Source organism: Vibrio sp. Vb1127 (assembly GCF_033338735.1).
Lineage (GTDB): Bacteria > Pseudomonadota > Gammaproteobacteria > Enterobacterales > Vibrionaceae > Vibrio > Vibrio alginolyticus.
Genome location: NZ_JAWOTF010000006.1, coordinates 175,136 through 264,420, shown reverse-complemented (window position 1 = coordinate 264,420; position 89,285 = coordinate 175,136). Strand labels below are relative to the sequence as shown.

The 89,285-nt window shown below is 46.7% G+C and carries 63 protein-coding genes (1 of these 63 cut by a window edge); 34 read left to right on the top strand and 29 right to left on the bottom strand.

Features of this window, described 5'->3' with window-relative positions; all coding sequences use genetic code 11:
- The 3 genes from glgB to R7H07_RS11410 all read right to left on the bottom strand — a co-directional run.
- Positions 1–2,020, bottom strand: a 2,020-nt coding sequence (glgB, locus tag R7H07_RS11420) for a 1,4-alpha-glucan branching protein GlgB (protein ID WP_411979062.1), incomplete at its 3' end; no start/stop codon positions are given.
- A 283-nt stretch (positions 2,021–2,303) separates the two neighbouring features.
- Entirely contained in the window at positions 2,304–4,484 is a 2,181-nt protein-coding gene (gene malQ / locus R7H07_RS11415; protein ID WP_005374838.1) for a 4-alpha-glucanotransferase, read from the bottom strand.
- Positions 4,485–4,601: 117 nt separating this feature from the next.
- Positions 4,602–7,055, bottom strand: coding sequence for a glycogen/starch/alpha-glucan phosphorylase (locus R7H07_RS11410; RefSeq protein WP_005374836.1), 2,454 nt, complete (start codon positions 7,053–7,055; stop codon positions 4,602–4,604).
- A gap of 734 nt (positions 7,056–7,789) precedes the next feature.
- Here R7H07_RS11410 and malT point away from each other — a divergent pair.
- From malT to sstT, 7 genes are all read left to right on the top strand, one after another.
- The gene (gene malT, locus R7H07_RS11405) at positions 7,790–10,498 is read left to right on the top strand and encodes an HTH-type transcriptional regulator MalT (protein ID WP_005374834.1); all 2,709 of its coding nucleotides are present in this window, start codon (positions 7,790–7,792) and stop codon (positions 10,496–10,498) included.
- Positions 10,499–11,076: 578 nt separating this feature from the next.
- Positions 11,077–11,994 (top strand): DUF368 domain-containing protein, encoded by a 918-nt coding sequence (locus tag R7H07_RS11400; protein ID WP_025768640.1) that lies wholly within the window; start codon positions 11,077–11,079, stop codon positions 11,992–11,994.
- Between the two features lie 243 nt (positions 11,995–12,237).
- The gene (locus R7H07_RS11395) at positions 12,238–12,663 is read left to right on the top strand and encodes a hypothetical protein (protein WP_025768641.1); all 426 of its coding nucleotides are present in this window, start codon (positions 12,238–12,240) and stop codon (positions 12,661–12,663) included.
- A gap of 9 nt (positions 12,664–12,672) precedes the next feature.
- On the top strand, positions 12,673–13,287 hold the full coding sequence (locus R7H07_RS11390) for an SCO family protein (protein WP_005374827.1): 615 nt from the start codon (positions 12,673–12,675) through the stop codon (positions 13,285–13,287).
- Positions 13,277–13,585 carry a PTS transporter subunit EIIB gene (locus R7H07_RS11385; protein WP_005384641.1) on the top strand — a complete coding sequence of 103 codons (309 nt, stop codon included), beginning with the start codon at positions 13,277–13,279 and terminating at the stop codon, positions 13,583–13,585. Before R7H07_RS11390 ends, R7H07_RS11385 begins: the two co-directional genes overlap by 11 nt.
- A gap of 275 nt (positions 13,586–13,860) precedes the next feature.
- A complete protein-coding gene (gene rsgA, locus R7H07_RS11380; protein WP_206959494.1) occupies positions 13,861–14,937 on the top strand; it encodes a ribosome small subunit-dependent GTPase A in 1,077 nt (358 codons plus the stop codon).
- Positions 14,938–15,293: 356 nt separating this feature from the next.
- Entirely contained in the window at positions 15,294–16,511 is a 1,218-nt protein-coding gene (sstT, locus tag R7H07_RS11375) for a serine/threonine transporter SstT (protein ID WP_005374821.1), read from the top strand.
- A gap of 65 nt (positions 16,512–16,576) precedes the next feature.
- Here the strand turns inward: sstT and pdxY are convergent, their stop codons facing one another.
- The 3 genes from pdxY to R7H07_RS11360 form a co-directional block, all read right to left on the bottom strand.
- Positions 16,577–17,446 (bottom strand): pyridoxal kinase PdxY, encoded by an 870-nt coding sequence (gene pdxY, locus R7H07_RS11370; RefSeq protein WP_206959495.1) that lies wholly within the window; start codon positions 17,444–17,446, stop codon positions 16,577–16,579.
- 101 nt (positions 17,447–17,547) lie between these two features.
- The gene (locus R7H07_RS11365) at positions 17,548–17,736 is read right to left on the bottom strand and encodes an AbrB/MazE/SpoVT family DNA-binding domain-containing protein (RefSeq protein WP_042522194.1); all 189 of its coding nucleotides are present in this window, start codon (positions 17,734–17,736) and stop codon (positions 17,548–17,550) included.
- Between the two features lie 140 nt (positions 17,737–17,876).
- Positions 17,877–19,073 carry a tetratricopeptide repeat protein gene (locus tag R7H07_RS11360; protein ID WP_065275516.1) on the bottom strand — a complete coding sequence of 399 codons (1,197 nt, stop codon included), beginning with the start codon at positions 19,071–19,073 and terminating at the stop codon, positions 17,877–17,879.
- A gap of 546 nt (positions 19,074–19,619) precedes the next feature.
- Between R7H07_RS11360 and pulA the strand changes: the two genes are divergently transcribed.
- Entirely contained in the window at positions 19,620–23,609 is a 3,990-nt protein-coding gene (pulA, locus tag R7H07_RS11355) for a pullulanase-type alpha-1,6-glucosidase (protein WP_065275517.1), read from the top strand.
- Between the two features lie 99 nt (positions 23,610–23,708).
- On the opposite strand, the gene R7H07_RS11350 is transcribed toward pulA, so the two are convergent.
- The 5 genes from R7H07_RS11350 to lamB form a co-directional block, all read right to left on the bottom strand.
- The gene (locus R7H07_RS11350) at positions 23,709–25,325 is read right to left on the bottom strand and encodes an endonuclease (protein ID WP_065275518.1); all 1,617 of its coding nucleotides are present in this window, start codon (positions 25,323–25,325) and stop codon (positions 23,709–23,711) included.
- A gap of 331 nt (positions 25,326–25,656) precedes the next feature.
- Positions 25,657–27,270, bottom strand: a complete 1,614-nt coding sequence (locus R7H07_RS11345; RefSeq protein ID WP_206959496.1) for an alpha-amylase family glycosyl hydrolase — start codon at positions 27,268–27,270, stop codon at positions 25,657–25,659.
- A 120-nt stretch (positions 27,271–27,390) separates the two neighbouring features.
- Positions 27,391–27,909, bottom strand: a complete 519-nt coding sequence (locus tag R7H07_RS11340) for a glycosidase (RefSeq protein WP_225466189.1) — start codon at positions 27,907–27,909, stop codon at positions 27,391–27,393.
- A 163-nt stretch (positions 27,910–28,072) separates the two neighbouring features.
- Positions 28,073–28,903 (bottom strand): MalM family protein, encoded by an 831-nt coding sequence (locus R7H07_RS11335; RefSeq protein ID WP_206959498.1) that lies wholly within the window; start codon positions 28,901–28,903, stop codon positions 28,073–28,075.
- 156 nt (positions 28,904–29,059) lie between these two features.
- Entirely contained in the window at positions 29,060–30,280 is a 1,221-nt protein-coding gene (gene lamB, locus R7H07_RS11330) for a maltoporin LamB (RefSeq protein WP_053307973.1), read from the bottom strand.
- Between the two features lie 446 nt (positions 30,281–30,726).
- Here lamB and glgX point away from each other — a divergent pair, with 446 nt between their 5' ends.
- Complete coding sequence (glgX, locus tag R7H07_RS11325) at positions 30,727–32,718, top strand: glycogen debranching protein GlgX (RefSeq protein WP_206959501.1); 1,992 nt, start codon at positions 30,727–30,729, stop codon at positions 32,716–32,718.
- A gap of 78 nt (positions 32,719–32,796) precedes the next feature.
- On the opposite strand, the gene R7H07_RS11320 is transcribed toward glgX, so the two are convergent.
- Together R7H07_RS11320 and R7H07_RS11315 are read right to left on the bottom strand one after the other, a co-directional pair.
- Positions 32,797–34,167, bottom strand: a complete 1,371-nt coding sequence (locus R7H07_RS11320) for an L-serine ammonia-lyase (protein WP_137282985.1) — start codon at positions 34,165–34,167, stop codon at positions 32,797–32,799.
- An 11-nt stretch (positions 34,168–34,178) separates the two neighbouring features.
- A complete protein-coding gene (locus tag R7H07_RS11315) occupies positions 34,179–35,720 on the bottom strand; it encodes a sodium:solute symporter (protein WP_206959502.1) in 1,542 nt (513 codons plus the stop codon).
- 339 nt (positions 35,721–36,059) lie between these two features.
- Between R7H07_RS11315 and R7H07_RS11310 the strand changes: the two genes are divergently transcribed.
- The 3 genes from R7H07_RS11310 to R7H07_RS11300 all read left to right on the top strand — a co-directional run bounded on the left by R7H07_RS11310 (position 36,060) and on the right by R7H07_RS11300 (position 39,736).
- Positions 36,060–37,355, top strand: coding sequence for an MFS transporter (locus tag R7H07_RS11310; protein WP_005374774.1), 1,296 nt, complete (start codon positions 36,060–36,062; stop codon positions 37,353–37,355).
- 101 nt (positions 37,356–37,456) lie between these two features.
- Positions 37,457–38,473 (top strand): nuclear transport factor 2 family protein, encoded by a 1,017-nt coding sequence (locus R7H07_RS11305; protein WP_005374772.1) that lies wholly within the window; start codon positions 37,457–37,459, stop codon positions 38,471–38,473.
- A gap of 177 nt (positions 38,474–38,650) precedes the next feature.
- Positions 38,651–39,736, top strand: coding sequence for a porin (locus R7H07_RS11300; protein ID WP_005374770.1), 1,086 nt, complete (start codon positions 38,651–38,653; stop codon positions 39,734–39,736).
- 69 nt (positions 39,737–39,805) lie between these two features.
- Here the strand turns inward: R7H07_RS11300 and R7H07_RS11295 are convergent, their stop codons facing one another.
- The 4 genes from R7H07_RS11295 to hisD form a co-directional block, all read right to left on the bottom strand.
- Positions 39,806–40,519, bottom strand: a complete 714-nt coding sequence (locus R7H07_RS11295; protein WP_042522209.1) for an alpha/beta fold hydrolase — start codon at positions 40,517–40,519, stop codon at positions 39,806–39,808.
- A gap of 1 nt (position 40,520) precedes the next feature.
- Entirely contained in the window at positions 40,521–41,525 is a 1,005-nt protein-coding gene (locus tag R7H07_RS11290) for a cupin (RefSeq protein WP_005374765.1), read from the bottom strand.
- An 83-nt stretch (positions 41,526–41,608) separates the two neighbouring features.
- Complete coding sequence (locus tag R7H07_RS11285) at positions 41,609–42,343, bottom strand: SDR family NAD(P)-dependent oxidoreductase (RefSeq protein ID WP_005374763.1); 735 nt, start codon at positions 42,341–42,343, stop codon at positions 41,609–41,611.
- Between the two features lies 1 nt (position 42,344).
- On the bottom strand, positions 42,345–43,637 hold the full coding sequence (hisD, locus tag R7H07_RS11280) for a histidinol dehydrogenase (RefSeq protein WP_005374756.1): 1,293 nt from the start codon (positions 43,635–43,637) through the stop codon (positions 42,345–42,347).
- Positions 43,638–43,926: 289 nt separating this feature from the next.
- On the opposite strand from hisD, the gene R7H07_RS11275 reads away from it, so the two are divergent.
- The 12 genes from R7H07_RS11275 (at position 43,927) to R7H07_RS11220 (ending at position 57,132) form a co-directional block, all read left to right on the top strand.
- Positions 43,927–44,676 carry an HpcH/HpaI aldolase family protein gene (locus tag R7H07_RS11275; RefSeq protein ID WP_005374748.1) on the top strand — a complete coding sequence of 250 codons (750 nt, stop codon included), beginning with the start codon at positions 43,927–43,929 and terminating at the stop codon, positions 44,674–44,676.
- A 150-nt stretch (positions 44,677–44,826) separates the two neighbouring features.
- Positions 44,827–45,783, top strand: a complete 957-nt coding sequence (locus R7H07_RS11270) for a LacI family DNA-binding transcriptional regulator (RefSeq protein ID WP_025768661.1) — start codon at positions 44,827–44,829, stop codon at positions 45,781–45,783.
- A 267-nt stretch (positions 45,784–46,050) separates the two neighbouring features.
- Positions 46,051–47,046: a TRAP transporter substrate-binding protein gene (locus R7H07_RS11265; RefSeq protein ID WP_053307978.1), complete on the top strand. Its 996-nt coding sequence runs from the start codon at positions 46,051–46,053 to the stop codon at positions 47,044–47,046.
- A 58-nt stretch (positions 47,047–47,104) separates the two neighbouring features.
- Entirely contained in the window at positions 47,105–47,668 is a 564-nt protein-coding gene (locus tag R7H07_RS11260) for a TRAP transporter small permease (RefSeq protein WP_025768663.1), read from the top strand.
- Positions 47,665–48,945, top strand: a complete 1,281-nt coding sequence (locus tag R7H07_RS11255) for a TRAP transporter large permease (protein ID WP_206959504.1) — start codon at positions 47,665–47,667, stop codon at positions 48,943–48,945. The genes R7H07_RS11260 and R7H07_RS11255 overlap by 4 nt, the downstream gene beginning before the upstream one ends.
- Positions 48,946–49,469: 524 nt before the next feature.
- Positions 49,470–50,444: an ester cyclase gene (locus R7H07_RS11250; protein ID WP_206959506.1), complete on the top strand. Its 975-nt coding sequence runs from the start codon at positions 49,470–49,472 to the stop codon at positions 50,442–50,444.
- Between the two features lie 49 nt (positions 50,445–50,493).
- Positions 50,494–51,489, top strand: coding sequence for an ester cyclase (locus tag R7H07_RS11245; protein ID WP_206959509.1), 996 nt, complete (start codon positions 50,494–50,496; stop codon positions 51,487–51,489).
- On the top strand, positions 51,482–53,215 hold the full coding sequence (locus R7H07_RS11240; protein ID WP_005383442.1) for a sodium:solute symporter family transporter: 1,734 nt from the start codon (positions 51,482–51,484) through the stop codon (positions 53,213–53,215). Before R7H07_RS11245 ends, R7H07_RS11240 begins: the two co-directional genes overlap by 8 nt.
- Positions 53,216–53,432: 217 nt before the next feature.
- The gene (locus tag R7H07_RS11235) at positions 53,433–54,440 is read left to right on the top strand and encodes a LacI family DNA-binding transcriptional regulator (protein ID WP_005374731.1); all 1,008 of its coding nucleotides are present in this window, start codon (positions 53,433–53,435) and stop codon (positions 54,438–54,440) included.
- 144 nt (positions 54,441–54,584) lie between these two features.
- Positions 54,585–55,229, top strand: a complete 645-nt coding sequence (locus R7H07_RS11230; protein WP_138939488.1) for a recombinase family protein — start codon at positions 54,585–54,587, stop codon at positions 55,227–55,229.
- The gene (locus R7H07_RS11225; RefSeq protein WP_054576560.1) at positions 55,226–56,410 is read left to right on the top strand and encodes a multidrug effflux MFS transporter; all 1,185 of its coding nucleotides are present in this window, start codon (positions 55,226–55,228) and stop codon (positions 56,408–56,410) included. Before R7H07_RS11230 ends, R7H07_RS11225 begins: the two co-directional genes overlap by 4 nt.
- A 77-nt stretch (positions 56,411–56,487) precedes the next feature.
- Positions 56,488–57,132, top strand: coding sequence for an START domain-containing protein (locus R7H07_RS11220; RefSeq protein ID WP_104976385.1), 645 nt, complete (start codon positions 56,488–56,490; stop codon positions 57,130–57,132).
- 80 nt (positions 57,133–57,212) lie between these two features.
- Here R7H07_RS11220 and R7H07_RS11215 read toward each other — a convergent pair whose 3' ends face one another.
- Positions 57,213–58,967, bottom strand: coding sequence for a hypothetical protein (locus tag R7H07_RS11215; RefSeq protein WP_206959510.1), 1,755 nt, complete (start codon positions 58,965–58,967; stop codon positions 57,213–57,215).
- A 427-nt stretch (positions 58,968–59,394) separates the two neighbouring features.
- Here R7H07_RS11215 and R7H07_RS11210 point away from each other — a divergent pair, with 427 nt between their 5' ends.
- Positions 59,395–60,348, top strand: coding sequence for a M23 family metallopeptidase (locus R7H07_RS11210; protein WP_005374721.1), 954 nt, complete (start codon positions 59,395–59,397; stop codon positions 60,346–60,348).
- Positions 60,252–60,704, top strand: coding sequence for a bactofilin family protein (locus R7H07_RS11205; protein ID WP_080276973.1), 453 nt, complete (start codon positions 60,252–60,254; stop codon positions 60,702–60,704). Before R7H07_RS11210 ends, R7H07_RS11205 begins: the two co-directional genes overlap by 97 nt.
- An 87-nt stretch (positions 60,705–60,791) precedes the next feature.
- On the opposite strand, the gene R7H07_RS11200 is transcribed toward R7H07_RS11205, so the two are convergent.
- Positions 60,792–63,542: a M16 family metallopeptidase gene (locus R7H07_RS11200; protein ID WP_206959512.1), complete on the bottom strand. Its 2,751-nt coding sequence runs from the start codon at positions 63,540–63,542 to the stop codon at positions 60,792–60,794.
- 364 nt (positions 63,543–63,906) lie between these two features.
- Here R7H07_RS11200 and R7H07_RS11195 point away from each other — a divergent pair, with 364 nt between their 5' ends.
- Entirely contained in the window at positions 63,907–65,793 is a 1,887-nt protein-coding gene (locus R7H07_RS11195) for a methyl-accepting chemotaxis protein (protein ID WP_206959513.1), read from the top strand.
- A 117-nt stretch (positions 65,794–65,910) separates the two neighbouring features.
- On the opposite strand, the gene fecE is transcribed toward R7H07_RS11195, so the two are convergent.
- The 6 genes from fecE to R7H07_RS11165 all read right to left on the bottom strand — a co-directional run bounded on the left by fecE (position 65,911) and on the right by R7H07_RS11165 (position 73,999).
- Positions 65,911–66,675, bottom strand: a complete 765-nt coding sequence (gene fecE, locus R7H07_RS11190) for a Fe(3+) dicitrate ABC transporter ATP-binding protein FecE (protein WP_054575393.1) — start codon at positions 66,673–66,675, stop codon at positions 65,911–65,913.
- A 2-nt stretch (positions 66,676–66,677) separates the two neighbouring features.
- Positions 66,678–67,649 (bottom strand): FecCD family ABC transporter permease, encoded by a 972-nt coding sequence (locus tag R7H07_RS11185; protein ID WP_206959514.1) that lies wholly within the window; start codon positions 67,647–67,649, stop codon positions 66,678–66,680.
- The gene (locus R7H07_RS11180) at positions 67,646–68,605 is read right to left on the bottom strand and encodes a FecCD family ABC transporter permease (RefSeq protein ID WP_373920866.1); all 960 of its coding nucleotides are present in this window, start codon (positions 68,603–68,605) and stop codon (positions 67,646–67,648) included. The genes R7H07_RS11185 and R7H07_RS11180 overlap by 4 nt, the downstream gene beginning before the upstream one ends.
- Before the next feature lie 74 nt (positions 68,606–68,679).
- On the bottom strand, positions 68,680–69,603 hold the full coding sequence (locus R7H07_RS11175; protein ID WP_042522223.1) for a Fe(3+) dicitrate ABC transporter substrate-binding protein FecB: 924 nt from the start codon (positions 69,601–69,603) through the stop codon (positions 68,680–68,682).
- Positions 69,604–69,703: 100 nt separating this feature from the next.
- Positions 69,704–71,842: a TonB-dependent siderophore vibrioferrin receptor PvuA gene (gene pvuA, locus R7H07_RS11170; RefSeq protein WP_065275532.1), complete on the bottom strand. Its 2,139-nt coding sequence runs from the start codon at positions 71,840–71,842 to the stop codon at positions 69,704–69,706.
- A 120-nt stretch (positions 71,843–71,962) separates the two neighbouring features.
- On the bottom strand, positions 71,963–73,999 hold the full coding sequence (locus R7H07_RS11165) for a TonB-dependent receptor (RefSeq protein ID WP_206959515.1): 2,037 nt from the start codon (positions 73,997–73,999) through the stop codon (positions 71,963–71,965).
- 250 nt (positions 74,000–74,249) lie between these two features.
- On the opposite strand from R7H07_RS11165, the gene R7H07_RS11160 reads away from it, so the two are divergent.
- The 5 genes from R7H07_RS11160 to R7H07_RS11140 are packed head-to-tail and all read left to right on the top strand — an operon-like array spanning position 74,250 to position 81,498.
- The gene (locus R7H07_RS11160; protein WP_005383468.1) at positions 74,250–75,461 is read left to right on the top strand and encodes an ATP-grasp domain-containing protein; all 1,212 of its coding nucleotides are present in this window, start codon (positions 74,250–74,252) and stop codon (positions 75,459–75,461) included.
- Positions 75,458–77,290: an IucA/IucC family protein gene (locus tag R7H07_RS11155; RefSeq protein WP_206959516.1), complete on the top strand. Its 1,833-nt coding sequence runs from the start codon at positions 75,458–75,460 to the stop codon at positions 77,288–77,290. The genes R7H07_RS11160 and R7H07_RS11155 overlap by 4 nt, the downstream gene beginning before the upstream one ends.
- A gap of 6 nt (positions 77,291–77,296) precedes the next feature.
- Entirely contained in the window at positions 77,297–78,502 is a 1,206-nt protein-coding gene (locus R7H07_RS11150) for an MFS transporter (RefSeq protein ID WP_206959517.1), read from the top strand.
- Positions 78,474–80,303 carry an IucA/IucC family protein gene (locus tag R7H07_RS11145; RefSeq protein WP_065275537.1) on the top strand — a complete coding sequence of 610 codons (1,830 nt, stop codon included), beginning with the start codon at positions 78,474–78,476 and terminating at the stop codon, positions 80,301–80,303. Before R7H07_RS11150 ends, R7H07_RS11145 begins: the two co-directional genes overlap by 29 nt.
- Positions 80,296–81,498 carry a type III PLP-dependent enzyme gene (locus R7H07_RS11140; RefSeq protein ID WP_065275538.1) on the top strand — a complete coding sequence of 401 codons (1,203 nt, stop codon included), beginning with the start codon at positions 80,296–80,298 and terminating at the stop codon, positions 81,496–81,498. The genes R7H07_RS11145 and R7H07_RS11140 overlap by 8 nt, the downstream gene beginning before the upstream one ends.
- A gap of 74 nt (positions 81,499–81,572) precedes the next feature.
- Here the strand turns inward: R7H07_RS11140 and R7H07_RS11135 are convergent, their stop codons facing one another.
- From R7H07_RS11135 to R7H07_RS11125, 3 genes are read right to left on the bottom strand one after another with little or no spacing between them, the layout of a single operon-like run.
- Positions 81,573–82,817, bottom strand: coding sequence for an ABC transporter substrate-binding protein (locus R7H07_RS11135; RefSeq protein ID WP_065275539.1), 1,245 nt, complete (start codon positions 82,815–82,817; stop codon positions 81,573–81,575).
- Positions 82,818–82,819: 2 nt separating this feature from the next.
- The gene (locus tag R7H07_RS11130) at positions 82,820–84,250 is read right to left on the bottom strand and encodes an ATP-binding protein (RefSeq protein ID WP_005500050.1); all 1,431 of its coding nucleotides are present in this window, start codon (positions 84,248–84,250) and stop codon (positions 82,820–82,822) included.
- Positions 84,240–84,947, bottom strand: a complete 708-nt coding sequence (locus R7H07_RS11125; protein ID WP_031820810.1) for a response regulator — start codon at positions 84,945–84,947, stop codon at positions 84,240–84,242. The genes R7H07_RS11130 and R7H07_RS11125 overlap by 11 nt, the downstream gene beginning before the upstream one ends.
- Before the next feature lie 265 nt (positions 84,948–85,212).
- Here R7H07_RS11125 and ptsG point away from each other — a divergent pair, with 265 nt between their 5' ends.
- Positions 85,213–86,655 (top strand): glucose-specific PTS transporter subunit IIBC, encoded by a 1,443-nt coding sequence (ptsG, locus tag R7H07_RS11120; protein WP_081886422.1) that lies wholly within the window; start codon positions 85,213–85,215, stop codon positions 86,653–86,655.
- A gap of 95 nt (positions 86,656–86,750) precedes the next feature.
- Here the strand turns inward: ptsG and R7H07_RS11115 are convergent, their stop codons facing one another.
- Positions 86,751–87,197, bottom strand: coding sequence for a DUF302 domain-containing protein (locus tag R7H07_RS11115; RefSeq protein ID WP_033906624.1), 447 nt, complete (start codon positions 87,195–87,197; stop codon positions 86,751–86,753).
- A 227-nt stretch (positions 87,198–87,424) separates the two neighbouring features.
- Here R7H07_RS11115 and R7H07_RS11110 point away from each other — a divergent pair, with 227 nt between their 5' ends.
- A protein-coding gene (locus tag R7H07_RS11110; protein WP_033906623.1) for a U32 family peptidase crosses the window boundary here: on the top strand, positions 87,425–89,285 show its 5' portion. It continues 131 nt past the right edge of the window; 1,861 of the gene's 1,992 nt are visible here — the first part of the coding sequence; the start codon lies at positions 87,425–87,427; its stop codon lies beyond the right edge, outside the window.

The window sequence follows — 89,285 nt, the reverse complement described above, 5'->3', positions numbered from 1 at the left end:
TTGGAACGCCTAAACGAAAGCGCTCGTGTGGTACGGGCGTAAAGTTGGTGATGATCAGAATACGCTCACCTTCTTTACTAATACGCTCGTGCGCTAGGATGCTCGCATCCGCTTCGTCTTGTAGACGCCACTCAAAACCAGCAGGAACACAATCTTGATCGTGCATCGCCGCTTCATTTCGGTACAAGTGGTTCAAATCTCGCATCAGCTTTTGAACGCCTTGATGACGCTCGTATTCTAGCAAGAACCATTGCAACTGATCATCGTGGTTCCACTCCGCCGTTTGACCGATTTCCGCGCCCATGAAGTTCAGCTTTTTGCCCGGTTGACCATACATATAACCGTAGTATGCTCTTAGGTTTGCGGTTTGCTGCCATTCATCGCCCGGCATCTTGTTGTGAATAGAGCCTTTGCCGTACACCACCTCGTCGTGAGAGAGAGACAAGACGTAGTTCTCGCTGTGCGCATAAACCAGCGGAAATGTGATGGTATTGTGGTGGTATTTGCGGTGAACAGGATCTTCTTTGATGTATGAAAGACTGTCGTGCATCCACCCCATATTCCACTTGAAGCCAAAGCCTAAACCACCCATAAAGGTTGGCGCAGACACACCCGGAAACGCCGTTGACTCTTCCGCAATCGTCATCGCATTCGGGAAGTGCTTGTACACTTCTTCGTTCATCCATTTTAAGGTTGCGATTGCGTCGTAGTTTTCGTTGCCACCATCAACGTTCGGGACCCACTGATCGTGGCTACGTGAATAATCGAGATAGAGCATCGACGCAACAGCATCGACACGAATGCCATCAATATGGAATTGTTCAAACCAGTACAGCGCATTCGAGACAAGGAAGCGACGTACATGTTCACGGCCTAAATCGTAAATGTAGGAGTTCCAATCTTGGTGCCAACCGCGACGAGGATCTGGATCATGGAACAGAGGCGTACCATCAAAGTTAGCTAAACCATGATCATCCGATGGGAAATGCGCAGGAACCCAATCCAGCACTACACCGATACCAGCTTGGTGACACGCATCCACGAAGAATTTGAAATCATCAGGTGAGCCAAAACGGCTAGTTGGTGCAAACAAGCCAACAGGTTGATAGCCCCATGAACCATAGAATGGATGCTCAGACACAGGCATCAGCTCAACGTGGGTGTAGCCCATATCCACAAGGTATGGCACCAACTGCTCCGCGAGTTCGCGGTAGTTCAGGAAATCACCGTTCTCGTCGCGCTTCCATGATCCAGCATGTAGCTCGTAAAACGATAACGCTTCATCACACTTTTGTGTCACTGCACGGTTTTGCCATTTCGCATCTTGCCATTGGTAACGCTTGTGATCGTAGGTAATGGATGCGAACGATGGGTATTGCTCAGAGTAGAAACCCCAAGGGTCTTGTTTGTGTGGCAACCCTTCCCCATTTGGCCCTTTGAGCTCAAATTTGTATTGTACCCCCTCTTCCAAACCAGGAATGAATAGGCCCCAGATACCGTAGTCTAAGCGTTGCATTGGATGACGACGGCCATCCCATTGGTTGAAGCAACCCACAAGGCTAACAGCAGATGCATGTGGTGCATAAACAAGGAAACGCACACCAGAGATGTTTTCACCGCCACGCTCTAGCGTGACAAAGTGCGCGCCCATGTAGTGATACATGTCTTTTGGCGTATGCAGATGCTCGTACTCTTGGTAGATATTGTGGTACTGGTACGGGTCATCAATAATTTGTTCAACACCATTCCAATCGACCGCTAAACGGTAGTGGGTCAGGTGTAAATCGCGTTGCTCTTTTAAGATGAAACCGCTGTCGCCATCACGCTCAAGCGCCACGCGAGGTTCACCATTAACAAGCAGTTCAACCTTGTTTGCGCCCGGCATCCAAACTCTCAGCGAAGCTTCGTCGTCAATGAATGGACCCAGCGCCGCAAATGGATCTGAGTAAGCCGCCTCAGCAAGCAGTTCGTATGCGCGTTCGTGTTGTTTCTTTATTTTCTTGGTTTTGGTGGTTTTCAAATCTTTCTCCCTAGAGCCAACATCCTTTTCAAGACCAGAGATCTGAATCAAACATCGGTTTCTCCACAGCCAACGTTGTGAACTCACAAAAAGACTCCGCTTCTCACGTTCGTTGCGTAAACGGCGTCAAAATACAAAAATGCCCGCTATTGTCGCGGGCATAATAACGGTACTTCATCCTAACGGATTGTGTTTTAGGAATGAGTGACCTAGACGGAACTTTCGTACCTCTGAGCTAACAAAATTGGTAATCAGCTCGTCCATCTACGTCACTCTAGGCATCTTACTTACTCGCCTGTGCGCGAACTTCAGTAAGGCGTTTAGAAATACGATTCACATCTTCACGGCTGAAGATTTCATCTAGGTTCATCGACAATTTACGACGCCAGTTTGGATACTCATCCACCGTACCAGGAATGTTGACCGGTTGATCCATTTCTAGCCAGTCTTCAAGCTGAACGCTAAGCAGTGCAGAGTCACCCGCGGCTACGTGCAGTTGCAGCGCTTCGCTTAGGTATGAATCCATTGGCACGTACTGAGCATCATGACCAATGCCTTCTGGCAGATAGCCATGCCAGCGAACACTGTCTAGAATGCCTTGTTTGCACTTCAAGCGGTCAGCGAATAGGCCTTCCAACTGCTGCTCATCAGGGTACAGACCAATCTCACGCCCCATCTTCAAGTCATCACAGTGCCAGAAACCGCGTAGTGTTGGCATATCGTGCGTACACAGCGCAGCCATAGACTGCTCAGCGTAGTGCTTCGGAGAAATAAAACCGCCGTCGTCTTTTGATGTTTCGAAGAAGAAGACTTTGTACGAATGCACACCCGCATCACGAAGGATATCAACGATTTCATCAGGTACAGTACCCAAGTCTTCACCGATTACAGAACACTGATGACGGTGAGATTCCAACGCTAGGATTGCTAGCATGTCTTCAACTGGGTAGTACAGGTATGCGCCTTCTGTCGCTTTCTCGCCTTTTGGAATCCACCAAAGGCGAAGCAGGCCAAGTACGTGGTCGATACGCAATGCTCCACAATGCTTCATGTTAGCACGTAGCAATTTGATGTAAGCGTCGTAGCCAGTCGCTTCTAAAACCTGAGGGTTAAGCGGAGGCAGACCCCAGTTTTGGCCTAGTGGACCAAGTACATCTGGTGGCGCACCGATGCTTGCATCCAATACTAGCGCGCCTTCGTCAGCCCATGTTTCGCTGCCTGAATCTGCAACACCAACCGCAAGGTCGCGGTACAAACCCACAGCCATGCCTTTTTCTTCGGCTAGCGCTTGCGCTTCTTTGATTTGATCGTCTGCGATCCATTGCAGGTACATGTACAAGTGAACACGATCTTGGTTGTCCTTAATGTACTTCTGAGTACCGGCTGCGTCGAATGTGCGGTATTTCTCAGGGAATACTGGCCAGCCCCACATGTTTGCATCTTCTGCATGTAAATCAGCATGAAGTGCATCGAATGCAGCTTGGTGTAGCAAGCTGTCGCCGCCTTTTTCAACAAAGTCCAAGAAGGCACGAGCGCGATCAGTGTTCTTGTCTAAATGGCGAGCTTTAAACTCACTGAATAGCAACGGAAGAACGCTCATTTTTAGTTGCGAAACTTCGGTGTAATTCACCCAATGAGAGTCTCGCGCTTTTTGTAAACGTTGTTGGAACTCTGCACTACCGACACGTTGTTGTGCTTCTGCACTTAGCGCGAACTCAGGTACAGAGCTTACGTCGATGTACATGATGTTCAACCAACGACGAGAAGACGGGCTGTATGGGCTTGCCCCTTCTGGATTCGCAGGGAACAGCGAGTGAATAGGGTTCAAGCCAATGAAGTCACCGCCACGAGAGGCAATATCACTCACCAGTTGTTTTAGGTCGCCAAAATCACCGATGCCCCAGTTATGCTGAGTACGCAGTGTGTAAAGCTGGATACTAGGACCCCATAGCTTTTTGTGTTGGTTTAGATCGTCTTGTTTGAAACACGCTTTCGGCGTAATGATCAATGACATCTCGTAAGGTGTTTTACGACGCTTACGACTGATGATCAGTTTGTGATAACCCCAAGCCAAGTTCTTTGGCAATGCAAACACTAGAGGGCCACCCTCAGCACGCTCATCACGAACAATTTGGGACTGAAGATAGCCTTCAAGTACCTCTCCTTGTTCTGTTTCTAAACGCCAGCTGAATTCACTCTCACGAGCACTCGTACCTAGGTTTAGTTCCACTTCGACTGGTTCGCCGTCGCGTAAAACAAGAACAGGGGCTAGTACGTCTTTTTTATGTTTCTTTTCAGCAGAAGCCAGTAGTTTTTCATCACTGCTAGTATCGTAGCCAAGCGAAGCGAGCAAGCGGCGTAGCGTCTCCTCAGACACTTTCGCCTCATCTCCCCAAGCACTGACATAGCTATCAGCCAATCTCGCCATTTCCGCGACTTTCTTTAATGCTGTTTGTTCTTTCATCGCTTTCTCCGAAGGTAATACCAACACCTTCCATGTAGGGTTTTATTGTTATCAATAACTTCTTTTGGAAAATGACCAAAGGTAGCGCTTGGCTACCTTGGTCTTAACTAGGTTCTATTAGCGTTTCACCGCTTCAAGTTTCCAGATATTGTTCACGTAGTCGCGGATTGAGCGGTCTGACGTGAACTTGCCAACAAGGGCGGTATTAAGAATGGCCTTCTTCGCCCAGCCAGCTTGATCTTTATATTGTTCGCTCATGTCTTCGTGCGCTTTCACGTAAGATGCAAAGTCCGCAAGACATAAGTACGGGTCACCGCCGTCTAGTAGGCTGTCATACGTTGCTCGCAGTAAGCCTGGTTGACCTGGTGTGAACTCTTCACCCAATAGCAAGTCCATTGACGCTTTGAGTAGGTGATCCGCATTGTAGTAATCAAATGGGTTGTAACCTTGAGCTTTCAGCGCTTTCACACCTTCAACATCTAGACCGAAGATGTAGATGTTCTCATCGCCTACTTCCTCACGAATCTCAACGTTTGCACCATCCATTGTACCGATAGTTAGCGCACCGTTTAGCGCCATCTTCATGTTACCTGTACCTGATGCTTCTTTACCCGCTAGCGAGATTTGTTGAGAAACGTCAGCCGCAGGGATAATGATTTCAGCCATGCTCACGCGGTAGTCAGGGATGAATACCACTTTCAGCTTGTTACCGATGCGAGGATCGTTGTTCACCTTGTCTGCAATCTTGTTGATTGCGAAGATGATTTCTTTCGCTAGGTGGTAACCCGGTGCTGCTTTTGCTGCGAAGAACACAACGCGTGGCGTACACTCAAAACCTGGTTCATTAAGAATACGGTGGTACAGAGACAGTACGTGTAGCAAGTCTAGATGCTGACGTTTGTACTCGTGCAGACGCTTGATTTGGACATCGAAGATTGCATTAGTATCGAGCTCGATACCCATGTTCTCTTTCACCCAAGTTGCTAGGCGTTCTTTGTTCTCTTTCTTCACTGCCATGAATTCTTTTTGGAATGTCGCGTCAGTAGCGTACTTCGCAATACCTTCAAGTTGCTCTAGTTTCGCTGGCCATTCTGGGCCGACTTTCTCAGTGATAAGCTGAGACAGACCTGGGTTACAGAACTTCAACCAGCGACGTGGCGTAATACCGTTCGTTACGTTGTGTAGACGTGTCGGGTACATTTCGTGGAACTCTGGGAATAGGTCTTTCTTAACCAATTCAGAGTGAAGTGCTGCTACACCGTTTACTGCGTAAGAGCCGATTACACATAGGTTTGCCATGCGAACCATGCGGTGGAAACCTTCTTCGATGATAGAAAGCTTCTGTTGCTTCGCGACATCACCCGGCCACATTGCACGTACGTCTTGTAGGAAGCGGTGGTTGATCTCGTAAATGATCTCCATGTGACGTGGTAGCAGGTGCTGGATTAGCGACTCTGGCCATGTCTCTAGTGCTTCTGGAAGTAGCGTGTGGTTGGTGTACGCAAATGTCTTAGAGCTGATTTCCCAAGCCGCTTCCCAAGCTAAACCTTTTTCATCCATCAGGATGCGCATTAGTTCAGGAATCGCAATCGTTGGGTGTGTATCGTTAAGCTGGATAGTCTCTTGCTTAGGTAGATCCGCTAGCGAGTAGCCCGCAGCTTCGTGGCGACGTAGGATGTCACGTACAGACGCTGCTGAGTGGAAGTACTGCTGCATTAGACGCAGTGTTTTACCTTTCTCGTGGTTGTCATTCGGGTAAAGCACTTTAGTGATGTTACCTGCGTCGATCAGTGCGTGCTGAGCTTCGAAGTAATCACCATTGTTAAAGCTTGCTAGTGAGAATGGTGCAATCGCCTGACATTCCCAAAGACGTAGCGGGTAAACCGTGTCTGATTCGTAACCCACAATTGGAAGATCCCAAGGCATTGCTCTTACTGTCATGCCTGGTACCCATTTGCGAACCTCTTTACCGTTCTCGTTAATCACTTCAACGTGACCGTAGAAACCGATCTCTTGCGCAAGTTCTGGACGCGCAATTTCCCAAGGGTAGCCTTCTACACCGCGCCATGCGTCAGGTGCTTCTTGCTGGCGACCATCTTTGAATGACTGTTTAAATAGACCGTATTCGTAATGTAAACCATAGCCGACAGTTGGGAATTCTTGTGCCGCACATGAATCCATGAAACACGCAGCCAGACGACCAAGGCCACCGTTACCCAATGATGGGTCGCGCTCTTCTTCTAGCAGATCAGTTAGGTTGTAACCTAGTTCAGCCATTGCTTCTGTTACTTGTTCGTACAGACCCATGCTGATTAGGTTGTTACCAGTCAAACGACCGATAAGGAATTCTAGCGAAAGGTAGTTAACGCTCTTCGCACTTTTAATGCGTGGATCTTCTTCTGTCGCAAGCAAATCTAGAGTAGTAAATTCAGCCAGAGCATGCCCCATTGCTAGGTACCATGCGCGGCTGTCTGCGTTTTCAATCGTATGAGCGTAAGTTACAGATAGGTGTTTCTTTACGCTTTCTTGGAACGACTTCTTGTCAAATTGTTTTTGTTGAGTAGGTTTCATTACGAAATTCTCACGTCTTTTGGTAATTCATCTGCCATACATCGTGCATTTACCTCTGTGAATAAACATCCTCCTAATTCTCATCCTTTGAAGGAGGAGGGCTGAGGGCGTAGAGGGGGTACCATTGCTAGGTTAGTGATCCAAATCTCAACAAAGTGAACTTTGCACCAGTTCTTAGTGATTTTGATCACAATGGAATGTGAGAAAGGTTAAAACCCGTTCATGACGCTTTTTATAGTCCACTCATCTGATGATGTGAAAATTGTAATATCGGTCACATTAACTCGGTCAGCGTAGAAGAACTTTTCGTAATCTATGTGCAACGCGATCTTAACGCTAACGAAACAAACGATATTTAAGTGACGACAATCACAAATAAAGGGCGTAGTTGATGGTAAATCCATCAACCCTTGAGAATTAGGAAGTGGATCAAAGTAACGAACATTTCTGATGTCGTAACATCCCACTCAGCTCACAGGATTGTACGCTTTTTATACAAACTAGAATTAGGCGATGTGAGTTATTTCTAGTTTTCGCTAGCTTTTATATCTAAGTGACCGTATGGAATGGTTTTTCAGACGGACGCAAGCCCCAACAGTAGCGACATTATCCGGCATTCAAACAGTGTTTTTGATGCTGATGACATCATTCAGTAAGACAGCTTTCAAGGGGGCTTTACTAGAATGATCACGTTGCTGTCATTTGGGTATACATAAATAAGGACATAACTACTAATGTGGATTCCATCTAAGCTTACTCGACCAGGACGCCTGCACAATGCCATCGTGCGCCCACGAGTGTTGGACTTACTACAGCAAGCGCCTTACTACAAATTGGTTTTATTCCGCTCCCCAGCAGGTTACGGAAAAACAACAATGGCAGCGCAGTGGCTATCCGATAAGCCAAACGTCGGTTGGTACAGCATTGATGACAGCGATAACGACGGCTTTCGCTTTGTAAACTATCTGCTTCAAGCATTAAACAAAGCCACCAACTTCAGTTGCGCTAACGCACAAAAACTGGCGGAAAAACGTCAGATCTCGTCTTTACGCTCCCTATTTAGCGAAGTATTCGCTGAAATGGCTGACTTTCATCAAGAGTGCTACGTGGTGCTTGATGACTACCATTTAATCACGAATGATGAAATCCATGAATCCATGCGTTTCTTTTTAAAGCACATGCCAGACAACCTCACCGTTGTGGTAACCAGTCGTGCAGCGCCGCCTCTGGGCACTGCAAACTTACGTGTTCGTGATTTAATGATCGAAATAGGCAACGAGATGTTGGCGTTTGATACCGAAGAAACAACTCGCTTCTTTAACCAGCGTATCGCCGATGGTATTGATGAAGACATGGCGAACAGCCTAAGAACCTATGTTGAAGGTTGGCCATCGGCGATGCAGTTGATCGCATTGCAAGCCCAACATCAAAACCGCACATTGGCACAAACTGTAGAGTCGGTATCGCAGTTCAATCACGCGCACTTGTGGGATTACTTGGTCGAAGAAGTGTTTGACTTACTCGATCACGAAACTCGTCACTTTTTAATGCAAGTATCCGTGCTTGACCACTTCAATGATGAGTTAGTGTTTGCCCTTACCCAACGCGAAGACGCACTGGGAATGATTGAATCGCTTAACCGTTACGGCTTATTTATTTACCCGCTCGAAGGGGAACAGAACTGGTTCCGGTTCCATAACTTATTTGGCGAGTTTTTATCTCATGAGCGCCAAGCTCGTATTCCTCAGCAAGAAAAAGATCTCCACCGCAATGCTGCTATCGCTTGGTTACAACAAAAAGCACCACACCAAGCGATTCATCATGCACAAAAATCGAATGATAAGGACTTAGTGGTAGAGATCCTAAACGAATTCGGCTGGAAGATGTTTAACCAAGGCGAACTCAGCACACTGGAAAGCTCAATTAACAAGTTGGACGATGATCTGTTGTTCAGCCACCCAAAACTTACGATGCTCCGAGCATGGTTGGCTCAAAGTCAGCATCGTTATAACCAAGTGGGCCACCTGCTTGAAGAAGCGGAAGAGGAACACAAAAAGCGTAACATTGCGTTAGATATTCATTATCAAGGTCAAGCAAACGCGTTGCTTGCTCAAGTGGCTATCAACAGTAACCAACCAGAAAAAGCTCTCGAATTAGCGGAGTTAGCGCTTAGCCAACTTGATAACACAATTTACCGTAGCCGAATTGTGGCGACTTCGGTTGTTGGTGAAGTTAACCACGTGCTAGGTAAACTAGACCGTGCTTTGCCGATGATGCAACAAACTGAAAAGCTAGCTCGTCAGTATCAGGTATATCACCAAGCGTTATGGGCAATATTGCAGCAAAGCGAGATTTTAATTGCACAAGGTTACGTGCAAGCTGCCTTTGAACTACAAGATTCCGCATTCCGTCTGATTGAAGATCAGCAGCTTCAGCATGTTCCTCTTCATGAATTTTTGCTGCGTATTCGCGCGCAAGTACTTTGGTGCTGGAACCGACTTGATGAAGCGGAAGAATGCGCGTACAAAGGTCTGCAAATTCTCGAAAACCATTCACCAAGCAAGCACTTACATAGCTATTCGATGTTGGCGCGTATTGCGATTGGACGCGGTGAATTAGACAAAGCAGGTAAATTCATTGAGCATATACAGCACTTGATGAAACAGTCGACTTATCACGTAGATTGGACTGCAAACGCTTCACTATCGTTGATTCTATTTTGGCAAGCGCGCGGGAATACCGATGCAATGCAAGAATGGCTCAATACTGCGGTTCGTCCTGAATCGGCATGCAACCACTTTTCTCAATTGCAATGGCGTAACATTGCTCGCGCCCACATTAACTTAGGCCAATATACCGACGCTCGTGCTGCGTTAGATTTTCTCCAAGGTGAAGCTCGTCGCACTAACCTAATCACAGATACTAATCGCAACTTAGTGGTTGAAGCGGTCCTTTCTGCTCGCCAAAAAGATGAGGAGCAAGCCAAGGCTCTGTTAAAAGAAGCATTAGTAATGACGAACCAAACTGGCATGGTCGGAAACTTCCTGATTGATGGTGCAACCATTGGCGGTCTGCTGGAGAAGTTGAGCCTCCGCCATGAACTGGGCGATCTTGAGCGTCACCGTGCTCAACAGTTAATGAAGGACATTTCATCGAATCAACGTAGCCGGTCGATTCACTTTGATGAAGACTTTATTGAAAAGTTGGTGAATCACCCTAATGTGCCAGAGCTAGTACGTACTAGCCCATTAACACAACGCGAATGGCAGGTTCTGGGGCTGATTTATTCAGGCTTTAGTAACGAGCAAATCGCACAAGAGCTGGATGTGGCAGGTACGACAATTAAAACCCACATTCGCAACCTGTACCAAAAGCTTAATATTGCTAATCGTAAAGAAGCCATTGTGACAGCTGAAAATTTGCTACAGTTAATGGGATACTGAACTGCTAGATAAACGGGTTAAAACGTAAAGTAAAACACAAGGGTTGGCGTAACACGTCAGCCCTTTTTTATGACTGACAGTAAGAGAAGTGCAATTTGCAAAGCACGTAAGTAACGTTGTTCATATAAAAAAATAGCCAACCGCAATAATCGCGATTGGCTTATATTTAGTGTGAACAAATTGTATTCACTAACAACGTCAGTTGGCTAGGTGACCCTCGGCTTAAGAAGGGTCGAGCAGTATTATGCATTAATCATGCCAAAATGCAAAGACTTATTTTTGGGCACAAGATCTCATATAAGCTGGATTTATTCACGCGCAAATTATCAAAATGCAATTTGATAATGCAAATTGCAATTGCACAATGCAACCAAGATTGATAATTGATAGTAGAGTTAATCATCTCAAAAATGTAAACCAAGCATTAAAAGCTCGTTACGGCGGCATTGTCTCTTGGCGGGTAATAAAGATAGGCAATAGATTGGATATAAAACCAAGTAGTTACAGCACTATTTCATACTTTTTTCATCGCAATGTTTGTATACTCTCTGCCATCGAAACGACTTAGCATTAGAGCAATGAACTACTTAATTACTTTCTTCAAGGGAATCGCCATGGGTGCAGCAGATGTTGTACCTGGTGTATCTGGCGGCACCATCGCGTTTATCACTGGTATTTACGATACGCTGCTTGAAAGCATTCGACGCATTAACCCCTCACTTTTCTCTATCTGGCGAAAAGAAGGGGTTAAAGCCGCGTTTAATCACATCAACGGATTCTTCCTAATCGCTCTGTTTGCCGGCATTTTCACCAGTATTGCAACGCTAGCAAAGTTGATTACTTGGCTTCTTGACACACACCCGATCCCACTTTGGTCATTTTTCTTTGGTCTAATTTTGGTCTCTGTGTATCACATTATTCGTCAGGTTGAGCAACGCGATCTTGTCCGCTTTGTCATTCTGCTCGTTGGTGTCGGGTTTGCTTATAGTATTACTGTGCTCAAACCTTTACACATGGAACCAACGGCCACTAACACCTTATTCGCTGGAGCTATCGCGATTTGTGCGATGATCTTGCCGGGTATCTCTGGCAGTTTTATTTTGCTGCTGATTGGCATGTATGCTCCTGTATTAGCCGCAGTGAAAGGTTTTCAAGTCGATACATTAGCGCTATTTTTGTCTGGCTGCGTGATCGGTTTACTGTCCTTCTCTCACTTATTGTCGTGGTTACTACGCAAGTTCCGTGATTTCACCCTGATGTTTTTGACTGGATTAATGATTGGTACGTTGCCAAAGATTTGGCCATGGAAAGAAACCATCACTTGGCGCACCAATTCGAAGGGCGAACAAGTGCCATTGCTACAGCACAACCTATCACCATTTGAATTTGAACACGTGACATCACAACCTTCTCAGTTAGTACTTGCTGTCGTAATGATGCTTGCAGCCATTGCTCTGGTTTTGGGTCTAGAGAAATTCGCAGATTCAGATAAATAACTTTGGTATCAAGCACATACTGAACCAAATAAAAACGGAGCCAATTGGATCCGTTTTTATCTATTGGCTAAGGGCAAAACATCTCAATTGAAAACTCTGCTGTATTTGATGCAATAAAGTCCGTCGCGTTACTAGGAAGCTGGTCACCGAGGTATAACGCACAATTTACCGAGGTCACGAGTTGGCGAGCGGCGCATCTGTGCTACGATGCTCGTAATGTTAAGTGATAAATGCTGAACCTTAATGAAACTGTTACAAATAGCCGCTGTTTCAGCCGCATTAGTTGCGGGATTTTATGCCCCGACTCTAATAAAAAGCTTTTCTTCTTCCACTCAAAGCAAGTCAATAGATGAATACTGCTTTCTCTCTACAACCTCTTGCGTCCAAGAAAATGTTACGATGACGCTAAACTCAGAAACTGCTCAACCCTTGGTTCCAACCACTCTAAATGTTGAGTGGCATACAAGCGATGCTAAGCAACTCATCCTAAGTCTTTCAGGAAGAGAAATGGAGATGGGTGAGCCAAAGTTTTTGCTGAAGCAAATCGCTCCTGGCCAATATCAAGGTGACATCATTCTTCCGGTTTGCACGGAGGATGCAATGACTTGGGTTGGTGAACTCAGTGATGGAGAGAATACCGTTTACCCTGCTATAAAAATGCAAAGATAAGGAATCGTTATGAGCCGCAATTGGTCCCTATTTCTCGTAGCTGCTTTCGCACTCGGGTTTGGCGTAAAGAGCTATTTAGATAATCAGAAAACGAAGCCAGAGCAAGTGGACAGTTCCACCTCTCAACAAACGGTATTGTTTGGGGAAAATAACCAAGCCGTCAATATCTTCGATGTGAATGACCCTCGCATCCGAGTCGTCTATTTTGGCTTTACTCGCTGCCCAGACGTTTGCCCAACTTCTCTTGCAATGCTGGCAGGAGCACTGAATCAAATTGACGACGCGCAAAAAGCGCAACTACGCCCGATGTTCATTTCTTTAGATCCAGAGCGTGATGAGGCCGATGCATCAGCAAAATATGCCCATTACTTCCATCCAATGATTGAAGGCCTATCGGCGCCACTTGATGTAACGACACCTTTGGCACACAACTATGGTGTCATTTTCCGCAAGACAGAATTGGAAGGCTCGGAACTAAAATACACGCTGGATCATAGCTCTTACTTTTACTTCTTGAAGCCGGATGGCACGTTAATCACTAAAGTACCACATACGCTCTCACCGGCACCGATTGTTGAAGCCATTTCAAAACTAACGACCGAAGACTCTTCAAATGACGGTTAAGTCAGTGCTGAAGCAATTTTTCAATTTCCTAACTCATACCAACCCCAATGTCGAACAAGACGTCGATACGATCATTGACGCCATTGGGGGCATAGAGAACCTGCTAGAAACTGGTGCATGTGCGACTCGGCTGCGTCTTACCCTCAGAGCGACGTCCGTCATCGATAAGAACGCACTCAAAAATCATGGCGCGCATGGCGTCGTGATATTGGATGATCGTCATGTCCAAATCATATACGGCTTAAAAGCCAACACGTATTCGCAGATTATGGAAGAGCGCATCACAAAACAAAGTTAATATTTTTGCAGTATAGCTACCCTCTTTAAAAAAGGGCAGCTATACTCTTTTGGCTTAATTAACTCACTTATTTATTAACCAACGAAGAGGACACAAGATGATTGTATTGAATAACACTAACTGGGCATCGCAAGGGTAACCCTAACAGCACCAACTCTGTGGCATAACCACAACTCCCCTTCTCTGCCCGGTCTTCACCGGGGTCAACTCTATCCGAATTAGACCCTAATGCGATTTGTATTAAGGCGCTTTGTTGCGTCTGGGATAATTCAATAATGAATCAAACACATACTTTTTGTGACACATTAGTTTCAACTTCAAACCCTCTAAAACAATTGGGTTGGAAACCATTTTTTCAGCAACAACTGACATTAGACGATTACGACAACACTATCTTTGCTCGTGTAATTGCGCATCACCGAAGTGGTTATTTATTGGCAACAGAAACTGGGCAAGTTCATCTTAATGCCCACCATTCTTTACCCAATATGACCGTCGGAGACTGGGTAATCTTAAATGAAGATCAGCAATTTGTTCGCTTACTGGATCGCTTGAGCCTCTTTAGCCGCAAAGCCGCTGGCAGCAAAGTGGCAGAGCAACTCATCGCAGCCAATGTGGATACAGTGTTTATCGTCTGTTCCCTTAACGACGACTTCAATTTAAGTCGTATTGAACGCTATCTTGCCTTGGCTCATGAAGCCGAAGTCGAACCCGTCATCGTGCTTTCCAAAGCCGATTTGTGTGACAATACTGATGAACTAAAAAGCCAAGTACAGAAGCTCGACCCTCTATTAGCTATAGAGACAGTCAACGGCTTAGAAATAGAGAGTGCTTCTAAACTCATGACCTGGTGCAAAGAAGGACAAACCCTCGCTTTTATCGGTTCTTCAGGCGTTGGCAAATCAACTCTTGTTAATGCATTACTCGGGCAACAAGAACAGGCAACTGGGCATATTCGCGAAGACGATAGCAAAGGTCGACATACAACTACATCGCGCTCTATCCATCTATTACCTGATGGCGGCATCTTGATTGATACTCCGGGAATGCGCGAGCTTCAACTAGCAGATTGTGAATCGGGGGTCAGCGAGGCGTTTTCTGACATTGAGGCTCTCGCTCAGCGTTGTCGCTTTGGTGATTGCCAGCATCAAACTGAGCCGGGTTGCGCAGTTCAAACTGCGATTGAAAATGGCAAACTGGAAGTTCGTCGTTTCAATAACTATCAAAAACTAACGCGAGAACAAGCCTTTAACGGCGCGACTTTGGCAGAGCAACGAGCACAAAGTCGACAATTCGGTAAACTTGCTCGCAATGCCATGAATGATAAGCGCAGGCGCCAACAAAGTTATTAATTTGTTGCGTTTGAGTTGTCAATAAAATCAAAGGAGACGAAAGTCTCCTTTTTAACAACTTTATTAAAAACCATTACTCATAACTAATGATAATTTTCAACATAAAAATCTTATTTAAATAACATTGAGCAAACATTTAATCCAAAAACAAACTAAAACTAGACACAAAATATTACCAAGCTAAGATATGTGATATTCAGCAAGAAAATGGCTGAATTTATAAAAACAGGATAATTGATAATCATGTGTCTTAGTGACCAGAAGCAATGCTCACCCCTTGCAATACAAGGGCATTATCGCCGTGTAATGATGGACTATTGCCCTGCCACTCTGGCATAAAATTGCAGGAATGATGTATGCAACACAACAGCCTCGTTGCCCGATATGCTCGTGGTAACCTCGTCGTCCAGATCCTTGTCGGTATCGTCTTTGGTATTTTGCTCGCGACAATTTCTCCAAGCCATGCCGAAAGCGCGGGATTAATTGGTAGCCTTTTTGTCGGTGCGCTTAAAGCGATCGCGCCAATTCTTGTGTTTATTTTGGTTGCCGCTTCAATTGCAAACCAAAAGAAAAACCAACACACTTACATGCGCCCAATCGTTGTACTGTACCTGATGGGTACATTCTTCGCGGCGCTATCAGCAGTGGTTCTAAGCTTCCTTTTCCCGACCAATTTAACGCTTGTCACCGGCGCTGAAGGTGCAACGCCTCCTCAAGGTATTGCTGAAATTCTACGCACATTGTTGTTTAAACTGGTCGACAACCCAGTAAATGCACTAGTAGAAGCAAACTACATCGGCATTCTTGCTTGGGGTGTGGGTCTGGGTCTTGCACTACACCACGCATCGGCAACAACGAAGGCCGTATTTGAAGATCTAAGCCACAGCGTGTCTCACATTGTGCGCTTTATCATTCGTCTTGCACCATTTGGTATCTTTGGCTTGGTTGCTTCAACGTTTGCGACAACGGGCTTTAGCGCACTAGCAAGCTACGCGCACCTTCTGGCGGTTCTTCTTGGCGCAATGATGATCATCGCACTCGTTGTAAACCCAGCGATCGTGTTCGTTAAAACCAAACAAAACCCTTACCCACTTGTATTCCGTTGTCTACGTGAAAGTGGTGTAACTGCGTTCTTCACTCGTTCAAGTGCGGCGAATATTCCAGTAAACATGGCACTATGTGAGAAGCTAAAACTGGACGAGGATACATACTCAGTATCTATCCCTCTAGGTGCGACCATCAACATGGCTGGTGCTGCAATCACTATCACAACGCTAACGCTTGCAGCTGTGCACACTATGGGTATCGAAGTTGATCTACTGACTGCGCTACTTCTAAGTATTGTAGCTGCGGTTTCTGCATGCGGCGCATCAGGTGTTGCAGGTGGCTCTCTACTACTTATCCCACTTGCGTGTGGCCTGTTTGGTATCTCAAACGACGTAGCAATGCAGGTTGTAGCGGTTGGCTTCATTATCGGTGTGATTCAAGACTCTGCTGAAACTGCGCTAAACAGCTCAACAGACGTTGTCTTTACGGCAGCAGTTTGTAAATCAGAGCAGCAAAAAGCTCAGTAAGACTGACAGAACAAATAGAAAGGGGAGCCGATGATGGCTCCCCTTTTTTGTTTAATTGCGCTCAATTATGCGGTGACCAGAGCCACTTCTTCAATCGGGAAGTGTTTGCTTGGTTCAACAAACTCTTGCTGCGCCGCGATAGTTTGCAGCTCCCATTCGCCTGCATGATACGTTGCACTTAACACCCCGTAGCACGCGTCATGACAATGTTGGAAAGCTTGTTTAGGACACCAGCCTTTTAAGAGTCCCGCGGTAAAAATAGCTGAAATAAGATCGCCCACGCCAACAGGTTGTTTAGCAAACTCAAATTGAGGACGCTTCGCAAGGTAAATACCTTCTTGCGTAGCCAATAGCATGTTAAAGCTGCCATTTTCTAGGCAGTAAAGGTGCTTAACTAGCACCACTTTTGGACCTTTCTCTAGCGCACGTTGGCATGCGGTGATCGCATCGTCTAATGAGTGGATTTCCATCTCAGAAAATTGACTTAGCTCGAATTGGTTCGGAACGATCACGTCCGCCATTGGCATCAAACGCGTTAGAAGATTTTCAGCAATGCCCGGAGCCACAATGCAGCCTTTGTCTGGCGCGCCCATCACAGGGTCGCAAACGTAAAGTGCGTTCGGGTTCGCTTGCTTCACTTTCGTCACGGTATCTTCAACAGCAAGGCACTGCTCTGCGCTACCTTGGTAGCCCGTCAATACCGCTTGGCACTTTTCCAGCGCGCCGATGTTACCAAGTCCACGAACTAACTCGCTAATGTCTTCAGCCGCAAACGCTCGCCCAGTCCAGCCTTCTTGATACTGCGTGTGGTTAGAAAATTGAACGGTATGAATCGGCCATACTTCGAAACCCATGCGTTGCATTGGGAAAACAGCACTGCTGTTACCAGCATGACCAAAAGAAACATGAGATTGTATAGAGAGGATACCTTGCATAGTACCTTACCTCTTATTGTAGTTATCGATAGTTCAAAGACAGCGGCAAGCGCCAGTTTTGCGAAACCAGTAGTGTATCCGACAAACCAAGATTCTCTAACTCAATTCTCCTCAATATCTTCAGAGTAAGTTGGAGCGTTGGTTTTCAACACCATCTTCTTAATTTCCATTTTGTCTTTATTCAGTGCGATTTCTAGGGTATCTCCTTCCCTTATCCTGAGCTGAGCCAGGATTACGCTTGGAATGACTACGGCGGTGTCGTCACCGATTTTAACAGGTTGACTTATCATCTTTCGTCCTCCAAATGTCGAAAATGAGTTTTCACGCCATTGGATGTCTAGCCTCAAATGCATTGAGCTGACTTGGATTTGGCGTAACATTTTAAAGACAAAAGAAAAGCCTCAATCTTGAGGCTTCTGGATAAGATATGTTATGGCTGAAGGAAGTTTTGAGTGAAATCGAGCGCCTCTTTAGAGAGTTTTTTTTCGTTGGGCGATGTGCTTGCCTGACCTTCTGCTGTTACCGTTGTCATGTTAGGCTGAAAATCTAGTGTTGATGTCTCCTCCCAAGCTTCGGAGGCTTCTTTACTCTCGTCATTCAACACCGCATTGAGCTCCTCTTCCGCAGGAAAATACGCTTCGCGTTTGTACACTTTGTTAAGGGCTCGAATAATAGAGTGCTTTCTCACCATTCCTGAGGCCAGTTTTCTTTGCAACGGCTTCGCTATGGACTGCAATCCAACGACAACATCAACACCAATATTGGTTGCCACTTCATCACGTAACGTACGCGCAGGTTGGTAGCCCATATTGGCAGCAAGAAACAGCCAAACGTAAGCAATTGCATTACCCGTTTTACCTTTATCCTTCCACGCTTCGCCAGCATGATACATCGCTTTAGCACTGCCACCTTCCGCGGCCCGTTCTAGCCAGTAGCAACCTTTAACCATGCTTTTTTCTGTACCAATGCCATTTAGGTAACATAAGCCGACTTGGATCTTGCCATCCGCACTGTCTTTTTCCGCCGCTTTCATAAACCAGTAAAGCGCATCTGCACTGCGTCCTGCACTATTGTCTGGTGAAAGCTGCCATTCCCCCATATAAATCATGGCATCAATGCAGCCTTCTTCGGCGGCAGTTTCAATCAGTTGGTTACCTTTTGGGATATTTTTTTCAGTTCCTCGACCAAAGACCAAGGCCTTGCCCGTCGAAAATTTCGCTTCGGTATCCCCTTCCATTCCCGCAATTGCGGTACGCCAGAAGTTTGCCTGCTCTTTTAAAATCACATCTTCGCGCATGCGTTCACTTAAGCGAACAATGCCGTACATCCCCGTCACATTGTCCAGTTTAGCGGCTTTATCATACCAATACAGCGCTTGACGAATGTTGTCCTTTTCGGCTTCTTTCGCTAGAAATAAAATGGTGGGGATATGCCCAGTTTCGGCTTTGAACTCTCGCTCTTTACGCTCTTGCTCTCGCGCTTTATGCATCGCCTTTCGATAAGCGGCTTCGCGAGCTTTCCTCTCTGCCTCGAGTCTCTGTTTCCGCATCGACAACGAGATCATCCACACAAATATCAGGACGAGTGAAAGGCCAGTTGCCGCAATGGCAATGCCCATACTACTCATAAATAGCCTCTTTTGGTTTCAGGGCCCAATTCAACTCCCTTTCAGGGAAATCTTATGATTACGCGCCGACGTAACGCCGACTACCTTCATTATATAACGACCACTTAGCGAAAATCTGAAGCGTGCGAAGACTTAATGGCGGTATTTTATTCAACATCACTGCAACTTATTTTTAAAAGAAAAATATAGCCCTCATTTTTATAGAACTTAATCACGGTTTTGGGGCTGAGACATTCTCATCCCCTATCATCCCCCCTTACTCATCCCATAAAAATTTACATTTTAATGATGTGCAGAATCTCTCACTATGCGCCTGTTTTATTATTTAATTTGTGAACAAAATCGACTGTGACAGAAAATTTGCACCTGTAAAAAACTTAACAGCCTGCTCTCACATTTTGCTGATGATTCAGTGTATTAGCATCTAATTGAACATTTCCTTTTTTGGCATCTGCCTTTCTAGCGTGTGCAAAACCTTCTTGATGATTGAGTCAGCGAAGGCAGCGCGCAGCTCAATATCAATTCAATAACAATGGATTTGTAAACGTGGACAATAAGACATTTAAATTATCAACAATTGCCAAAACCGTACTGCCTTTGATTTCCGTCGCGGTAATCAGCGGTTGTGGTAGTGATAGCACGAACGAAGATACGACGAACCCTGGCTCAGGCTTGTACCCTGCGGGAGAGAACGAAGTCGTCATTTATTACAAACGTGACGTAGCATCAGCTTCAACAGCAAGCGACTACGAAGGTTGGGGCTTGCACCTATGGAACGGTGAGGGCTGTACCAGCACAGATTTAGACGCAATGGGCATTCCGGGAACAGGAACGGATTGGTCTGCGCCACACCCATTCGATGGCATCAACGACACCTACGGTGCTTACTACGTACTGAAAATAAACCCTGACGCCTCTGACCCACACGAATGCATGAACTTCATTCTGCACAAAGGTGATGAGAAAGCGTTCGGCAGCGCAAACTCAAAAGTAGAGTTGACGAAAATCGGCGAATCGAAAGGTTTGTTTGGCTTCCACGGCAGCAGTGAACTTTACTACGAGCCAATAGAAGAGCGCCCTGTTGATATTGATGGTCAAAAAGCCCATTGGTTAGACGCCAACACCATTGCATGGGAAGCGGCGACCAGTGCGGATTCCATGAAGCTGTTCTACAGCCTTAGCAATGACATCAAAATGGATGAAGATAAGCAAATCTCTGGCGGTACAGCGGTTGAGCTGACAAAGGCTGGTGAGTTGTCTGATGGTCTGAAATCACGCTTCCGTCACCTTGCTAGCCTTCAAGCTGCGGGTATCGATGTCGATGACGCGACCTTGCGTACGATCCTGAAGTCACAAATCGTTATGGTGGCTTACAACGCAAATGGTGACGTCATTTCTGCAACTGAAGTGCAAAAACCGGGCGTTTTGGATGCGGTGTTTGCCGATTCCAAGGCAGGTAACGCGATCGGTCAAGAACTCGGTGCGATTGTGGAAGGCGGTGCCGCAACCTTCAAACTATGGGCACCAACTGCCCAAGATGTTGATCTGATAATCTACGATGAAAACTTAGCAGAAGAAGCGACCGTTGCCATGACGGAAGACCCAGCAACAGGTATCTGGGTTTCTGAGGCACAAAGCAACGTTGTCAACAAATACTATCGCTACCAAGTTAAGGTATACCACCCAACAACTGGCGTCGTTGAAACGCGTTTGGTAACAGACCCATATTCAATGAGCTTGTCTAAGAACTCACGATACTCGCAAGTGGTTGATTTAGATGATCCAAGCTTAATGCCTCAAGATTGGAAAAACTACGCACGCCCAACGGTTAAAAAAGACGAAGACCACGTCCTTTACGAGTCACACATTCGTGATTTCAGCTTTAACGACAGCAAAGGCACACCAAGTCTTGATGGCAAATATCTGGCGCTTACAGAACCTGAGCGTGAGTCTGTATCTCACTTACAAGCTTTAAAAGATGCTGGCCTAACAACGCTACATATCTTGCCAGCATTTGATATTGCAACCGTGGATGAAGACGCTGACAAGCGAGTCGATATCACCGACACCGTGGGTAAACTTTGTGGCATCAAGCCAGAAGCCTCCATTTGTGAGACCGAAGATGACGGCAAAGTGATTGAAGAGGTATTAAATAGCTACGACCCAACAACGGGCAAAGCACAAGCGTTGATGAACGATCTTCGCATGCTAGACAGCTTCAACTGGGGTTACGACCCTTACCACTACACCGTGCCAGAAGGCAGTTATGCGACCGATCCTAACGGGTCTAAGCGTATTCTAGAGTTCCGCGAAATGGTTCAAGCGACGCATAAAATGGATCTGAAACTGGTCATGGACGTCGTGTACAATCACACAAATGCATCTGGTGTGAACGAAAAATCAGTACTGGATAAGATTGTCCCTGGGTACTACCACCGCCTAAACGTCAACACTGGCGGAGTCGAAAACTCAACCTGTTGTGATAACACCGCAACCGAGAACTTGATGATGGGTAAACTAATGGTTGACTCATTGATGGTATGGGCGGATGACTATAAAGTCGATGGTTTCCGTTTTGACCTTATGGGCCACCAGCCGAAAAATGTGATGGTTTACGCACTTGAAAAAGTCCGTGAAATTGACCCGAATACCTTGTTCTACGGCGAAGGTTGGGACTTTGGTGAAGTCGCGCAAAACGCTCGCTTCGATCAGGCGACACAAGTCAACATGGCAGGGACAGAAATCGGTACTTTCTCTGATCGTCTGCGTGACGCAGTTCGTGGCGGAAGCCCGTTTGATGGCGGTGTAGATTCTGAAGGTAAGCACCCACTTCGCTTTAACCAAGGCTTTGGTAACGCCGCTTATCCTAACGAAGAAACCAAAACTGACGCAGAGTCGGTGAATGGTCGTTTACACAACCAAGATCTGGTTCGTCTAGGTATGGCTGGTAACTTGGCTGACTACATCCTTCTTGATTACAAAGGCGAAACCAAGCTGGGTAAGAACGTTGATTACAATGGTGCTCCTGCAGGCTACACAAAAGTGCCATCAGAGAACATCTCTTACGTGTCTAAGCACGACAACCAAACATTGTGGGATAACAACGCCTACAAGATTGCGACAGGCACTTCATCTGCCGAGCGTGCACGTATGCAGTCTGTGTCCCTATCAACGGTGATGCTTGGTCAAGGCATTCCATTCATCCACATGGGTTCTGAGCTATTGCGCTCTAAATCTATGCAGCGCGACTCGTACGATTCTGGTGACTGGTTCAACCGTGTATTCTTCGACGGAAGCGACAATAACTGGAACGTTGGTCTACCACGTGAAGACAAAGACGGTGCAAACTGGGAGCTGATCAAAACCATCGTTGGTGACAGCACGGCGAAACCAGATTCAACCGACATCGAGCTGACTAAGCAACAATTCCTAGAGCTACTAAAAATCCGTAGCACAAGCGAACTGTTCCGCCTAGATACCGCGCAAGAAGTGATGAACCGTGTTGACTTCCGCAACGTAGGGAAAGACCAAGTGGAAGGCTTGATTGTGATGTCTATCGACGATGGTACCTCAGCGGGTGCCGATTTAGATTCGAACTACGATGCAATCGTGGCCGTTGTGAACTCAACATCAACTGAGAAATCTTTCAAAGTTGCCGGCGCAACTGGTTTCGAGTTACATGAAGTTCAACAAAACTCTGCGGATGACATCGTGAAAGGTGCAAGCTTCACCAATGAAACGTTCACAGTACCAGCACTGACAACAGCGGTATTCGTACAGCCACAAAACGGCGCGCAAGGTGCTGGCCTACCAGTAAACACGGATAACAAAGACGTATCGAGTATTCCTCCTTACGGCGAAACCGTGGTTTACGTGAAAGGCACGATGAACGAGTGGTCTGATAGCAGTGATTGGGCGATGACCTTTATTGGCAACGGTATGTACTCTGTAACTGGCGTTCTTGAAGCTGGTGAACACGAGTTCAAATTCGCGGACTCTGGTTGGGCAAATCCAAACATCGGTTGTGATGCTGCGAATATAGCTTCTGGTTCACTAGAATTAGGTTCAGAAGGTAACTGTAAGCTGTCTGTTGCTGAAACAGGTAAGTACAACTTCACTCTGAACGCGCTACATGTTCAAGATGAAAGCGTAGAAAAACCGGTCGTGTCAGTGACCAAGTCAGCAGATGCACCAACATTCGGTGAAACAGCACTTTACTTACGTGGCACTATCACTACATGGGATGCTCCAGCACAAGACTCAACAGCGAAGTTCAGCTATGTTGCAAATGACGTTTATTCGCTAGACATTACCCTAGCGGCGGGCAACTACGAGATGAAAGTTGCGAGCGCAGACTGGGCAGCAGACACCAACTTCGGTGGCGAAGGCAGTGTTGAGCTTGGTAAAGCGCTAACGATGGAAGTCGGTGGCGGTAGTGCAAACCTGAAAATTGCGATTGCAGAAGCAGGAAACTACAACTTCCACTTCAACGCGGCTGACAAGTCGGCGCCAATCGTGACGGTAACGAAAAACTAGTTTCATTTAAAAACATCCGTAATGAAAAAGGGGAAGCATCACGCTTCCCCTTTGTTTTGTTGGCGTCACTAAATGGTGGATACCAAAATCAAAAAGGCGTTAGTTTCCCCAAATCTGTTCAACAAACTCAGGATGATCAATGAATGGATTACGATTGCCCTGAAAATCAAACACTTGTTGATTCCGATTTCGTTCTTTTTCACTAACGGGATCATTTTTGTGCCAACGTTTCAGCATGTTTAACATCCAAGGTTCAAAAACCGTTGAACTTGAACCATCAAGGACAGCATCCGCATTGCTTGAATTGCCTTCCCAGTTACCTACAATATTTTCATAGCGGGTTGCCATGTAGAAATAAGCACGGGCGAAGTCGCCCTTAAACTCATCAATCGGCTCAAACACCGTACCGGAGTAGCCCAGATTAGTGCTTGCTTGGCCAAGTTTAGAGCCATTACTAGACACGTAGGTCGCGGTGCCCACTTCACCAAATGGCCAATTACTGCGCTTCGCGTTTACATAACCATCAGTCGCAAACAAGTGATGACCGTCTGAGTTCATCGGCTCAACCTTACCGCCAAACCAGCTTTTCGGAAAAGAGTGCTCACGGTTGTAGCAATCCCCTTCCGTTTTGTATTGGCCACATTGGTCTGTGACTTTGGTAAAGCTTACTGTATCGCTACCAGATGGCTTTTCAGAATACATATCGAGAATAGAGCCATCATTTTCGTAATAACGATCAATATCGGCATCTTTTACCAAGGTCCAGACCGCAGAATAGCCTCGGCTGGAGTGATTATTGATAATGTTAAACAACGCTGTTTTTAGAGCGTATCCCGTCTTACCAGATGCCGCTTGATAGTAACCATCAACCACTGGTGGGGTCGTGGTTGAGTCACCTAACGTAAAATCGGTGGTTTCACTTTTCGAGAATTCAGCGCCAGAAGCAAGAGTCTTATCTCCCTCAGTCAGCGTGTACGACCCCGCGCCACTGCCACAACAAATGCCGTCACCATACTCGTCTTGAATCGTGAATTGGTAGTTACCGTCAGCTAAGCACATGCTCTTTTCAATGGTGATTGCTGACTCATATCCCTGACCAGAAAACAGTACTTCAGCTTGGTTGTTTTTTAACGTCCAGCTAGTTTCTGAACCATAATTATCGGTTGTGAGAGTCAAGACCACTTGGTGATCACTACAACTTTCTACAGGAGGTTGTGTACTCGTCTCAGTCGGTTGAAAATTATCGACGTAGACAACTTCTGAGCCATCAAAACTGGCTTCATCGTAAAAACGCAAACCGACGTTGATGGTCTTGTTCGAGCTCGCTGTGTAGTTGTGCGCGAGCTCTTGCCACTGGTTTATCTGTTGTGGGTTCGAGTAATTGTGATAACCATCAACCACCAGACGTGCTTTTACATTTCCTTCGGTATGATAAACCGAGACAGAAAACGGATAGGTTTTCCCTTGCTCCACATTAATGGTTTGCAAAAAGTCGGTGTTGCTTTGGGTACCTGTATTCACGACGACCTGGGCAGCCAGACCACCCGATTTGATTTGCTCGCTGCTTGGCGACACTGTAATGCCCGCGTCAATCTCTGACCACTGCGTAGGTACATTGCCATTCCACTGTTCAAAGTCACCGTTGATAATTTGGCTATATGCAAACGGAGAGCTAACAGCAGCAAGGAGACAGAGGGAGTTCGTTATGGATTTCATTATACTTTTCCATTAGTTATATAAATCCCAGACACGATAAACATATTAGTGGGGCATAAATAATCCTTCAGTCACATTTTTACGTTGCACAAGTGTTAATTTACTTTTTAATGTGCAGCTTATCTCACAAATATCCATCTGCTGAAAACAAACGCCAATACAAAAAGCGAAGCAACTTGTTGGCTACATCGTCGTAAAACCATTAAGGGAAAAGTAAAACAGACAGAAAAAAGCCAAGTGTGCGCCTATGGGGGTCAGCAACAACACTTGGCTTGTTTATAAGAAAGCTTGTGGTCAGCTCAACTGGTGAGCATCAATTCTGGATAATTCCTTAAGGTTTTACCGCAAAGAATCGTCCTTGTAGTGGCGACATTAGAATCTGATATTGACCATTACTCGGAGTAATTTTTTCATTCGTGAGCAAATCCACCAACTCACCAGTACCAACACTCTCCTGAGTAAGAGTGACGCTTCTAGCGCTCTCTAAGGTATTTAGCGCAAACAAGACTTTGTCCGAACCAGATTGTTTCAAGTCCACATAACTGCCGTTACTCGCAACTAAATTCGTGCGTGACCCTTGATAAAGTGCAGGATGCGCATCGCGCATTGTCATCAGCGATGTCACATAAGATTTGAGATCGGCTTGGTTTGCATCAAGCGTCGCCGTCACGCCTTCAATTTTCGCACTGCTGCGCGCAACGTGATCATCGCACAAGCCTTGAATGGCACAGGTGCTGTTGTCTTCTTTTGCGGCAAAACCATCCACTTGATCCCCGATTTCATCACCGTAGTACAACGTGATTGGCCCGGTGTACGCCGCTTGGAAAGCAAATGCGGCTTTATGGCGTAACCAATATTCCACATCATTCACATCCGCTAAATTTCCGCGCTGTAACAAGTCACCAAAGCGCACTAAATCATGGTTGCCGATCATCAAATTCGGCTGCGCATGTGTTGGATATTGGTTGTGTGTGCTGTAGCCGTTGTCTAACCAATCCGCACCGCGACCACCCACGCCACTCTCATTCACGGCCAAAGTTTCAACGATGCGATATCGCATAGGAAAATCAAATGCAGAGCACAATGCTGGATCGCTGTTCGATCCATACGCCTCATTCGCGATTTCAGACTCCCCTTTCCAAATCTCTGCCACCATGTAACCCAACGGATTCACTTGTTCGCCTTTGCTATTGGTGTACGTCACACTTTGTGAGGCTTCATCGACGGCTTTACGAAGTTGTGTCCAAGCGTCTGTCGGAACTTGATAGGCTTGATCTAAACGCCAGCCGTCAATCTTCAGTTCTTTGATCCAATACGTTGCCACTTCTTTGTAGAAATCGAGACTGGCTGGGTAATCAACGGGGTTGCTCGATCCCGATGGCAACAAACCGGAGGGAGATGGTTTGATCAAACCATTCTTATGGTGGCCAAATACGCCATCAAAAAACACGTACAAACCGCGTTTGTGTGCTTCATCGACCAAGGTTCTCGCCGTTTCTAAATCACCAAAACGTGGATCAATGGTGAAGTAATCCGTAGCAAAGTAGTCCGTGGCATCCAGACGATCGGCCCAGTGTTCTTGGCCCGCTATCGCTTCCGATTCAAAAACTGGCGTCAACCAAATCGCGTTCATCCCTAAATCTTGGATGTAATCGAGTGAATCAATCACTCCTTGCAAATCGCCGATATGATGGCTGGTGCCATAACCTGTACCGTGACCAATGCTCGCATCACCATCTACAAAACTCTCTACCATGATTTGATAAGTACGAAGTTGGTTACTTTGCGCCATGACATTGGCTTGGCAAGCATAACTGGTATCCGGTAGCGGAGTGCTACTATTAGTGTCGCCACCACCAGAAGAATTACACGCAGATAAAGCACCAATCACACTTAACGCAAGCAACGATCGAGACAGGCGATGGTTACGTAGGATATTACGCATTTTATTCTCCCTAACTTACTCAAATAAACTACGGAAATTTGAGTAATAAAATTAACCCCGACATGTGTTTCATGCAGGGGTTAATAAATAAAAATAGATTTTAAATAATTGAATGGAATATTATTGGCACTTATTTACCATAATTGAATAAGGTGAGCCATCATCTGTAAATTCTAAACTCCAAAGATATTTACCAGGCTCTTTAATTTCTAGTTTTGTATCTGTACCGTAACCACCGTAAGTCAGTTCATTTAATTGTCCGACCGATAATTTTTTACCTTTGGCAGTAAACTGTGGTTTCCATTGTTCAGCGGCATACTGCATTTTATAATTACCTGAAATTTCATCGGTAATCACTTGATAGACATTGTTCCCCTTATAGGTCAGCTTGCGCTCGGCAGTGTGCTTCCAATCTGCATTTGGGAAACTACCTACAACAAAAATGTCTTTAGACAATGGGCCAGATTCGGCTGAATCCGGCAAACTACAATTTGTCATCATATCAATCTGCGTGCTCGTAAACGCAACCGCATTATTTACTTCACCTTGGGTTGTATTTTCTGATGATGTGGACGAGCAAGCAGACAAGATAGACACAGCAGCTAAAGTACATGCTGTATTTATAATTATTTTTTTCACGTTATATCCTTATTTTTATTAGACCAAGTACTAATTAAATTAGAACATATATATTATGGATCGAAATAAAATAAATTTTAAATAGGAATAATATAATATGTGAAAAAGATAACTAAATGCGTAATAAAAAAGCCGACTATCTTAGCCGGCTTTTTAAAATTATCTATTTACTATTAACTGCTTTTACAAATACTTCTTGCGCACCTTCAATTCCTAACGCTTTTGCTTCATCAAGTAAGCTCAGAGCTTTAGGGATATCATCTGCTTTTACGGCCGCTTTAATTGCGTTGTGGTAGTAAGTTTGTGTTTCAGGCTGTACTGATTCAACCGCCTTAGCCGCAATTGGAGCCGCCGCTGGTTCATTACTTGATGTTCCGATTGAGAAGAAACTCACACGGTCAATCGAGACTTCAATCTTACCTGTATCACTGTTAGGAATTGGAATATCTTTTACTTCTGGTAAGTAGTTACCTCTCCCCTCAGCGTCCAAACGCGCGGGGTGAATCACTTCGGTAAACCCGCCAAGGTCGGCTTTATCTGTATAAATAATAAGATAAACAGAATCTAATCCCGTTGGGGGGAAAAAGTCTTTTTCGGCAGCCAAGCGATTACCAAGATGCAGGCGAGGTTTTTTGTACTCAAATTCAGTTTTATCATAATTTTCGAGCTCTCTACCATTTTTATCGACAATAACTGCTCTTGGTACAAAAGCCGTCTCTTCGATTAGACTGGTGATTTTAATAGCAAACTCACCACGATCTGCTGGAAGCTCAAACACAGCGACACGGCTATCGATATTCTGATACTTCAGAACTTGGCTTTGAGCAGTGATATCAATAATGGCAGAGCTAGGAAGCTTCATTTTTACCGATTGAAGTTCAGAGAGTGTGTCAACTTTTTGCATTTGAGCAACTTGAACTTGTTCGATAACTTCAGTGGATTGGCAGCCAGCAAGCGCTACACATCCACTTAACATGAGGGCACGGAAGTACATACTTTTTCCTTCTAGTTATTTTTCTAAAGGTTTTGGCACTAAAGCATCTTAGAGTGACTTTAATGAAACGTCTAACTTTTCAATAACCCTTAGAAAAATAGCCGACTGATGTCGGCTATTTGACTAGGACAGCTAGATAACTAAGAGTTTATTTGATTACCACCAAGCCTCAGCTTGAACACCAAATACGAACTCTGTATCGTCACCGTTGAACGCATTGTCATTTTCAGTATCTAGCAAGTAAGTTCCGTATACACGTAGTTCTGGACGAGCCCAGAAGCTGTCACCCATAGCCCAAGCTTGAGCAACTGTGAATTTAGCATTACCAAAATCTTCTTTTGCTAGGCCACTATCTGCGATTTTCTCACCAGAGTTGTAACCCGCTTCGAATACTGTGCGCATTGTATCGTTCCACTTGTACATAGGACGAACAACTACAGAATATTGATCAATATCGAAGTTTTTACCTGTGTAAGCGCCAGCAGCTTGACCACCAATGTCGCTACCTGATAGGTAAGCAAGTTGGTGACCCATTTCCCAGTTCTCAGCTAGGTTCATTACACCCCAGTTGATCAAACGGAAGCCTGATGCATCATTAAATGCCTCTGTACCTCGCGCGTAATAAGCACCAGATCCCCAGAAGTTAGCAGCTTGAACACCGTAACCATTTGTACCGTATTGAAATACTGTTTGGTTAAAACCGTTACTCATACCTTGATGGATAATCGCAGACGCCAATACGCCGTCATCCGCTTCTTCTTTTGCATCGTTAGAATCTGTCGCAAAGTTGTAAGCAACAGCCAACTCAAGAGCAGCATTATCCCAAAGGCCGATGTTCGCTAAACGAGCATCAAAGATGTAACCCGTTGAATCTGAAGTTTCACCATCTTGAATCAATGCTAGAGATAGTTTTTGGTTGCCTACTGAGAGGTTTTCGATACCACCACCAGTACCAGAAGTGTTTAGGAAATAGAAATCAGTGATGTGGATATCTTTACGCTGGTAGTAAGTTTTACCAGCCCACATAGTTGCGTCTTTATCAGAAGCAATCAGACCTTTAGCTTTTACAGCAAACTGAGCAACGTTAAAATCAGCATCTTCCCAACCATTCGCACCAGGAGCACCAGAAGCAATCATAGATTCGATACGCCAAGTCTGGTCACCCATTTTCAACTCTTCCGCCAAACCAAACTCAGAGTAGTTATCGTCTTCGTTACCCAGACGACCAATACCAAATTTGTTTACAGCAAGGTCACCATTACCATTACCGCTGATACCAGTACCAGCGCGCATGTAACCGTTAAAATCCACTGCAAACGCAGAACCAGCAGCTAAAGTTGCAGCAACAGCAGCAGCAATTACACTTACTTTTTTCATTCTTAACTCCATTAAGGGTATTTATAATTCTGTCTTCCCTGCTCACTCTTTTAGGTGAATATAGGCAGTAAAAACACACCTAAAGAAAGAGAGGTAAGATGGGAACGAATCCCCGTTTGTTTCAACAGTTGTGAGATTACCCGAGGCGTACAAGGATGACTTCCTCCGCCCTAAACTAATTTAAGGGGGATGAGAAGGGAGTAGAAAATTTACCGAATGGTGTTTTTTCGAGTCAGATCACCAATCTAGGGAGGAATTAGTAAGTTTGTTCGGTTTTGAGCCGCTACAAAGTGATAGCCATTTCATATTTTTGACTCTAAGCCGTCACATAAAGTAATTAAATTACACGAATATTTTTATATTTAGGGTGGTTGACCTTAGTAAGACAAAGTTTTTAACTTATAGTTTCCTAAAGGTAGCAATAAATATTAAATAAAGTATCTCCGATGACACGACTTCTCTCTCGCCCCTACCCCCTGGGCGCAACATTGAATAAAGAAGGCTGTAACTTCTCTATTCATGCTCCAGGCGTAAAAGACATTCAACTGGCATTGTTTGCAGACGATGGCAGCTACGAGCTTCACGGTTTACCGAATGAATACGCTGGCATACGTCATACTTTTATTCCAGATATTAAGCCGGGGCAAAAATACGGTTACCTTGTCTCCCACAAGGACGAGCCACTGTTAATTTCTGATCCGTACGCAAAATCAATAGATAAAGCCCTCCACTATCACCCTCCCTACTCTCCAGCCAAAAGTTTCGATATGCCGAAGTGCGTCGTTATCGAAGATGATTTTGACTGGCAAAACACGGATCACCCGCGTATACCCAGAGAAGAGATGGTATTGTTTGAGACGCACGTCAAAGGGCTTACCCAACGCCACCCAGAGGTTGAGGACAAGCTGAAGGGGCGCTATTTAGGTCTTGCATCACCTGAAATGCTGGCCTTTTACAAACAGCAAAACATCAACACGCTGCAATTGCTACCTGTCGCAGCATGCATGCATGAGCCTCATCTACTAGAGATGGAAAAGGTCAATTATTGGGGATACAACCCTTATCTCTTTATGGTGCCCGATCCGCGCTACGCAGAACAAGACGCCGTTACGGAATTAAAAACAACAATTCGCGAATTGCATAAAAACGGCATTGAGGTGATTCTCGACGTGGTTTACAACCACACTGCTGAAGGTGGTGAAGGGCCTACAATCTTCAACCTGAAGGCCCTCGATTCCCGTTTTTACATCAAACATGGCAACCACTTCGCCAATTACACCGGCTGCGGAAATACAGTGGATCTCACCTACCAACCAGCCTTAAACCTTGTGATGGATACATTGCGCTACTGGGTTAGCGAATTTAAAGTCGATGGCTTCCGTTTTGACTTGGCTGCAACGTTAGGTCGACAGGGCGATGATTACAACCCAGAAGCAGCTTTCTTTAAAGCCGTTGCGCAAGACCCAATTTTGCGTGAAACCAAATTGATTGCCGAGCCTTGGGATATTGGTCCAAATGGCTACCAAGTGGGTAACTTTCCATTTGGTTGGAACGAATGTAATGACAAACTGCGTGATATTTCCCGCAGTTTTTGGCGCGGTGATCAAGGCTATTTAAAAGAGTTTGCCACTCGATTAATGGGCTCTCGTGACATTTATAGTGCAGCGAACTGGCCATACAAACTCACCGTAAATTACATCACGTATCACGATGGCTTCACACTGCAAGATTTAGTGTCTTACAAGCACAAACATAACGAAGCCAATGGCGAAGAAAATCGCGACGGTCACGGTGACAATCGTTCAGAAAACTACGGTGTTGAAGGCGAGACGGAAAATCTGATGATTATCGCCACGCGTGAAAAGCAAAAACGCAACCTTATTGCTAGCTTGCTGTTTGCCTTCGGTATCCCACACATTCTCACTGCTGATGTTCTGTCTCACACCCAAGGCGGTAACAATAATGCCTATTGCCAAGATAACGAAACCAGTTGGCTGAACTGGGAAGAGACAGAACGTAAGCAACATTTCAAAGCATGGATGTCACAAATGGTCGCCAACCGAAATCAATACATGGTGCCATTTATCCGAGCTTTCAGTGGCGAGAATCGCAATAACAACCGTATTTTCTGGCGCCGTACAGACGGTCGCTTAATGGAGCACGATGATTGGAACCGTTTAAGCTCTGTCGCACTTCACCTTGGTATCGGTAAAGAAGGGCAAGAGCTGGTCTACCTCATCAACCAAACTAACGCCACAGCTCGCTTTAAGCTCCCCAATGAGCGAAAGCAAGAATGGGTGACGATCTGTGATACAAACGTACGTAATCTCAACCCAGGACATGCTGAAGGCGAAGTCTTGCTGTCACCCACCTCGATGGTGATTTTGCACTATCAACCAAACCAAAGCACACCAAAAGGTGAGCAAACGCATAGCTAAGTTATAAACGCTCCAAAAAAGGAAAGCCGATGCATCTCAGTGCTTCGGCTTTTTTGTTGGTTAGATGTGCCTAACTCATTATTCGCAAGGCGGCGCTAGGTGAATCAAAGCTAACCCACCCAGTGACGTCTCGCGGTATTTCTTGTTCATGTCCTTGCCCGTTTGGTACATGGTTTCAATCACCTTATCCAACGAGATCAAACATTTACTATTACGCTTTAGTGCCATGCGAGATGCATTGATCGCTTTCATTGCACCCATTGCATTACGCTCAATACACGGTACTTGCACTAAGCCACCAATTGGGTCACAAGTCATGCCTAGTGAGTGCTCCATGGCGATCTCGGCCGCAATACAAATTTGTTCATTGCTGCCACCACGTAGCGCGGTCAAGCCAGCTGCCGCCATAGAAGAAGAAACACCGACTTCGCCCTGACAACCCACTTCGGCACCCGAGATAGACGCATTAGTTTTGTACAAAATGCCAATCGCACCGGATACAGCAAGGAAGTCTTTAAGCTGTTTAGTATCGAGCTCTTTGATGAAGCGATGGTAGTACATCAATACCGCTGGAATCACACCCGCCGCACCATTAGTTGGCGACGTTACGACTTGTCCACCAGCGGCGTTTTCTTCACTCACAGCAAAAGCAAACAGGTTAATCCAATCCATGATTTCCATTGGATCGTTTTCAATCGCTGCATTTGCTTCAAGCTTCTTCAGCAAGTTAGGCGCACGGCGGGTCACGTTCAAGCCGCCATCCAAGATACCTTCTGTCTCGAAACCGCGCTCCATGCAACGCGTCATCACACGCCAGATCTGTTCTGCACGTTGATTGATGGCTTCCATATCCTGAAATGCTTGTTCGTTTTTCAGAATCATGCCACCGAGGCTCATGCCGTTCTTCTCTGCCTGCGCCAACATTTCGTCCGCACTGGAGAATGGAAACTCAACTTCTACGGGAGCAGTCGCACTGCCATTTTGCAGTTCATCCGCCGTTGCGATGAAACCACCACCGATAGAGTAGTAAGTTTCAAACCCAACCTGATTGCCGTGCGCATCTAAGGCAGTAATCGTCATGCCATTCTCATGCAGAGGAAGGTTCTCTTCGTGGAATAACATATCCGTTTTGTAGTTGAATTCGATTTCATGACGGCCATCAACAGACATCATGCCCTCTTCAATCGCCTTGCGCATCGCTTTGTTCGCAGAAGCGATTTTGATGGTATCTGGTTTGTTACCCAACAGACCCAAAATCGTTGCACGGTCAGTATGGTGACCAACCCCCGTTAACGAGAGTGAGCCGTATAAATCGACTTGAATACGAACCACTTTTGCCAAGTTCGATTCAATCAAACGAGTGAAGTGGTAACCCGCGATCATTGGACCATTGGTGTGAGAGCTAGAAGGGCCCACACCAATCTTGTAAATATCAAAGATGGACAGCATAAACTTACCTATTACGACAATGCAGCATAAAGCCAATCAGGGAGAACCATACAAGCAGCGATGGTCGCCACAGCGAACACCAACAGCCCGTAATGACTTGCGGTTGGCTTTGCAAAAAGATGTTTTTGATTATTGATAAAGATTTGTTGCTCGGCAGTCACAGCGCCCCAACGACGGCTCACTAACACACCAAACAAAAGGAAGACGAACGTACCAATTGGCGCGAACCACGGCCAAGCCACGTCGAGATACATTGCAGTAAACACCGCAATCACACTCATGATACTGCCAACGATCACGCCTTTCTCATTGGCTTTTGCCCAGAATAAGCCAAGCACGAATGACCCAAGACGGATACCAACAAAGATGGAAGTCAGGCTAGCGATGGTTTTGAGTACCGATTCATTCGATACCGCCAGAAGAGCTGGCACTACCACCATAGCCGCAGCTAGCAAACTCATCTTTCTTGCGACTTTTTCGTAGTGCTCATCATCGGCACTCTTGCGAACGAAACGCTTGTAGATATCGAACGTTGCGACGGTCGCCATTGAGTTGTAGGTAGAATCCAAGGTCGACATTGCGGCCGCCGCCAATGCGGAAATGATCAAACCAACGACGATTGGGTTAGTGTGGTTGAAGACGAAATCCAAAATCACTTCGTTGCTGTTTTCAAACGATTGATCTTGATAGAAAACACTCAAAAGAACACCGAGTACCGCGAAGAATAAGTACACAAAAAATGCACCGTAACCACACAACAGCATCGACTTCTGCGCCGTCTTTTCACATCTCGTCGCTAACGTGCGTTGGATGATCAATTGGTTGGTGCCGTACACACTCAAATGCAAAAAGCTCACGGCAACCACGCCAGCCCAGAGTGTGGTATCTACGCCTAAATCAAAGTCTAAGTTGATGATATTCAGGTGATTACGAGAAAGGTAATCTGCCGCATTAATCTCTGTCATTAGAATGGCAAAGATAGCGATGCTGCCTGCTACCAATACTGCAGATTGCAACATATCGGTCCAGATAACCGTGGAAATTCCGCCCGCATAGGTATAGCAAGCGGTGAAAATACTAATGTAGATAATGGCTTCAGAAATACTGATAGGCAGAACTTGCACTAAGATCAGCGCCACGGCATACAAAATCACACCCGCAGAGATACATTGAACCACAATGAACACAATCGAGTTGATGGTTCTTGCATACACCCCAAAGCGGTGCTCAAGGTATTCATAAATCGAAGTCAAGCCCAGCTTATAGAAGACAGGCACAAAGAAAATGACGGTGAAAAAGATAACGATGGGATAGTTAAGGTGAATACTCATCGCTTCCAGGCCAGAGCTATAAACCCAACCAGGCATCCCTACAAACGTCATCGCACTAATGTAAGTCGCAAGTATCGAAACACCCGCCGTAAACCAGCCAAATTGCTTTCCACCCGTAGAAAAGTCGCCACCATTGCTGTAGCGCTTGTTCACTAAATAGCTGATTAATATGGTGATTAACACGTATAACGCAATCACCACAAAACTTGAGTACGTAACCATTTCAGGGTTTCCATAATTCTGGGTGCTAATTATTTGTGCTTTGATATTACTTTAAAAAAGCATATCTAAACGATAATCCCGCCATAACTGTGACTATAATCACCAATATAGACGGTTATATATTCAAAAATGCCAAAAAGACCGATTTAATGAGACTCCCATCACTAAAAACCACTAATTGGGTACGCATTCATTTTAAAATTGATATTGATCACGGATCTAATGACCTTAAAAAAACTATGATTCACCACGACACGAAATCGAAGATGATCCCAATAAGATCGTATTCTTTAAGTTTGAATAGCAACAAATCCTAAGTGAAATAGAGGTTTATCGGTCATGAATGCCAAAAGACACATGAGCGAAGTTCCTATGATTCAAAGGGTAGCTGCCTATCTAGCGATACTGGTTGGTTACTTTTTCTATTGTTATAACTTTGTAATTATTGACTACGTACGCCCATACATCGTTGAAGCGTATGATGGTATTAGCCTGTCAGACACTGCCCAGTTCTATACATGGCAGTCGGTTGGTGCACTTATCGGTGCATTGAGCTGTGCTTGGTTCGCAACAAAATTTGGTAAGAAATCCACTCTTATTACCATCACAGCCCTAAACGGTGGCGCAACGATCATCAATATGATGTTCACCGACTACACAACATGGGCAGCAATGCGTTTCATCATTGGTTTGTCACTGGGTGGTTACTTCACCGTGGCAGTAAGCTTGATGATCGGCCTATTTACGCCAACGGTACGTGGTAAGTTGACGGCATTCGCGTCTTCTATGTTCTCTGTAGCACTGATGGTAATGGGTGCGTATGCAGCATTTATTGCAAGCATCGATGCACCATGGGAAAGCCTAATGCTTGTTGGTGGTATCCCACCATTGGCAGCCGCTGTGGTCATGATCTTTGTACTACCTAGCGACAGCAAAGTGATCGCTTACGGTGAAGAAGAGCAAGCAAAAGCAGAAGAATCAGATGCACCAGCGAAAAAAGGCTCTTGGGGCGAAATGCTAAGCAAGCCTTACCGTAAGATCACATTAACGTGTCTATTACTGGCTGGCCTTAACTTCTACGGTTTCCAATTCTTTGGTGGCTTCGTAACCACATACCTACGTGATGTACGTATGTTCGACGGTGCAACCATCGGTCTCATCTTCTCTATCTCAGCATTTGGTTCACTGTTTGGTGCGTGGTTCTGGGGTTGGGTAGCTGACAAGTTCGGTCGTAAGGTGAACGCATTTGGCTTCATCCTAGCGGGCATCATGGTTTCAATCTTCTTTGTTGCACCTGGCGACATGGTGATTGGCGGCCTAAACATGCTGGCTCTACTTGGTCTGATTTACAACTTCGGTCTGTCTTCTTCAGCGGTATGGGGTGGTTACTTCTCAGAACTGTTCCCAGCACACCTACGTAGCTACGGCGCAGCGCTATTCCACGGCGGTCGTATCCTCGGTATGTGGGCACCAATGGTACTTATCTTCATCCAAGAGCGTACCGACCTACAAACCGCAATGTGGGGTTCACCAATCGTATGGATCCTTGCTGGTCTTCTATGGCTATCACTGCCAGAGACACTAAAAGGCGGCGTGTTCGATAAGAGCAAAAAAGCCGAAGCAGCAAAAGCGTAACTGAATTTCAAAAACTCCGGCTCGCTCCCCGGTCGGATGAAAAAACTTAATTTCGAGTCCTGTTCCCAAAGCCGACTCGACAGCAAATAAGAGAGTTTATTATGTCTAAATATCAAGAAGCGAAACGCGTTGTACGTGAATACTTCAGCGCAATGGAAAACGCAACTCACGAGAACGTGGCAGAAGTACTAAAAGCACACACTTCAGAAGATTACCTATGGCGTGGTGTTTACCCATTCCGTGAGCAACAAGGCGCTCAAGCAGCGGCTGACGTTTTCTGGGCTCCTTTGATGAAATCAATGACTCGCATGCAGCGTCGTCAAGACATCTTCATCGGTGGTGAGAACGAAGTAACATCAGGTGAAATCTGGGTAATGAGCATGGGTCACTTCATGGGTCTATTCGACGCTGAATACCTAGGCATGCGCCCAACTGGCAAAATCATGAACATCCGTTACGCAGAATTTAACTGTGTTGAAAACGGCAAGATCACTAAGACTGGCCTATTCCTAGACCTTCTAGGCGCGATGGACCAAGCGGGTTGTTACCCACTACCACCATCAACAGGTAAGCACTTCGTATACCCTGGTCCTCGTAACCACGACGGTCTACTGTTCGAAGACGCAGCACCAGAAGAAGGCGTAGCAACACTAGCACTAGTGAACAAGATGGTTGATGACCTATCTGCACTAAACGACAGTGGCGCTATGGGTTGCCCACCAGAAGTTCTTGAGAAGAGCTGGTCTAAAGACATGATCTGGTACGGTCCATGTGGTATCGGTGCGTCTTACACAATTCCTCGTTACCAACAGCAGCACCAATTGCCGTTCCGTAACAACCTAAAAGACAAGAAGTTTAACGGCCACGTATGTCGTTTCGCAGAAGGTAACTTCTCTTGTTTCTTCGGCTGGCCAAACCTATCTAACACGCCAATCGGTGGTTTCCTAGGTATGACAGGTGGTGAAGTACGTGCAGACATGCAAGTGGTTGACGTTTACTACCGTGACGGCGACAAGCTATCTGAGAACTGGGTACTGATCGACCTTCCTTACTGGCTAAAACAGCAAGGTCTAGACGTGTTCGAGCGTACTCAACAGATCCTAAACCCTTCTCTATAAGAAGTCCTAGGGGCGGATTGTCAACCCGCCTTTATGTTGCCTGAATCCCCTCTCGGTTCAGGTGACATGCTCCCAACTCGTGCCTCAAGGATGGGGCACAACCTCAAGATAGAACCCTTATTCACAACGGGCATGAACGCACGGTGGCTTTCTGCGCCCTGAATAATGAGATTGATGATGAAAAAGTCGACCCTTTCTGCAGTGATTTTAGCAGCGCTTACTTCTAGCTCAGCCTTTGCTGCACACACTTTTGTTAATGACGCTGGCGACAGCCTAACCATCGATGGCCGTTTCGATCTTCGCTACCAAGACCGTGGCGGTGATGACAACGGCGAATGGAACAGCGGCAGCTCACGTTTCGGTTTGAAAGGCCAAATGGGTCTAGATAACGGCTGGACTGGTTTCGGTCACGCGGAATGGGGCTACAACTCTGGCGCGAACGGCGACAACATTTACGACCGCTTGCTATACGCAGGTGTTGATCACGAAAAATACGGCAAGATTGCTGCGGGTACTAAGCAGTGGTCTACCTTCTACGACGTAGCATGGTACACCGATTTAGGTCGTGTATTCGGTACTCGTGGCTCAGGTGTTTACAACCTAGCTGACTGGGGTATCGCTTCCGGTGCTGGTCGTGCAGAAAACTCAATTACGTACCGTAATTCAATCAATGAAAAAGTGAGCTACGGCTTTACTTACCAAACCACGCGTGAAGATGTTGCTCTAGCAAGCAATGCGACAGCCTCACTGAAAAACGGCATGGGTGCGTCGATCACTTACAAACCGGTTGATAGCGTAACACTTGGTGCGGCTTACCATCAAAATGAAGTTGCGGATCTAGACGCAAGCGTGGTTGGCGTAGAAAACGGCGACAACATGCGCATCATGCTATTGGGCGCAAACTACAGCAACGGTGGCTTCTACGCGGGTGCGACATTCCACGTTGGCGAAAACTGGGAAGCAGTGAGCCAAGGCGGTACGGACGTAATGTTCGATACCCTAGGTGGCGAAATCTACACTTACTACCACTTCGATAACGGCCTACGCCCAACGTTGAACTACAACTACATGGAAGATCGTGGTGACGAGACACAAGGTTACGAGCGTAACTTGCTGATCCCTGGTCTTGAATACCACTTCCAGAAGAACAAATTCCTAGTTTGGACTGAATACCAGTTCGATCTAGGTAAAGATCAGTACGATGGCAGCAAATTCGAAAACCGTGATGATCAATTCGCGGCAGGTATTCGCTACTACTTCTGATAATACTCATCGCTCACCACCTATACCCAAGTAACCTTAAGGTGGTGAGTGATGAAGTTCTTATCAACACTAAGCAAAGTTATCTTGAAGCCAAGTAGTCATCACTTCACTAATAATTAAAGGCTGCTCAAGCGTAGATAGATGCCCACACTCAGGGATAACATGAAGCGTGACGTTTGGGATGCATCTCTCCATGAGCAGATGATTGTCTAGCGGACAAAGCTTATCTTCTTTACCTGTTATCACCAACGTAGGAGCTTGAATGTCCGCCAATAAAGGTCGAGCATCCGGGCGAGTTGCTAACGCTTTAGCATGTGCTTCAAATGCCTCCAAACCTACATTGATCGCCATGCCTTCTATACGCTCAGTTAACGCTTTGTCTTGCAAACGGGTTGGATGAATCAGCACTGGCATTAGAGTATCAGGCGTAATGCTTTCAAATTCACCACTTAACGCTCGACTAACCAGTGCGTCGCGCTTTTGTGTCACCTCTGGCTTTTCATCCGCCGCGTTGGTGTCCATTAGCACCAAACCTCTGACTCTGTTTGGCGCTTGACGGTACACCTCAAAGGCAAGAATCCCACCCATTGATAAGCCACCCAAGACAAACTCCTGCGGTGCGTCTTGCAATACTTTCTGCGCCAGCTGTTCCATTGACGGCAATGAAGCCAGCGTCGGGCATGAAGGCTCAACCCAACTTGGCAACGCTCGGTTGACTTCCTCAAACAATGTGCCATCACAAAGTAGTCCGGGTAGCCAAACTAACGAGGTGGGTTGCGTCATTTTATTCTCCTGCCAGCGGCTTTGGTTGATCAGAGCCAAGAATGCAATACGTCAAACTATTACCACGCAAGTTCGTCAGTGAGTATGACGCACCTTCTGGAACATTCAGCACATCACCGCGCGTTAAAACAACACTCGCTTGTTCGCCTTGATGCGTGAGGACCACTTCAGTATCGCCATCAAAGTTGATAAGCACTTGTTTTTCTTCTCGGCAGTGTTGAGGAATCGAGCCACCTTCAGAAAGCTCATAAGCCATGATGCTCACTTCATCTTCACTCTTTACTTGGAAGTCATAACTCGCCAAAGGATGACCCGTTAAGGCGTATTGTTTCACGTTGCTTCCGCCGAAATCGCCTTTGATTTCACGATAATCTTTTTGCAGAGCGACAAATGGCATCATCTCTTCTGCGGTGTAGGTATCGAAGGTCGCGAGCTCTTCTTCGGTAAGCAGCGGCATCAATTCTGATTCTTGTGGCACCGGGTCGCCATTAATGGTGTCCACGAGTGTGCCATCGGCTTTGAGGTATAAACCATAACCTTGACTGTCTTTAATAACGTTTGGATGCCAAATAACGCCGCCACCTGAATCGTCGCCGCCAAGTACCGAGAACATAAAGCCGTAATCGCGGCCAACCACTTCAAATCCACGGAAGAGATTGGTTGGAATCGAGATGACGTCACCGTGAGACAACACCGCCTCATGCTCTCCATCGTTCCCCCAATAAAAACGGAACTGACCTTTGAACACCAAGAAAAGCTCGGCGGTACGATGAGAGTGCAACGAATTTTTGATGCCCGGCGGTTGGCCTGCGGCACCAATGTTAAAGCCCGCCGTATCGCGAATATGAACATGCTGACGACTGCTTTCTGCCACCCCAGCACCGATAATGCAGAAGTTATCTTTCAGATCACTGCCTGGCGTGCGCGCATCAATAAACGCACTCGTACCCGGAATCAGTTCCATGTAGCGGACCAGATTATTATTCATTTTAGATTGTAGAGTCATTGTAAATCCTTGTTGTCCTTGTTTGGACCTAGCCTTTGAATTGTTAGTTACAAGCCTAAAGTTAGTTACAGACCGAAAGTGTGTTACAGACCTAAAGGTCGCCCACCATCAACCGCGATGGTATTGCCTGTCGAGAAGGTAAGAAGATCTGCCACGGCGTACACGGCTTGAGCGACTTCTTCATCATTGGCTAAACGCTTAAGCGGTGTGGATTGTTCTTGTTGATTACGCCATGCGTCATCCAAGCCTTTGACAAACTCAGTGTCGACAAGCCCTGGAGCAACAGCCAGAACTCGAACCTCGGGAGACAGAGCGCGAGCTAAAGAACGGGTCATGTTCTCCGCGGCAGATTTACTTGCACAGTAAGCAATGTTGCTCCCCATCGCAGTCTGTGCCGCGATAGAAGTAATGTTCACCACACAACCATTGGCTTGCTTAAGCCAAGGCTCAAACGCTCGAACCATGGCAAAAGGCGCACGAACATTCACTTGGAATATTTGGTCAAACAGCTGGTCATCTAAGCTTTGCAAATCAGAGTGCGCGACGAATTTCGTCATCCCCGCACAGTTGACCAACAAATCCAGCTTGTCGCTTATTTCACTGACTTGATGTTTAAGCTGTTCAATCGCACTAGAATCTGCCACGTTCAATTTGAATGCTAGATGCTCGTTACGTGGCAGCGAGGAAAGCACATCCTCGGCCGCTTTCTGATTACTGTTGTAAGTCAGAATTACGCGATATCCCGATTCAGCTAGCTTGCGACAAATGGCGGCACCCAGTCCGCCACTGCCGCCTGTGACTAAGGCAAGTTTCGACATATTACGCCTCTTCTACTTTGCCTTTGTAACGGCGCACACGAATATCCGCTTGCTCTTTGTGGCCAGCAAAACCTTCGAGTGCACACAAGCGAGAGCAATACTCACCGACTTTGAGGGACGCAGCTTCCGTTACACGCTGGTAAGTACAGGTTTTGATAAATTTACCTACCCAAAGACCACCGGTGTATCGCGCCGCTTTCTTCGTTGGCAGTGTATGGTTGGTACCAATACATTTATCGCCGTAAGAAACGTTGGTTTCACGACCTAGGAACAAGGCACCGTAGTTGGTCATGTTATCTAGGAAGTATTTAGGATCTTCGGTCATCACTTGAACGTGTTCAGAAGCGATATCGTCTGCCACTTCCACCATTTCTTCGTAGCTATCACACACAATCACTTGTCCGTAATCTGCCCACGCTTTACCCGCGACTTCAGCCGTTGGAAGAATGGTTAACTGACGTTCAATTTCTTTGATGGTTTCTTGCGCAAATGTTTCGCTATTGGTCAACAATACAGCGGGAGAGTTGTAACCATGCTCAGCCTGACCAAGCAAATCTGCTGCTGCTAATTCTGGGTCACAGCCTTTCTCATCGGCAATGACTAGGGTTTCCGTTGGGCCTGCAAACAAATCGATACCAACGCGACCAAACAACTGACGTTTTGCCTCTGCTACAAATGCGTTACCCGGCCCTACAATCATATCGACTGGCGCAATAGTCTCCGTGCCCAATGCCATAGCTCCTACCGCTTGAACACCACCGAAGCAGTAGATTTCATCCGCACCCGCCATTGCCATCGCAGCGACAATCGCCACATTCGGTTGGCCATTAAACGGAGGTGCACAAGCAATAACACGTTTTACGCCCGCGACTTTCGCCGTCAGTACACTCATGTGAGCGGATGCAACCAATGGGTATTTTCCACCAGGGATGTAACAACCCACGCTGTTGACTGGAATATTTTTATGCCCCAGTACCACACCAGGCATGGTTTCTACTTCGACGTCTTTCATTGAGTCACGTTGAATTTGAGCAAAGTTTCGAACTTGTTGCTGAGCGAACTCGATATCATGACGAGTCGATTCATCAAGCGCATCCACACAGGCTTGGATTTGCTCTTCTGACAGGCGGAATTGCTCCGGCGACCAGTTATCAAACTTTTCAGACAACTCACGTACAGCGCTATCACCTTTCGATTCAATATCAGCAAGAATGTTTTCAACAATCTGACGCACTTTTGCGTCGTTTGATGCTGATGCTTCTTCAGTGATTCCGTTTTTTAAAATGCGTGCCATTGGGTTTCTCCTTGAACATTGAGGCTGACGAACGGTTATTTTTATACTTTTGGATACGAATGCAAAATCAGATTAAACACTTAAATAACATTTGACAAGTTAAGTCAACAAACCAAAAAAACCACCCTTAAGCCTTTGTATTGATTAATTTAAACAAATAAAAGTAAGTAATAAGGACCTTGATTGAGTTTAATTTTTAATCAAAAATGAGTTTTAGATCACATCATTTTTACTCATCATTTACATTTCACCGTGTTAGTTTTTGCATACCTTTGCAAAGGAGAGAATTATGAGCAATTTTAAGCAACGTCTGACTAAAGAAACGCTATTAGGTACATTTGTTAAAACCCCTCATCCTCACATTATCGAGGTATTGGCACTGGCAGAGTTGCCTTTTGTGGTACTGGATGCAGAGCACGCACCTTTCGATCGTTCCTCGCTTGATCTGTGCATCATGGCGGCCAGAGCGAATGACCTCGCGTGCGTGGTACGAGTACAAGACAGCGCCCCTTCAACCATTTTGAACGCGCTTGACTGTGGCGCGGCGGGTGTGCAAATTCCCCATGTTTGTACTGCTGAACAAGCGACGCAACTGGCGAAAATCTGCCATTACGGAGAAGGTGGCCGAGGGTATGCTGGCTCCAGTCGAGCAGCGCAATACGCCACTAAGCCCATGGTTGAACACTTAAAAGACAGCCGTGCGAATACGATTGTCATTGCACAAATTGAAGACCCTCAAGGGGTTGAAAATGTTGAAGCGATTGCCAATGTTGAAGGAATTGATGCGCTCTTCATTGGCCAAGTTGATCTCACTGTCGCTTATGGTGCTGATAGCGTTCATGATGAGAAAGTCGCACAAGCAAGTATGCGAGTAATCGAAGCGGCCAGAGCCGCCAATAAACCTGTTGGCATGTTTGTCGCGACGGCTCAACAAGCTCGGGAATGGCGTGAACTCGGCGTTAGCTTCTTTTGTGTTGGGTCTGAACACAAAATGATCATTGATGGCTTCAAACAAGAGAGAAATGTGATGAATTCTTGAGTTTTCTCTGATATTTACGCCTTATCAATGTAATGCTCTAGACACAGAAATCCCCTAGCCCATACACTCAGCACGTATGAGAAGGTTCAATGGCCTTAAATAAGGAGTATCACCATTAAAGCGAAAGTAACTTCGATCGACGTCGCGAAGATGCTCGGCGTCTCTCAATCGACGGTATCTAGAGCATTCAGCCCGACTGCGAGTATTAGCGAGAAGAAACGCAAAATGGTGATGGATGCCGCAGCTAAGCTCGGATACACACCGAATGCCATCGCCCGAGGTCTGATTTCGAATCGTTCAGGCTTAGTGGCGATTGCGTTAGATAGCGAATCAAACCCAATGTACGACATGCAATCTCGTGCTTTGGCTGTCGAAATTCAAAAGCGAGGCGGACAAGTTGTGCTTTGCCCTATCGACAAGGACGACCTCGATCTCGCCATTTCACGCGCCATTGAATACCAAGTGGACGGACTCGTTATCGCCACCAGCCGTTTAACCTCACGCGCGTTTGCCCAATGCGAAAAGTTTGGCGTTCATTTAAGCTTGATTAACCGCTACGCCGAGGGTATTAATGCCAATAGCTCTGGTATTGATAACCGATTGGCGGGCCAACAAGCAGCCGAGTATTTAACGCAGAAAGGCGCAAAACAGTGTGCTTATATCAGTGGCGATGCTGGCTCCATGACCAGTGAAGAGCGTTGGCTGGGTTTCTCTTCAAAATTGCAAGAACTCGGCTCCCCGTCACCAACCTTTATCCAAGCCAAGTACAGCTTTGAAGCAGGCTTAGAAGCGGCGAAAGCGATCTTGTCGCACACTAGCAAACCCGATGCAATTTTTTGTGCAAACGACATCCTCGCCATGGGTGTGATGGATGGCTTGCGACAAGCCGGAGCAAAGATCCCCCAAGACTTCTCTGTGATGGGTGTAGATAACATTCCGATGTCTGCATGGCCGAGCTATGATTTGACCACCATTGCTCAACCAGTCGACAAAATTGTTAAACGAGCGGTTGAAGATTTGATGAATCGAATCAACGGCAACCTGGATGCAACTGGCGAATACCTTTTCGAGCAAGGCACCTTGATCGAACGTAGTAGCACCATTTAATAAATCCATTTTTATTCATTCTTCATAAACAAAATGCCTTGCTTTCGAGTAAGGCATTTTCTGTGATCACGATTAAATTTTCACCAATCGTTATTTAATTCCTCATCAATTCATCAATCTTGTTATTGACTTGTTACTTTAATGTTTTATTTTGGATTCGTATGCAAAATGGATATGAATTGCTCAACTAATTTATAAAAACATAAAAAGTTGTGTGACTTGCCGACGAATGCCCATGGCAGGTCATACCAGAAACAAGGAAGAACGATGAAGAAAGCAATCCTTACTTCACTTACCGCACTGGGGCTTGCATTTAGCAGTATGAATACGTTTGCAACCAGTGTTATTCGTCTTGCTCATGACAGTCAAGAAACCTCTCCCGTACACAAAGCAATGCTCTATTTCGAACAAGAAGTGGAAGCTCGCTCAAACGGTGAGATAGAAGTTGAAATCTATCCGGCAAGACAACTAGGCGATGTGCGTGAGACGACTGAACTCGTACAGCAAGGCAACTTACAAATGACGTTTGGTGCGTCAGTTTTACTCTCTCCCTACGTCCCAGAGTTTAACGTGCTCGACGTGTTCTACCTTTTTGATAGCGAAGAGCAAGCACACAAAGCGCTCGACAGTGAGAAGATCGGACAACCATTGTTGAATGCTATGGAATCAAAAGGCTTTCATGGACTTGGCTTTATGGAGGTCGGCTTTCGTAGCGTGACCAACAACAAACAGCCAATTGATAGTATTGAGGACCTGAAAGGGCTAAAGATTCGCTCGGCATCTAACCCCACTCAAATAAGCGCGTGGAAATCTATTGGTACTGCGCCAACACCTCTGTCTTGGGGAGAAATTTTCACCTCGTTACAACAAGGCCTGATTAACGCTCAAGAAAGTGCTATCTACTCTATTTATGCCGAACGTTTTTACGAGGCACAAAAGTACCTCTCTTTAACTAACCATATATACACCAACTACGTGTTGTTCATGAACAAATCGTTTTGGGATTCACTGCCTGCAGAGCAACAGGCGCTGATCAGTGAAGTAAGCAAAGAAACCATCGCTAAGCAGCGCGAGCTCGCCGCTAAGCAAAATCAAGAAGTGATCAAAGATCTCGAAGCGAAAGGCATGACGGTTAACATCGTCCCAGACGAGGTACGCAGCATCATGAAAGAGAAAATGAATGCGGCCGTGTACCAGGACTTGCGCAGTAAAACGGGTAAAGACTTGTTTGACAACGTGATGGCCGAGATAGAACGCCTATAACTCCCACTCTTTTGCACGATCTGGCAACAGGTCGTGCTTTCTCGTTTTGGAGGTGAACATGAAGTGGTTTCGCTTACTAGACAAATACCTAGAACCAACCCTTATCGTTATCGCGATCTCAACGATGACAACTTTACTGTGCTTGCAAATCGCCCTACGCCTGTTCGATGCAACGATCGCGTGGGCTGAAGAGCTGGCTCGTTATTTATTCGTATGGGCGATGTACCTGAGCATCAGCTACTGTATCCGAGATGATCGACACATCCGCATTCGTGTGTTCATCGATAAACTTCCGGGCAATTGGACGCAATTCAGTTTGATTGTCTCTGATCTTATCTACCTTGCCTTTAGTGCAACTGTCGCCTGGTTTGGATTTAAGGTTATAAACCGCAGCCTGCAACTCGGTCAGATTGCACCCGCAATGGAAATTCCTATTGCGTGTTTGTATGCCTCTGTTTTAGTTTGCGCACTATTAAGCTGCGCGCGCCTAGTGACAAGCATTTATCAACGTGTGAACGCGTGCTCCACCAGCAATGAACGAGTTCGCTTTTCTCGCCAACGCTATCGCCATATCAAAGCAAAGTATCGTACTTCTAACCGACTATTGGAGTTTAACGCATGACGTCTGCACTTTTGTTTGGCAGCTTTGGTCTGCTTCTGCTCATTGGCGTTCCGGTCGGTATTGCTCTGGCGGCAGCCAGTATGGTCGCGATACTCAGTCTGCCGTTTCTTAACATCGAGTTTTTAGTCCAAGGAATGGTAACAGGGCTCGACTCTTTCCCTCTCCTCGCCGTCGTTCTATTTACCTTGGCAGGTAACCTTATGAGCCAAGGAGGGATCTCAAAACGATTATTACACGTGGCGGAGGTCTTCTTTGGCCACTTTACTGGTGGGCTTGGCATCGTCGCCATTGTGGCGTGCATGTTCTTCGCTTCCATCTCTGGTACGGGGTCTGCCACTGTTGCCGCTATCGGCCTGACGATGATTCCATCTATGGTGAAGAAAGGCTACGACCGCAGCTTTGCCGGTGCCTTGATAGCCTCTTCCGGCGGAATTGGGGTCATTATTCCACCCTCAGTGGTGATGATCGTCTACGCGATCACAGCTGAAGTCTCGGTAACTAAAATGTTCATGGCAGGCATCATTCCTGGCTTGGTCGTCGGTATGGTAGTGATCGGCTATTGTCTAATTGTCTCAAAAATGCGGGGCTACACAGGTAACGAACGCAAAGCCACTTGGTCAGAGCGTCTTGATGCACTAAAAGAAGCCAGTTGGGCAATGCTACTACCCGTAATCATTCTCGGCGGTATCTATTCCGGTATCTTCACGCCTACCGAATCCGCAGCGATTGGCGTGCTCTATGGCTTATTCTTTGGCATGTTTGTTTATAAAGAGCTCAAACCAGCGCAAGTTGTGAAAATCATTCTAGAGTCGTCACTGTTAGTTGGCGCAGTACTCGTCATTGTGGGTGCGTCCGTGACGTTTGGCCGCATATTGACCCTAGAACGTCTACCGACCGAGATTGCTCAGTTCATTCTATCGATTACTGAAAACAAACTTCTGATACTGCTTTGCATCAATGTCCTGTTGTTGCTTGTCGGTACCTTTATGGAAACGCTGGCAGCCATTGTTATTCTCACGCCAATTCTGTTACCCATTACGTCAGCACTCGGCATGGATCCCGTTCATTTTGGGATCGTGATGATCGTGAACTTGGCCATTGGCTTTGTTACGCCTCCTCTGGGTGCCAACCTGTTTATGGCAAGTCAGGTAGGCAAAGTACCGATAGAGTCGCTCTCTAAAGCCATCATGGGTTGGATTGGTGCAATGATAGTGGCCTTGATGTTGATTACCTTCATCCCTGCCATCTCGCTATCATTACCTGCGCTTTTATCCTGATCGTTGCACTCATAGAGCGCTTATGACTGTTATAGCCACTAGATAAACACCTTTCTAGTGGCTTATTCGTTATCTACTTCCGATTTAATAAAAAAGACTTAAAGCATTCGTATGCAAAAGGAAAATTTGAAAGATATAAGGATAATTGACACCAAAATAGCTGAATATTAGCGATAAAGTCTATTTGGGTGCCTTGATCTGCATGATTATCAGTTTTGGCTTAATCATTTGTTTCCATTCAAACAGATCAAAATAAATTAAGCGATTAAAAAACAATAAGATACTAGAAAATTCATACAAAAAACTTTGACCTCCTTTCTTATTAACACGTCTCGATAAGAGATAGCTTCCATCTCGCCTGTACTTTTTTAGTTTATTTTCCGCTCAATTGTTAAAAATCTGATCATCAGCACGCTATTTAAACAATCAAAAAACAATCCGTTGACAAAATGGCAACATGATATATTTTGAATACGTAATCAAAACATAATTCAAACATAATTATTCAATTACGGAGGTGATTTATGGCCATGGTTGGCTTCGATGAAAAGTGGCGTGATTTTCCCGACTACATTCTTGGTATCACAAAAGAGATTTGGGAAGACCGAGGTTTAAACACCTTAGAACACTACTACTCTCCCGACATTGTTGTGCGTACTCCACTCTCTATCGTTCAAGGAAACGAAGGGGTGATCAGTGCAACAATGGCGACACTGGCCGAGTTTCCCGATCGCACGCTATATGGCGAAGACGTCATTTGGTCAGGCACCCCGGAACAAGGCATGCTTTCTTCTCATCGAATCATCTCTACTGCAACACACAGTGGCAACGGCTTCTACGGGCAAGCCTCGAACCGCAAACTTCGTTTCCGTATTATCGCAGATTGCCACGCTATCAATAACCAAATCAATGACGAATGGTTGGTTCGCGATCAAGCCGATATCGCGAAGCAACTGGGCATGACGTCAGAAGAGTTTGCACGCCGACAAATCGAATTTGAAGGTGGCGTGGAATCAAGCCCATTTCCGTTCACACCTGAAGTCGACATTCCTGGACCTTATTTGGGCGTAGGCAACGACAACGAATATGGTCAGCGATACGAAGCAATTCTCAGAAGCCTTATGAATGCCGAGTTCTCAATAGTACCGAAAGAGTACGACCGCGCTTGCATCGGCGAATACACTAGCGGTCAAAATGCCTTATCACACTCGGAAGTCGATCATTTTTGGATGGCACTTCGTGCGTCTTTCCCAAATGCTCAATTTACCGTTCACCATCGTATTGGCCGGGATGACGACATGATGTCACCACGCGCTGCAATTCGATGGTCTTTGCACGGTAAGCATGAGGGATATGGGATGTTTGGTAAGCCTTCAGGAAAAGAGGTTTACATCATGGGGATCAGCCACGCTGAGTTTGGCCCTTGGGGTCTTCGTCGCGAATTCACTTTGTTTGACGAGACCGCAATCTGGAAGCAAATCCTGCTACAGCAAGGCTAACGGCTGACTAAACACTATTTATTAAAATCACAGACAGTAAGGAAGCAACATGTCACTCAACATCATCGAACAGTTCTACCAGAACTACTTCAAAGCCGCAGACATCGAGCAAAAACAGGCCGCTCTGCAAACTTTGAACCCTGACGTAAAATGGTGCGTGGCGCACCCTGTGAACGATCTTAATGGCCCAGATGCAACCCACGAATCTTTCCTCTCACCACTTGTTAATGCTTTGCCTGACGCCGAGCGCCGACCAATAATTGTTATGCACGGCGAATACGAAGGCCGCACTTGGTACAACTCTACCGGCTACTTTATCGGTACATTTGAACAACCACTATTTGGCATCCCAGCAACAGGGAAAACACTCTACTTGCGTTACACCGAAATGGTGTGTGTGGAGAACGACCAAATCACCGAATCATACATGATTCCAGACTTCATCGATGCGATGAATCAAGCAGGCTGCAACCCTCTTCGTAAAAGCTTAGGTCACGATGGCTTGGTTCCTTCTCCTGCAACTTCTAACGGTATTCAACAATCTATTGTGTCTTTGGAAGAAAGTGAAAAGAGCGCCCAGCTGGTTGAAGATATGCTGTCTTGCTTGGGTCGTTTTGATGGCAAAGATCTTTTCTCGATGGATTTAGAAAACTACTGGCACAATGACTTCATGTGGTACGGCCCTGCTGGTATTGGTACTACACGCGGTCTCAAAGGTTTCCGTAACCACCATCAAGCGCCATTTGTGTTTGCCTTCCCTGACCGAAGTGTCGATATTGAGGTCAATTTTTTGGCCAAAAATGACTACGTATCCACAGGTGGCTGGCCACATATGCATGGTACTCACACTGGTCACAGTGGCTGGCTCGGTCTTGCCCCAACCGGAAAACACATCGAACTTCGCGTTATGGACATTTGGCGACGCGAAGGCGATTTACTGAAAGAAAACTGGGTAGCGATCGACATCGTTCATATCCTGCTACAACTTGGCTATGACGTGTTTGCACAAATGAAAGAACAGTTAGAAGGACCTAATTATGCATGAGTTTGGCGCACTTAACTGGAGCATCCTTGGGGGATACATCGCCCTCACGCTAGTACTGGGTGCAGTAATCGGAAAGCGAGTCACTTCGGCTAGCCAATTCGCCTTGGGTGATAAGAGCATCCCTTGGTGGGCGATCGGTATTTCTGTCGTTTGTACTTACGTGAGTGCGATGTCGTTCCTTGGCGGGCCAGCTTGGTCTTACAAAGAAGGCCTGTCGGTTATCGCGATTCACCTCAATTATCCGCTGGTGATCTTCTTCATCGTGGCTGTGTTTATGCCGTTTTTCTACAACAACGGTTTAACCTCCATCTACGAGTATCAAGAACGACGCTTCGGTAAGGCTTCACGACTGACTTTGTCGTTTATCTTCCTTATCAAACAAGCATTGAGCTCGGCAGCCGTACTCTATGCGACAGCAATGATTTTGGAGTTCATTACTGGTATCGACGTGATGTACTGCATCATGATCGTCACTGCAATTGCCCTTATCTACACCGTAATGGGCGGTATAGCGGCTGTCATTTGGACCGATGTTATTCAAGCAGTAATCTTATTTATTGGCGCATTCATCATCATCGAAGCCGTGTGGAATGGCATGCCTGCCCCGATGACGGAGGTCATGGCAGAACTCAAAGCGAAAGGAATGACAGATGCCCTACAAACAAGTTTTGACCTAAGCCAAGTAACGACTGTATGGGCCGGCGTTATTGCAATGACGATGTTCCACACCACCGTGTATGGTGGTAACCAGATGATGGTACAACGTTGTATGGCCGCGAAAAACATGGGCGATGCGAAAAAGGCAATGTTGATGATGGGCTATGTGGCCTTCTTTATTTACTTTGTCTTTATCCTACTTGGTGTCCTATTCAACGCTTATTACGACGGTAAAGAGTTTGAAAACGGCAACACCATCATTCTTCATTATGCGAGTGAATATGGAATGCCGGGCTTGATGGGCATCATTGCCGCTGCGATTCTGGCGGCAAGTATGTCGAGTCTCGATTCCGCATTTAACTCAATGGCGACCGTTTCTGTGGCTGACTTTTACAAACGCTTCTACAAGCAAAACGAGTCGGAAGAGCATTACTTGAAGGTATCGCGTTTCTTCACGGTGGCGTGGGCGATTTTGGTCATCATTCCAGCGATCATGTTTGCCACCAGCACAGGCTCGGTACTGGAAGTGCTGAGTAAGGCAGGCTCTTACTTTGTCGGTGCAAGCTTCTGTATGTTTGTCCTTGGGTTCTACTCAAAACACATTACGGAAAAAGGCTTGTTGATTGGCGTTGCTGCTAGCTTCTTGGTGATTTGGTATGTAGCCGTTGCGACCGATATTGCGTGGCCTTGGTATTGCGTGATTGGCGTCCTTGTGAATGCCGTTGTCGCTTACATTGCTAGCCTTCTCCTGACGGGTAAACAAGATGAAATGCATCTTTACACAGTGAAAGGCCAGCAAGCGGAATATGCTCGTCTAAATAAACCAATCAAGGAAGATGGTTGGTATGTCGTTCCCGGCAAAATCGATGCTCCATGTTATGGCTTACTAGTGATGTTTGTATTCTCTCTCGTGATGCTTTGGGGGATCAACGCGTTTACCGACAACGCTCCTATGCTGATTAACTTTATGCGTGGCTGCTCTATTCTTGTCGCTACCGCTTGCATCGGATACATGGGGTATTCACTCCTCTCCCCGAAACGTAAAGTTGCAGTCAAACAAGCAAATTAATGTTCTTTACGTAGATACTGTACGTCCAACAAACGGACAGTATCTACGCACTAGATCTAGTGCTAGCTCAAAGCAAATCGAATGGGTTAACCCACATTTTGCTTTTTAATACTCCAAAGCCATTATTCTACTTAGGATACCCCGTCAGAACATTTATGAATACGTACCTATTTATGCTAGTCTTATGACCTCAATTACTGGCAACTAAGTTTTATTCATGAAATCAATTAAACACGTAGTCACATCAAAAGATGTGGCAAAGATGGCAGGCGTCTCTCAATCTACTGTATCGCGCGTGTTTGTTCCGGGTAGCTCAGTATCCGAAAAGACCAAGCAAAAAGTCTTTGAAGCGGCTAAAGCCCTTAACTACCGCCCTAACGCCTTTGCACGTAGCCTGACCACAAACGAATCGAAATTGATAGGTTTGGTGTTTCCTGATGCGGATTACCCTATCCATATGAAAACACTGCAGTTAATTTCCAGTGAGTTACAGAAAAAAGGTTATTCTGCCGTATTGATTCCATGGCAAGTGGATGAAGAAGAGGGTCACTCAATCCCAAATATCTTCCAGTATCGCGTCGATGGTGTCATTGCTGCTTCCGCAACCTTCAATAAGTCCCTTTATGAAGAATGTGAAGAGTTTAATATCCCAATTGTTCAATACGCACGAGTTGTTGAAGGTACTAGGAGTAGCTACGTTATCAGTGACAACTACGAAGCAGGCCAACAAGCCGCGCAACTTTTGCACAAAAGTGGCGTGAAGAACGCGGTTTATTTGACGGGAGAAGTGCCAACCTTTACGAATGACGAACGCCAAAGCGGCTTCTGCTCTGAATTTGAAGACCTAACTGGCAAGACGCCACGCATCATTGAAGCCAGTTATGACTACGCGAGCTCACTTGATAAAGTCCGTGCCATACTGGCAGACAAAAATCGGCCTGAAGCGGTGTTCTGTGCAACCGATAACCTTGCGATGGCGGTCATGGATATCGCTCGTATAGAATGCGGGTTGAGCATTCCTCAGGACTTACAAGTCATTGGCTTTGATAATATTCCTCAGACAGAATGGTTGAGCTATCAACTAACCACATTCCGCCAGGATTTCCGTCGCCTCGCTCGCGAGTGCGTGAAGATCATTGTTGATCAAATTAATACGAAAAACGGCAGCCTAGTAAAAATGATGGTGCCAGTGAAGTTAATCGAGCGCCAGACAACAAAAGCTTAAATAGCTATAGCCAGCCATTCGGTTGGCTTTTTTATTTGCCTCTGACACCCAAACGGCTCATTTAGTGTTGTAAGCATTAATGAACCCATGTATATTTATGAGCCATCACACTATATGAACCAAAAAAAGAGGCTCATAATCCTTATGACCACGTATCTTTACACTCGTTATTCGCCAAAAAATCGAGCTTACCAAGAGCACCTTAATACTCTAAAAGCTTTTGCGCCCGAAGCTCAGCATTTTGAGGATAAGGTTCGTGGTTGCATGCCTCCAACCGAGAGAGAGGCATTCTTACGACTGCTCGATTCCGTCAGAGCTGGGGATACGATTGTGCTCTGGTGGCTGACCGCATTTGGTCGCGACTTTAGTCAAGCATTGAACACGATAAAAATGCTACTCGATAAAGGGGTAACATTAAAAACCGTATGTGAATCAATAACTTTTGAGCCAGGTTCTGTTCAAACTCAAACACTACTCACAGTGTTATCTGGATATGGGAAAGTGCAGACTGAACATCGCCTGTTTGCCGCAGAGCAAGGGCGACAGGCCATTAAAGAGCAGCCAGAATTATGGAAACAGAAGTTTCGCGGCCGCCCCGCAAACAAAACCAAACACCAACAGATCGCAACGTTGCTGCTAGAAGGCTACACATTGCAAAACGTAGCAGAGCAATGCGAAGTCAGTCTATCGACTGTGAAGCGGGTCAAAGCAAAGCTAAATGAAGTGGATGACGAAGGCGGCTTAAGATCACGACGCCAAAAAGGTTGTTTGAATGGAGACCAGTCATGAGTCGCCCAATCAACTCTCATACTATACTACTCGCCTGTCTTATTATTAGCGTTGGCCAGTTGAGCATGGGGCTAGTCATGCCCTCTTTGCCATGGATAGCAAAAGACTTTTCCATCTCCCTCGACCAAGCTCAACTACTTGTGAGTATTTATTTGCTCGGCTTTGGCCCCTCTCAATTTATCTACGGGCCAGTGTCAGATGCTTTAGGACGAAAAAGAGTATTACTTACCGGTTTACTCATCGCGATGTCTGGTCTGCTGATGATTATTTTCTTCAGTGACACATTTACAGGGATGGTGATGGGGCGCTTTTTACAAGGGTTAGGTACAGGATGCTGCGCGGTACTCGCGAGGGCGTCGACTCGAGATAGATTTAGCGGGGATGAACTCCCAGTGGCAATGTCTTACATCGCCATGGCGGCTTCAATCACGCCACTTATTGCACCTGTGATTGGCGGCTTTATCAACTTCCACTTCGGTTGGAGTATGGTGTTTATTTCTCTATTGGGCTATGTCTCGCTGGCCTGGGTAATCATCGCCTTTAAGTTCACAGAAACCATCACAAAACGTTCTGTCATTCCGTCACCCCGAAAAATGTTACTCCAATACAAGAGCTTACTTACGTCTCGTTACTTTATGAGTTTCGCCAGTATCAGTTGGTTAAACTTCAGCTTAATGATTACGACAGTCTCTGTGATGCCATTTATCATGCAAGATCAAATTGGCATGACCTCCGCTCAATACGCGATATGGGCGCTCATTCCCGCTTTGGGTATGTTATGTGGTACCACGATTTGTAACCGAGTAAGGCCAATTATTGGCAATAAAAAAATGCTGCTTTGCACCCCATTTCTTCACCTCGCTGCCGCAATATGGTTATTTTTCTGCCCTGTTGAGCCTCTATTTCTGATGCTAGGACAGCTATTAATGATCTTGGGTAATGGTATTGCCCTACCTTGTGCACAAGCGATGGTAATGCAACCTTATAAAAAGCAAGCAGGTGCCGCAGCGGCAATGTCTGGTGGTGGACAAATGGTCGTCTCCTCATTGGTCAGCTTAACTCTGGTGCAGCTTGGATTGAGTCAAGCATGGCATCTAGCGATCGTTATCGTAATATTTGCATCGCTTACCTTCACCAACATTCAACGTGGCTTTAGTGCAGAGCAACCTTCAGAACAATAACAACAAACATACTATTGTCCTTATAGCTACAACAAATCGTATAAATTTAAATTTAGGAAAAGTTGGCGGATACTAACATGATGTTGCATTTAAGAATGGGCGCCGTAACACTCGCCACATTGATATCCGCTGGTACTGATGCGAGCGCCAACGAGAACTGGCAGTTCGAGAGTGACAAGAATGGAATCACAATTTACTCCCGAGAACATAGTGACGGTTTAGTTGAGATCCGTGCCCGGATGTTCACACCCACCAGCTATGGTGCATTTTTAACGCTACTGGAAGACAGTGACAACATCCCGAACTGGATTGACAATGCCAGTCATAGCCGGGTTTTAAATCAGATATCGGCCACCGAGAACATCGTTTACACCCAGTTTAAAGCACCATGGCCTGCCAAAAATCGGGATATGGTCACCTACTCAAAGTACTGGGTCGATGAGCTGGGATTCACCGTAGAAATCAAAAGCGCACCTGACTCATATCTTGCTGAACAAAATGGTTATGTTCGAATTCGCTCGGTTGATGCGACTTGGGAGTTACAAAAACTCACAAACGATACAACACTCGTGGAATACAAGGCGTTTGCTGATCCCGGAGGTCTATTGCCAAACTGGCTGATCAACAAACTTTCAAAAGAAAGTGCATGGGCGACATTTGGTAACTTAAGAAAAGAGTTACCTGAATATCAGCAATACTCTCATCCTCAAATAGATGAGTAAGCGTCGCTCTTCCCACTCGCTTTTTAATGCGGTACATAATAACAAAAGGCGGCATATGCCGCCTTTTTCTACTCAATGTGTTACTGTTGTGCAACCGTTACAGGTTTAGTTGCACCACGGTAATCAAACTCAAAACCAATACCTTGGTCTGTCACGTCCATCGTCATACCACCAACAAGCTCGCCTTGTAAGCTTTTGACAACATCATCCGGAACCGGCTCCCCAGTGATTGACGACGCACTCTCTAACACTTCCAAAATACGTTCTGAATCAAAATCAAAGCTGAACAAGCCATTTGGAGAAAGTGATTGCGCCATCACTTCTTTGCTTGCTTCCGCAGCACTATCACCACTGTAAAGGGTGAAATGGTTTTCGTTTAGACGAGCAAACACGTCCACCTTCATGCCAGTATGCATTTCTAATAGGTCACTGACATTAACAGGTTGGTTATCCGGTTGAATTTGCAGTTGAGCAAGTTCAGGAACGAACATTTGCGCAGTTTGAATAAGCATCATTGGATCATTGGCAGAAAGAGACAACATACCATCTAGCTGGCTAAATACTTCACCATGCTGAGCATTAGTATCTACTTTGATATCAAACATTTGCAGGCTTAACCCTTTAAGGCCGTTAACCATGCCTGACCCCATGCTTACAGCGGCTGCTGGATTCTGGCCGCCCATCTCTTGCTGCATTTGTGTCAATAAAGAGCATTGGTATTGAGGCTGAGTCAAGTCAGCCCAAATCTGACCAATCGATGGCGCTAGCGTATTAATGTCTAAGCCAAGCGCCATACTAAAGAAACTCTTATCACTTTTAGACTCTGCCAATACACCACGAATCGACTTGAGCGCATCGAGAATCACTTTATTGTTGGACTCAACAACAAAAGAACCTTTAATGAACGCCTGATCGCCTTTCATCTTGTATTCTGCAAACGCGACGGACTGAGGCCAGTTTTCTGCAACTTGAGTAAGCTCAGTATGGCAGGCTGGTGAACGCATTTCCTCAATAGTTGGTTCAGGATCTATTGCATCCAACGTGCTAATTTGACGAGCAAACATATTGCCATCTTTCGTCGTCAAACCTTTAATCACTTCGCGATGATCAAAGTAACCAAAAGAGTTGTTGTTTTCACCGTATTTGGCTTGCAACGCCTCAAGACGTCCACTCTCAACAATATTTTGACTTGGTGCTTCAAGCCCTAATGCCATTTTAATCGGGTTTTGAACGCCCAGTTGCGGAACATCAACCGTTAACGTAAGCACGTTATCAACCACGGCTACAACCAAGCCAATACCGTCCTGCGGGTCAATTGAATCAGTCATCTCGTAACGACGATACTCGACTTCACCAAGCTTAACCAACTCATGCTTAGCGCCGCTCATCTGCTCTTCATGATCCAGTGTTTTCCATAACGCGGCAGGGTCTTCAATATCCACTTTGTACACCGGTACCATACCAATTGTGTACAACACAGGATTAATGTTTTCCCCGGTGCCCAAATAAGCTTTTAATGTTTCTGGCGACGCAGCACTCTCTAGGTACCCATCGAATAAGTTAACTGCAAACTGCTGTTGTGGAGACAGTGGTTCATCGGCAAAAAGTTCTGCAATCGAGCCTTGGTTCGCCGTACCGAATGCGTTCATGTATTTATAATGGTTAAAAGGTTCTGTCTGATACGTCACCATAAGTGAATCTGCAGGAACTTGCGTTAACAGTGAGCCTGCATCACTTGCGGTAGTATTGTTTTGGTACAGGTAGCCAGCGCCCCCTGCAGCTGCGACCACTGCTGTAGCCAATAGTAGTTTTTTCACGACCAACTCCGTTGTCATAGTTATGTGTTCCTAAACGAAATGTAACGCTTAGGTTTAAAGCCAATGAATAGTGCTTTATATCAACCGCTATCATAAACAAGTTATCGATGTAATGAATGTCGGTTTGATAAATTATCCAACATTTATAAGGCAAACCGTGAAGTAAGTTGAATTGCGTGCGGATGCTATTGGCAATATTCACAATCCAATTTCTCGGATAACCGCCTTAAAAATCATAATATTCAGTTAAATGAAGCGATTTGGAGTAATTACGACCAAAATCAGCAGAATATTAAATCTTTATTGAGTCTTTTATCTAATATCTGAAAACGCCTCACGACCTGACACTTCTTTCCAATTTGCCTCTGGCGGTCCCTACTCGTTTTCCTTACATTCCTACTAACTCAGTGACGAGACGTATACCAAATACGAGCAATAGAAGACGATGAAAGACCAGTTGACGATCTCTATATCAACTATCAATGGCTCAAGACATTGGTACTTCAGTAAAAGGATGCAACGCAACATAAAAACGTTTTTCGTTTTTTTTGTTGTTGCTCTGGCCGCGACCGTAATCTTAATTCATCACTTGTACACTCGCGTTGATAATGCAGCGTTAAAACAAGCTGAATTGACAGAGCATTCACGCACCATGGGTGAAGAGCTCAGCACACTGAAAACACTTAAATCAGAGCTAGAAAATGACCTTTCAGAACGGGAAGAGCGGGTACAACTTGTTTCGGAACGTTTGGGTGAATTAGAGAAAGTGCTTGGAGTTGGAGAACATACCTCGACAAATAACTTGGATGCTAGGCTCGATGCAGCGGCGATAACCTCAAACGTTCGCATGGTGTTATTAAACCAAATACCAAGTGGCTCTCCAGTCGGCAACGTACGGCTATCTTCCGGATTCGGTAAGCGTATCCATCCGGTGACAAAAGTTGCCAAAATGCATCGTGGACTCGATTTTGCCGTAAATATCGGTACCAAAATTTATGCCCCTGCCGATGGGGTAGTGGAAGTTACCCGCCGCAGTAATAAAGGCTCTGGTAACTTCCTCAGGCTACAACATTCTTTCGGTTTTTCGAGTTCTTATTCGCACTTGAAAGCGTTCAAAGTAAAAAGTGGTCAGTTCGTCAAAAAAGGGCAGCTGATTGCAATTTCCGGCAACAGTGGGCTCTCTTCTGGCCCTCACCTGCATTACGAGGTGCGATTTGTTGGGCGAGCACTGAATCCGAAACCATTTGTCGATTGGAGCCTTAATGATTTCGAAGACATTTTTACTAAGGAGCGAAGAATACGATGGGAATCTTTAATCAAAACAGTGGAACAACGAGTAGCTCAGCAGCTTCAACTCTCATCGCCAAAGGCTGTTCTCTTAGCGGAGAACTCAAAGTAGAAAACGATGTCCAGATTGATGGCATCGTCGATGGTCAAATTAACGTGGAAGGCACTCTCGTTGTCGCAGAAAGCGGGCGAGTAAACGGTGAAATCTACGCTAAACAGCTGATCATTAATGGCATGATGGACGGAAACTGTCACGCAGAACACATTCAAGTGCTTGCCAAGGGACGCGTAAGCGGTAGGATCTGGAGCAATAACCTCAGCATTGAACCTGGTGGCAAATTCTTTGGTGAAGCAGCCGAATTACCTGAAAAGGAAGTGGTAACGTTAAAGGGTAAGGCTCAAGACAGTGCGATCACAAAAGAAAACAACACCAACAATGAAAAGCGACTTTCGCGTAAATCAGCATAAAAGCTTTGATTAAAGTGCTTAAAAAAGACGGCTTTCACGCCGTCTTTTTTATTACTATTGCCACGATTTTCGTCAGAAACTACGTGATTATTCGGCCGGATTTAAAACCATCACCGAGCGTTTTGCTTGTGGACCAAAAGCTGATTTTGCATGCGCTTTCACTTCATCTAACGTCACACTCTTAGCCACTTTCTCAACGTCAAGCAACACATCGACGCCGTAATCATGCACCAAATAACGAGTATATGCCCATGATCTCTGTGCTGGGTTGTCATCCAATCCTTGCATCGCGACTGCCAGTTGTTTCGCGGCCGTATCCACTTCTTTTTGGGTAATATTTGACGCTAAACCATCAAACACTTTGCCCAGTTTACTCTCTAAAAGTGCCACGTCTTCGGGCTCAACTTGAGACTCCAAGAGCCAATCAGAGATGGGTTCGCGATCTTGTGTCATGGTGTAAATGCTCGGGCTGTAATCAAGGCTAGACTCTTCTCGCACAATATCCAAAACACGTGCATTACTAATACGTTGCAAAATATCTTCGATAACCGTGTCTCTTGCCGTACGTTGGTAATCGCTCGTATTAGTCAAACGCATTACATACAACGATGAAGGTTCATGCCCATCCGCAACCACAGTTCGCTCCGGCACTTCCGGGTTAAACGCAACGTGATAATCAATCGAACGACTCGGTTTCATTTCGATAGAGGCCACATACTTACGCAAAAGTGGTGTAATTTCTTCCGGCTCTACGTTTGCAACAATAACCATCTTAAAACCATCATTGGTTTTGAAAAGTTGCTCATGCACCGCTAGTACCTGCTCGGAAGTCACTTGTTCAACATCATCACTGGACACTATACGATGACGACTCCCCGGCAAATAAGAATTGCCGTTTGCTTTTTGAATCAGTTTTCCCATCGGTGATTCAAAAAAAGCGCCGCTCTGCTGTTTAAACTCTTGCTTCGCTGCTGCCATCTGGCGCTCGTCGACTTTAATCTCCGTCGCTAGGTTGTATAGTCCATTCAAAGCATCAGTTAGGTGCGTATTTGGCGCCGTAATTTGAGCTCCGTGACTGGTCGCATCAAGCATCGCGCCAAGCGCAATGTTGTTTTTGCGTAAGTAGCTATCTAGCTCTGAACCAGAAAATGCCCCTAACCCACTGCGTATTGCCGTTGTTGCTGCGATTTCATAAGCGGCATACAACGTCGGATCAACAGCGGCTTTACCACCTTGGCTCGCATAGTAAATATACGCTCGACCACCCGCTTTAGTATCTTTTTGGAACCACACTTCGACACCGTTTGATAGCGTATAGACTTGAAAACCACCCGCTTCCTGACGCATGCTCGTGATGCTGCCTTCCTGGGTAGGCTTTAAGAATCCATCCACTTTGTCATACATCTCTAACGGTTTTTCGCCAGTTTGAAGATAGGCACTGTTTAGAGCGGCAAATACACCATTGAACTGTTCTGACGTTTCGCTTTTCCCCAAACCAATAAAAAAGCTTGGCTGCTGAGATAACAAAGCCGCCAATTGTGTGTTAATGCTCTCTAAATTCTCGTTGTTGATGAATTCTGCCAAACTCTGGGCATAATTCTCTTTTGATTGGCTGACACTGTCTTGTCCAATTTGAAAAACACGTGCTTCTGCGTAACTGTTTGGCTTACGCTGACTCCAATCTGAATCAATATTTGCAAGTTCACCTTGCCAATTTGACATAACGCTATCTAACTCGGATTGAGTCGCACCATAATCTCTCAACGACGCCAAGGTACGAATGAAAGTCTGGTGCATTTGTTCGCGGCGATCTGGTGCAAACGAAATCCCTGCCGACATCATACGCTGATAGTTAGAGTAATAGGGCTCTGCATAAGCGTATTGAAAAGGTTCAGCGGCATCACTGAGTACACGGATCAAACGCTGTTGAATGAGTTGTGTTGCGACTTCATCACGCCACACTTCATGTTGTTGCTCAATCGTCGTGCCGCCACTTAGACCACGCTCAATCACTAAATGAAGACTTGGTGATTCCATCGTGTTACTTGGCAAGATTCTGTTTTCGTTGTTCACTCGAATATCACGGCGCTTCTCTATTACCGTATCCGAGGTACTTTCCCAGTTCGAGAACTTGCTTTTGATAATCTTGGACAGTGAATCTACGTCGATATTACCAGTCACAATCAACTCGGCATTTTGTGGCTGGTACCATTTGTCGTAAAACGCCTTTAACTTACTTGAGGAAGCATTTTGAATCGCTTCGCGAGTACCAATTGGGTCATGCTCACCATACATAGTGCCTTCAATCGAGGCTTGGTAAGCATGCATAGAAAAGGACTTATCATCCGGATTGGCACGTCGCCATTCCCCGAGAATCACCCCTTTTTCTTTCTCTACTTGCTCAGGAGCAAACTCAAGTCCGTTACCGATATCTCTCATCCACTTCAGGGCATCTTCTAGCTTCGTATTATTCGCAAGGTCAAGTTGGTAAGACGTTTGCTGATAACTGGTAAAAGCGTTGATATCAGCGCCAAAGCTACCACCAGATTGCTCAAAAAGTTTGACAACGTCGTTACCGGTAAAATGCTCACTACCATTAAACGCCATATGCTCAACAAAGTGAGCGTAACCCTTTTGAGAAGATGTTTCTTGGAATGAGCCGATATTCATCACCAAACGGACCGAGACTTCTTGGTCTTCTGTTGGATAGAGATGGTATTTCATACCGTTCGATAACTGGTCCACGTGCCAGTTGGCGTCAGGTTGAATCGGCGTCGACTGTTGTATCAGAGCACACCCTGACACTAATAACGCGGGGACTAACAATATACTGCGCATAACGATTGCCCATAACAATGATTAAGCTAATCAATATATATCCGGTGCTATAACCTTCACATTTTTAATGGATTATCAGACACGCAAATGTGATAAAGATCACCATTTATTGAAATCAATTCTCATTTACAAAAATCGACAAATCCTTACTTTACAAATACATAAATAATATCGTTCCAAATCCTTTTGCTTATTTGGTGTAAAACTCAAATTCGCGACATGGAGTCAGTATTTATTTTGAGCAATAAAATATAATTATTGAACAGATTCGAATCTGACTTTCTGCTGCATATTCAACAGCGCAGAGAGCACTGATGAGAATAAAAACACAACAACTATTATTCAAAGATCTATTATTCGCTTTATGTTCAAAAATCTATCATTAAAAAACAAACTGGCAATCTCTGCCAGTGCCGCCATCATTCTAGGGGGAGTGCTGGTAGAGGGGCTGTCTTTTCGAGATTCATTAAATAGGCTCGATGTCGAAGTCGCACAGCGACTAGAAAGCACTAGCGCATCTTACAATCAATACGTAAAGGACTGGCTACTCTCTAAAGAGCGCGCACTAACTTCACTCTCTTCTGATTCAGAGAAACGTTCTCTGGTTACGCATTTGAAACAAGTCCGAGACTCTGGCGCGTTCGATAACGTTTTCCTCGCTTACCCGGACGGGTCACAAGACAACGCTAATGGGGTGGTTTTGCCACCAGGTAATAACGATCCTCGTAAGTGGGGCTGGTACACCAATGCAATCGCCAACCCATCGAAAGTCTTTATGGATAACCCGACCGTCGCAGCTGCCACGGGGGCTAACGTCGTGTCGCTCGGTAAAGCCCTGCAATTGCATGGTCAAACCGTCGTTCTGGGTGCTGACGTAGAGATCGGTGATATCCTGAACAGTCTCAACCAAGTGATCCTACCGGGTGAAGGTTATATGTTTATTGCCAATGAACAGGGCAATATTTTCAATCATAACAACGGTAAACTGCTGAATCAACCGGTTAGCAAGCTAGGCCTCAACAACAACGACATTACGTCTGCCGCACGTTCAGGTACAGAGCGTCGCGTCTCTATTAACGGCACCGAATATGTGATTTACGCGCGCCACATAGAGGGTACCAAGCTCACAACAGTGACGGTTTTAGATCAAAACTCGTTGGTTGCCCCACTCTACGATGCTGTTTGGGATCAGATCATCGCAACCACCATCGTCGTCGTTATCTGTGTGGCTTTGTTTAATCTGCTATGTAGCATCTTGTTCCGTCCGCTCTACAACGTTTCGAATGCGCTCGCACAAATCGCAAACGGCAGCGGCGACCTAACTCAACGCATCAAAGTAGAAAACCGTGACGAAGTTGGTGAGCTGGCTGAAAACTTCAACCAGTTCGTTGAAAGTTTGCAGCAACTTATTGGTCACATTCGTCACCAAGCGGAAGAACTGAGCCAACAATCGGAGCTGAGCACGAATCGCGCGAATCAATCGGTTTCCGATCTGAACCATCAGCAACAAGAAATCACGATGGTGGCGACCGCTGTGACTGAAATGGCATCGGCAACGCAAGAGATTGCAGCACATGCAGAGCAGACGGCTAAAGCCGCTCAAGACTCTTCAGCGAGCACACAAAATGGTCATGAGTTAGTGATCAACTCCAAGTCATCCATCAACAATTTGTCTTCTGAAGTCAACCAAGCGAGCGTTGTCATCGGCGAGCTCAACCAGCACGCGCAAGACATCTCAACCGTACTATCAACGATTCGAGACATCGCAGAACAAACCAACTTACTGGCTCTGAATGCGGCGATTGAAGCGGCGCGTGCAGGTGAACAAGGTCGCGGTTTTGCCGTTGTTGCAGACGAGGTTCGCGTGCTATCACAACGCACACACACCTCAACCGAAGAGATTCGCTCGACGATCGAGACTTTGCAGCAAACCACACAACGCGCCGTGACCATCATGGATACAAGCTCTCAGCTCGCGCAAGGTTCGGTGGAAGATGCAGATCGCGCAGCACTGGCTCTGGATGAAATCAACGCGGCCGTTGCGCTGATCAGCGATATGGCAACGCAAATTGCGACAGCCGCCGAAGAGCAAACGCACGTAACCAATGAAATCACGCAAAACGTCACGTCCATTAAAGATGTGACCGATCACTTGGTAGTTGGTGCCGAAGAATCGATGAATCAATCTGCTGAGCTGAAATCGCAAGCTGAGGATCTCAACTCGAAAGTGGCAACGTTTAAACTGGCTTAAACGCCACATTAAGGACGCTCTTAAAAACAACAAACCCCGCTAGCGACTTTGTTACTAGCGGGGTTTGTTTTTATGGATCGACGTTTTTACTGCAGATAGCTTTCGAAAGACGTAAACCTACACCGCCACACACATCGGCGTGCCTGAGATTGGGTCGTTAAATACTCTCGCTTGTAAATCAAACACCGATGCCAACATACCTTCTGTCAGTACCTCTTGCGGTGTTCCCTGCGTGACTAACTGACCTTTTTCCAACACCACCAAATGATCGCAGTAACGGCACGCTTGGTTTAGATCGTGCAGCACTACGACCACTGTTTTGCCTTTGTCGTTCATCTGCCTCATGAGTTTCATCAGCTCAACTTGGTGAGAGAGATCCAAGTAAGTGGTTGGCTCATCAAGCATCACTACGTCGGTATCTTGCGCCATTACCATCGCAATCCACGCCCTTTGCCTTTGACCGCCAGACAGCGATTCAACTGGCTTGTCAGCAAACTCAATCACGCCAGTATCTTGCATTGCTTGCTCGACTAAGGTCTTGTCTTGTTGACTTAACCGGCCCCAATGAGAGAGATAAGGCGAGCGGCCATATTCGACCAGTTTTCTGACTGTAATACCTTCAGGACTGACAAGAATCTGCGGCAGCAAAGACAACGAACGCGCCAAGCGTTTATCACCGTAGCTGCTTAGTGGTTTGTCGTCATACAACACTTGGCCAGAAGCAGGTTTATTGATGCGTACCAAGGTTTTTAATAGTGTCGATTTACCGCAACCATTTGGACCAACTAGTGCGGTAATTTTACCTTGAGGAATCGACAAAGAGAGATCTGGAATGATGGTCTGTTTGCCGTACGCGACGGATAAGTTCTGCGTTCGTAACATGCTTACCAACCTCTGTAACGATACAAAAGAAAAATGAAATATGGTGCGCCAATAACAGATGTTAGCACTCCCGCTGGTAGCTCAATTGGCGGCTGTAAGCCTCTCGCTAAACCATCGGCGCAAATCACCAACAAAGCGCCAAGGGTTGCAGCGGCTGGAATCAACAACTTGTGGTTGTGGCCAAACAGCAAACGCGCAAGATGCGGCGCAAGCAGGCCAGCAAAGCTGATCGTGCCTGCCACAGACACACTGATGCTCGCCAATAGCACGGCAGCAATCAGCGCAAGAATTTGGATCTGTCTTGGTTTCGTGCCAAGTGTAGTGGCGCTTTCTTCTCCCAGTCCCATAACATCTAGCCGCCAAGCCAGCCAAAACGCCAATGGCAGTAGCAGCAATAAAGCACTCCAAATAAACGGCACTTGTTGCCAGTTTCGTCCCCACAAACTGCCGGTTAGCCATACCATCGCCGTGTTGATTTCAATAGGGTGCACAATCAGAAGAAAATCGATACCGCTGGCTAAAAATGCGCTGACAGCAACACCAATCAGCGCCAAACGTGCTGGTGTTGGTTTCGACCAGTAAGCCAGCACAGCAATAAAGCCAGCAGCAAGCAAGCCTCCCGCCATGGCGACCATCGGCAACATTGCCACTGGCGCATTCGGATACAGCACCAAACAAGCGGTAGCCGCCAGTCCTGCTCCGGCGCTTATCCCCATTAAATCTGGTGAGGCAAGTGGATTACGGATGACGCCTTGAACTAAAACGCCTGACAGCCCCAACCCAGCGCCCACGCCAATGGCGAGCAACATTCTCGGTAATCGATATTGGTGAATCACAAAGTCCGAGTCAGAGAAAGAAAACAGTAATGCAAAAACCTGTTGAGCCGACATGTTCGCCGCGCCAACAAACAGCGTGAGAGAAGACGTAATCAGCAACAATCCAACTAATGCAAACAGTTTGGTTTGATTCATCATGATGATTTCCTCATTGCAATCGCGATAAAGCAAGGTGTGCCCAACAGCGCGGTAATCACGCCCACTGGCGTTTCAGCCGGAAAAGCAATCGCGCGTGATAAAGCATCTGACCACGTCACTAATGTCGCGCCACACAAGGCGGAAACCGGAATGAGAATGTGATAGTTGTGACCAACAATCGGGCGCACCAAGTGCGGCACTAACAACCCGACAAAGCCAATTGGCCCAGCAATCGCTACGCTAGTTCCTGCCAACAGCACAACCGATAAACCACTGATAAATCGCGTAAGACGAATGTTACCACCTAGCCCAACAGCAACTTCGTCCCCCAACGCGAGTAAATTTAAGTTTCGCGCTAAGCCCATGGCGAGCACCAAACCTAAAGTCGCAAAAGGCCACAGTTGCTGCCACTGCTCAGAATCTACCGCAGAGAGTGAACCCGTTAACCAATGCAACACGCTGTAAGCCATGTCATCCGCCAAAATTACCGACGCACGAGTTAACCCTATCAGCAACGCACTGATGGCAATGCCCGCTAGCACTAAGCGCAATGGGTGAGAACGCGCGGAGAAAAAACCGCCCAACAACATGACCGCACCACCACTTAGTAGCGCGCCGAGTACTGCGTTGATGATTGGGTTCAATTGACTAAAGAATGGTACGCCGATGGACGCCAAGGCCATAAAACAAGCCGCACCAGCATTAATGCCGAGAATGGATGGCGACGCCAAAGGGTTACGAGTCAATCCTTGCATCAGCACTCCGGATACCGCAAGCGAAGCGCCAATTAATAACCCAGCATAGGTACGAGGCGCACGCAGCGTCGCGAGGATTTGATGCAGCATATTGCCCTCATCAAACGCAAACCAATAGCTTGTCAGATCATTAACGCTCAAAGAAAAGTTGGACCAGCCAATCATTGAGGCTGCATAGCCTGAGAGCGTACACAAGGCCATAGCACAGACAAACAAGCTCGCTTTCCAATGCGATTTGCTAACCGAAGACGCGCTTTCCGAGCTTATCGCCGCACTCATGAGCGCTCCAATAACGCTTCAAGATTGCGGGCAATTTCTTCCGCAGCCAACATGCCGCGATTTAACGACCACAGTTCCGGAGAGACTTCGACCAGTTGCTGCTTTTTCGCCGCAGTTAGCAACTTAAATAATGGATTTTTGCGCCATTCATCCACGATATTTGGCTGAGAGTAAAGTCCAACTAGTAACCAATCAGGGTTGGTTTTTAGTAAAAGTTCGAAACTGGTTGGGATATACGCTTTTTGCTCAGATGGAGCCAGCGGGCTTTGGATGCCCAGCGTACTCAAAACGCCCCCAGCGTAAGAAACCGGGCTATGCAACCACATCCCTTTGTCAGAAACCACACCAAACTGAATGGTTTCTTGTGTTGCAAAATGCTGTTTGAACTCCGCCATTGTCTGTTTGTGCTGCTCAATGCGTTGTGTCATTTTCGCTTGTTTGCCAATTGCCACGCCGATTTTGTGTGCGGATTCGAGATTTTCTTGATATGTCTCACCACGGCTTTTTAACAGCAAAGTTGGCGCAATTCGCTGCAAATCTTGATAAATCGCGCGATGACGTTCTGCATCAGCAATGATCAAATCCGGCTTGAGCACCGCAATCGCCTCTAAACTCGGTTGCGAGCGCATGCCGACCGATTGCCAAGGACCAACCTTGGCACGAACAGCAGGAATGACTCGTGTGGCATCGTTGTCATCGGCGACGCCTACAGGTGAGACATCGACTGCCGCTAATGCATCGACAAACGAAAATTCTAAAACCACAATACGTTGAGGTATCGCTTCTAGCTCAAAAGTGCCTTGCTCATCTTGCACGCTGCGCGCCTGAGAAAATGCGCTAAATGACATCAAAGCTGAGCTCAACAGCATCAGCAAAACGGTTGAAAAGTGTTTGATCGTAAATTGTTTTTTATTTTTCATCTTGCTTTTTCCAGTGCTAAGAGTTTTCCATTATCTAAGATCGGCAAAGTCGCCAAGGTAAATTGGCGACTTTTCTTTTCAAACTCGGTGAACGAAACGCTTAAAACTGATAGTTCAGATCCAGTGTGTAAGAGCGTCCCGGAGCTGGGTACCGACCAACTGGGCTTGTATCAATCCCGCGGAAGTAATACTCCTCGTCAAACAAGTTGTTCACCGCAACATTCATGCGTAACTTGCCTTTGTCGTCTTTGTATAAATCCGTCCCCAAATTGAAATTCCACACCATGTAAGATGGTACTTTACCCGTTGCGCCTGTTGCATCTTCGGCACTGGTGTTTGCGTTATCGGTATACGAGTCACTGAAGTATAAGCCCGATAGCGTGGTGTCCATGCCGTAAAATGCGTAGGTTGCATCCCAACCAAGCTGATGCTTAGAGGTGTAAGGCAGTTGATTACCTTTATTCGCGCCTTCTTCTTCAAGCGTAGCGTCTAGATAGTTGTAGCTTGCGCCTAAACTCAGTGCAGGTAGTGCTTCAGGCACGTAACGAGCAGAAAGCTCTATGCCTTGGTGAAGTGTTTTTCCGATGTTATCGAAGGTCTGCGTTGAGCTTTGCCATTGCAATTGATCCTCAAAGTCGATGCGATAAAGTGCAGCGTTAAAGCTGGTCGCATCTTGGGTGTAACGCGCGCCGACTTCGTAGTTCCAAGCCAGTTCGCTACCTTCTTCACCCAAACCTCGGATGTAGGCAATTTGTGGCGCACGAAGTGATTTTTGCGCGTTCGCATACGTCACCCACTGGTCAGTTAAGTTGTATGCCACCGTCAAACCTGGCAACCATTCCGTCACGGTGTTGTCTGCCGTTTGTTTTTTACCACGATCGGTAAACGTCATTCGAACCGACTCAACACGCAACCCAGGCGTTACCTTCAATGTATCATTGAACAAACCAATTTCGTTGCTAACGTATCCAGCAAACGCGTCCGTATCTAGATGCCAATCACGCGGAACGCTGGTTGCACCACCGGCGATTGGAGTCTGAGTGAGTTTGTAGTCAATGTCTTCATTAACATAACGGGTACCCACGATCCAGTTTTGAGTAACGGATTTACCTTCGCCAAAGTACATCGCCATTTTTGGCTCTATACCATACACGGTAAATTCACGTGGAGAGGTACGAACGTCCGTCGCTGGCAGAGCCGGATCCGCCCAATGGCCACCCGCGCTGTTAAAGCCCCACTTGAAAAGACGCTCTGACTTATGGCCAAACGTTAGCACTTCTAGCTCGGCACTGTCGGCAAATGGCAAATCGTGAATGTACTTAACACTCCAGCGCGTCGACTTACCTTCATAATCATCGTAAGGACGTTTCGATTGGTGACGATCTTGTTCGTAGTCTTGTGGCGAAAGTGCGCCCGGCATTTGCGTTTCAGCATCGTAACGTTGCAGGAATGCTTGAATCTCTTGAGTGTCACTCAGTAGCCACTGTGCTTTGGCTTGGAAGTTCTTCACGTCCGTATCGGAATGTTCACGGAAGCTTTCACCTTTTAGGAAGTTACCTTCCAACTGTAGTGCAAATGTGTCGCTTAACCAGCCGCCCGTGCGTAGGTAAAAATCATTCAGCGGCGCATCACCGCCATCAAACACGGTAAGGCGGTTACTGATTTCAGTTTGCCACGTGTGTGGAATCGGTTTGGTCACTAAGTTGATCACACCACCGACGTTGTTTGGGCCGTACTGTACTGCGGCACCACCGCGTACAATGTCAATACGATCAAGCATCGACAGTGTTGCTGGGAAGATAGACTGACCAGTGTGACCATATGGCGCAAGTGTTAGCGGTACACCATCCATCAAGAACTGAGCATGACCACTACGGCTTGCTTTCAAACCACGTACGGAAATGTTAGGCAATACGCCCGTTCCGCTTTCATCCTGAACTTTAATACCCGGCACGCGCTGTAGCGCGTTATCAATCGAGCCTGCGGCGGTTTTCTCGATTTGATCGCGGGTAATGACGGTACGAGCACCTGGGTACTCTTTGACGTCTTCAATTTCAGATTTACCAATCACGCTACCAGTGACAACGACGGTTTCCATCGTGGTAGTTTGTTCTTTTTTAGCAGGAGCAGCAACCGCGCTCATGGATGTGGCAGAAGCGATTGCAATCGCAAGCACACTGTAAGTGGTAGACAAACCAGCACGTACACGCACTTTACCATCCAAATTCTGGTAAGACATTAAGATCTCCTTTGCGAGAAATTGAGCCTCGGGCAGAATACATCCCGTAGGCTCTAGGGGCTAAACATCCTCAATATGAGGAAAAAATCGGCTAACAGGCGCTAACTACGCACAAAAAGCCTAGAACTGATATCCGTAGCTGAGCATGAACTCGGCTGGTGCGCCGTAGCCAATCTGGTTTAAGCCAGACGTGCCGTTTGTTGCGCCAAGAATGTATTTCTCATCCAAAATGTTGTAAGCGTTCGCTTGGATTTTGTGACGACCAGTGGTGTACGCCGCCATCAAATCCACCGTTGTGTAATCGCCAAGTGCGACGGCTTCGTCGTTACCTGCGTAACGGTCGCCCACGTACTTCACACCACCGCCTAAACGCCAGTTGTCATCCAATTGGTAAGTGCTCCAAAGAGAGAACAAGTGGTCTGATACATCGTTAGGCTTTTTGCCTGTGGCTTTGTCTTCCGCATCTAAGTAGCTGTAACCAACAGAGATGTCCCACTGTTTGGTGATTTGGCCGCGAGCCTCTAATTCAATGCCTTGGTGACGCACTTCAATTTTATCGATCACATCGCCGTCCACGTTAGTTTGTGGTTGCTCTTGATCAATCTGGAACAGTGCCGCATTCAACATTAATGCGTTATCCAAAAGGTACGCTTTCGCACCCACCTCTTTTAAGTCGGTGTGGAAGAATTCCGCCAATTTTGGATTGATGTAGATACCAGCGTACGGTAACTGCCAAGAGCGCGCTAAACTGGCGTATACGGATGTGTCGGAATTGATGCGGTATACCAAACCAGCACGGTAGCTGACTTTGTCATCATCCAACTTTTCCTTATCTGAGCCCGCTTTTTGTTGTTCGAGCTCCATCGAGTCGTAACGCACGTTACCGATCAAAGAAAGGTCGCCCCACGTATAGACGTCTTGCACATACAAACCTGTCGTGGTGGTGGTATTGTCACGAAATGGCTTAAAGCCCGGATCAGGCGTTGGACCAACGACTGGGTCGTATATATTTTGCGGAGGAAGCGTTTTGTCACTTGCCAACGTTAGGTCGATATCGATCTGGTTGAAATCTGCACCCACCATCAATTGATTGTCCCTGGTTTCCCAAACCAACTCAGATTGTAAAGTGGTCGTAGTACGTGGATCGTAACCAAAGTTGTTGACGGTTTGAGACACTTCATTACCCGTCACTTTGCCCTGACGCGTGCCTTTTTGCTCAAGTTCGATATGGTTGAACGCCGCTCGGTTGTTCCATACCCATTGATCATTCAGACGCCATTCGTAATCCACCGCAATACGGAGACTGTCTGACTCCTGATAGTCGTTTGTGCCGCCAAAGTAAGTGCTTACTGGCAAATCAACTGGCTTGCCATTTTTTGATGGCACACCACGATATGGCACTAATTCTTGATGGGCGTATTCCACGTCAACATCAATGGTGTGACCATCCGCTGGTAACACACGAATGGTCGGTGCAATGAAGAAATCGTTTGAATCAACATGATCAACGTACGAGTCGGCTTGACGGTATTCCAAGTTAATACGCCCGTTGACCTTATCTGTAAACGCCATTGAGCTGTCGACCTGACCAACATATTGGTTGTTGCTGCCTACACTACCGTTTACGTGAGTAAAATTCTCACCGTTAGCGCGTTTCGTCACCAAGTTGATGATGCCCCCAGCCGAACCACGGCCATACAAAGATCCCGCAGGGCCTTTCACAATTTCAACGCGTTCAACGTTCGCTAAGCTACGGTAAGACTGCAACGTACCGTCATCTCGCAAGCCATCACGGTACATATCGTTGAGTGAATCAAAACCACGGATCATGAACTGATCGCGGCTGCCTTCGCCCAAGGTGTTATTGACCCCGGCTACCCCATCTAGCGCATCCACTAAACGCACCGCGCCTCGGTCTTGCATTTCTGTTTTCGTTACTACGGATACCGCTTGTGGCACATCAAGCCATTCCACATCGGTTTTGGTGCCTGATTGAGGCATGTGTTCAGCATAACCTTCGTACTGATGACCGAAGACTTGAATCGTTTCAGTTGCTGATGGGGTTGAGTTCGTCTCTTCTGAAGCCACTGCGCTTGGTGCTACTAATGAAGAACCAATCGCGACCGCCAAGGGGGTCAGGGTCAATAATTTATTCATTCCATAATTCCGTTTAGTTGTTATAAAGCCAACGGATGGAAATAAGAACAAATATTATTTCTATTTGCAATATTAATTTTATGCTCTATATTTATTTACCCTAAAAACACAACTAACAACAAAAAAAACCAAATATCATAACAATAAATACTAAAACTTCTGCCCTCCGTCTCGAGAGAGGCACATTGGAAGACGACCGTGAGCGACTTTATCAACGTTAGAAGAAAATGTTAGAAAATTAGGAAAGCTCATGAAATCTACGATGATTATCGTAAGTCATGTCGTTAACGATGCAGTCACTCACGGCTTTGTGCCTGCAGCTAAAGCGATGGACCTTCACGTCGTTCTTATCACCGACCATAAGCTCAGCCATTTAGAGTTGGCGAGTCATGATAGTCACTTTAATCCGGATACCATTCTAGAATGTGATGTCTTCAACCCATTAGAACTCATCGAAACCATCACGGAGCATGAATTAAAGCCAGACGCTATTTTCAGCAATAGTGATCACTTACAAACTTCCACCGCCATCTGCGCGCAATTTTTTGGCCTCCCATCCAAAGATTGGTCTGTCACGTTAAAGGCCAAAAACAAACACTTAACTCGACAAGTGTTAAATGAAAAATCCTTACCCAACACACAAAGCTGTTTGCTGCATCGCCATTCGAATGTGGCATTAGGCATGGCCTTCCCTGTCGTAGCAAAACCCAAAGAAGGCGTGGCAAGTTTAGATGTACAGCGCTGTGACTCCCAAAGCGAGCTCGATGCTTACTGCGAGGCGTTTTGGCAAAAGCACCCAAACGCCGCCATTCTGGTGGAGCAGTTTCTTCAAGGACCGTTGGTTACGCTCGAAACTTTAGGAGACGGTAACCAACTTATCGCCGTGGGCGGTTTTGATGTGTCGCTCTCTGAGCCGCCTTACTTTATCGAAACCGCCGCAGACTGGAACGGACCAAACGGCATTGCTCACCGAGAAGCTTGCTTGGCTCAACTGAAAGCGTTCGGCGTTGGTTTTGGAGTTTGCCACAGCGAATTTATTATTACGGAAAATGGCCCGGTTCTGGTGGAAATTAACTACCGCAGTATTGGAGATGGCCGCGAATTCTTGCTCAACAATCTCGCTCCCTTCGGTTGGTTTAGCACGATTTTGGGTCTGCATCTGGGTCGAAGATTGGACGGCGATTACCAAATTCATGGGTCAGCGCACGTGCACTACGTAGTTGCGGAACACAGTGGTGTGATTGACGGAGGTTCGACGTCGTTCATCCAACACGATGACGATATCATCACCCAGCAACAGGTACTAAAAACCGCTGGAGAACACTTCCAACAGAGTTATTCCAATAAGGATTATCTCGCCCGAATTTCGATTGTCTCACCATCAGGGCGAAACCTCGACCAAGCGCTGCAGAACGCGCTTAGCAATTTCGATCTAGCTCCGACTCGTGAGGTGGCAGCATGAATGACAACGCTTTGTATCTAACGCAACGATTGATCGACACTTGCTTGCGCGAAGACATGTTTGGCATTTTGTCGAAGGCCAAGTTCAGTAGAGACGCGCCAAAAGGGGTAATTGTTCCTCAAGACGAGCAAGTCTGGCTGATATTTGCCAACTCTGATTTCACGTTGTATTTACCTGTTGCGCCAACGTATTACATGCAGCACTGGCGCTACGGTCACGCCAATGACGAAACACCACCAGGTTGGTGGGTGGAGAAAAATGGCCAAGTCGAGCATCAACAGCATTACAAAGAGTGGATTGCGCTACTAACGACACTGGCGCACGAGAGCTCTCACGAGTTGCTGGCGGGATACCTTCAAGAACTGGAATGTGCAGAGAAACACAAAGCGCTGTGTGACCAAGCGTTTCATCATCATGCAGACCACATTTCTCAACCAATATCCGAGCTTGGTTCTTGGCATCAAAAACTGCTGCTAGCCGACCAGATCGCTTCTTACCTTGACCACCCGTACTATCCAACTGCGCGGGCGAAGTTTGGCCTGAGCGATGAAGACCTTGCTAAGTACGCGCCCGAGTTCGCACAAAGCTTTGCTCTGCATTGGATTGCGATTGAAAAATCACTGGTGACATTAACCAGCGGACAACCTGATTGCTGGCCAACAATGGAGCAAGTGGGGCTTCCTGCTGATTTTGCACTGAGCCACGTTCTGTTCCCTGCACATCCGCTCACCCTGCGATCTTTAGAAGCCTTACCCGAAGGTGTGATAGAAGCGCCTTTAACGTATCTAGACGTGACGCCGACGCTTTCCGTTCGTACTGTGGTCGTCAACGAGGCACCGCACATTCACATCAAGGTTCCGCTGATCATGCGATCGCTAGGCACGAAAAATATTCGCTTAATCAAGCCTTCAACACTGTATGACGGCCACTGGTTTGAACGCCTACTCAGCCACCTTGAACAAACGGACGCCGACTTAAACAGTCGCTTGTTCCATTGCAACGAAAAACACGGTGGACACATCGGCGATGATAAAACCTTCGCGTACATCGTACGTGAGTACCCACTTACTCATTGCGAAGACAAAGCGTTAGTTCCGGTTGCAGCACTAGCAAGCCCAATGCCTGACGACCGCTTGTTCTTAGAACATTTGGCAGAACATTACTATCAACAAGATACGCTGGCGTGGTTCCAAGATTACGTCGATCTATTATGCCAAGTGCACCTCACCTTGTGGCTTCGTTATGGCATCGCATTGGAGTCCAACCAGCAAAACGCCATCGTTGCATTTGATCAACAGGGCAGAATGACGCTCGCGATGAAAGACAACGACGCGGCGCGAGTTTGGCCAGAGCGCTTCCGCTTTGCAACAGACCATGCTGCCGAAAAACACGGCGCAAAAACAATTCCAGTGGATTGCGATGAACTGCTCGACCAACGCATCAAAGTCGACAATGAATTGGCGCTCGGTCAGATGTTTACCACCATCACACTGCAACTGGATATCGCAGCGATTGTAGAATCTATGGCAGCGAAGGGCATTGCCTCTTCAGCATCGCTTTACGCCATCGTGGCCAAAAGCATTGCAGAGCAACTCAACCGATTGGAAGGCGAAGGGTTAGAGACAAAACTGGCACGCGAGTTACTGCAAGAGGCGCCTGATTTGTACGCCAAGTACTTGTTGAGCTCTGGCAGTTTGCTCTCGAAAGAAGCCTCCGGCGCGAGTGACATCAATAAGTTCTATGGTTTGTCGGCTCCGAACTTCTTGCTGCTTTCTAACGAAGAAGCGCAACGCGCCTACTTAGAAGCCATCAAAAAAAGCGTACGTTAAACGATTATGACCAAACTCATCTACAGTGTGTTGTTGTGCCACTTTATCGCTGCGTTTGCCGCGTTAGGTATGCCGCTATTTCTACCCGTCGTGTTGCCAACGTTAGGCGCAAGCATTGATGCGGACTGGGCAGGGGTATTGTTTATCCTACCTACGTTTTGTACTGCGTTGGCGGCGCGATTTTGGGGCAACTTTGCCGATCGCTACGGTCGCCGCCGCTCACTCTTGCGTGCACAACTTGGCCTTGCAGCAGGGTTTGCGCTGTGCGGCTTGGCAGACAACCTCGCCATGTTTGTGTTTGGTCTTATTGTTCAAGGAACCTTTGGCGGCACCATGGCCGCCTCGAACAGCTACTTATCTAGTCAAATTAAAGAAGCCAAAACACTCGGCAAGTCACTTAATAAAACCCAACTATCTGCTCGCTTGGCGCTGATCGTTGCGCCAATTGGGCTCGGCTGGAGCTTGTCAGAGACCAACCCGCTCAACGCGTACCTTTGGTTATGCGTTTTGCCTTTAATTGCGATGGGCATCACGCTAACACTGCCAGCGGATAAACCCGCCGAACAAAACCTCGAAAAGCCAGACTCAGAATCTCAGCAAGAACAACCTGTTGCAAAGAAAAACGCAATGCATGCCATTCGCTGGATCTTCTTTGCTCAGTTCGGGTTTGCGTTTTCTATGGTGGTGACCTTTCCTTATTTCTCGCCGTTTGTGCAGCAATATGGCATCACTCACCACGCATGGATCGGTTTTTTGTACGCACTGCCGCATGGCGTCTATCTGTTGCTGGCAGGCAAAATCCACGTGTGGTCAGATGGGCTGAATCGCCATCAACCGCTGCGCACGTTGTGGCTCGGGTTTGCATTGCTTGCCTTGAGCTCTGCCTTGCATTTGATTGCGTCCGAAACCACACTCATTGCTGCGAGAATTATCTTCGGCATCGCGATGGTGTGTTGTTATCACGGATTGCATCAGCATCTTGCGAGCAATCTGGATCGCAAACTCAGTGGCAAAGTATTTTCTCGCTTTGATGCCATGTCCAAATGGGGTGGTGTGGCAGCGGGATTTTGCGCTTCTTTCATTTCTAGCTTGGGGCTACTTGAGGTTCCTTTCCTACTTTCTGCGATAGTCAGCGTAATCACCTTGATCGCGCTGGTTCTCCATTCAAAATTTGGAAATCAACATGTTACAAACTCAATCCTCTCAGACTAGCGAGTTGCACGCGCATGATGTGCAGCTCAATCGTGAGAAAGCCCAACTCAACACGATAATGGGTGTTCTTAATTGTTACTTACGTGAATTTGCACTGCCGAATCAACAAGTGGAATGGTACTACCAATCAACATCGCTACCCCAAACGTTAAAACGCAACTATCCCGCTAAACAGCGGATAGCCGTTCATCTTTCTCAACAAAATGGCGTGTTGGTTTTGCCGATTCACTACGCGAGCAAACTGGGCAAAATCAAATTGGCAGAACTGCCTTGGGCGAAAATGCCGGGATCTGGTTGGGCGAAATTGGATGCCACGCAAACTCTTACGCTTTTGCTTAACTATCTCATGCAGGTATTGGCTATCCCGTTTAACCATGAGCTGATCGAACAACTGGAAAATAGCGTGCTGGTTACCGAGCAGTTTCTCAACGTCGCGCCCAAATCGCATCACAACGAATTTATCGCTTCGGAACAGTCTCTGATTTGGGGGCATACTTTCCATCCGACCCCGAAAAGTCGTTCGGGCGTCACCATGGATGATCTCTTGGCGTTTTCTCCAGAAGTCGGCGCGCAAGTCCCGCTGTACTGGTTTGAAGTGGATACGTCCTTACTTGATGTGCTGAGTTCCGACGGAGACGCTAACCCTGCGCAACGCATGCTACAACAGCTCGCGCCACAACACACCACCAGCAATGGGAAGACCCTCTACCCTTGCCATCCTTGGGAAAGCTACACCATTTTGAGCAACCCAAGCGTGAAGCGCTCCATTGAACAAGGCAAAATCACGCCACTGGGTTTAGGTGGTGAAAAGATGCAGCCGACCTCTTCAGTTCGTACCCTCTACCACCCAGATATGGACTGGTTTGCGAAATTCTCCATCAACGTACGATTAACCAATTGCGTGCGTAAAAACGCGTGGTACGAACTCGACAGCGCCGTGCAACTCACGTCGATTCTCAAACCGATTCGAGAAAACGAACAGCTGCACAACCCTGTATTTAAAGTGATGACAGAGCCTTACGCCACCACATTAAATCTAGAAAGTGTCGCTGAGCGTAATTGGGATGACAACACCAAAGCGCGCGAATCGTTTGGGATTTTGTATCGCGAAAATTTCTCGCTGAGCGAAGTCGATATCTTAAAACCAACCCTCGCTGGCGCTCTGTTTGCTTACGACAAAAACGGCAACAGTTGCATTGCTCAACGCCTTAAAAACAAAGCGCGTACTACGCAAAATCGCTATTCCGACATCGCGACACTGTGGTTTGAACGCTATTTGCATTGCCTAATTCCGGGCGTGTTTAATTACTACTTCAAACACGGGGTAGCGTTTGAGCCGCATTTGCAAAACACCTTGATTGGCTTTGAGCAAGAGATGCCGTGTTGTGTTTGGATTCGTGATTTGGAAGGCACTAAATTACTGCCAGAGTTCTGGCCAGCAGAAACATTAACTGATTTGTCTGAACGCGCGCGACAATCGGTTTACTACAGTCGCGAACAAGGCTGGAATCGCATCGGATACTGCACCTTTATCAACAACATCAGCGAAGCGATTTTCTTCATCGCAGAAGGTGATGAGCCACTAGAGCAAACGCTGTGGAATGCGGTGCAAAGTGCCATTGTGCGTTGGCAATCAGTGAATGGAAAACAGCCGGAACTAGAAGCGTTGCTGAATGGCGGTCACTTCCCAAGCAAAAATAATTTCACCACGCGTTTGATGCAAAAAGCCGATAAGGAGTCGGGCTATACCCAAGTCGCCGCGCCTTGGCAGCAACACGAAAAAGGAGCGCAACATGTCTAATTCACTCTCCCTACCGACACGCGTTAGCCAGCAAGTTCACACGCTCGCACAGCAGCAAAATCAACCCTTGTGCGCGTACTTGTATGACCTAAACGCCTTAGAAGAACACATCAAACAACTGCGTCATGTTTTGCCGAAAAATGTCGAGCTATTTTACGCAGCCAAAGCCAATCCATCAGGCCCTGTTCTCAAAACGCTCGCGCCGTATGTCGATGGTTTTGAAGCGGCATCTGGCGGGGAGCTGGCACACCTCCACCAGCAACAACTCGATAGGCCATTGATCTTCGGTGGCCCAGGAAAAATGCCAAGTGAATTGCAACAAGCGATTGAGCTTGATGTCGATGCAATTCATGTCGAAAGCCTCACCGAGCTACAACGCATTGGAGCACTAACCGAGCGCCTCAACCGCCCTGCTTCGATCTTTTTGCGTATGAACATTGATATCGGCGACATCACGCTCAGCAAGTTGGCGATGGGCGGCAAGCCAACCCCTTTTGGTTTTGACGAGTCCGAACTGAGCAATGCTTTGATGTTGCTGCGCGATTTCCCGCAAGTGTCACTCAAAGGATTCCATTTTCACTTGATGTCGCATCAGCTCGATGTTGAACGTCACTTAGCGTTAATGCAGCGCTATTTCCAAGTCGTGAAAGCGTGGCAACAAGAGTTTGAACTCGGTGAGCTGATGATCAACTTGGGCGGCGGCATGGGGATTAACTACCAAAACCCTGAGCAACACTTTCCGTGGATGGAGTTTTGCGACAAGTTGGAATTCCTCATCGCTAAAGAGCAAGTGCAAGACTGGACACTGCGTTTTGAATGCGGACGTTTCATCACGGCGGCATGCGGTTATTACGTAATGGAAGTGCTGGATATTAAGCAAAATCTTGGCGAAAACTTTGTCATCGCGCGCGGAGGAACCCACCATTTTCGCACGCCAGCGGCGCAGAGCCATGATCATCCATTCGTCATCCTGAAAAGCGAGCAACACCACGAAATTTCTCACCCAATTCAGCATACACAAGCGACCTTTGTCGGTCAGCTTTGTACGCCCAAAGATGTGCTGGCACGCAATCAACACGTCGCCCACGTCGATATTGGTGATTATGTTGTGTTTACCTTAGCGGGCGCCTATGCATGGAACATCTCCCATCAAAACTTCTTGATGCATGAACCGCCGATCTTCCACTATTTTTAAACGGCATACTTCGCTTTACTCAAGCCCCAATCATTGGGGCTTTTTTATTCCATCTCGGCACAAATTCATTGCCATTAACCGCTTTGCGAAATAGCAATAATGCGTTTTATCAGCTCGTCGGGTTCCATTTTGGGATTGCGGTAAAAACGGAAGATTTCCGAGTTTATCGCTTGCTGGGCAACCGGATTGACCGCCATCGAATCAATCATACTCGGCACAGCGAGGTTGTGTTTAACGCCGTAGTGAAAGTCTTGATATGACTGGATCTGACACGGATTAAAATCGCTGATGTCGATATCAGTGCGTACCGGAATCGAGCCTTTTACCTTATTGAACTTAGCTTGAAACTCGACGTCTGCCAGCACGCTTGCGGTTTGCTGAGCCGCCTCGGCAGAAAACGACTTGCTCGACATAAACACCAAACTGTCCATGTTGTAGAGGAATACACCATCGCTGTCAGGCGTTGGGTAACAGCCGACCTCTTGCGGAACCGAGACTTGATTGGCGAGCAGCTCACCCAAAATCCAATCACCGCCGATTTGAAACAGCGCTTGACCGTCGGCTAACGCTTGGGTAGCGGTATCCCACTTACTGTCGGGTAATTGGTTGTCGATCAACAAACTGAGGCGACGAAATTGCGTCAACGCTTGGCGCAGGGTGTCGCTGTCGATGCTGTCGCGTTCTAGTTTGACCATCGCATTGGTGTAGAACTCAACGCCGCCAGTGGAGATCACTAAGTTCTCGAAAAGTTGGGCGACTTGCCACGGCTGCTCACCGACCGCGATCGGTACAATGCCATTTTGCTTCGCAAGCTCCATGGCGGCGAACATCTCTTGCCAGTTTTTCGGCGCGGATAGATTCAGTTGTTTAAGCAGCTTGTGGTTGACCCACAGCCAGTTCAAACGGTGCAGCGTAAGTGGCAGGGCGATGTAGCCGTTTTGTGTTTTATTGATTTCGATAGATAGCGGGTAGAGCACCTCGTCCCAGCGCTGCTCATCGGCAACTGCGTTGACGTTGTGCAAAATACCGATGGCATCCCATGCTTTAATACTTGGCCCTTCGATTTGCGCGAAGCTTGGTGGATTGCCCGCCAGCGCGCGAGCTTGCAGTACCGTCATCGCACTGTCTCCACCACCGCCTAACACCGGGCTTTGCAGCAGCTCTATATCGTGCTGTTTTAGCTGAGCTTTAAGTGTTTGCAGCGCTTGCTGCTCGCCGTCAGAAGTCCACCAATGTAAAAACTCTACCCCTTGTGGCGACTCAGCGCGAGCGACGCAAGGGGCGAGCAACAGTGGGAACAAGAATGCCAGTTTGTTCATAGTCAGTCTCTCGGGAAAGTCAGTGTGGCGCAGAGGCCGCCAAACTGAGAATGGCTCAGCAACAAGTTGCCGCCATGAGCCTTTGCAATACTCTGTGAAATGGTTAACCCCAGCCCGCTGCCTTCTTTATCGTTGCTAGCGCGGAAGTATGGCTGGCAGAGCTTTTCAAGTAATAAATCGTCAACACCGTCACCGTGATCTTCAATTTCAATCTGGATCGACTCTGGGCTTTCACTCAGCGTAATGTCCGCTTGATGGCCGTATTTGAGCGCGTTATCGACCAGATTCTGAATGCAGCGCTTAATCGCTAACGGTTTACCAGCAAAGTGGGTGCGGATTTCACCGTGGATGCGAATTGTGTCCGGCGCATCGGCGATATTGGAGGAAATGTGCTGAATCAGTTGGGTGAAATTGATCGGCTCGATTTCCTCGTGGATATCGGTCTCTTTAATGCATTGCAATGCGCCTTTGACCATCAAATCTAGGTCGTTACTCAGGCGGATAAAGCGTTCTCGGTCGGCGTCGTCATCCAGCATTTCCGCTCGCAGTTTTAGGCAGGCAATCGGCGTTTTCAGATCGTGGGAGATGGCGCTGAACAACATTTCACGGTCTTTAATATGGCTGTCGATGCGTCGATTCATCTTGTTAAACGCACGTACCGCCGCTTTCAGTTCGTTACTGCCTCGCTCAGAGACTTCGGGCACGTCTAGTCGGCTCGACATCAGGGTTGCGGCTTTTGCCAGCTCTCGAATTGGTTGAATTTCTTTGCGAACGATAAACCAGGTACACAGCAACAGCATTAGCGCGGACACCAATAGCGTCAGCCATTGGCGCAGCTCAAAATAGTTAGTCTCTAGGTTGATGTAAGGCGCAGGCAGGACCGCCGCGAGATAAAACCATTCGTTCTGCGCGACTTCGACCTGCATCACCAGAATCGGTGGATTGAGGTCACCAAACGAAAGCGAATAATGCGCCCACAATAGCGGCAGTTCATCGATAGGTAGCTCGTTGTTGAATACTTTGAGTTTGTCGCGCTGGGTGAACTCCACCTCGATATTAGGAATGCCGCTCAGCTCGCTTTCTAATACTTCACGAACTTGGTTGATGACCAACGTTTTGCGCTCGCTCTCTGGCAGCGGGTCGACGTCAATCTGGTGATTGTTGAGTGAGACGAAAAAGCGCGTACCACCCATGTTGCGTAGTTGATTGAGCACCAAGTGGCGATATTCCGAAGGGAGGGTTTGAAAGAAGGCGATGGTAGAAGAAGCACTCAGTGCTAAGCTTTTAACTGTGGTGGTCAGGCCTTCTTTATCGCGTTCGCTGGCGTGTTGATACCAGATAATCCCGGATAATACTTGCGCTAGAATGATCACCAGCAACAAGAACACACTGGTGCGAACAACCAGTGACCCCGTCCAGCGTTTAATTCTCATAGTGCACGTCCGTGGTCAGCATGTAGCCTTTATTACGCACCGTTAAGATCAGAGAGCGGTCTTTATCTTCAAGGTGATGACGCAAGCGGCTGATCTGCACGTCAATGCCGCGTTCAAACGGGTCGGCATCGCGTCCCCAGATCTCGCGCGCAATATCATCGCGCGACAATATTGATTGCGCGTGGTTGACGAACAAACCGAGCAGCGACAAATCCGCGCCACTCAGTTGCTTGACCTCGCGGCTAGCAACGTGGGTCAGTTGCCGGGTTACGGTATCTAATAACCAATCGTCAAAACGCACTTTACGCGTCAGTTTGCTATTGGCGGTCGATTGGCTGCGTCTCAGAATCGTTTTGATGCGCGCGAGCAGTTCTCGAGGACTGAATGACTTGGTGATGTAGTCATCAGCGCCCATTTCTAGCCCTGCGACTCGGTCGGCTTCTTCGGTGACGGCGGTCAGCATGATGATCGGAACATCGGAGTTTTTGCGCAGTTTCTGACACAGGGTAAAGCCGTCTTCACCGGGCATCATAATATCGAGGATGATTAAATCAGGATGGTGATCGTTAAGCAGTTGCCACATCACGTCGCCATTTTCTGCGCAAAGCACCTCAAACCCAGCTCGACCAAGGTAATCCGACAACGCTTCGCGAAGGTCGAGGTTGTCATCGACGACCAGTATCTGCTTGTTTTCCATCCTACTTTCCCTGTGTCCGTCCCTGTGCCTGCCCCTGAGTTTGGCGCTGGTCAATATGATGCATTCTTAAACGCCCATGCACAATCGAGCCGATTACAATTTTCACTTCTCGGTGTAAGAGATTTGTAAGCGGCCACTTACAAACTGATTGCCTTTTGTAACCTTAGGCGCCGCCTTGCTCGCTATGATCATCCTGACCTTACGTGAAACAGCATGACCTGAAGGAATCAGGTCCTACAACACTGACATTCGTCAGGAGGAAACCATGTTTGCAAGTATATTTGGACAACTACAAAAAATAGGGCGGTCGTTGATGCTGCCTGTGGCGGTGTTACCGGTGGCTGGCTTGATGCTGGGTATTGGTAACGCGGGGTTTGCGTTTATTCCAGACGCGGTCAACAAAGTGATGCTCGCCGCCGGTGAGGGCGTGTTCGGCAACATGCAGTTGATGTTTGCGGTCGGTGTAGCGCTCGGGTTATCAAAAGGCAATGACGGTGCCGCTGCGCTCGCAGGCTTAGTTGGCCTAATTATTATGAACGCATCGCTCGGTATCGTGACTGGCCTACGCGGCCTAGAAACTGACGCCACCATCATGGGCGTTGAGACGCTGCAAACTGGGGTGTTTGGCGGCATCTTTATTGGTGCGGTCGCGGCAATCATGTACAACCGCTTCTACAACATCAAACTGCCAGAGTACTTGGGCTTTTTCGCGGGTAAGCGATTTGTGCCCATTGTCACCGGTTTATCGGCGATCGTCGTTGGTGCGATTCTCGCGTTTGCATGGCCACCTGTCGGACAACTTCTTGATGCATTCTCTCATTGGGCAGCGTACCAAAACCCTGTACTCGCGTGGGCGGTTTACGGCGCGGGCGAACGTTCTTTACTCCCGGTTGGTTTGCACCACATCTGGAATGCGCCGTTCTTCTTTGAAGTCGGCAGCTATGTAGACCCAGAAACCGGCAAAGAGTTTACTGGTGAGCTCACTCGCTTCTTCGCGGGCGATAAAACCGCAGGTTATCTGTCTGGTGGCTTTATGTACTCCATGTGGGCGCTACCAGCAGCGGCATTGGCGATTTACCACTGCGCGTCTCCTGAGCGTAAGAAAATCGTCGGCGGTTTGATGATGTCTGCGGCGTTGACCTCTTGGTTAACTGGTATCACAGAGCCAATCGAATTTACCTTCCTATTCGTCGCGCCAGTGCTGTACGTGATCCATATTTTCCTAACTGGTATTGCGTTTGCGATCACCGCATTTTTGGAAATCAAACACAGTACTGACTTTGCGCACGGCGCGATCCAGTTCTTCCTTTACTACCCAATGTCGAGCAACGCGTGGATGTTCATCATCATCGGTCCAATCTGGGCGACGCTCTACTACGGCTTGTTCCGCTTCCTAATTGTGAAGTTGGATCTGAAAACGCCGGGTCGTGAAACCGACATTGCAGAAGTGAAGATTACCGGAGAGCCTGATGAAATTGCGGTGGATGTAGTAGCTGCATTGGGCGGCAAAGCCAATATTAAGTCAGTCGATGCGTGTATCACTCGTCTGCGTGTCTCGGTGAAAGACATCGCTAACGTTGATGTTGCTAAGCTAAAAGCACTTGGCGCGCGAGATGTGTTAGTGATTGGCGACAGTTTACAAGCGATTTTCGGCACGCAGTCTGACTCAATTAAGTCAAAAGTGCACAGCGTACTCGCCACCTCCTGATCTTACCTCCCCCAATCTAGGTAAGATTTGCCAACCTCCTTGTGAGGTTGGCTTTTTCGTTTTCGGAGTAAAAAAAGCGAAGCCAATAACCAGCCCTACTTCGCCGCCGCGTTGGTTAAATTGCCCAGCACGCCGCTGATTTTGTTCAATGCCTCGTCACAGCCTTCAATATGATGGCGCTGCTTTAAATAAATAGGATCGTTATAAGCTAACCACGTTTTGCCTTCATCATCTTCATACACCAACACTTTTTGGGGTAAATCGAGCGCCACTTCCTGCGCACAGATCATCAGTGGCGTGCCTACTTTAGGGTTTCCAAACACGATAACTTCGGTTGGTCGCAACGTCATATCGACTTTCGTGGCATTCTCTTGATGGTTAATGCGCGCAAAGACGTTCAACCCTTTTTCTTGCGCGATAGCGACAAATTTATCCGCCGTATTTTTTGCTGAATGCGTGCTCGCAACGGTTACCACACCCTCCCCAGCCAATGCACTCAATGACGTCAACGCCACGACCAACCCAATGATTACTTTTTTCATTTGTCGTCCCTTCCTCTCTCTGAGTCGAAAACTAGATATAGAAAAACCAAGTGTAGGAAAACTATAGAAGTCAAATTCCGCTATCGCGAATTGCACTCTACCCACTCAAGAGTCGACCGTGTAACACGGATTAATTGATTCAGATTAATAAAGCGTTAACTAGCTGAGCATCAAAAGCGTGAAATACGTAACATTTGCAGCCTATTTTAGTAAGAAAGAGAAAAGTAGTGACACGCGATCAATTTGAGTTATTAGCACCCGGTGGTGATTTAGATTCCATCAAAGCCGCCATTGCCGCTGGCGCCGATGCAATTTACTGTGGGCTCGACCGCTTCAATGCTCGTAACCGAGCGACCAACCTCACTTTAGATAACTTAAATGGCGTGTTAACGTTGGCCCATCAGCACAGCTGTAAGATTTTCCTAACGTTGAATGTGCTGATTTTAGAAAGTGAAATTCCAGCGATTGTTCGCTTGCTCAGCCAACTGAACACCACCAAAATCGATGGCGTGATCGTACAAGATCTCGGTCTGGCCTACATTCTCAAACATCACTTTCCCGATTTGGATGTGCACGCTTCAACGCAACTGAACACGCATAACGAAGGCCAAATCCTCTTTCTCAACCAGCTCACCGCAAGCCGAGTAAACTTATCTCGCGAACTTAACATCAGTGAGATAAAACATCTGGCGCAATTTGGTCGCGAGCACAACGTAATGATGGAAGTGTTTGTCCACGGCTCATACTGCATCGGATTCTCCGGAATTTGCTACATCAGTTCCGCTCGCAATGGCGCATCAGGTAACCGTGGACGCTGTAGCCAACCTTGTCGCGAACAGTACGAAACGACCAAAACAGGCAACAACTACCCACTCAATATGAAAGACAACTCCGCCTTTGGGGACTTGGAAGCGCTTGCTGATGCGGGTGTGTATTCGTTGAAAGTGGAAGGCCGCATTAAGAAATCCCACTACGTGTACACCGTGGTCGATAACTGGCGTAAACAGATTGATCGCTTGTGCGAGGGTTTGGAACTCTCTGAAGACACCACAGAGTTATACACAGTGTTCAACCGTGATTTCTCCAACGCATTTTTGCAAGGTGATTTCGGCAAGGCGATGTACATCGACAACCCGCGCGACCATGCTGTAAAGCATTTTTCGAAGGTTTACCAATGCCAGTCTGCTGATGATGTACAAGCGGTGAAAAAGAAACTCTACGATGACAAAACCGCGATCATTGAGAAAGTGGCAGAGCAAACTAAGTCGTTCGATGTCACTTCAACACAAGTATCCGGCAGCAGCTTGAAAGGGTCGATTGATGTGCCAACTCTGCCAACGTTACCTCAACCAGAACCTCGCCAAGGTGCGCCAAAATTATCGGTTCTGATCTCGTCAGCACAAGAAGCCATGCTGTGCGAATACCACGACGTTGATGTTTACTATCAATTGCCAATGGGATTGTCTGGTGAACTGAGCGCGATGATTGAATTGTTCCAAGCCAACCCAATGCTCAAACCTTGGTTCCCAGCCATTTTGATTGGCGAAGACTACCACGCCGCGCGCGTATTCTTGGAAACCATCCAACCTGAGTTGTTGATCACCAACAACTCAGGTGTCGGCATGATCGCAAAAGAGCTCGGCTTAGGCTGGGTGGCAGGCCCACAACTGAACACGGTGAACTCATACGCGTTTAAATGCCTTCAAGACGAGTTCGCGGCAAGTGGCGCGTTTGTTTCTAACGAGCTGAATATGAAGCAGGTGCGTCACATAAAGCGTCCGAAAAACATGCGCAGCTTCTACAGCATTTATCACCCGAACACTCTACTCACGAGCCGCCAATGTTTGTTTCAACAAACCGAAGGATGCCGTAAGGTGAAGGTCAACAAAAGTTGTTTGAAACGCTGTGACAAACGCACGTCTATCATCAACTTAAAAGACAATCCTTACTTGGTGCAAAAACAAAAAGGCAGCCACAATTCAATCTACAGCGAGCACAACATCTTAAACCTGCAAGTGCTGCACGATCTGCCGCAATTGTTTACCGATGTGTTGATCGATCTGCGTGATATCCAGACCGAAACGAAAG

Bases quoted from the DNA above. Each gene is read 5' to 3' on its own strand.
- malQ (WP_005374838.1), bottom strand. From the start codon at position 4,484: ATGAAAGAACAAACAGCATTAAAGAAAGTCGCGGAAATGGCGAGATTG.
- R7H07_RS11410 (WP_005374836.1), bottom strand. From the start codon at position 7,055: ATGAAACCTACTCAACAAAAACAATTTGACAAGAAGTCGTTCCAAGAA.
- malT (WP_005374834.1), top strand. From the start codon at position 7,790: ATGTGGATTCCATCTAAGCTTACTCGACCAGGACGCCTGCACAATGCC.
- R7H07_RS11400 (WP_025768640.1), top strand. From the start codon at position 11,077: ATGAACTACTTAATTACTTTCTTCAAGGGAATCGCCATGGGTGCAGCA.
- R7H07_RS11395 (WP_025768641.1), top strand. From the start codon at position 12,238: ATGAAACTGTTACAAATAGCCGCTGTTTCAGCCGCATTAGTTGCGGGA.
- R7H07_RS11390 (WP_005374827.1), top strand. From the start codon at position 12,673: ATGAGCCGCAATTGGTCCCTATTTCTCGTAGCTGCTTTCGCACTCGGG.
- R7H07_RS11385 (WP_005384641.1), top strand. From the start codon at position 13,277: ATGACGGTTAAGTCAGTGCTGAAGCAATTTTTCAATTTCCTAACTCAT.
- rsgA (WP_206959494.1), top strand. From the start codon at position 13,861: ATGAATCAAACACATACTTTTTGTGACACATTAGTTTCAACTTCAAAC.
- sstT (WP_005374821.1), top strand. From the start codon at position 15,294: ATGCAACACAACAGCCTCGTTGCCCGATATGCTCGTGGTAACCTCGTC.
- pdxY (WP_206959495.1), bottom strand. From the start codon at position 17,446: ATGCAAGGTATCCTCTCTATACAATCTCATGTTTCTTTTGGTCATGCT.
- R7H07_RS11365 (WP_042522194.1), bottom strand. From the start codon at position 17,736: ATGATAAGTCAACCTGTTAAAATCGGTGACGACACCGCCGTAGTCATT.
- R7H07_RS11360 (WP_065275516.1), bottom strand. From the start codon at position 19,073: ATGAGTAGTATGGGCATTGCCATTGCGGCAACTGGCCTTTCACTCGTC.
- R7H07_RS11350 (WP_065275518.1), bottom strand. From the start codon at position 25,325: ATGAAATCCATAACGAACTCCCTCTGTCTCCTTGCTGCTGTTAGCTCT.
- R7H07_RS11345 (WP_206959496.1), bottom strand. From the start codon at position 27,270: ATGCGTAATATCCTACGTAACCATCGCCTGTCTCGATCGTTGCTTGCG.
- R7H07_RS11335 (WP_206959498.1), bottom strand. From the start codon at position 28,903: ATGTACTTCCGTGCCCTCATGTTAAGTGGATGTGTAGCGCTTGCTGGC.
- lamB (WP_053307973.1), bottom strand. From the start codon at position 30,280: ATGAAAAAAGTAAGTGTAATTGCTGCTGCTGTTGCTGCAACTTTAGCT.
- glgX (WP_206959501.1), top strand. From the start codon at position 30,727: ATGACACGACTTCTCTCTCGCCCCTACCCCCTGGGCGCAACATTGAAT.
- R7H07_RS11320 (WP_137282985.1), bottom strand. From the start codon at position 34,167: ATGCTGTCCATCTTTGATATTTACAAGATTGGTGTGGGCCCTTCTAGC.
- R7H07_RS11315 (WP_206959502.1), bottom strand. From the start codon at position 35,720: ATGGTTACGTACTCAAGTTTTGTGGTGATTGCGTTATACGTGTTAATC.
- R7H07_RS11310 (WP_005374774.1), top strand. From the start codon at position 36,060: ATGAATGCCAAAAGACACATGAGCGAAGTTCCTATGATTCAAAGGGTA.
- R7H07_RS11305 (WP_005374772.1), top strand. From the start codon at position 37,457: ATGTCTAAATATCAAGAAGCGAAACGCGTTGTACGTGAATACTTCAGC.
- R7H07_RS11300 (WP_005374770.1), top strand. From the start codon at position 38,651: ATGAAAAAGTCGACCCTTTCTGCAGTGATTTTAGCAGCGCTTACTTCT.
- R7H07_RS11295 (WP_042522209.1), bottom strand. From the start codon at position 40,519: ATGACGCAACCCACCTCGTTAGTTTGGCTACCCGGACTACTTTGTGAT.
- R7H07_RS11290 (WP_005374765.1), bottom strand. From the start codon at position 41,525: ATGACTCTACAATCTAAAATGAATAATAATCTGGTCCGCTACATGGAA.
- R7H07_RS11285 (WP_005374763.1), bottom strand. From the start codon at position 42,343: ATGTCGAAACTTGCCTTAGTCACAGGCGGCAGTGGCGGACTGGGTGCC.
- hisD (WP_005374756.1), bottom strand. From the start codon at position 43,637: ATGGCACGCATTTTAAAAAACGGAATCACTGAAGAAGCATCAGCATCA.
- R7H07_RS11275 (WP_005374748.1), top strand. From the start codon at position 43,927: ATGAGCAATTTTAAGCAACGTCTGACTAAAGAAACGCTATTAGGTACA.
- R7H07_RS11270 (WP_025768661.1), top strand. From the start codon at position 44,827: ATGCTCGGCGTCTCTCAATCGACGGTATCTAGAGCATTCAGCCCGACT.
- R7H07_RS11265 (WP_053307978.1), top strand. From the start codon at position 46,051: ATGAAGAAAGCAATCCTTACTTCACTTACCGCACTGGGGCTTGCATTT.
- R7H07_RS11260 (WP_025768663.1), top strand. From the start codon at position 47,105: ATGAAGTGGTTTCGCTTACTAGACAAATACCTAGAACCAACCCTTATC.
- R7H07_RS11255 (WP_206959504.1), top strand. From the start codon at position 47,665: ATGACGTCTGCACTTTTGTTTGGCAGCTTTGGTCTGCTTCTGCTCATT.
- R7H07_RS11250 (WP_206959506.1), top strand. From the start codon at position 49,470: ATGGCCATGGTTGGCTTCGATGAAAAGTGGCGTGATTTTCCCGACTAC.
- R7H07_RS11245 (WP_206959509.1), top strand. From the start codon at position 50,494: ATGTCACTCAACATCATCGAACAGTTCTACCAGAACTACTTCAAAGCC.
- R7H07_RS11240 (WP_005383442.1), top strand. From the start codon at position 51,482: ATGCATGAGTTTGGCGCACTTAACTGGAGCATCCTTGGGGGATACATC.
- R7H07_RS11235 (WP_005374731.1), top strand. From the start codon at position 53,433: ATGAAATCAATTAAACACGTAGTCACATCAAAAGATGTGGCAAAGATG.
- R7H07_RS11230 (WP_138939488.1), top strand. From the start codon at position 54,585: ATGACCACGTATCTTTACACTCGTTATTCGCCAAAAAATCGAGCTTAC.
- R7H07_RS11225 (WP_054576560.1), top strand. From the start codon at position 55,226: ATGAGTCGCCCAATCAACTCTCATACTATACTACTCGCCTGTCTTATT.
- R7H07_RS11220 (WP_104976385.1), top strand. From the start codon at position 56,488: ATGATGTTGCATTTAAGAATGGGCGCCGTAACACTCGCCACATTGATA.
- R7H07_RS11215 (WP_206959510.1), bottom strand. From the start codon at position 58,967: ATGACAACGGAGTTGGTCGTGAAAAAACTACTATTGGCTACAGCAGTG.
- R7H07_RS11210 (WP_005374721.1), top strand. From the start codon at position 59,395: ATGAAAGACCAGTTGACGATCTCTATATCAACTATCAATGGCTCAAGA.
- R7H07_RS11205 (WP_080276973.1), top strand. From the start codon at position 60,252: ATGGGAATCTTTAATCAAAACAGTGGAACAACGAGTAGCTCAGCAGCT.
- R7H07_RS11200 (WP_206959512.1), bottom strand. From the start codon at position 63,542: ATGCGCAGTATATTGTTAGTCCCCGCGTTATTAGTGTCAGGGTGTGCT.
- R7H07_RS11195 (WP_206959513.1), top strand. From the start codon at position 63,907: ATGTTCAAAAATCTATCATTAAAAAACAAACTGGCAATCTCTGCCAGT.
- fecE (WP_054575393.1), bottom strand. From the start codon at position 66,675: ATGTTACGAACGCAGAACTTATCCGTCGCGTACGGCAAACAGACCATC.
- R7H07_RS11185 (WP_206959514.1), bottom strand. From the start codon at position 67,649: ATGATGAATCAAACCAAACTGTTTGCATTAGTTGGATTGTTGCTGATT.
- R7H07_RS11180 (WP_373920866.1), bottom strand. From the start codon at position 68,605: ATGGCCTTGTGTACGCTCTCAGGCTATGCAGCCTCAATGATTGGCTGG.
- R7H07_RS11175 (WP_042522223.1), bottom strand. From the start codon at position 69,603: ATGAAAAATAAAAAACAATTTACGATCAAACACTTTTCAACCGTTTTG.
- pvuA (WP_065275532.1), bottom strand. From the start codon at position 71,842: ATGTCTTACCAGAATTTGGATGGTAAAGTGCGTGTACGTGCTGGTTTG.
- R7H07_RS11165 (WP_206959515.1), bottom strand. From the start codon at position 73,999: ATGAATAAATTATTGACCCTGACCCCCTTGGCGGTCGCGATTGGTTCT.
- R7H07_RS11160 (WP_005383468.1), top strand. From the start codon at position 74,250: ATGAAATCTACGATGATTATCGTAAGTCATGTCGTTAACGATGCAGTC.
- R7H07_RS11155 (WP_206959516.1), top strand. From the start codon at position 75,458: ATGAATGACAACGCTTTGTATCTAACGCAACGATTGATCGACACTTGC.
- R7H07_RS11150 (WP_206959517.1), top strand. From the start codon at position 77,297: ATGACCAAACTCATCTACAGTGTGTTGTTGTGCCACTTTATCGCTGCG.
- R7H07_RS11145 (WP_065275537.1), top strand. From the start codon at position 78,474: ATGTTACAAACTCAATCCTCTCAGACTAGCGAGTTGCACGCGCATGAT.
- R7H07_RS11140 (WP_065275538.1), top strand. From the start codon at position 80,296: ATGTCTAATTCACTCTCCCTACCGACACGCGTTAGCCAGCAAGTTCAC.
- R7H07_RS11135 (WP_065275539.1), bottom strand. From the start codon at position 82,817: ATGAACAAACTGGCATTCTTGTTCCCACTGTTGCTCGCCCCTTGCGTC.
- R7H07_RS11130 (WP_005500050.1), bottom strand. From the start codon at position 84,250: ATGAGAATTAAACGCTGGACGGGGTCACTGGTTGTTCGCACCAGTGTG.
- R7H07_RS11125 (WP_031820810.1), bottom strand. From the start codon at position 84,947: ATGGAAAACAAGCAGATACTGGTCGTCGATGACAACCTCGACCTTCGC.
- ptsG (WP_081886422.1), top strand. From the start codon at position 85,213: ATGTTTGCAAGTATATTTGGACAACTACAAAAAATAGGGCGGTCGTTG.
- R7H07_RS11115 (WP_033906624.1), bottom strand. From the start codon at position 87,197: ATGAAAAAAGTAATCATTGGGTTGGTCGTGGCGTTGACGTCATTGAGT.